Source organism: Serratia sp. BNK-4 (assembly GCF_048685115.1).
Classification (GTDB): domain Bacteria; phylum Pseudomonadota; class Gammaproteobacteria; order Enterobacterales; family Enterobacteriaceae; genus Serratia; species Serratia bockelmannii.
The window spans coordinates 398061-513403 of the sequence record NZ_JBLQTM010000001.1 but is presented as its reverse complement, the minus strand read 5'-3'; the positions used below and the strand labels follow the sequence as shown (position 1 = coordinate 513403).

Annotated in this window: 97 protein-coding genes and 1 riboswitch (2 of these 98 cut by a window edge); of the genes, 39 read left to right on the top strand and 58 right to left on the bottom strand. The window is 60.5% G+C overall.

All coding sequences use genetic code 11. The features are described 5' to 3' along the window. Both hutH and ACMGGW_RS02370 read left to right on the top strand, forming a co-directional pair. Positions 1 to 632 carry the 3' end of a histidine ammonia-lyase gene (gene hutH, locus ACMGGW_RS02375; RefSeq protein ID WP_025301604.1) on the top strand. The gene continues 904 nt to the left of window position 1, outside the view, so only the last 632 of its 1536 coding nucleotides appear in the window; the start codon falls outside the window, past its left edge; the stop codon is at positions 630 to 632. A gap of 102 nt (positions 633 to 734) precedes the next feature. Next, on the top strand, positions 735 to 2129 hold the full coding sequence (locus tag ACMGGW_RS02370) for an amino acid permease (RefSeq protein ID WP_025301603.1): 1395 nt from the start codon (positions 735 to 737) through the stop codon (positions 2127 to 2129). Positions 2130 to 2166: 37 nt separating this feature from the next. Here ACMGGW_RS02370 and ACMGGW_RS02365 read toward each other — a convergent pair whose 3' ends face one another. From ACMGGW_RS02365 to rlmD, 8 genes are all read right to left on the bottom strand, one after another. Continuing rightward, complete coding sequence (locus ACMGGW_RS02365; RefSeq protein ID WP_025301602.1) at positions 2167 to 3363, bottom strand: methionine gamma-lyase; 1197 nt, start codon at positions 3361 to 3363, stop codon at positions 2167 to 2169. A 30-nt stretch (positions 3364 to 3393) separates the two neighbouring features. Further along, positions 3394 to 3798, bottom strand: a complete 405-nt coding sequence (locus ACMGGW_RS02360; protein ID WP_080271238.1) for a hypothetical protein — start codon at positions 3796 to 3798, stop codon at positions 3394 to 3396. Then, positions 3795 to 4985, bottom strand: a complete 1191-nt coding sequence (locus ACMGGW_RS02355; RefSeq protein WP_025301600.1) for an NAD(P)/FAD-dependent oxidoreductase — start codon at positions 4983 to 4985, stop codon at positions 3795 to 3797. The genes ACMGGW_RS02360 and ACMGGW_RS02355 overlap by 4 nt, the downstream gene beginning before the upstream one ends. 286 nt (positions 4986 to 5271) lie before the next feature. Then, a complete protein-coding gene (eno, locus tag ACMGGW_RS02350; protein ID WP_025301599.1) occupies positions 5272 to 6567 on the bottom strand; it encodes a phosphopyruvate hydratase in 1296 nt (431 codons plus the stop codon). An 81-nt stretch (positions 6568 to 6648) separates the two neighbouring features. Then, entirely contained in the window at positions 6649 to 8286 is a 1638-nt protein-coding gene (gene pyrG / locus ACMGGW_RS02345) for a glutamine hydrolyzing CTP synthase (protein ID WP_004932674.1), read from the bottom strand. Between the two features lie 351 nt (positions 8287 to 8637). Next, on the bottom strand, positions 8638 to 9432 hold the full coding sequence (gene mazG, locus ACMGGW_RS02340; RefSeq protein WP_025301598.1) for a nucleoside triphosphate pyrophosphohydrolase: 795 nt from the start codon (positions 9430 to 9432) through the stop codon (positions 8638 to 8640). A gap of 102 nt (positions 9433 to 9534) precedes the next feature. Next, on the bottom strand, positions 9535 to 11766 hold the full coding sequence (relA, locus tag ACMGGW_RS02335; protein ID WP_025301597.1) for a GTP diphosphokinase: 2232 nt from the start codon (positions 11764 to 11766) through the stop codon (positions 9535 to 9537). 9 nt (positions 11767 to 11775) lie between these two features. Beyond that, positions 11776 to 13125 carry a 23S rRNA (uracil(1939)-C(5))-methyltransferase RlmD gene (gene rlmD / locus ACMGGW_RS02330; protein WP_025301596.1) on the bottom strand — a complete coding sequence of 450 codons (1350 nt, stop codon included), beginning with the start codon at positions 13123 to 13125 and terminating at the stop codon, positions 11776 to 11778. Between the two features lie 66 nt (positions 13126 to 13191). Between rlmD and barA the strand changes: the two genes are divergently transcribed. After that, positions 13192 to 15918, top strand: coding sequence for a two-component sensor histidine kinase BarA (gene barA / locus ACMGGW_RS02325; RefSeq protein ID WP_049204768.1), 2727 nt, complete (start codon positions 13192 to 13194; stop codon positions 15916 to 15918). Between the two features lie 68 nt (positions 15919 to 15986). Here barA and degP read toward each other — a convergent pair whose 3' ends face one another. Both degP and dgt read right to left on the bottom strand, forming a co-directional pair. Then, entirely contained in the window at positions 15987 to 17426 is a 1440-nt protein-coding gene (gene degP, locus ACMGGW_RS02320; RefSeq protein WP_049294833.1) for a serine endoprotease DegP, read from the bottom strand. A gap of 180 nt (positions 17427 to 17606) precedes the next feature. Further along, entirely contained in the window at positions 17607 to 19124 is a 1518-nt protein-coding gene (dgt, locus tag ACMGGW_RS02315) for a dGTPase (RefSeq protein ID WP_060448158.1), read from the bottom strand. Positions 19125 to 19253: 129 nt separating this feature from the next. On the opposite strand from dgt, the gene mtnN reads away from it, so the two are divergent. From mtnN to ACMGGW_RS02295, 4 genes are all read left to right on the top strand, one after another. Continuing rightward, positions 19254 to 19955 carry a 5'-methylthioadenosine/S-adenosylhomocysteine nucleosidase gene (mtnN, locus tag ACMGGW_RS02310; protein WP_049200308.1) on the top strand — a complete coding sequence of 234 codons (702 nt, stop codon included), beginning with the start codon at positions 19254 to 19256 and terminating at the stop codon, positions 19953 to 19955. 22 nt (positions 19956 to 19977) lie between these two features. Beyond that, a complete protein-coding gene (gene btuF, locus ACMGGW_RS02305) occupies positions 19978 to 20763 on the top strand; it encodes a vitamin B12 ABC transporter substrate-binding protein BtuF (RefSeq protein WP_049294851.1) in 786 nt (261 codons plus the stop codon). After that, on the top strand, positions 20763 to 21377 hold the full coding sequence (locus tag ACMGGW_RS02300) for a TRIC cation channel family protein (RefSeq protein WP_038873529.1): 615 nt from the start codon (positions 20763 to 20765) through the stop codon (positions 21375 to 21377). Before btuF ends, ACMGGW_RS02300 begins: the two co-directional genes overlap by 1 nt. 200 nt (positions 21378 to 21577) lie before the next feature. Beyond that, positions 21578 to 21826, top strand: coding sequence for a hypothetical protein (locus ACMGGW_RS02295; protein WP_065424607.1), 249 nt, complete (start codon positions 21578 to 21580; stop codon positions 21824 to 21826). A 61-nt stretch (positions 21827 to 21887) separates the two neighbouring features. On the opposite strand, the gene erpA is transcribed toward ACMGGW_RS02295, so the two are convergent. Together erpA and clcA are read right to left on the bottom strand one after the other, a co-directional pair. Further along, entirely contained in the window at positions 21888 to 22232 is a 345-nt protein-coding gene (erpA, locus tag ACMGGW_RS02290; protein ID WP_004932708.1) for an iron-sulfur cluster insertion protein ErpA, read from the bottom strand. An 89-nt stretch (positions 22233 to 22321) separates the two neighbouring features. Then, a complete protein-coding gene (gene clcA, locus ACMGGW_RS02285) occupies positions 22322 to 23761 on the bottom strand; it encodes a H(+)/Cl(-) exchange transporter ClcA (RefSeq protein ID WP_060448159.1) in 1440 nt (479 codons plus the stop codon). Positions 23762 to 23935: 174 nt separating this feature from the next. Here clcA and hemL point away from each other — a divergent pair, with 174 nt between their 5' ends. Then, positions 23936 to 25225, top strand: coding sequence for a glutamate-1-semialdehyde 2,1-aminomutase (gene hemL / locus ACMGGW_RS02280; RefSeq protein ID WP_025301587.1), 1290 nt, complete (start codon positions 23936 to 23938; stop codon positions 25223 to 25225). Positions 25226 to 25285: 60 nt separating this feature from the next. Here the strand turns inward: hemL and ampE are convergent, their stop codons facing one another. After that, positions 25286 to 26140, bottom strand: a complete 855-nt coding sequence (ampE, locus tag ACMGGW_RS02275) for a beta-lactamase regulator AmpE (protein ID WP_025301586.1) — start codon at positions 26138 to 26140, stop codon at positions 25286 to 25288. Then, entirely contained in the window at positions 26140 to 26736 is a 597-nt protein-coding gene (gene ampD / locus ACMGGW_RS02270) for a 1,6-anhydro-N-acetylmuramyl-L-alanine amidase AmpD (protein ID WP_141997249.1), read from the bottom strand. The genes ampE and ampD overlap by 1 nt, the downstream gene beginning before the upstream one ends. A gap of 84 nt (positions 26737 to 26820) precedes the next feature. Between ampD and nadC the strand changes: the two genes are divergently transcribed. From nadC to hofC, 4 genes are all read left to right on the top strand, one after another. Beyond that, positions 26821 to 27711, top strand: coding sequence for a carboxylating nicotinate-nucleotide diphosphorylase (gene nadC / locus ACMGGW_RS02265; RefSeq protein ID WP_025301584.1), 891 nt, complete (start codon positions 26821 to 26823; stop codon positions 27709 to 27711). Between the two features lie 189 nt (positions 27712 to 27900). Continuing rightward, complete coding sequence (gene ppdD / locus ACMGGW_RS02260; RefSeq protein ID WP_025301583.1) at positions 27901 to 28338, top strand: prepilin peptidase-dependent pilin; 438 nt, start codon at positions 27901 to 27903, stop codon at positions 28336 to 28338. 5 nt (positions 28339 to 28343) lie between these two features. Continuing rightward, the gene (gene gspE, locus ACMGGW_RS02255; protein WP_025301582.1) at positions 28344 to 29786 is read left to right on the top strand and encodes a type II secretion system protein GspE; all 1443 of its coding nucleotides are present in this window, start codon (positions 28344 to 28346) and stop codon (positions 29784 to 29786) included. Continuing rightward, positions 29783 to 30982 (top strand): protein transport protein HofC, encoded by a 1200-nt coding sequence (hofC, locus tag ACMGGW_RS02250; protein WP_025301581.1) that lies wholly within the window; start codon positions 29783 to 29785, stop codon positions 30980 to 30982. The genes gspE and hofC overlap by 4 nt, the downstream gene beginning before the upstream one ends. A gap of 54 nt (positions 30983 to 31036) precedes the next feature. Here hofC and ACMGGW_RS02245 read toward each other — a convergent pair whose 3' ends face one another. Then, positions 31037 to 32080 carry a GMP reductase gene (locus ACMGGW_RS02245; RefSeq protein WP_043135912.1) on the bottom strand — a complete coding sequence of 348 codons (1044 nt, stop codon included), beginning with the start codon at positions 32078 to 32080 and terminating at the stop codon, positions 31037 to 31039. A 362-nt stretch (positions 32081 to 32442) separates the two neighbouring features. Between ACMGGW_RS02245 and coaE the strand changes: the two genes are divergently transcribed. The 3 genes from coaE to yacG are packed head-to-tail and all read left to right on the top strand — an operon-like array spanning position 32443 to position 34058. Then, on the top strand, positions 32443 to 33057 hold the full coding sequence (coaE, locus tag ACMGGW_RS02240) for a dephospho-CoA kinase (protein ID WP_049204786.1): 615 nt from the start codon (positions 32443 to 32445) through the stop codon (positions 33055 to 33057). A 5-nt stretch (positions 33058 to 33062) separates the two neighbouring features. After that, positions 33063 to 33815 (top strand): cell division protein ZapD, encoded by a 753-nt coding sequence (zapD, locus tag ACMGGW_RS02235; protein WP_025301579.1) that lies wholly within the window; start codon positions 33063 to 33065, stop codon positions 33813 to 33815. Positions 33816 to 33866: 51 nt separating this feature from the next. Beyond that, a complete protein-coding gene (gene yacG / locus ACMGGW_RS02230; RefSeq protein WP_025301578.1) occupies positions 33867 to 34058 on the top strand; it encodes a DNA gyrase inhibitor YacG in 192 nt (63 codons plus the stop codon). A gap of 39 nt (positions 34059 to 34097) precedes the next feature. Here the strand turns inward: yacG and mutT are convergent, their stop codons facing one another. The 3 genes from mutT to secM all read right to left on the bottom strand — a co-directional run bounded on the left by mutT (position 34098) and on the right by secM (position 37904). Beyond that, complete coding sequence (gene mutT / locus ACMGGW_RS02225) at positions 34098 to 34502, bottom strand: 8-oxo-dGTP diphosphatase MutT (protein ID WP_049204788.1); 405 nt, start codon at positions 34500 to 34502, stop codon at positions 34098 to 34100. Between the two features lie 80 nt (positions 34503 to 34582). After that, positions 34583 to 37291 (bottom strand): preprotein translocase subunit SecA, encoded by a 2709-nt coding sequence (secA, locus tag ACMGGW_RS02220; protein ID WP_025301576.1) that lies wholly within the window; start codon positions 37289 to 37291, stop codon positions 34583 to 34585. A gap of 82 nt (positions 37292 to 37373) precedes the next feature. Continuing rightward, the gene (secM, locus tag ACMGGW_RS02215; protein ID WP_049204789.1) at positions 37374 to 37904 is read right to left on the bottom strand and encodes a secA translation cis-regulator SecM; all 531 of its coding nucleotides are present in this window, start codon (positions 37902 to 37904) and stop codon (positions 37374 to 37376) included. Between the two features lie 26 nt (positions 37905 to 37930). Here secM and ACMGGW_RS02210 point away from each other — a divergent pair, with 26 nt between their 5' ends. Beyond that, entirely contained in the window at positions 37931 to 38446 is a 516-nt protein-coding gene (locus tag ACMGGW_RS02210; RefSeq protein ID WP_025301574.1) for a DUF721 domain-containing protein, read from the top strand. Between the two features lie 114 nt (positions 38447 to 38560). Here ACMGGW_RS02210 and lpxC read toward each other — a convergent pair whose 3' ends face one another. From lpxC to mraZ, 16 genes are all read right to left on the bottom strand, one after another. After that, entirely contained in the window at positions 38561 to 39478 is a 918-nt protein-coding gene (gene lpxC / locus ACMGGW_RS02205; protein ID WP_004932754.1) for a UDP-3-O-acyl-N-acetylglucosamine deacetylase, read from the bottom strand. 103 nt (positions 39479 to 39581) lie between these two features. Continuing rightward, positions 39582 to 40736, bottom strand: coding sequence for a cell division protein FtsZ (ftsZ, locus tag ACMGGW_RS02200; RefSeq protein ID WP_004932757.1), 1155 nt, complete (start codon positions 40734 to 40736; stop codon positions 39582 to 39584). A 74-nt stretch (positions 40737 to 40810) separates the two neighbouring features. Next, positions 40811 to 42067, bottom strand: a complete 1257-nt coding sequence (gene ftsA, locus ACMGGW_RS02195) for a cell division protein FtsA (protein ID WP_004932758.1) — start codon at positions 42065 to 42067, stop codon at positions 40811 to 40813. Continuing rightward, positions 42064 to 42915, bottom strand: coding sequence for a cell division protein FtsQ (gene ftsQ, locus ACMGGW_RS02190; protein ID WP_004932761.1), 852 nt, complete (start codon positions 42913 to 42915; stop codon positions 42064 to 42066). The genes ftsA and ftsQ overlap by 4 nt, the downstream gene beginning before the upstream one ends. 1 nt (position 42916) lies before the next feature. Next, positions 42917 to 43837, bottom strand: coding sequence for a D-alanine--D-alanine ligase (locus ACMGGW_RS02185; protein ID WP_033641257.1), 921 nt, complete (start codon positions 43835 to 43837; stop codon positions 42917 to 42919). Then, on the bottom strand, positions 43830 to 45305 hold the full coding sequence (gene murC / locus ACMGGW_RS02180; RefSeq protein WP_141997243.1) for a UDP-N-acetylmuramate--L-alanine ligase: 1476 nt from the start codon (positions 45303 to 45305) through the stop codon (positions 43830 to 43832). The genes ACMGGW_RS02185 and murC overlap by 8 nt, the downstream gene beginning before the upstream one ends. An 84-nt stretch (positions 45306 to 45389) precedes the next feature. Beyond that, entirely contained in the window at positions 45390 to 46454 is a 1065-nt protein-coding gene (gene murG, locus ACMGGW_RS02175; RefSeq protein WP_004932773.1) for an undecaprenyldiphospho-muramoylpentapeptide beta-N-acetylglucosaminyltransferase, read from the bottom strand. A 3-nt stretch (positions 46455 to 46457) separates the two neighbouring features. Continuing rightward, the gene (gene ftsW / locus ACMGGW_RS02170; protein ID WP_025301570.1) at positions 46458 to 47660 is read right to left on the bottom strand and encodes a cell division protein FtsW; all 1203 of its coding nucleotides are present in this window, start codon (positions 47658 to 47660) and stop codon (positions 46458 to 46460) included. Continuing rightward, positions 47657 to 48976 (bottom strand): UDP-N-acetylmuramoyl-L-alanine--D-glutamate ligase, encoded by a 1320-nt coding sequence (gene murD, locus ACMGGW_RS02165; RefSeq protein ID WP_049204793.1) that lies wholly within the window; start codon positions 48974 to 48976, stop codon positions 47657 to 47659. The genes ftsW and murD overlap by 4 nt, the downstream gene beginning before the upstream one ends. A 2-nt stretch (positions 48977 to 48978) precedes the next feature. Further along, the gene (gene mraY / locus ACMGGW_RS02160) at positions 48979 to 50061 is read right to left on the bottom strand and encodes a phospho-N-acetylmuramoyl-pentapeptide-transferase (protein ID WP_004932782.1); all 1083 of its coding nucleotides are present in this window, start codon (positions 50059 to 50061) and stop codon (positions 48979 to 48981) included. Continuing rightward, positions 50055 to 51416, bottom strand: coding sequence for a UDP-N-acetylmuramoyl-tripeptide--D-alanyl-D-alanine ligase (gene murF / locus ACMGGW_RS02155; protein ID WP_193402614.1), 1362 nt, complete (start codon positions 51414 to 51416; stop codon positions 50055 to 50057). The genes mraY and murF overlap by 7 nt, the downstream gene beginning before the upstream one ends. Then, a complete protein-coding gene (gene murE, locus ACMGGW_RS02150; protein WP_197832151.1) occupies positions 51413 to 52900 on the bottom strand; it encodes a UDP-N-acetylmuramoyl-L-alanyl-D-glutamate--2,6-diaminopimelate ligase in 1488 nt (495 codons plus the stop codon). The genes murF and murE overlap by 4 nt, the downstream gene beginning before the upstream one ends. After that, complete coding sequence (locus tag ACMGGW_RS02145) at positions 52887 to 54650, bottom strand: peptidoglycan glycosyltransferase FtsI (RefSeq protein WP_004932790.1); 1764 nt, start codon at positions 54648 to 54650, stop codon at positions 52887 to 52889. The genes murE and ACMGGW_RS02145 overlap by 14 nt, the downstream gene beginning before the upstream one ends. 42 nt (positions 54651 to 54692) lie before the next feature. Beyond that, positions 54693 to 55013, bottom strand: coding sequence for a cell division protein FtsL (gene ftsL / locus ACMGGW_RS02140; protein ID WP_025301566.1), 321 nt, complete (start codon positions 55011 to 55013; stop codon positions 54693 to 54695). Further along, a complete protein-coding gene (gene rsmH / locus ACMGGW_RS02135; RefSeq protein WP_197832150.1) occupies positions 55010 to 55951 on the bottom strand; it encodes a 16S rRNA (cytosine(1402)-N(4))-methyltransferase RsmH in 942 nt (313 codons plus the stop codon). The genes ftsL and rsmH overlap by 4 nt, the downstream gene beginning before the upstream one ends. A gap of 2 nt (positions 55952 to 55953) precedes the next feature. Continuing rightward, positions 55954 to 56412 carry a division/cell wall cluster transcriptional repressor MraZ gene (gene mraZ, locus ACMGGW_RS02130; RefSeq protein WP_025159638.1) on the bottom strand — a complete coding sequence of 153 codons (459 nt, stop codon included), beginning with the start codon at positions 56410 to 56412 and terminating at the stop codon, positions 55954 to 55956. An 867-nt stretch (positions 56413 to 57279) separates the two neighbouring features. Between mraZ and ACMGGW_RS02125 the strand changes: the two genes are divergently transcribed. Continuing rightward, positions 57280 to 57720, top strand: coding sequence for an L-alanine exporter AlaE (locus tag ACMGGW_RS02125; protein ID WP_025301564.1), 441 nt, complete (start codon positions 57280 to 57282; stop codon positions 57718 to 57720). Between the two features lie 37 nt (positions 57721 to 57757). Here the strand turns inward: ACMGGW_RS02125 and cra are convergent, their stop codons facing one another. The 5 genes from cra to leuO form a co-directional block, all read right to left on the bottom strand. Continuing rightward, positions 57758 to 58762 (bottom strand): catabolite repressor/activator, encoded by a 1005-nt coding sequence (gene cra / locus ACMGGW_RS02120; RefSeq protein ID WP_025301563.1) that lies wholly within the window; start codon positions 58760 to 58762, stop codon positions 57758 to 57760. A gap of 218 nt (positions 58763 to 58980) precedes the next feature. Further along, complete coding sequence (ilvN, locus tag ACMGGW_RS02115) at positions 58981 to 59472, bottom strand: acetolactate synthase small subunit (RefSeq protein ID WP_004932806.1); 492 nt, start codon at positions 59470 to 59472, stop codon at positions 58981 to 58983. Positions 59473 to 59474: 2 nt separating this feature from the next. Further along, positions 59475 to 61193 carry an acetolactate synthase 3 large subunit gene (gene ilvI / locus ACMGGW_RS02110; protein ID WP_043135936.1) on the bottom strand — a complete coding sequence of 573 codons (1719 nt, stop codon included), beginning with the start codon at positions 61191 to 61193 and terminating at the stop codon, positions 59475 to 59477. Positions 61194 to 61509: 316 nt separating this feature from the next. After that, positions 61510 to 63318: an AMP-binding protein gene (locus tag ACMGGW_RS02105; RefSeq protein ID WP_197833518.1), complete on the bottom strand. Its 1809-nt coding sequence runs from the start codon at positions 63316 to 63318 to the stop codon at positions 61510 to 61512. Between the two features lie 465 nt (positions 63319 to 63783). Then, positions 63784 to 64731 carry a transcriptional regulator LeuO gene (leuO, locus tag ACMGGW_RS02100; RefSeq protein WP_025301560.1) on the bottom strand — a complete coding sequence of 316 codons (948 nt, stop codon included), beginning with the start codon at positions 64729 to 64731 and terminating at the stop codon, positions 63784 to 63786. Between the two features lie 872 nt (positions 64732 to 65603). Between leuO and leuA the strand changes: the two genes are divergently transcribed. From leuA to leuD, 4 genes are read left to right on the top strand one after another with little or no spacing between them, the layout of a single operon-like run. Then, on the top strand, positions 65604 to 67178 hold the full coding sequence (leuA, locus tag ACMGGW_RS02095; RefSeq protein ID WP_033641848.1) for a 2-isopropylmalate synthase: 1575 nt from the start codon (positions 65604 to 65606) through the stop codon (positions 67176 to 67178). Between the two features lie 2 nt (positions 67179 to 67180). Beyond that, the gene (gene leuB / locus ACMGGW_RS02090) at positions 67181 to 68272 is read left to right on the top strand and encodes a 3-isopropylmalate dehydrogenase (protein ID WP_025159635.1); all 1092 of its coding nucleotides are present in this window, start codon (positions 67181 to 67183) and stop codon (positions 68270 to 68272) included. Between the two features lies 1 nt (position 68273). Beyond that, positions 68274 to 69674 (top strand): 3-isopropylmalate dehydratase large subunit, encoded by a 1401-nt coding sequence (gene leuC / locus ACMGGW_RS02085; RefSeq protein WP_025301558.1) that lies wholly within the window; start codon positions 68274 to 68276, stop codon positions 69672 to 69674. A gap of 9 nt (positions 69675 to 69683) precedes the next feature. Beyond that, complete coding sequence (gene leuD, locus ACMGGW_RS02080) at positions 69684 to 70286, top strand: 3-isopropylmalate dehydratase small subunit (protein WP_004932829.1); 603 nt, start codon at positions 69684 to 69686, stop codon at positions 70284 to 70286. A 37-nt stretch (positions 70287 to 70323) separates the two neighbouring features. Here the strand turns inward: leuD and ACMGGW_RS02075 are convergent, their stop codons facing one another. From ACMGGW_RS02075 to sgrT, 3 genes are all read right to left on the bottom strand, one after another. Next, the gene (locus ACMGGW_RS02075; RefSeq protein ID WP_025301557.1) at positions 70324 to 71796 is read right to left on the bottom strand and encodes a DASS family sodium-coupled anion symporter; all 1473 of its coding nucleotides are present in this window, start codon (positions 71794 to 71796) and stop codon (positions 70324 to 70326) included. Positions 71797 to 71940: 144 nt separating this feature from the next. Next, complete coding sequence (locus ACMGGW_RS02070; RefSeq protein ID WP_060434222.1) at positions 71941 to 73137, bottom strand: sugar efflux transporter; 1197 nt, start codon at positions 73135 to 73137, stop codon at positions 71941 to 71943. A 154-nt stretch (positions 73138 to 73291) separates the two neighbouring features. Further along, on the bottom strand, positions 73292 to 73465 hold the full coding sequence (sgrT, locus tag ACMGGW_RS02065) for a glucose uptake inhibitor SgrT (protein WP_071826098.1): 174 nt from the start codon (positions 73463 to 73465) through the stop codon (positions 73292 to 73294). A gap of 90 nt (positions 73466 to 73555) precedes the next feature. Here sgrT and sgrR point away from each other — a divergent pair, with 90 nt between their 5' ends. The 7 genes from sgrR (at position 73556) to ilvN (ACMGGW_RS02030) (ending at position 80997) form a co-directional block, all read left to right on the top strand. After that, entirely contained in the window at positions 73556 to 75217 is a 1662-nt protein-coding gene (sgrR, locus tag ACMGGW_RS02060) for an HTH-type transcriptional regulator SgrR (protein WP_025301555.1), read from the top strand. Between the two features lie 37 nt (positions 75218 to 75254). Further along, positions 75255 to 75374, top strand: a riboswitch (TPP riboswitch). Positions 75375 to 75431: 57 nt separating this feature from the next. Next, positions 75432 to 76418, top strand: coding sequence for a thiamine ABC transporter substrate binding subunit (gene thiB, locus ACMGGW_RS02055; protein WP_197832148.1), 987 nt, complete (start codon positions 75432 to 75434; stop codon positions 76416 to 76418). After that, entirely contained in the window at positions 76394 to 78001 is a 1608-nt protein-coding gene (gene thiP, locus ACMGGW_RS02050) for a thiamine/thiamine pyrophosphate ABC transporter permease ThiP (RefSeq protein WP_197832147.1), read from the top strand. The genes thiB and thiP overlap by 25 nt, the downstream gene beginning before the upstream one ends. Beyond that, positions 77988 to 78692, top strand: coding sequence for a thiamine ABC transporter ATP-binding protein ThiQ (gene thiQ / locus ACMGGW_RS02045; protein WP_025301552.1), 705 nt, complete (start codon positions 77988 to 77990; stop codon positions 78690 to 78692). Before thiP ends, thiQ begins: the two co-directional genes overlap by 14 nt. Positions 78693 to 78780: 88 nt before the next feature. Further along, positions 78781 to 78894, top strand: coding sequence for an ilvB operon leader peptide IvbL (gene ivbL, locus ACMGGW_RS02040; RefSeq protein WP_154747116.1), 114 nt, complete (start codon positions 78781 to 78783; stop codon positions 78892 to 78894). A gap of 111 nt (positions 78895 to 79005) precedes the next feature. Then, a complete protein-coding gene (gene ilvB, locus ACMGGW_RS02035) occupies positions 79006 to 80700 on the top strand; it encodes an acetolactate synthase large subunit (RefSeq protein ID WP_033651682.1) in 1695 nt (564 codons plus the stop codon). Between the two features lie 3 nt (positions 80701 to 80703). Continuing rightward, a complete protein-coding gene (gene ilvN, locus ACMGGW_RS02030; RefSeq protein ID WP_016929110.1) occupies positions 80704 to 80997 on the top strand; it encodes an acetolactate synthase small subunit in 294 nt (97 codons plus the stop codon). A gap of 26 nt (positions 80998 to 81023) precedes the next feature. On the opposite strand, the gene ACMGGW_RS02025 is transcribed toward ilvN (ACMGGW_RS02030), so the two are convergent. Continuing rightward, entirely contained in the window at positions 81024 to 81794 is a 771-nt protein-coding gene (locus tag ACMGGW_RS02025) for a DedA family protein (RefSeq protein WP_049207257.1), read from the bottom strand. Positions 81795 to 82008: 214 nt separating this feature from the next. Here ACMGGW_RS02025 and ACMGGW_RS02020 point away from each other — a divergent pair, with 214 nt between their 5' ends. The 3 genes from ACMGGW_RS02020 (at position 82009) to rluA (ending at position 88237) form a co-directional block, all read left to right on the top strand. Next, entirely contained in the window at positions 82009 to 84375 is a 2367-nt protein-coding gene (locus tag ACMGGW_RS02020; protein ID WP_197832146.1) for a DNA polymerase II, read from the top strand. Positions 84376 to 84622: 247 nt separating this feature from the next. Continuing rightward, a complete protein-coding gene (gene rapA / locus ACMGGW_RS02015; RefSeq protein WP_049294819.1) occupies positions 84623 to 87529 on the top strand; it encodes an RNA polymerase-associated protein RapA in 2907 nt (968 codons plus the stop codon). 57 nt (positions 87530 to 87586) lie between these two features. Next, entirely contained in the window at positions 87587 to 88237 is a 651-nt protein-coding gene (gene rluA, locus ACMGGW_RS02010) for a bifunctional tRNA pseudouridine(32) synthase/23S rRNA pseudouridine(746) synthase RluA (protein WP_197832145.1), read from the top strand. Positions 88238 to 88282: 45 nt separating this feature from the next. On the opposite strand, the gene djlA is transcribed toward rluA, so the two are convergent. Further along, the gene (gene djlA, locus ACMGGW_RS02005) at positions 88283 to 89104 is read right to left on the bottom strand and encodes a co-chaperone DjlA (protein WP_025301546.1); all 822 of its coding nucleotides are present in this window, start codon (positions 89102 to 89104) and stop codon (positions 88283 to 88285) included. 228 nt (positions 89105 to 89332) lie between these two features. On the opposite strand from djlA, the gene lptD reads away from it, so the two are divergent. From lptD to apaH, 6 genes are all read left to right on the top strand, one after another. Then, a complete protein-coding gene (gene lptD, locus ACMGGW_RS02000; protein ID WP_025301545.1) occupies positions 89333 to 91693 on the top strand; it encodes an LPS assembly protein LptD in 2361 nt (786 codons plus the stop codon). A 65-nt stretch (positions 91694 to 91758) separates the two neighbouring features. Then, positions 91759 to 93060 (top strand): peptidylprolyl isomerase SurA, encoded by a 1302-nt coding sequence (surA, locus tag ACMGGW_RS01995; protein WP_025301544.1) that lies wholly within the window; start codon positions 91759 to 91761, stop codon positions 93058 to 93060. Beyond that, the gene (gene pdxA, locus ACMGGW_RS01990; protein ID WP_420279164.1) at positions 93038 to 94039 is read left to right on the top strand and encodes a 4-hydroxythreonine-4-phosphate dehydrogenase PdxA; all 1002 of its coding nucleotides are present in this window, start codon (positions 93038 to 93040) and stop codon (positions 94037 to 94039) included. Before surA ends, pdxA begins: the two co-directional genes overlap by 23 nt. After that, positions 94032 to 94850, top strand: coding sequence for a 16S rRNA (adenine(1518)-N(6)/adenine(1519)-N(6))-dimethyltransferase RsmA (gene rsmA / locus ACMGGW_RS01985; protein ID WP_025301542.1), 819 nt, complete (start codon positions 94032 to 94034; stop codon positions 94848 to 94850). Before pdxA ends, rsmA begins: the two co-directional genes overlap by 8 nt. 12 nt (positions 94851 to 94862) lie before the next feature. After that, entirely contained in the window at positions 94863 to 95240 is a 378-nt protein-coding gene (gene apaG / locus ACMGGW_RS01980) for a Co2+/Mg2+ efflux protein ApaG (RefSeq protein WP_016929119.1), read from the top strand. A gap of 2 nt (positions 95241 to 95242) precedes the next feature. Next, positions 95243 to 96094, top strand: a complete 852-nt coding sequence (apaH, locus tag ACMGGW_RS01975) for a bis(5'-nucleosyl)-tetraphosphatase (symmetrical) ApaH (protein WP_049207253.1) — start codon at positions 95243 to 95245, stop codon at positions 96092 to 96094. Positions 96095 to 96144: 50 nt separating this feature from the next. Here the strand turns inward: apaH and ACMGGW_RS01970 are convergent, their stop codons facing one another. The 4 genes from ACMGGW_RS01970 to ACMGGW_RS01955 form a co-directional block, all read right to left on the bottom strand. Then, on the bottom strand, positions 96145 to 98034 hold the full coding sequence (locus tag ACMGGW_RS01970) for a PhoX family protein (protein WP_049207251.1): 1890 nt from the start codon (positions 98032 to 98034) through the stop codon (positions 96145 to 96147). A 180-nt stretch (positions 98035 to 98214) separates the two neighbouring features. Next, complete coding sequence (folA, locus tag ACMGGW_RS01965; RefSeq protein ID WP_025301539.1) at positions 98215 to 98697, bottom strand: type 3 dihydrofolate reductase; 483 nt, start codon at positions 98695 to 98697, stop codon at positions 98215 to 98217. 143 nt (positions 98698 to 98840) lie between these two features. Further along, on the bottom strand, positions 98841 to 99305 hold the full coding sequence (locus ACMGGW_RS01960) for a threonine/serine exporter (protein ID WP_015376621.1): 465 nt from the start codon (positions 99303 to 99305) through the stop codon (positions 98841 to 98843). After that, positions 99302 to 100102 (bottom strand): threonine/serine ThrE exporter family protein, encoded by an 801-nt coding sequence (locus tag ACMGGW_RS01955; RefSeq protein ID WP_025301537.1) that lies wholly within the window; start codon positions 100100 to 100102, stop codon positions 99302 to 99304. Before ACMGGW_RS01955 ends, ACMGGW_RS01960 begins: the two co-directional genes overlap by 4 nt. 127 nt (positions 100103 to 100229) lie before the next feature. Here ACMGGW_RS01955 and ACMGGW_RS01950 point away from each other — a divergent pair, with 127 nt between their 5' ends. Next, positions 100230 to 100844 carry a LysE family translocator gene (locus ACMGGW_RS01950; protein WP_025301536.1) on the top strand — a complete coding sequence of 205 codons (615 nt, stop codon included), beginning with the start codon at positions 100230 to 100232 and terminating at the stop codon, positions 100842 to 100844. A 36-nt stretch (positions 100845 to 100880) separates the two neighbouring features. On the opposite strand, the gene kefC is transcribed toward ACMGGW_RS01950, so the two are convergent. The 8 genes from kefC to pvcA form a co-directional block, all read right to left on the bottom strand. Continuing rightward, entirely contained in the window at positions 100881 to 102734 is a 1854-nt protein-coding gene (kefC, locus tag ACMGGW_RS01945) for a glutathione-regulated potassium-efflux system protein KefC (RefSeq protein ID WP_025301535.1), read from the bottom strand. Further along, positions 102727 to 103284 (bottom strand): glutathione-regulated potassium-efflux system oxidoreductase KefF, encoded by a 558-nt coding sequence (kefF, locus tag ACMGGW_RS01940; RefSeq protein ID WP_025301534.1) that lies wholly within the window; start codon positions 103282 to 103284, stop codon positions 102727 to 102729. Before kefF ends, kefC begins: the two co-directional genes overlap by 8 nt. Positions 103285 to 103454: 170 nt before the next feature. Further along, positions 103455 to 106679, bottom strand: coding sequence for a carbamoyl-phosphate synthase large subunit (gene carB, locus ACMGGW_RS01935; RefSeq protein WP_025301533.1), 3225 nt, complete (start codon positions 106677 to 106679; stop codon positions 103455 to 103457). 16 nt (positions 106680 to 106695) lie between these two features. Further along, the gene (gene carA, locus ACMGGW_RS01930) at positions 106696 to 107844 is read right to left on the bottom strand and encodes a glutamine-hydrolyzing carbamoyl-phosphate synthase small subunit (protein WP_071826157.1); all 1149 of its coding nucleotides are present in this window, start codon (positions 107842 to 107844) and stop codon (positions 106696 to 106698) included. A gap of 470 nt (positions 107845 to 108314) precedes the next feature. Next, a complete protein-coding gene (gene dapB / locus ACMGGW_RS01925; protein WP_025301531.1) occupies positions 108315 to 109136 on the bottom strand; it encodes a 4-hydroxy-tetrahydrodipicolinate reductase in 822 nt (273 codons plus the stop codon). Between the two features lie 263 nt (positions 109137 to 109399). Next, on the bottom strand, positions 109400 to 110659 hold the full coding sequence (locus ACMGGW_RS01920; protein WP_025301530.1) for a glycosyltransferase: 1260 nt from the start codon (positions 110657 to 110659) through the stop codon (positions 109400 to 109402). A 24-nt stretch (positions 110660 to 110683) separates the two neighbouring features. Continuing rightward, positions 110684 to 111547 (bottom strand): TauD/TfdA dioxygenase family protein, encoded by an 864-nt coding sequence (locus ACMGGW_RS01915; protein WP_049207249.1) that lies wholly within the window; start codon positions 111545 to 111547, stop codon positions 110684 to 110686. A 95-nt stretch (positions 111548 to 111642) separates the two neighbouring features. Continuing rightward, positions 111643 to 112608: an L-tyrosine isonitrile synthase gene (gene pvcA / locus ACMGGW_RS01910; RefSeq protein ID WP_025301528.1), complete on the bottom strand. Its 966-nt coding sequence runs from the start codon at positions 112606 to 112608 to the stop codon at positions 111643 to 111645. 191 nt (positions 112609 to 112799) lie between these two features. Between pvcA and ACMGGW_RS01905 the strand changes: the two genes are divergently transcribed. Continuing rightward, on the top strand, positions 112800 to 113726 hold the full coding sequence (locus tag ACMGGW_RS01905) for a LysR family transcriptional regulator (protein WP_025301527.1): 927 nt from the start codon (positions 112800 to 112802) through the stop codon (positions 113724 to 113726). 272 nt (positions 113727 to 113998) lie between these two features. Here ACMGGW_RS01905 and ispH read toward each other — a convergent pair whose 3' ends face one another. After that, on the bottom strand, positions 113999 to 114952 hold the full coding sequence (ispH, locus tag ACMGGW_RS01900) for a 4-hydroxy-3-methylbut-2-enyl diphosphate reductase (RefSeq protein WP_049207248.1): 954 nt from the start codon (positions 114950 to 114952) through the stop codon (positions 113999 to 114001). Next, positions 114933 to 115343, bottom strand: partial view of an FKBP-type peptidyl-prolyl cis-trans isomerase gene (gene fkpB, locus ACMGGW_RS01895; protein ID WP_197832144.1) — the 3' portion only. It continues 60 nt past the right edge of the window; the window shows 411 of its 471 coding nt (coding positions 61-471); the start codon falls outside the window, past its right edge; it ends in the stop codon at positions 114933 to 114935. Before fkpB ends, ispH begins: the two co-directional genes overlap by 20 nt.

The following is a 115343-nucleotide window of genomic DNA, read 5'->3' as shown; positions in this document are numbered from 1 at the left end:
AGGTGCTGGAAATCGAAGCCAACGCCGTCTCCGATAACCCGCTGGTGTTCGCCGAACAGGGCGACGTGCTGTCCGGCGGCAACTTCCACGCCGAACCGGTAGCGATGGCCGCCGATAACCTGGCGCTGGCGTTTGCCGAAATCGGTTCGCTGTCCGAACGCCGCATCTCGCTGATGATGGACAAACACATGTCGCAACTGCCGCCGTTCCTGGTGGAAAACGGCGGCGTGAACTCCGGCTTCATGATCGCCCAGGTCACCGCCGCGGCGCTGGCCAGCGAAAACAAAGCGCTGGCGCATCCGTCGAGCGTCGACAGCATCCCGACCTCCGCCAACCAGGAAGACCACGTCTCCATGGCGCCGGCCGCCGGTCGCCGCCTGTGGAGCATGGCGGACAACGTGCGCGGCATTCTGGCGGTCGAATGGCTGGCCGCCTGCCAGGGCCTGGATTTCCGCAACGGCCTGAAGACCTCGGAAGGTCTGGAGCAGGCGCGCCGTCTGCTGCGCGAGCATGTCAGTTTCTACGACAAGGATCGTTTCTTCGCCCCCGACATTGAAGCCGCCAGCCAACTTTTGGCGGCCGGTCACCTGACATCGCTGCTGCCTGCGGCGCTGCTGCCTAGCCAGGCATAATCATCACACACTGAATCACGCAGTTTGTTCTGCCCCGCCGGGTGCATTCCACCCGGCGCGGGCAGCGCGTGCCTGTTCGGCAAACACTTAACGGGAAACAACATGCGTAACGAAACGACACAACTCAGACGCGGACTAAACGCGCGGCATATCCGTTTCATGGCTCTCGGCTCGGCGATCGGCACCGGCCTGTTCTATGGCTCCGCCGGCGCCATCCAGCTGGCCGGCCCGGCCGTGCTGCTGGCCTACCTGGTGGGCGGCGCGGCGGTGTTCATGGTGATGCGCGCGCTGGGTGAAATGGCGGTACACCAGCCGGTTTCCGGCTCGTTCGGCCACTACGCCAGCCACTACCTCGGCCCGCTGGCCGGGTTCCTCACCGGCTGGACCTACACCTTTGAAATGGTGATCGTCGCCCTGGCGGACGTCACCGCCTTCGGCATCTATATGGGGCTGTGGTTCCCGGACGTCGCTCAGTGGGTTTGGGTGCTCAGCATCATCCTGTTTATTGGCGCGCTCAACCTGTGCAGCGTCAAGGTCTTCGGCGAGCTGGAGTTCTGGCTGTCGCTGGTCAAGGTCGCCGCCATCGTGGCGATGATCGTCGGCGGTGCGGCGGTGATGCTGTTCGGTTTCGGGCAAACCCAACACGCCACCGGTATCAGCAACCTGTGGCAACACGGCGGCTTTATGCCTAACGGCTTCGGCGGCGTGGTCGCGTCATTAGCGGTGGTGATGTTCGCCTTCGGCGGCATCGAGATCATCGGCATTACCGCCAGCGAGGCGAAAGACCCCGCCAAAGTGCTGCCGAAGGCGATCAACGCCGTACCGGTGCGCATCCTGCTGTTTTACGTGCTGACGCTGACGGTGCTGATGGCGATCTATCCGTGGAACAGTATCGGCCAGAACGGCAGCCCGTTCGTCGAGATTTTCAGCAACCTTGGCATCAGTTCCGCCGCCAACGTGCTGAACGTGGTGGTGATCACCGCGGCCATTTCGGCCATCAACAGCGACATCTTCGGCGCCGGCCGCATGATGTACGGCATGGCGCAGGACGGCCAGGCGCCGCGCAGCTTCACCAAACTGACCGCCAGCGGCGTGCCGTGGATGACGGTGCTGGTGATGTCAGTCGCCCTGCTGCTGGCGGTGGTGCTCAACTACCTGATCCCGGAGAAGGTCTTCATGATCATCGCCTCGATCGCCACCTTCGCCACCGTCTGGGTGTGGCTGATGATCCTGCTGTCGCAGATCGTCATGCGCCGCACGCTGTCGCCGGAAGAAACTCGTCAGTTGAGCTTCCCGGTGCCGTGGTGGCCGGTGGCGCCGGCATTGGCGACCGCCTTTATGGCGTTCGTCATCGGCCTGCTCGGCTACTTCGAAGAGAGCCGCATCGCGCTGTACGTCGGGCTGGTGTGGATCGCTTTACTCACCGTGGCTTACTGGCTGTGGGTGCGCAAAAAAGGCGGCGGCTCGCCGGTGACCGCGGCGACGCAACAGATGTAACGCCCGCTGTTGATAAAACCCGCTGCGGCGGGTTTTTTTATTGCGCTTGCGCCAGCGCCTGCAGGATATCGGCCTGCAGATCGTCAAACGCCTCCAGCCCGGCGGACAGCCGCACCAGCCCCTCGCTGATGTGGTGCCGTTTCCGCTCTTCCGGCGTGTAGGCCGAGTGCGTCATGCTGGCCGGGTGTTGCGCCAGGCTTTCGCAATCGCCCAGGCTGACCGCGCGCAAAATGAGCTGCAGCGCATTGAGGAAGCGAATGCCTGCACGCATGCCGCCCCGCAGTTCAAACGCCAGCATGCCGCCGGGGCGCGCCATTTGCCGCTGCGCCAACGCATGCTGCGGGAAGTTCGCCAGGCCGGGGTAATACACCCGCTCGACCGCCGGATGCTCCGCCAACATCTCTGCCAGGCGCTGCGCGTTATCGCAATGACGTTCCATGCGCAGCGGCAAGGTTTTCATCCCACGCAGCACCAGCGCGGCATCCTGCGCCGACAGTACCGCCCCGTTCATGTCCTTTAGCCCCTCCAGACGGATCGCCTCGGCCAACGCCTGGCGCGTCACCGCTATCCCGGCCAAGAGATCGCCGTGCCCGCCGAGGTACTTGGTCGCCGAGTGCACCACGATATCGGCACCTAACGCCAAGGGCCGCTGTAGATAGGGCGTGCAGTAGGTATTGTCCACCAGCAGCAGCGCCTGATGCCGATGGGCGATCTCCGCTACGGCGGCGATATCGACCAAGCGCATATTGGGATTGGCCGGGGTTTCGCAATACACCAGTCGGGTATGCGGACCCATGGCCGACGCTAGCCGCTCCGGCCGGGTCAGGTCAACGTGGGTTATCTTGACGCCGAAGCGTGCCAAGCCATGATGAAAGTAGCTGAAGGTACAGCCATAGACGGTTTCATCGACAATCAGCTCATCGCCCGGTCTGAGCAGCGTCCAGCAACACGCGGTGATCGCCCCCATACCGGAAGCGAACGCCACCGCCGCCTCCCCCTCCTCCAGGTTGGCGATGCGTTGCTCGAGCAGGGTTAACGTCGGATTGGCGATGCGCGAATAAAAGTACCCCGGCTCGGTGCCGGCAAAGCAGGCACCGCCGTATTCCGCGGTGGGAAAAGCAAACGTAGAGCTCATAAACACCGGCGGAGACAGTGCCCCCTGATACCGCTGCGGATCGTAGCCGTAATGAATAGCCCGGGTGGCAAAGTCGTGGCCAACTGCTGTAGCGGACATAACACAACTCCTTACCTGAGTGGGTGAAGCTTAATTCGTTGATTCATCCGAAAGGGCCGGCGGCAATGCGCTGTCTCGCGTGCGCTGGCCGATGATTTGTAAAGTACGCAGCAGCAGCGTCAACCCCAGCAGGGTATCCGGCTGCTTCAGCAAGGCGTACAGCGCGCGAAAACTGGCCGGCGGAGGATTCAATTGCAGCTCGCTGTGCGCCATCTGCAACGCAGTCCCCCCCTCCCAACCGACCGTAACCAGCCCTTCAAACACGCCGGCCAGTTTCTCCACCAGCGCGTTGTCGGCGATATCCACCACGTCCGACAACAGCGACAACAGATCGACCACGTTATCCAACCGCCCGCCCGCCAGCAGCGGCTGCAATTTCTCGAGCAACGCCGCCAATGATTGCAGGTCCGCCGCATGCACCGTGCTTTCCGTCATATCAGCCCCCTTACCGTGGCCCAGTAAAGGCCACGGTTAAACCCATTGCGCAGCATGCCGCCTACCTTGGTGGCGGGCGTCGGCAGTACGTCATGCCGGTAGTCGTAGACCAGCGGCATGCCGGCATTCAGCCCCATTTGCGCGACCGCCTGCACCTTGCCATCGTAATGGCTCACGGGCTGGCCCAGCCGCATTTCCGCCACGATGTTGTCGGCAATGACCGGCGCCTGATTATGGCAAGAGCCGCCGGCCTTGCTGACCGGCAAATCCACGGTATCGCCGATCACATATACGCCCTGCTGGCCGTAGACCTGCAGCGTTTGATGATCGGTTGGCAGCCAGCCTTCGCCGTTTTGACTCTCGCTCAACCCGGTATTGCGCACCGCCTCGACTGCGCGAATCGGCGGCGTTGCCATCAGAATGTCGAACGGCTGTTCTTCCCCTTCGGCGGAATAGGCGATGTTACGCTGGGCGTCTACCCGGCTGAGGGTAAACCCACGCTGGTGGCGAATGTCGCGCGCGGCAAAAATGGCGGGCAGCGCTTCGCCGGTCGGCCGCTGCAAAAACAGGCAGTTGCGCAGCAGTTGGGAAATGGTCGGGTAGGTGTACACAATCTCTACCGCCTTGCGCACGCCGCGCCGCCGCAGGTAGTCGTCCAGCATCAAGGTGGTTTCGATCGGCGCAATGCCGCACTGATGGGGCACGTTGGGCGTTTCGGGGAAGGACACGGTGATGAAAATTCGGCCTTTTTCGATCGTCGCCAGCTTATGCGCCAGCCGCCTGGCGGCCTGATACTGATAAAAATGATCGCCCGCCTGCGCCAATCCTTCGATGCGTTCTGGCCAAGGGACACAGCCGGTAGCAAAGACCAGAAAGTCATAGGAATAAATTTTACCGCTTTGCGTAGCTATACTTCGCTGTTTTAAATCGAAAGATTGCGCTTTATCAACAATAAACTGTATTTCAGGCCGCAATAAACTCCGCTGTGAACGCGTGAGCTCTTGCTTGAAAAAAGCATTGAACGCCACATACATAAACGCCGGCTTGTAATAATGCAGCGGCGAATCCGATATCATTAATAACTCGACTTTATTATTAATAATCTCTTGGTGTAATTTTGCGGCCAATAAATTGGCCAGGATGGTGCCGCCGGTTCCACCGCCGATAATGATGATTCGCTGTCGCATCAAGCCCCCGCTCAACCGGCCAGCAAGCCGGCAGTATTAAGGTATGGTGATGATGAAGTTCTACGGCAGAACGGCGAGAAATAAACTGCCTTATTGGCAGTCTAGTAACGAATAGTTATAAAGCAAATAAAATGGGAATATAAAAACAGGAAAGAGAGATATCGGAATAAATTTACCCCGTTAAAAACTACCGTTTTTAATAAATAACTACTGGTTAATATATCGGTTATAGCTATAAAAAAACCCGCCGCAGCGGGTTTTTATTTAACAACCGAATCGGTCGAACTTACTGGCCTTTAACTTCTTTCAGGCCGTTGAATGGCGCACGGTCACCCAGCGCTTCTTCGATACGGATCAGTTGGTTGTATTTAGCAACGCGGTCAGAACGGCTCATGGAGCCGGTTTTGATCTGGCCAGCCGCAGTCCCTACCGCCAGGTCGGCGATGGTCGCGTCTTCGGTTTCACCGGAACGGTGAGAGATCACCGCGGTGTAACCAGCGTCTTTCGCCATCTTGATTGCAGCCAGCGTTTCGGTCAGAGAACCGATCTGGTTGAATTTGATCAGGATGGAGTTAGCGATGCCTTTCTCGATGCCTTCTTTCAGGATCTTGGTGTTGGTCACGAACAGGTCGTCGCCCACCAGCTGAATTTTGTCGCCCAGCACTTTGGTCTGGTAAGCGAAGCCCGCCCAGTCAGATTCATCCAAGCCGTCTTCGATAGACACGATTGGGTACTGTTTGGTCAGCTCTTCCAGGAAGTGAGTGAACTCTTCGGAAGTGAAGGCTTTATTGCCTTCGCCGGCCAGCACGTATTTACCGTCTTTGTAGAATTCGGAAGCCGCGCAGTCCATCGCCAGAGTAACGTCTTTGCCCAGCTCGTAGCCCGCCGCTTTTACCGCTTCAGCGATAACGGCCAGCGCTTCGGCGTTGGAACCCAGGTTTGGCGCGTAGCCGCCTTCGTCGCCCACGGCGGTGTTCATGCCTTTGGCTTTCAGAACTTTCGCCAGGTGGTGGAACACTTCAGAACCGATGCGCACCGCTTCTTTCAGGGTCTTCGCGCCAACCGGCTGAATCATGAATTCCTGAATGTCGACGTTGTTGTCAGCGTGCTCGCCGCCGTTGATGATGTTCATCATCGGCAGTGGCATGGAGAATTTGCCTGGGGTGCCGTTCAGCTCAGCGATGTGCTCGTACAGCGGCATGCCTTTAGAGGCTGCGGCCGCTTTCGCTGCTGCCAGGGAAACCGCCAAAATGGCGTTGGCGCCGAAGTTGGATTTGTTTTCGGTGCCGTCCAGATCGATCATGATCTTGTCGATGTTCGCCTGGTCTTTGGCATCTTTACCCAGTACTGCCTGAGCAATCGGACCGTTTACTGCAGCAACGGCTTTCAGTACGCCTTTACCCAGGAAACGAGACTTGTCACCGTCACGCAGTTCCAGCGCTTCGCGGGAACCGGTAGAAGCACCTGACGGCGCAGCAGCCAAGCCGACGAAACCGCCTTCCAGATGAACTTCGGCTTCAACAGTCGGGTTACCGCGGGAGTCGATGATTTCACGACCGATGACTTTAACGATTTTGGACATTAGGTTTTCCTCAGTACAAGTTAAACTAAAACTCCAGACAAACAGCGCGCGGTTCTCACCGCGCGCCGCCCACCAAATATTTTATTTCACCTGGCGCTTCTGATGCTCGCCTGCGGCTTTCACAAAGCCGGCGAACAGCGGATGCCCATCACGCGGCGTAGACGTAAATTCCGGGTGGAACTGACAGGCTACAAACCACGGGTGATTCGGCAGTTCAATGATCTCGACCAGCTTGTTGTCGGCGGAACGACCGGCGACACGCAGCCCTGCGGCTTCGATCTGCTTCAACAGCATGTTGTTAACTTCGTAACGGTGACGATGACGCTCGACAATGGTCGGTTCGCCGTACAGCTGACGCACCAGGCTGTTGTCGCTCAGGTTGCACTGTTGGCCACCTACGCGCATCGTGCCGCCCAAATCGCTTTCTTCGCTGCGCACTTCGACGTTGCCGTCTTCGTCGCGCCATTCGGTGATCAACGCCACCACCGGGTACTTACAGTCTGGCATAAACTCGGTGGAGTTGGCGTTTTCCATGCCGGCCACGTTGCGAGCGAATTCCATCAACGCCACCTGCATGCCCAGGCAAATGCCCAGGTAAGGAATGTTGTTCTCGCGCGCATAGCGTGCGGTCATCACTTTGCCTTCCACGCCGCGGTAGCCGAAGCCGCCCGGGATCAGGATCGCATCCAGCCCTTTCAGCACTTCCACGCCGCGGGTTTCTACGTCCTGCGAGTCGATCAGCTTGATGTTCACGGTCAGACGGTTTTTCAGCCCGCCGTGTTTCAGCGCTTCGATCACCGACTTGTAGGCATCCGGCAGCTCAACGTATTTGCCGACCATTCCGATGGTCACTTCGCCGCCCGGATTGGCTTCTTCGTAGATCACCTGTTCCCATTCGGCCAGGTTGGCTTCCGGTGCGTTCAAGCTGAATCGTTTACAAATATAATCGTCCAGCCCCTGAGATTTCAATAGGCCTGGGATTTTATAAATAGAATCAACGTCTTTCAGAGAGATAACCGCTTTTTCCGGCACGTTACAGAAAAGCGCGATTTTCGCGCGTTCGTTAGCAGGAACCGCGCGATCGGAACGGCAAATCAGCACATCAGGCTGAATACCGATGGAAAGCAGCTCTTTTACGGAATGCTGGGTCGGCTTGGTTTTAACTTCGCCCGCCGCCGCCATGTAAGGCACCAGCGTCAGGTGCATGTACAGGGTGTGCTCGCGGCCCACTTCCACCGCCATCTGACGGATGGCTTCGAGGAACGGCAGCGATTCGATATCGCCGACGGTGCCGCCGATTTCCACCAGCACCACATCGTGGCCTTCGCCGCCTTCGATGATGCGTTCTTTGATCGCGTTGGTGATGTGCGGAATGACCTGCACGGTCGCGCCCAGATAGTCGCCGCGGCGTTCTTTACGCAGCACGTCGGAGTAGATGCGGCCGGTGGTGAAGTTGTTGCGACGCGACATTTTGGTGCGGATGAAGCGCTCGTAGTGACCCAAATCCAGATCGGTTTCTGCGCCGTCTTCGGTGACGAAAACTTCCCCATGCTGAATCGGGCTCATGGTGCCCGGATCCACGTTGATGTACGGGTCCAGTTTCATGATGGTAACGTTGAGGCCACGGGCTTCAAGAATAGCCGCCAGAGAGGCTGCGGCAATGCCTTTACCCAGAGAGGATACGACCCCGCCGGTCACAAAAATATAATTAGTTGTCATGCTGAACCTGAGAGTTTAGGTTTAAAGACGATGGAAGAACCAGGACGGGAAAGTAGTATACCCGAACCTCTCCTGACCTACAAACGATCGTTTTGCTGTCCATCATCTCGGCCGCCCTCCCGTGTTCATCAGGGTTTACTCCGCCGGCGCCGCCTAAACCCTCTAGGAAATACAAAGAGTTAGCGGAGAAAATTTCTTTTTACCGCCCCTATCGAGCGATAAAACGCCTTAGATTTCAGTTTGTTGGCCTTTTGCTGCCGACGGCAGCCCTGCGCCTGTGACCTGACCGTAAGCTTAACCGTTTCAGCCTGAGTGAACCTTGTTTGCGATCAACATTGTCGTTGCAGCGATTCAACTTTCCTTGCGCTTCACCTGCTGCCAGGCGTCTTCCATCTGCTCCAGCGTGGCGTCTTCAAGCCGCAGCCCGCGTTGCTGGACGATCGCCTCCACCTCCCGGAAGCGGCGTTCGAACTTGCGGTTCGCCGCCTGCAGCGCGTTCTCGGCCTTGTGGCCCAAATGGCGCGACAGGTTCACGGTGGCGAACAGCAGATCGCCGATCTCCTCTTCCAGCTTGCTCTCATCAACCACCGCCTGGCGGGCTTCGTGCATCACTTCGTCGATCTCTTCGTACACTTTGTCCAGCACCGGGCCCAGCGTGTTCCAGTCGAAGCCGACCGAGGCGCAGCGTTTTTGGATCTTTTGCGCCTTCATCAACGCCGGCAACGCCTGCGGAATGTCGTCCAGCACCGAGTGCAGCGCTTTTTCGGCGCGCTCGCCGGCCTTGAGCTGCTCCCAGCGCGCCGCCACGGCTTCGCTGTCTCCGCCCTTGGCGTCGCCGAAGATGTGCGGATGACGGCGCTCCAGCTTGTCGCTGATGGCGGTGCACACCTCATCAAAATCGAACAGCCCCTGTTCCTGCCCCATCTGGGCGTAGAACACCACCTGGAACAGCAAGTCGCCCAGTTCGTCGCGCAGATCGGCGTAGTCCTGCCGTTCGATGGCGTCCAGCACTTCGTAGGTCTCTTCCAACGTATAAGGCGCAATGGTGGCGAAGGTTTGCTTGCGGTCCCACGAGCAGCCGAGCTGCGGGTCGCGCAGCGTTTTCATGATGTTCAGCAGACGCTGCAGCGGAGTGGATTGGGTCATAAAAAATCTCTGAGAAAGAATGGGGGCGCAGGGGAGCGCCCGCAGAATTCATGGATTTCGGGCCGTATCCGCTATCGATACGGCCCGAAAGGCGATATGGGCTTAGTTGCCGTGCAAACGCTTGGCGTCTATCACGTCCGGCAGTTGGTTCAGCTTCGCCAGCACCCGGCTCAACACCTGCTGGTTGTAGATTTCGATATCCATGTCGATAGTGGCCAACTGCTTCTTGGTATCGCTGCGGCTGGCGACGCCCAGCACGTTGACCTTTTCGTTGGCCAGAATGGTGGTGATATCGCGCAGCAGCCCGCTGCGATCGTTGGCCATCACGCGCACCACCAGCGAATAACCGCTGGAGTAGCTTTCGCCCCACACCGCATCGACGATGCGCTCCGGCGCATGCGATTGCAGATCGACCAGCTGATCGCAGTCCGCACGGTGGATCGAAATACCGCGCCCCTGGGTAATAAAACCGACGATGTCGTCGCCCGGGATCGGCTGGCAGCAGCGGGCGATGTGGTGCATCAGGTTGCCCACGCCCTCCACCACCACGCGGCCGTTATCCTTGTTGCGGGTCGGCGGCGGCGCTTTCTGCTGCACCAGCTGGCGCAGCGCCTCGCGATCCTGCTCTTCGGCGCTCGGCTTGTTGAACTTGCCCTGCAGGTAATTCACCATCTGGTTCAGGCGAATGTCCCCGCCGCCGATCGCCGCCAACACCTCGTCCAGCGAGTTCATGTTGTAGCGCGGGATCAACAGCTTCTCAGCCTCTTTCAGGCTGATGCCGAGATGCTCCAGTTCGTTGTCCAGCATCTGGCGGCCGGCGAGAATGTTCTTGTCGCGATCCTGCTTGCGGAACCAGTTGTGGATCTTCGAGCGCCCGCGGCTGGTGGTCACGTAGCCCAGGTTCGGGTTCAGCCAGTCGCGGCTCGGGTTTGGCTGTTTCTGGGTGATGATCTCAATCTGATCGCCCATCTTCAGCTGATAGGTAAACGGCACGATGCGGCCGCCGATCTTGGCGCCGATGCAGCGGTGACCGACGTCGCTGTGAATGTGGTAAGCGAAATCGAGCGGCGTGGAGCCGGCCGGCAGATCCACCACGTCGCCTTTCGGGGTAAAGACATAGACCCGATCGTCGAACACCTGGCTGCGCACTTCGTCGAGCATTTCGCCGGAGTCCGCCATCTCTTCCTGCCAGGCGATGAGCTTACGCAGCCAGGCGATGCGCTCTTCGTAGCCGGAGCGCACGGTCACCCCCGCGCCCTCTTTGTACTTCCAGTGTGCGGCCACGCCCAGCTCGGCGTCTTCATGCATTTGCCGGGTGCGGATCTGAATCTCGACGGTTTTGCCGCGCGGCCCCAGCACCACGGTGTGGATCGACTGGTAGCCGTTGGGTTTCGGGTTGGCGACGTAGTCGTCGAACTCGTCCGGCAGGTGGCGGAAGTGGGTATGCACGATGCCCAACGCCGCGTAGCAATCCTGTAGACGCTCCGCCACGATGCGCACCGCGCGCACGTCGAACAGTTCGTCAAACGCCAGGTGCTTTTTCTGCATCTTGCGCCAGATGCTGTAGATGTGTTTCGGCCGGCCGTAAATCTCCACCCGAATGCCTTCTTTGGCCATCTCGGCGCGCAGCCCGGCGACGAAGTCGTCGATGAACTGTTCGCGATCGATGCGGCGCTCATGCAACAGCTTGGCGATGCGCTTGTATTCTTCCGGGTGCAGGTAGCGGAAGCAGAAATCTTCCAGCTCCCACTTCAGTTGGCCGATGCCGAGCCGGTTAGCCAGCGGGGCGTAGATGTTGGAACACTCTTTCGCCGCCAACACGCGTTCGTCTTCCGGCGCGTCTTTCACCTCGCGCAGGTGGGCGATACGTTCCGCCAGCTTGATGACCACACAGCGGAAATCCTCCACCATCGCCAACAGCATGCGGCGCACGTTGTCGACCTGTTCGGAGGCCATCGAGTCGTTTTGGGTGGCTTTCAGTTGACGAATGGCGTCCATGTCGCGCACGCCGTGCACCAGCGCGACGATGCCATTGCCGAACGCTTCGGTCAGGGTCTCTTCCTGCACGATGCCGGCGTCCACCAGCGGGAACAGCAGCGCGGCGCGCATACTGTCGTTGTCCATGCTCAGCGTCGAGAGGATTTCCACCATCTCCAGGCCGCGCCACAGCAGCAGCGAGGCGTCGGGATGGTTTTGGGTCTGCTGCTCACAATAACGCCAGGTTGCGGCCAATCGCTCACATGACTGCGGGTTAGGTAGCCCCAAGCCGGCGATCCACTCATCGAGAGCGAACTCACCCGCCGTATTCAGATGTGCACTTCTTACCGCAACCATAACTTCTCCCTACTTTGCAGCGACCTCTGGCGCGCGCTCGTTGATAAACAGCGCCATTGATTCAAGATGCCCCGTGTGCGGAAACATATCCAACATCCGCACGCGCGCAAGACGATAACCGGCGTTCAACAGCACTTTGCTGTCGCGAGCCAGCGTGGTGGGGTTACAGGAAACATACACCACCCGCGCCGGCGCCAGTTTTACAATGTGTGACATCACCCCGGCCGCACCGGCGCGGGCGGGATCCAGCATCACCTTATCAAACCCTTGTGCTGCCCAAGGTTGCCGCTCAACGTCGTCCTCCAGATTCTCATGGAAGAACGACGCATTATTCAGCTTATTCTTATGTGCATTATATTGCCCATTCGCTACCAGCGTGGCAACACCTTCGATGCCCACCACCGCAGCGGCGCGGCGCGCCAGCGGCAGGGTAAAATTCCCCATGCCGCAGAACAGGTCCAGCACCCGATCATTGGGTTGAATGTCGAGCCATTCAAGGGCCTGCGCCACCATTTGTTGGTTTACGGCGTCATTGACCTGAATAAAGTCGCGCGGACTGAAGTCTAAGCGTAGCCCGTCAACCTGATAATACGGCGTTTCACCGCACAGTTTTTCCACGCGGTCGCTGTCCGGCGCCAGATAAACAGCGACGTTTTCCCGCTCGCCAAACGCCAACAGCGCCTGGCGATCCGCCTCTTTCAGGGCATCGAGATGGCGCAGCACCAGCAGCGGGCCGTTATCCGCCAGCACCAGCTCCACATGCCCCAGCCGCCGCACCGCCTGCAGCCCGCTCAGGCAGGCGCGCACCGGCGCCAGCAGCTGTTCCAGCTCCGGGCGCAGCACCGGGCAGTGCTCCACCGCTACCAGCTCGCTGGAGGCCGCCTGTCGAAACCCCATCATCAGGCGCTGCAACTTCGGCTGCCACGCCAGGCTCAGGCGGGCGCGGCGGCGATAGCCGTATTCCGGGCCGGCGATCACCGGTTCCTGCTGCGGGGTCACCCCGGTTTCGCGGGCGATCATGCGCACCAGCGCCGCCGCCTTGCTCTGCTGCTGCAGTGCCTCATCCGCATGCTGCTGCTGGCAGCCGCCGCACACGCCGAAATGCGGACAGCGCGGTGCCACCCGCTGCGGGCTGCGGCTCAGCAGGCGCTTGAGCTTGCCTTTGGCGAACTGGCGCTTGTCTTCGGTCAGCTGGATTTCCGCCTGCTCGCCCGGCAATACGCCCGGCACGAACACCGCTTTGCCGTCGTGGCGCGCCACGCCCTGGCCGAAAGGATCGAGATCGCTCACCGTCACGGTGAAGATTTGTGAGCTCTGCCGGGTCGTCACGCGGCGTTTGGGAGAGTAGAATTGCGCCATATTTGTCGATTGTGTGCTGGTTCATTAAGCTAGTGTCAGCTGTCAATTCTCCCACATTGGAATCCCATGACCAAATACAGCCTGCGTGCGCGCATGATGATCCTGATTCTGGCCCCGACCTTGCTGATTGGTTTGCTGCTCAGCACCTTCTTCGTGGTGCACCGCTATAACGAGCTGCAGGAGCAATTGGTCGACGCCGGCGCCAGCATCATCGAGCCGCTGGCGGTGGCCAGCGAGTACGGCATGACGTTCCGCAGCCGCGAATCGGTCAGGCAGTTGGTCAGCCTGTTGCACCGCCGCCATTCGGACATCGTGCGTTCGATCACCGTGTTCGATGCGCAGAACAATTTGTTCGTCACCTCCAATTATCATCACAACTTCGCTCAGCTGCAGCTGCCGAAAGGCGTGCCGTTGCCCACCGAGCTGATGCTCACCCGACGCGGCGATTCGCTGATCCTCCGCACGCCGATCCTGTCGGAAAACCAATATCCGGATGAAACCGCTGACGGCGGCAGTCACCCCGACAACAACCTGGGCTATGTGGCGATCGAGCTGGATCTGCAGTCGGTGCGGTTGCAGCAATATAAAGAGGTGTTCGTCTCCACCCTGCTGCTGTTGCTGTGCATGTGTATCGCCATCCTGTTTGCTTACCGGCTGATGCGCGACGTGACCGGCCCGATCCGCAACATGGTGAACACCGTCGACCGCATCCGCCGCGGCCAGCTCGACAGCCGCGTGGAGGGCTACATGCTCGGCGAGCTGCACATGCTGAAGAACGGCATCAACTCGATGGCGATGTCGCTTACCGCCTATCACGAAGAGATGCAGCAGAACATCGATCAGGCCACCTCCGACCTGCGTGAAACGCTGGAGCAAATGGAGATCCAGAACGTCGAGCTGGATTTGGCGAAAAAACGCGCGCAGGAGGCAGCGCGCATCAAGTCCGAATTCCTGGCCAACATGTCGCACGAGCTGCGTACCCCGCTCAACGGCGTGATCGGTTTTACCCGCCAGATGCTGAAAACCGATCTGAGCGCGACCCAAACCGACTATTTGCAGACCATCGAGCGCTCGGCCAACAACCTGCTGACCATCATCAATGACGTGCTGGACTTCTCCAAGCTGGAGGCCGGCAAGCTGGTGCTGGAGCATATTCCGTTCGCCCTGCGCGAAACGCTGGACGAAGTGGTGGTGCTGCTGGCCCCCAGCGCCCACGACAAAGGGCTGGAGCTGACGCTGGATGTGCACAACGACGTGCCGGAGCAGGTGATCGGCGACTCGCTGCGCCTGCAGCAAATCATCACCAACCTGCTGGGGAACGCCATCAAGTTCACCGAAACCGGCAATATCGATATCCGCGTCGAGCTGCGCAAACAGCTGGATCGCCGGGTGGAAGTGGAAGTGCAGATCCACGACACCGGCATCGGCATTTCCGAACGCCAGCAGTCGCAGCTGTTCCAGGCATTCCGTCAGGCAGACGCCAGCATCTCCCGCCGCCACGGCGGCACCGGGCTAGGGTTGGTGATCACGCAAAAACTGGTGAAGGAGATGGGCGGCGACATCTGCTTCCACAGCCAGCTGAATCGCGGCTCGACCTTCTGGTTCCACATCACGCTGGATCTGAACGAGGGCATGCTGTCGCTGGCGCCGAGCCTGCCGGATCTGAACGGCAAAACGCTGGCCTATATCGAGTCCAACCCGACGGCGGCACAGGCGACGCTCAACATGCTCAGCGTCACGCAGCTGGTGATCACCCACTCGCCGACGCTGGGCCAGCTGCCGTCAGGCCATTACGATTTCCTGCTGGCCGGCGTGCCGATCCCGTTCCGCGACAACATGGCGCAGCATCAGGACAAATTGTTGGCCTCGCTGAAGCTGGCCGATCGGGTCATTCTGGCGCTGCCGTGCCAGGCGCAGATCGACGCCGAGCTGCTTAAGCAACAAGGCGCGCTCGGCTGCCTGATCAAGCCTATCACCAGCACGCGTCTGTTCCCGCTGCTGAGAATGGAGACGCCCGATCGGCTCGCCGCCCCACCTGAGCGTAAACGTCTGCCGCTGACGGTGATGGCGGTGGACGACAACCCGGCCAACCTGAAGCTGATCGGCACGCTGCTGGGCGAACAGGTGGAAAAAACGCTGCTGTGCGAGAGCGGTGAGGAAGCGCTGGCGCTGGCGCGCAACAACGTGCTGGATCTGATCCTGATGGACATTCAAATGCCGAAGATGGACGGCATTCACGCCAGCGAACTGATCCGCCAACTGCCGCACCACAACTCTACGCCGATCGTCGCCGTCACTGCCCATGCCGCCAGCGGCGAACGCGAGCATCTGCTGCAGGCCGGGATGGACGACTACCTGGCCAAGCCGATCGACGAGAAAATGCTGACCCGCGTGCTGTCGCGCTACCACAGCGGCGACGTGGAAAGCGCCGTCGCCGACGATGCCCCGCTGTCGCTCGACTGGCCGCTGGCGCTGCGCCAGGCGGCCAATAAACCGGATCTGGCGCGCGATCTGCTGCAAATGCTGCTCGATTTCCTGCCGCAGGTGCGCGAACGGGTGCAGGCGCTGCTCGAGGGGCAACACGACGACGAGATCCTCGACCTGGTCCATAAGCTGCACGGCAGCTGCAGCTACAGCGGCGTGCCGCGCCTCAAGCAGCTGTGTTTCTACCTCGAGCGGCAGCTGCGCCAGGGCATCACCAACGACGAACTGGAGCCGGAGTGGCTGGAGCTGTTGGATGAGATTGAACTGGTGATCCACGCGGCGCGCGCGCATCTGGCGCAACCGGCCTGAATCCTCAGGCCATAATGCAAAAAGGCACGCCGTAGCGTGCCTTTGTTGCTTTTAGCGCCTGATGTTTATCACTGCGCCAGCAGGTACAGTTGGCTATCGCCACGCTGAATATTCAACGCCAGCACCGACGGTTTGCTGTCGAGGATTTTACGCAGCTCGCCCAGGTTCTGGATCGGCTGTTGGTTCACGCCCAGGATCACGTCGCCCTTTTTCAGGCCGATGCGCGCGGCGGCGCTGCCGGCTTTCACGCTGTCGACCTTGACGCCTTTCACGTTGCCGACCTGGGTATTGCTCAGCTCGGCGCCTTCAATGCCGGTGTAGATATTGCCCGAGGCCACCTGGGTCTGCGCGCTTTGCTCCAGCGTGACGTCAATCGTTACCGGCTTGCCGTCGCGAATAATGCCCAGCGACATCTTGCTGCCGACCGGCAGCGTGCCGATCTCCGCCCGGAACGAGGCGAAGCTGGAGATGGCCTTGCCGTTCATGGTGACGATCACGTCGCCGGCCTTGATGCCCGCCTTCGCGGCGGAAGATTTCGGCATTACCTGGCTGACGAAGGCCCCGCGCTGCGCATCGACTTTCATTGCCTTGGCCAGCTCAGAGTTCAGCTCGGTGCCCATGATGCCCAGCTCGCCGCGTTTCACCTGGCCATACTCGACCATTTGCGCCGTCAGGTTTTTCACCATGTTGCTCGGAATAGCGAAGCCGATACCGATATTGCCGCCGTCCGGCGCCAGGATCGCGGTGTTGATGCCGATCAGCTCGCCGTTCAGGTTAACCAGCGCGCCGCCGGAGTTGCCGCGGTTGATCGCCGCATCGGTCTGGATAAAGTTTTCGTAGTTTTCGATGTTCAGGCCGCTGCGCCCCAGGGCGGACACGATGCCCGAGGTGGCGGTTTCACCCAGCCCGTACGGGTTGCCGATCGCCACGGTGTAATCACCGACGCGCAGCTGATCGGAGTCCGCCATCTTGATCGCCGTCAGGTTCTTGAAGTCTTTCAGCTGGATCAACGCGATATCGGAACGCGGATCCTTGCCGATCACTTTGGCGTCGAAGCGGCGTCCGTCGCTCAGCTGCACCTGGATCTTGTTGGCGTTGTCCACCACGTGGTTATTGGTCACCACATAGCCCTTGGTGGCATCGATGACCACCCCGGCGCCCAGCGCCTGGAATTTCTGCTGCGTGCCCTGCGGCTGGCCATCCGGCCCTGGCTGTTCACCGCCCTGACACATCGGCGAGCCCTGGAATGGCGAACCGTCCTGGCAGAACGGCGAATCCTCACCGAAGAACTGTTGGAACTGCTGCGGCATGCGCGGCGTATTGACCGTGGTGCTGCCCTCAACGTTAATGCTCACGACGGAAGGCATCACCTTCTCCAGCATCGGTGCCAGGCTCGGCAGCTGTTGGGTGCTGGAAGAGGCGGTTTCAGCGGCGCTGGCCGTCGCCGGGCCCATCGCCATACCGATACTGAATGCCAGTGCGCTCAGAACTAATGCGGTTTTTTTCATCTGTGTGTCTCTTATAAAGTCGTTCAAAAAGAATGGCCGTCTTGCGTGCTTATTCAGAGTTAATTAATAGCCCGAAGTTCCGGCACAGATGATTGGCAATAGTAAACAAATATTGTCCGTCTTTACAAAACTCGAGACAGCCAACCGGTTGGAATTGCTGGCAATTATTCTTCAGCTCAATTATTCCGCCGCCATCAATCGACGATATTCATCATAGGCGTACAGGTCGGTCATTCCGCTGATATAGTCCTGCAATAAACGCGCGCGGAAATAATATTCCCGAATGCCTTGCTGCTCCGGCGATAAATGCTGCAGCCCTTCTACCGCCTCCGCATACGCTAGCCGATGCTTGGTGGACAGCTTGTGGAACAGGCGTGTTTCAATCGGATAAGCGCGATGGCTGTCCTCGCGCACCAGCTGGCTGAAGTCCGCCAGCGACATCGCCAACAGCGGGCTGTAAATGTCCAGCAGGCCGCTGATCACCCGATAGCCTTGCAGCTCGAGCTGCTCGACCTCAGGGTGGTTGAACACGTGCTTGAACGCCACATTTTTAAATATCTTCAGTAGCCGATAGGCCGGGCTGGAATCCTCCAGCAGCGCCTGATTGAAACTGCCCTGATAGACCGCGTCCAGATTGTCGATAAAGCGCTGCGCCGCATGCGGCACCAGCCGCGCCACGGTAAACACCCGCAGATACATGAAGAACTGATCTTCCGCGCTGCGCCGCGCGCCGCCGCGATCGATCTTGCGAAACGCGCTGGCGACGGTCTTGTCGAACAGATCGCCCGGCACCACCTCGCCCCACTCCTGAATCAGGTGCTGATACAGCTGCTCGACGGTGAAAATGCTCTTCTCCACCGCGTCTTCCAGATCGGCCACACAGTACGAGATATCGTCGGCGGCCTCCATAATATAGGTCAGCGGGAAACGATCGAACTCGCCCATGTGCAGCTCGCGCCGCAACCGATCGACGAAGGCCTCTTCCGCCAGATAGTAGCCGGGCTTTTTCATCAGGTAACTGTGGCTGGCAGGGATGTCGCTCGCCCAGTAGGCCGGGCGGGTGTATTTCAAAATGCAGCCGACCTGCGCGTAGGTCAGGTTGAGCTTGAGCAGGCTGTACACCATGCGGATCGCCTGGGCGTTGCCCTCGAAGTGGCTGAGATCCTGACGGATCCGGCTGCGCAGCCGGTTCAGATCGCTCTCCCCTTCATGCAGGCGCAGCGTCGCCACCTGGCAGCGATCGTGGCTGCCCGGCTCGCTGCCGCAGCTGGCGGGATCGAGCCGCTGGGCGAACCAGTCGTTGATCGCCGACTCGCCGAAGTGCCCGAACGGCGGATTACCGATGTCGTGCATCAGGCAGGCCATTTCCACGATGCTTTCAAACGGATCGAGCAGCCGGGTCAAGCCGAGCTCATCAATTCTCCCCGCCTGTTTGAAGCGATTGAGGATCTCTTTGGCGATGTGGCGCCCAACCTGCTGCACCTCCATCGAGTGCGTCAGGCGGCTGCGCACCGCCGCGTTGCGTTCCAGCGGAAACACCTGGGTTTTTTGCTGCAGACGGCGAATGGCGGCCGAGTTGACGATGCGCCCGCGATCGCTCTCGAACTGCCGCACGATGTCGTACTCTTCCTCGGCCTCGATCGGTTTGCTGAAAGGCCGTTGGAAGCTGATTTTTTGCTTGAAGTCGATCCCGGACATCTGTTTCTCCGCCGTTGCGCCCTGCCCCCGTGATAACAATTCCCGGCAGCGGATGCAACGCATTATCTCTGATACACAGCCATGATAGACTATGCCGCAATTCTCACGGCCAATCAGCGAGTGTTATTTATGAAAGTAGGCATCATCGGCGCAATGGAGCAGGAAGTCACCCTGCTGCGCGATCAAATCGAAAACCGTCAAACCATCCAGCGCGCGGGCTGCGAAATCTACACCGGCCAGATCGGCGGCGTTGACGTGGCCTTGCTGAAATCCGGCATCGGCAAAGTCTCTGCGGCCATGGGCACCACCCTGCTACTGGAACACTGCAGCCCGGATCTGGTGATCAACACCGGTTCCGCCGGCGGCCTGGCCAGCACCCTGCGCGTGGGCGATATCGTGGTGTCGGAAGAAGTGCGCTACCACGACGCCGACGTCACCGCCTTCGGCTACGAGCCGGGCCAGATGGCCGGCTGCCCGGCGGCGTTCGTCGCCGACGACGCGCTGATCGCGCTGGCGGAAAGCTGCATCAAACAGCTGGATCTGCACGCGGTGCGCGGCCTGATCTGCAGCGGTGACGCCTTCATCAACGGCGCCGAGCCGCTGGCGCGCATCCGCGCCACTTTCCCGCGCGTCGCCGCCGTGGAAATGGAAGCCGCGGCGATCGCCCACGTCTGCCATCTGTTCGGCACGCCGTTCGTGGTGGTGCGCGCCATTTCCGACGTCGCCGACAGCGAGTCGCACATGAGCTTTGACGAGTTCCTGGTGGTAGCGGCCAAGCAGTCTACGCTGATGGTCAATGCCATGCTGCAAACCCTGGCCAAGCGCGGTTGATGTGAGGCTGCGCTTCACCTCGATGTTCTGTCTGTTGGCGCTCTGGCTGGCCCTGCCGGTCGGCGCCGCCCAGCGGGTGATTAGCCTGGCGCCCAACGCCACCGAGCTCGCCTATGCCGCCGGCATGGGCGAGGTACTGGTGGCGGCGAGCGCCTATTCCGATTACCCGCCGCAGGCCGCCAAGCTGGAGCAGGTGGCCTCCTGGCAGGGCATCAACCTGGAGCGGGTGCTGGCGCTCAAGCCGGACCTGATCCTCGCCTGGCGCGGCGGCAATCCGCAGCGCGTGCTGGATCAGCTCGCCGCGTTCGGCATCCCGATCTTCTATGCGGACGCCGACAACCTCGGGGGGATCGCCGGCTTGCTGGATAAGCTGGCGCAATACAGCCCGCACCCGGATCAGGCGCATCAGGCGGCAGACGACCTTCGCCGCCAGTTCGCCGCTCTCAAGCAACAATACGCCGCTAACTCACCACGGCGCGTGCTGCTGCAGTTCGGCACCCAGCCGCTGTTCACCAGCTCCGGCGCCACATTGCAAAGCCAGGTGCTGGCGCTGTGCGGCGGGCAGAACGTCTTCGCCGATAGCCGCACCCCTTGGCCGCAGATCAGCCGCGAGCAGGTGCTGGCGCGTCAACCCCAGGCCATCGTCATCACCGGCGGCGCGAAAGAGGCCGCCAATGTGAAAGCCTTCTGGGCGCCGCAGCTGCAGGTGCCGGTGATCGCGCTGAACGAAGACTGGTTCAATCGCGGCGGGCCGCGCCTGCTGTTGGCGGCGCAGCAGCTGTGCCGCCAACTGGCGGAGATCCGCTGATGCTGGTGTTCTGGTTGGATATTCTCGGCACGGCGGTGTTCGCCGTCTCCGGCGTACTGTTAGCCGGCAAGCTGCGCATGGATCCGTTCGGCGTACTGGTATTGGGCGTGGTCACCGCGGTCGGCGGCGGCACCATCCGCGATATGGCGCTGGCCAACGGCCCGGTGTTCTGGGTCAAGGATCCCACCGATCTGGTGGTGGCGATGATCACCTGCGTCTTGACGCTGCTGCTGGTGCGCCAGCCGCGCCGCCTGCCGAAATGGGTGCTGCCGGTGCTCGACGCCGTCGGGCTGGCGGTGTTCGTCGGCATCGGCGTCAACAAGGCTTTCGCGGCCGGCACCGGCCCGCTGGTGGCGATCTGCATGGGAGTGATCACCGGCGTCGGCGGCGGCATTATCCGCGACGTGCTGGCGCGCGAGATCCCGATGATCCTGCGCACCGAAATTTACGCCACCGCCTGCATCATCGGCGGCATCGTGCACGCTACGGCGTTTTACACCTTCCACATGCCGCTGCAACAGGCCATGATGCTGGGCATGATCATCACGCTGGCCATTCGGCTGGCGGCCATCCGCTGGCACCTCAAGCTGCCCGCCTTTATTCTCGAACGCTGAGCCGTCGCCCTGCGGGGCGACGCGTGGCAACGCCGCACCGGGTGATTTATTAGACTAAAAACGGGTCCAGTGGTATTATTTTCGTCCAAAAAATAGCGTAGTGTCGATGTAAAATTCTGTTACCCGCAGGTTAATCCCTTCCCCACGCTGTTAAAACTTTTTAACTTTTTGCCGATAAGTCATCACAAGATGGCTTACGGATGACTATTCCCGCAATGATGAAAAAAATTCTGCTTGCCTGCTGTGGCGCCCTGCTGAGTGGCGCCGCGTATGCCGATGCCGTCAGCGGCCAGATCGGCGTTACCCTGACCATTGAACCGCAATGCGCCGTGCGCCTCGAAGCCGCCGTCCCCCAGGCCGAATGCAGCCACGCGACGGCGCAGCCGAAGATCATCCGCAACCCACCGACGCAGCAGAACGGTGCGGAAGTGATCCTCGTGGAATGGTAATGGTAGGCATAAAAAAACCCGCCGGCCTAAGGCGAGCGGGTTGATGTTCTGACAGGCAAACTCAGATGCTGAACGACGAACCGCAACCGCAGGTGGTTTTGGCATTCGGGTTGGTCACCACGAAGCGCGACCCTTCCAGCCCTTCGGTGTAGTCCACCGAACCGCCGACCAGATACTGCAGGCTCATCGGATCGACCACCAGCGCCACGCCCTGCTTCTCGATGGTCATGTCGCCATCGTTGACCTTGTCGTCAAAAGTGAAGCCGTACTGGAATCCGCTGCAGCCGCCGCCGGTAATGTAAACCCGCAACTTCAGGTTCGGGTTTTCTTCGTCAGCAATCAGGAACTTAACCTTGTTTGCTGCTGCCTCGGTAAATTGCAGGGGCAGTGCCGTTTGATCACTCATACTCTTTACTCCCAACATTGTTCAGCATCAGATCGCGACTATGGCTGCCTGATTAATATTAACGATTATCCGATACCTGAGTGTTGCGTTCAAGTATTCACCGCATTTGTTGTATTTTCTTTACCTGTTTTCTCCGCCGCTTCCCGTGCCAGCTGCGCCTCCTGCCTTTGCAGGGTGCGAGCCAAGATCGATGAATACAGCGGCTTGCCGCCGAGCAGCTGCGCCACTACCGTGGCGCCGAGGCAGGTGATGATCATCGGTAAAATCAGCTGGTAGTTGTCGGTCATTTCCAGCACCAGCACGATGCCGGTCAACGGGGCCCGCACCGTGGCGGCGAACAGCGCCCCCATACCGGCGATGGCGAAGGTGCCCGCTTCGATGCCGTATTGCGGGAACAGATGCGCCCCCGCCAGCCCGAAGGCGGTGCCGAACAGCGTGCCCAGCGCCAGCATCGGCGCAAAGATGCCACCCGGCGCGCCGGAACCGAAGCACAGCAGCGTGGTGAAGATGCGGGTAATGAAGATAAACATCAACATGCCGACGCTGTAATTGCCCGCCGCGGCGATCGGGATCAGCCCAAAGCCGCCGCCCGCCGCCTCTGGCTGAATCAACCCCAGAATGCCACACACGCCGCCGAGCAACCCACCCATCAACAAGATATTGCGCATTCTGCCGCCGTGCAGGCGCGCGAACATGTCTTGGGTGCGGAAGATCAGCGCGTTGAACCCCACGCCCACCGCGCCGAATATCGCCCCCAGCACCAGATAGAGCCACAGGGTGTTGATGGGCGCCGAAGAAAGTTTGTCGACCGCGATCACCGAGCCCTGGCCGTTAAACAGCTGGTACACCACGCTCGACATGATAACGCCGATAAACACCGCTTTAATCGAGATCAGGTTGTAGCGAAACTGCGGCCGCATCTCTTCGATGATAAACAGAATGCCGGCCAGCGGCGCGTTGAACGCGGCGGACAGCCCGGCGGCGGCCCCGGTCGCCAGCAGCGAATGACGCGCCTCGGCGCCGCGAATGCGCAGCACGTCCAATACCATGCGCCCGACGTTGCCGCCCATTTGCACCGTGGGCCCTTCGCGCCCCAGCACCATGCCCGCCCCCAGCGTGCCCATGCCGCCGATGAATTTCACCGGTATCACGCGCCACCAGCGCACCGGCCGCAGCTCCTCCAGCGCGCCTTCGATCTCCGGAATGCCCGAGCCGCCCGCCTCAGGCGCAAAGCGCCGCACCAGGTAATAGCCCAGCGCCGCCAGCGCGGCGGACAGGATAAACGCCAGCGGCCACACCAGGATCCAGGAGTCGGCGACCTGCGCCAGCGAAGCCAGCCGCTGCTGCTGCACCCACTCCACCGCTTTATCGAAGGCCACGCCAAGCAAACCAGCCAGCGTCCCCACCAGCGCGGCCATCAACAAGATCGCCACCGGCGTTTTATCGCGGCGGATAAACTGGCGCACCGCATCGCTGCGGCTAAGGCGCGGGCTCAACGTCCCGACGGGCTGTGAGTATGATTCTGTCATCGCGAATAATTCGTCAGGTAATTTGTAATACAAATAGGCAGGGCGATAATTCTACCCCAACCCGGCGGCGGACGCTGCCGTTAATGGTATCTGACTGTGATCGTTTCATAACGCGGCGCTCTCCTCTAGAATAGCGCGGTCAAATCATTCAAAAGAGAATCCAGGAGCCGATTTATGAGCCTACACAGCAAGTCCGAAAGTCTGTACGCCCAGGCGCAACAGTTGATCCCCGGCGGGGTAAACTCTCCGGTGCGTGCATTCACCGGCGTAGGCGGTGTGCCGCTGTTTATCGAGCGCGCAGACGGGGCTTACCTGTTCGATGCCGACGGCAAGGCCTATATCGACTATGTCGGTTCCTGGGGGCCGATGGTGCTGGGGCATAACCACCCGGCGATCCGCGACGCGGTGATCGAAGCGGCGCAGCGCGGCCTGAGCTTCGGCGCGCCGACCGAGATGGAAGTCAAAATGGCGCAGCTGGTCACCGAGCTGGTGCCGACGATGGATATGGTGCGCATGGTGAACTCGGGCACCGAAGCCACCATGAGCGCCATCCGCCTGGCGCGCGGCTACACCAACCGCGATAAAATCATCAAGTTCGAAGGCTGCTACCACGGCCACGCCGACTGCCTGCTGGTGAAAGCCGGCTCCGGCGCGCTGACCCTCGGCCAGCCGAACTCACCGGGCGTGCCAGCCGACTTCGCCAAACACACTCTGACCTGCACCTATAACGATCTGGATTCGGTGCGCGCCGCCTTTGAACAGTACCCGTCAGAGATCGCCTGTATCATCGTCGAGCCGGTCGCCGGCAACATGAACTGCGTGCCGCCGCTGCCGGAATTCCTGCCGGGCCTGCGCGCCCTGTGCGACAAGTACGGCGCGCTCTTGATCATCGACGAAGTGATGACCGGCTTCCGCGTGGCGCTGGCCGGCGCGCAGTCCTATTACGGCGTTGAGCCGGATCTGACCTGCCTCGGCAAAATCATCGGCGGGGGTATGCCGGTGGGCGCCTTCGGCGGCCGTCGCGATGTGATGGAGGCGCTGGCGCCGACCGGTCCGGTCTACCAGGCGGGCACCCTGTCCGGCAACCCGATCGCCATGGCGGCGGGCTACGCTTGCCTGACCGAAGTGTCGCAGGTTGGCGTGCACCAGACGCTGACCGAACTGACCGAGATGCTGGCCGCAGGCCTGCTGCATGCGGCGCAGGAAGAGAATATCCCGTTGGTGGTCAACAACGTCGGCGGCATGTTCGGCCTGTTCTTCACCGACGCGCCGGCGGTCACCTGCTACCAGGACGTGATGCAGTGCGACGTGGAACGCTTCAAGCGCTTCTTCCACCTGATGTTGGAAGAAGGGGTGTATCTGGCACCGTCCGCCTTCGAAGCGGGCTTCATGTCCGTGGCGCACAGCAAGGAAGACATCCAGCGCACCATCGACGCCGCGCGTCGCTGCTTCGCCAAGCTGTAATCCCGGCCGGATGGCCAAAAAAATGGGCGCCTCGGCGCCCGTTTTGTTTTTCGCTGCGGCTTAAAGCAGCGTGCCGTAAATGGTCAACAGCGCCACCACCACCACGATGATCATCGTCACCTTACGCGCCAGCGTCACCGCCGCGCGCGGCGTTTGCACCGGATCCATATGCGGATCGCGCGCCAGCGAGAACTGTGCCAGCCGCGTCAACACCTGATACGACGACGAATGCCGATCCCCCAGCGAGGCGAACCAAGCCGGCAGCGCCCGCTCGCCGTGGCCAAATAGCGCATAGGCCACCCCGGCCAAACGCACCGGGATCCAGTCCAGCCAGTTCAGCAGGTGATCGATGCCCGACTGCGAACGCTCCAGCGGCGTATTGTGGCGCGCCAGCCAGGTTTGATAGGCGCGCAGGAAGGCATATCCCGCCAGCGCGATCGGCCCGTACGGCCCAAAGACCACGAACCAGAACAGCGGCGCCAGGTAATAACGGAAGTTGATCCACAGCAGCGCGTTTTGCAGCTCGCGCAGACGCAGCTCTTCACTGCAGTCCACCGGCAAACCGTGGATCAACGCCAGCTCTTCCGCCATCTGATCGCTGGCATGGGTATCCCCCTGCCGCGCCGCTTTCAGGTAGGCGCGATAGTGTTTGCGCTTGATGCCGGCACCGACGCACAGCAGATCGATGACGATCCACAGCAGCAGCGTCACCACGCCGAAGAATAACCCGTGCGACAACCACAGAACGCCCCAGACGACAACCATCCAGGCGGCGGTCATCGCCAGCGTCTGCGCCAGCGAAACCCGATGCAGCCGCTGAAATACCACTTCGAGGCGATGATCCAGCTGCCAGTGTTCCCCCAGCTTGAACAGGCGCTCCCAGGCCAAAACCAGCAACAGCGTAAACAGCGTCATTAGCGATTCCTCTCCCTTTTTCTTGTCTCAAGCATAGCGTCGGCGGGCGCGCCGCGTTGTTCCAGAGATGCCAGATAGCGATCCCAATCGAACGCCGGCCCGGGATCGGTTTTGCGGCCGGGGGCGATATCGCAATGCCCGGCAATATGCGTCGCCAGCGGCGGATAATGTTCGGCCAGCAGCACGGTGACCGCCTGCAGCGTGCGGTATTGCGCCTCGGTGTAGGGTAACTGGTCAGTCCCTTCCAGCTCGATGCCGATGGAGAAATCGTTGCACCGATCGCGCCCCTGATACAGGGAAACGCCCGCGTGCCAGGCGCGTTGGTCGAAGGGCACATACTGCACGATCTCTCCGTCGCGGCGGATCAGGCAGTGCGCAGACACTCGCAGCTGATGGATCTCGGCGAAATAAGGGTGCTGCGCGGGGTCGAGCGTGCCGGTGAACAGCTGGTCGATATAGGGGCCACCGAATTCGCCGGGCGGCAGGCTGATGTTGTGGATGACCAGCAGCGAGGGCGGCTCGTCATCCGGGCGCCGATCGCAGTGCGGCGAGAGCACTCGCGTCACCCCGGCAATCCAGCCATTTTCCAACTGCATCAGACACCTCTCTGCGGTGGTACTTATTCCTGCAACAGAGTAGCATGTTCCCCTACGATCTAACCGTCCATTTCGGAGTTTTCCATGCCGACACGCCGCTACAGTGCCGACCGTCGCCGCACCGAGCTTCTTGAACGTATTGAAAGTGATATTCCCTATTCCGTCGCCCAGGCGCTGCGCGAAGACCTGGGAGGTGAAGTTGACGCCGGGCGCGATATTACCGCGCAATTGTTACCGGCGGACAAGCAGGCCGAAGCCACCGTCATTACCCGCGAAGCCGGCGTGTTCTGTGGCCGCCGCTGGCTGAACGAAGTCTTTATTCAGTTGGGCAACCAGGTGCAGGTGGAGTGGCTGGTGGCAGACGGCGACCGTCTGATACCGAACCAACCGCTTTGCCGGCTGCGCGGCCCTGCACGGGTGCTGTTGACCGGCGAGCGCACCGCGCTGAACTTCGTGCAGATGCTCTCCGGCGTGGCGACCGAGGTCAGCCGCTATGTGGCTCTGCTGGAAGGCACCCAGACTCGCCTGCTCGATACCCGCAAGACCTTGCCCGGCCTGCGCACCGCGTTGAAATATGCCGTACTGTGCGGGGGCGGCAGCAACCACCGGCTGGGGCTGTCCGATGCCTTCCTGATCAAGGAAAACCACATCATCGCCTCCGGCTCGATCAAAAACGCGGTGGAAAAAGCCTTCTGGCTGCACGCCGACGTGCCGGTGGAAGTGGAAGTCGAATCGCTTGATGAACTGCAGCAGGCGCTGGACGCCGGCGCCGACATCATCATGCTGGACAACTTCAGCGTCGAGATGATGCGTCAGGCGGTCGCCCAAACCCAGGGCCGCGCCCAGTTGGAGGTATCCGGCAACGTCACCAGCGAGACGCTGCGCACCTTCGCCGAGACCGGCGTGGATTACATTTCGGTCGGCGCGCTGACCAAACATGTGACCGCGCTCGATCTGTCGATGCGCTTCAAATGATCCCCTCGCCCCCGGCCGCCGCCGGGGGCGTTACCGCAGATTTGCGAAGCCCCTCGCACCGTTTTTCCCTCCGCTGCAAACGGCATCATTACTGATGGAAGCACGCCGAGAAACGCGTAAAACCCGCTCGCCGTTCCCCCGCGCAAACCGCTACCGTTGTTTTCCACACCCTTATGGAGGAAACAACGCATGGAAACGCAACGCGGCTTTAGCCTGATCGAACTGATGGTGGTGATCGCCATCATCGCCATCCTCAGCGCCATCGGCATTCCCGCCTACCAGCGCTACATCCAGAAAGCGGCGATGACCGACATGCTGCAAACCATGGCGCCGTATAAACTGGCGGTCGAACTGTGCGTGCTGGATGAAGGCGCGCCCGCCGGCTGTGAAGCCGGCAGCAAAGGCATTCCCACCGGCGGCGCGTCGCGTTACGTCAGCGGGGTGAAAGTCGTTAAAGGCGTCATCACGCTGACCGGCGCCCAAACGCTGCAGGGGCTGGCGGTGGCGTTAACCCCCAAATCGAACGCCGATGGGCTGACCCACTGGACCCGGCTGTGCAGCAGCGAAAACGCGACGCTGGTTGAGGTGTGCCGGGAAGTCTTCCGCTTCGACGACGCAGCGGAGTAGCAGCGATGAACGCGCAAATCAGCGAAGAGGTTCACACCCTGTGTCGGCGCTATCAGGCGCTGGCGCTGAGCGAAGACCCGACCACCCTGACGGTCGCGCTCAGCGAAGAAGCGCCGCAGGGGCTGCTGGCGGCGCTGCGTTTCGCCACCGGCAAACGCATCCATCTGGAACAATGGCCGGCGGCCAGGTTGGAGCTGGCGCTGAATCAGCACCACGAGCCGCTCTCGGCACCGCTGGCGGCCGAAGAGGACACAACCGATATCGCCTACCCCGACGACGGCGATGCGCCGGTGGTACAGTTCATCAACCAGACGCTGCGCCTGGCCATTCAGCGCCGCGCCTCGGACATCCACTTCGAGCCCTTTCGGCAGCATTTTCGCATTCGTCTGCGCATCGACGGCGTGCTGCAAACCCTCGCCTCACCGCCGCCGCAGCTGACCGCGCGCCTCATCGCCCGGCTGAAGATCCTCGGCCAGTTGGATATCGCCGAGCGCCGTCAGCCTCAGGACGGGCAGCTCAGCCTGACGCTGGACAGCGCGCGCTATGCCATGCGTATCGCCACCCTGCCGACGCTGCACGGCGAAAAGGTGGTACTGCGCGTCCAGCAGGGTGAGCAGCAGGAGCTGCCGCTGGATAAACTGGGCATGAGCCGGGCGGATCTGGCGCGCTACGCGACGGCGCTGGCCTGCCCGCAAGGGTTAATCCTGGTGACCGGCCCGACCGGCAGCGGCAAGACGGTGACGCTGTACAGCGGTCTGCGCCAGTTGAACGATGCGCAAAGCAACCTATGCAGCGTCGAGGATCCGGTCGAGATCCCGCTGTTCGGCATTAATCAGACCCAGATCAACGCCAAAACCGAGCTGAGCTTCGCCCGGGTGCTGCGCGCCCTGCTGCGTCAGGATCCGGACGTCATCATGATCGGCGAGATCCGCGATACGGAAACCGCCGAGATCGCGGTCAAGGCCGCGCAAACTGGCCACCTGGTGCTGTCAACGCTGCATACCAACTCCACTGGCGAAACCCTGACGCGGCTGATGCACATGGGGATCCCCGGCTACCTGCTCGCCGGCTGCCTGAAGCTGATCGTCGCGCAGCGGTTGGTGCGCAGGCTGTGCCGCCACTGCCGCTACCCGCAAAGCCAGCCGACGCATTTTCCCACCGCGATCTGGCCAGAACCGCTGACCGCCTGGCGCGCCGACGGCTGCGAGCACTGCTTCGGCGGCTACTATGGGCGCATCGGCGTGTATGAGCTGTTGGCCATTACGCCGGAAATACAGGCGGCGCTGCTGGCGAACGCTGCTCCTAGCCTGCTGGCGAATATCGCCCGTGAGCAGGGGCAGCTTTCGCTGCTGCAGGCCGGGCTGACTCTGGCCGCCGAAGGCACGACCTCGCTGGAAGAACTGTATCGCGTGATCGACGTCGTCCAGCTCGGCGCAACCACGTCATGAAAGCGCGCCGCCTGTTTCTGTGGCAGGCTTTCGACGCTCAGGGCGCCTTACGCCGCGGCGAACTGATGAGCGAAGAAAAACGGCAGGTGAGCCGATTACTGATTGAGCAAGGCATGCAACCGTGCCGAATCGGGCACGGCAAACGCGTTACGCCCGGCCAATGGCGTGGAGAACCCTTAATCCACTTCACCCGCCAGCTCGCCACTCTGCTGCAGGCGGGGTTGCCGCTGGTCGATGCGCTGCAGTTGCTGGCAGCAGAGCATCCTTCGGCAGCCTGGCGCTGCCTGCTGCGCCAGTTGGCCGACCAGGTGCGCGAAGGGCAACCGCTTTCCGAAACCCTCGCCGAACAACCGGGGATTTTTCCCCTGATCTACCGCCAGCTGATCGCCATCGGCGAACTGACCGGTAACCTCGATCGCTGCTGCCTGCAGCTGGCACAACAGCAAGAAGCCCAACTGCTGCTGCGCCGCAAGGTGACCAAGGCGCTGCGGTATCCCCTCTTCATCTGTGCGGTGGCGCTGCTGGTCAGCGTGCTGATGCTGGTGATGGTGCTGCCGGAATTCGCCAAGGTTTATCAATCGTTCGATGCGCCACTGCCCTGGTTTACCCAAGGGCTATTGAAGTTGTCCGCGCTGCTGATCGCCGTTGGCCCCTATTTGGCGCTGCTGCTCGGCGCATCGCTGTTCGGCTACTGCCGCTGGCTGCATCCGCGCCCGCCGTGGCGCAGACGTGAACAGGCACTCTTGCTTCGCCTGCCGCTGATCGCCCGGCTGGTGAGCGGCGGCGCGCTGAGCCAAACATTTCGCATCCTGACCATGACCCAACGCGCCGGGCTGACGCTGGTGGAAGGCTTGAGCGCGGCGGCGCTGGCGGCTGACCATCTGCTGTACCGACAGGCGCTGGAGCAGGTGCGACGGCAGATCGCCGAAGGCGAAGCCTTTCATCAAGCCATGGGCCTGCAACCGCTGTTTCCGCCGCTGTGCCGGCAGTTGGTGCGGGTGGGCGAAGAGTCCGGTTCGCTGGACGCCTTGCTGGATAAATTGGCACAGTGGTATGAACGGCAGACGCACGAGCTGGCCGATACGCTGGCGCAAACGCTGGAGCCGCTGCTGATGCTGGTGGTGGGCGGGATTGTCGGCGCTTTGGTGATCGCCATGTACCTGCCTATCTTTCAACTGGGCAGCGTGTTGGGATAAGGGGAAGAGGATAGCGGGCGCCGCGGTGTGCTGCGCCCGAATGCAAGCTGTGGCTTATTTGCTGCCGAAGACGCGGTTTTCCTGCTCTGCCACGCGGATAAAGGTGGTGCGCTTGGTCAGCTCTTTCAAACGCTCGGCGCCGACGTAGGTGCAGGCAGAACGCAGACCACCGAGGATATCGCGCACGGTAAACTCCACCTCGCCCCTCAGCGGCAGCTTGACGGTTTTCCCTTCGGCCGCGCGATACTCCGCTACGCCGCCGACATGGCGCTTCATCGCTGACTCGGAGCTCATGCCGTAGAACAGCATGAACTTCTCGCCTTTCTCTTCCACCACGGTGCCTTCGCACTCGTCGTGGCCGGCCAGCATGCCGCCCAGCATCACGAAGTCCGCGCCGCCGCCGAAGGCTTTGGCGACATCGCCCGGCACCGAGCAGCCGCCGTCGCTGACGATTTGGCCACCCAGCCCATGGGCCGCATCGGCGCATTCGATTACCGCCGACAGCTGCGGGTAGCCCACGCCGGTTTTCACGCGGGTGGTACAAACTGAGCCCGGGCCGATGCCGACCTTAACGATGTCGGCGCCGGAAAGGATCAGCTCTTCCACCATCTCGCCGGTCACTACGTTACCGGCGCAGATCACGTGATTCGGGCAGGCTTCGCGCGCTTTCTGCAGGAAGGCGACGAAGTGTTCAGAGTAGCCGTTGGCCACGTCGATACAGATGAATTTCAGCGCCGGAGACAGGGCCAGGATCTGCTGCATTTTGGTGAAGTCGGCTTCGGAGGTGCCGGTGGACACCATCACGTGGCGCAGCACCGATTCCGGCATGCGCTGCACGAAATCAGCCCATTGCTCGACGCTGTAATGTTTGTGTACGGCGGTGAGAACATCGAAAGAAGCCAGGGCCTCGGCCATGCGGAAGGTGCCCACCGTGTCCATGTTGGCGGCGATAATCGGCACGCCGGACCAGCTGCAACCTGAATGCTTGAAGGTAAACTGACGTTCCAGTTCAACCTCGGAACGGCTTTTCAGCGTGGAGCGCTTAGGGCGGATCAACACGTCTTTAAAGCCCAACTTCAAATCTTCTTCAATACGCATGACTTATGATTTCCTGGTTAATGGCGACGGATCGCAAGGAGGATGTTCGAACCTCTGCCCGACGGCTTTCCAGTGGCGCAAAAAGACGGCGGCGAGATTAATGCCAGTTCCAGTGACGTTATAATACGCGCTAATAATCGCCGAACAAGACTGCGAATTCGCCTTTATTTACGCTACAATCCGACAAATTTACCTGCATAATCGCAGTGTGATTACCCGCTCATTTTTGCCGTGCCGCTGCGCTTTTTCTCGCCGCCCGAACGGGGCCGACGCGCAAGCGCCGCCTGCCGACTTGCACTTCTGCGCGATCGCTTTATGATTCGTCTATTATTTTTTTATGAACATCGGATGCACCTAACACCATGGCCTACATTGTTGCGTTGACCGGGGGCATAGGCAGCGGCAAAACGACCGTTGCGAACGCCTTTGCGCGCCACGGCGCAACCCTTGTCGATGCCGACGTGATCGCCCGTCAGGTCGTCGAGCCGGGCACCCCTGCGTTGGCCGCGATCGCCGAACAATTTGGTAATGAAATGTTGCTGCCGGACGGTGCGTTGAACCGCGCTGCGCTACGTCAGCGCATCTTCAGCCACCCCGATGACAAAACCTGGCTGAACCAACTACTGCATCCGCTGATACACCGCGAGACCCAACGCCAACTGGCGCAGGCGGCCAGCCCGTACGCGCTGTGGGTCGTGCCGCTGCTGGTGGAAAACGGCCTGCAGGATCGCGCCGATCGGGTGCTGGTGATCGACGTCGACACCGAAACCCAGTTGGCTCGCACCATCGCGCGCGACGGCATCAGCCGCGAGCAAGCGCAGAGCATTCTCGCCGCCCAGGCCACGCGCCAGCAGCGCCTCGCCGTGGCGGATGACATTATTGACAACAGCGGCGCCGCTCAGGGGATAGAGCCACGGGTCGCCGCACTGCATCGTCGCTACCTTGAACTGGCGGCAACAGCGCCCCAACAGGATTAAACTGCATGAGTGATGTTTCCCCAACCGTTCTCTTTGAACACCCGCTGAACGAAAAAATGCGCACCTGGCTGCGCATCGAGTTTTTACTGCAACAGCTGCACGGCCAGCGCGCCCTGAGCGAAACCGCCATCGCCCTTACCTTTTTCCGCACCGTCTCCGATTTGCTGGACGTGCTGGAGCGCGGCGAAGTGCGCACCGAACTGCTCAAAGAGCTGGAGCGCCAGCAGCAAAAACTGTTGGCCTGGGCCGATGTGCCGGGCGTGGATATGGCGCTGATCGATCAGCTGCGCGGCCAGTTGAAGTCGCGCTCATCGGCGCTGATGGCGGCGCCGCGCCTCGGTCAGGCGCTGCGTGAAGACCGGCTGATCGGCCTGGTGCGCCAGCGGCTTAACATTCCCGGCGGCTGCTGCAGCTTCGATCTGCCAACCCTGCACATGTGGATGCACGCGCCGCAGCAGGATCGCGACGCCGACGTCGCCGCCTGGCTGCAATCGTTGGATCCGCTGAACCAGGCGCTGATCATGGTGCTGGATCTGATCCGTCAGTCGGGGCCGTTCCGCAATCAAATCAGCCTGAACGGCTTTTTCCAGGACAACGCCGAAGGGGCGGATCTGCTACGCCTGCGCCTCCATCTGGCGCCGCAGCTTTATCCGCAGATTTCTGGCCACAAGACGCGTTATGCCATTCGTTTCCTGCCGCTGGACAGCGAAAATGGCGTGGTGCCTGAACGCCTGACGTTCGAATTGGCCTGTTGTTGAACTCATGAAAGCAAGCCTTCTCAGCACTGACAGAAGGCGTAAGGAACCGTTATGACGACCGTAGTGAAATGCCCAACCTGTGGCACCGGCGTGGTTTGGGGTGAAGTCAGCCCGTTCCGGCCGTTTTGCAGCAAGCGCTGCCAGCTGATTGATCTTGGCGAGTGGGCCGATGAAGAGAAGCGCATTCCGAGCAACAGCGATCTGTCGGAAAGCGAAGACTGGAGCGAACTCGACGACCGCTAGTCGCCGGTTGAAGGCCTGGCGGACGCCAGGCCAATCTTGTTATTGCGCGGCGTTCGCCTGCGCTACCAGCAGTTGAATAATGCCGACGTTGGCTTCCGGGAACTCGTCTTCACGCAGATCGGCCTGTTTTACCCAGCGCATCGGCTGCCCCTCACGGCCAAACGGCTCGCCCGCCCAACGCTCCACCAGATAAAAATTCAGTGTCACGATGCGATCGCTGAAACGATGTTCCACCACCTCCAACAGTTCGGCCCGCTCGGCTTCGATACCGGTCTCTTCGTGCAACTCGCGGCTCAGGGCCTGTTCCGGCGTCTCACCCGGTTCGATCTTGCCGCCGGGAAACTCCCAAAATCCGGCCATGTGCGTGTCAGCGGCGCGGCGGGTAATAAAGATCTCCCGTTGAGCATTGCGGATGATGCCCACGGCGATATTCAGATGTTTCATCTCACCCTCCTGATGGGTGCCAAAAAACAGGGGCTCAGCAAGCTGAACCCCTGGGTGTTATCGGTTAACCGCAGCCGGCATTACTGCAGGCGGCCGTGGCACTGCTTGTATTTCTTGCCGGAACCGCATGGGCAAGGATCGTTGCGGCCCACTTTGCGCTCGGCGGTCGCCGGCGCGTTCGGATCTTCGGTCACCAGCGCGTTCTCGTCGTGGTGGCTCAGCTGTTGCTGCTGCGCCAGGCGCTCAGCCTCTTCACGACGCTGCTGTTCCAGCGCTTCCACTTCTTCCGGCATCCGCACCTGTACCTTGCTCAGCACGCTGATCACTTCATATTTCAGCGATTCCAGCATGGTGGCGAACATGTTGAAGGATTCGCGCTTGTACTCCTGCTTCGGATCCTTCTGCGCATAGCCGCGCAGGTGGATGCCCTGACGCAGGTAGTCCATCGCCGCCAGGTGCTCTTTCCACAGGGAATCCAGCGTCTGCAGCATCACGCCCTTCTCGAAATTGCGCATCATTTCGCTGCCGACCACGTCTTCCTTACGCAGGTACTGCTCTTTGGCGTTCTCCAGAATACGTTCGCGCAGCGTCTCTTCGTGCAGCTCCGGCTCTTTGTCCAGCCACTGGGCAATTGGCATCTCCAGATCGAAGTCGTTCTTCAGGCGCTCTTCCAGCCCCTGAATGTCCCACTCTTCTTCCAGCGACTGCGGCGTGATGTAGTTGTCGATGGTGCTCTTGAACACGTCCTCGCGGATGCTGGCGATGGTTTCGCTCACGTCGGACACGTCCAGCAATTCGTTACGCTGGCTGTAGATAGCGCGGCGCTGATCGTTGGCGACATCGTCGTATTCCAGCAGTTGCTTACGGATATCGAAGTTACGGCTCTCCACCTTGCGCTGAGCGTTGGCAATCGCCTTGGTCACCCACGGGTGCTCAATCGCCTCGCCTTCTTTCATACCCAGTTTACGCATCATGCCAGACACGCGATCCGAGGCGAAGATACGCATCAGGGCATCTTCCATCGACAGGTAGAAGCGGGATGAACCGGCGTCGCCCTGACGACCGGAACGGCCGCGCAGCTGGTTATCGATACGGCGCGATTCATGGCGCTCGGTGCCGATGATATGCAGGCCGCCCGCCGCCAGCACCGCATCGTGGCGCACTTTCCAGGCGGCTTTGATGGCTTCAATTTGCTCTTCGGTCGGTTCTTCCAGCAGCGCCACTTCGGCCTGCCAGCTGCCGCCCAGCACGATATCGGTACCACGGCCCGCCATGTTGGTGGCGATGGTCACCGCACCGCTCTGACCCGCCTGGGCGACGATGTCCGCCTCCATGGCGTGGAATTTGGCGTTCAGCACCTTGTGCTCGATACCCGCTTTGGTCAGCTCATGGGAAACCACTTCGGATTTCTCGATTGAGATGGTACCCACCAGCACCGGCTGGCCTTTGGCGGTACGCTCGCGGATGTCTTCGATGATGGCACCGATCTTCTCTTTCTCGGTCATGTACACCAGATCCGGCATATCCTTACGGATCATCGGACGGTTGGTTGGCACCACGATGGTGTCCAGCTTGTAGATCGAGCTGAATTCGAAGGCTTCGGTATCGGCGGTACCGGTCATCCCGGCCAGCTTCTCGTACAGACGGAAGTAGTTCTGGAAGGTAATCGAAGCCAGCGTCTGGTTCTCGTTCTGGATCTCCACGCCTTCTTTAGCTTCCACCGCCTGGTGCAAACCGTCGGACCAGCGGCGGCCCTGCATGGTACGGCCGGTGTGCTCATCGACGATGATCACTTCGCCGTCTTTCACGATGTAGTCCACGTCGCGGGTGAACAGCACGTGGGCTCGCAGCGCGGCGGTAACGTGGTGCATCAGCATGATGTTGGTCGGCGAGTACAGCGATTCGCCTTCATCCATGATGCCAGCTTCCACCAGCATCTCTTCGATCAGGATCAGGCCGCGTTCGGTCAGGTGGACCTGACGCGCCTTCTCATCCACCGAGAAGTGCCCTTCACCCTTGAAGGTGTCGGAGTCTTCTTTTTCCTGGCGGATCAGTTTAGGGATCAGCTTGTTGACCTTGATGTACATCTCGGAGCTGTCTTCTGCCGGGCCGGAGATGATCAGCGGCGTACGCGCTTCATCGATCAGGATGGAGTCCACCTCATCCACCAGCGCATAGTGCAGTTTGCGCTGCACGCGCTCTTCTGGGCTGAACGCCATGTTGTCGCGCAGGTAGTCGAAGCCGTATTCGTTGTTGGTGCCGTAGGTGATGTCGGCGGCGTAAGCTTCACGCTTGGCCGGCGCCGGCATGCCCGGCAGGTTGATACCGATGCTCAGGCCGAGGAACTCGAACAACGGACGGTTGTTTTCGGCGTCACGCTGCGCCAGATAGTCGTTGACGGTCACGACGTGCACGCCGCGGCCGCTCAGGGCGTTCAGATAAGCCGGCAGCGTCGCGGTCAGGGTTTTACCTTCACCGGTGCGCATCTCGGCGATGCAGCGATCGTTCAGCACCATGCCGCCCAGCAGCTGCACGTCGAAGTGACGCATGCCGAACACGCGCTTGCTCGCCTCACGCACCACGGCGAAGGCTTCCGGGATCAGGCTGTCCAACGACTCGCCTTTCTCCAGGCGCGCGCGGAACTCGTTGGTTTTCGCTTTCAGCTCGTCATCGGACAGTTTTTCCATGTCCGGTTCCATGCGGTTGATCTGCTCAACCACTTTGCGCATGCGGCGCAGGGTACGATCGTTACGGCTGCCAAAAACTTTGGTTAATAATTTCACTAACATGATGTTTGATATCTCTGTCATGACGGCCGAACACGGCAGTCAACTTGCTATTATTTATGGTTTTTGTGCCCGAAGGGCGAAGTCAGACGAGAGCGGCTGGCCCGGCGCGAATGCCCTGCACCTGCGCCACCCACAGGCCGGTCTGGTGGCGCGCCAGCGTGGGCAGCACCTCAAGGTGGGTGTGGCGAATGATGGTCGGCGGCTTCGGCTCGTGCGTCAGCAGCGCGTTGAGAGTAGAAAGCAGCGCCAGTTGCGCCACTTGCAAAGGGGGTTCCGCTTCGGCTTCGCTCTCCTGCACCCGCGCATAAACCGCCTGCGGCGCCAGCGCGAAAGAGAGGTGACGAATGACGGTGCGCAGCGCATGTTGCTGCCAATAATCTACGCTGAAGGTAGGACGGCGATGTGCGTCCTGCAGCAGGGCCAGGCTGTTGAAGGTGCCGTTGGCCGAATTTTGCCGGTTAAGGCTGGACGATGTGCTCGGCAGTGCGGCCTGATCGGGGGCACCGGACAAATTGGAAGGTGCGCCAAGCGTGGCCGCAACCATCCCTAACAGGAGATGGGGCCAGAAATAACGTCTGCCAAATTGTCGCCAACGATTTAGAATACCGATCACGAGTTTATAATCCGCCGGAGCCCATTATGCGCGATAGCCGTCCACAATTATTAGATGTCCTGTTCGACGACGCGTCTGCCGGCAGCAAAGGGACGCTGCAAAACGTCCAGCAACGCGCGGTGGCGCTGCTCAAGCTTAACCGTGCAGTGAAGGGCCTGTTGCCCGCACCCCTGCATCCCTGGTGCCGCGTCGCGAATTTCCGACAGGGTATTTTAGTGCTCGAAACGGCAAATGCCAGTTGGATGATGCGCTTGCGCTACGAACAACCCGCTTTGCTGTCTGCACTACGAGCGCAAATTCTACCATCATTGTCGTCGATCGACATCAGGATTAATCCGGCCTTGATGGCGAAAGGCAGCAACCAGGTGCAAAACGCCGAAAAAGCGCCTGAAAAACCCGTGCCAATGCGGCATTTGAGTCTGGAAAGTGCGGAGGAACTGAGAGGATTGGCAAGCCGTAGCCCGGAGAAGCTGCGCAAAATATTGGAACGGCTGGCTGCATTGGCCGGAGAGGGTACCAACACAACCAGTCGTGATAAGTAATCAGCGACACGAACTGCAAAACACCTGACAGCCGGCATCACACCATCGCGAGCCTGAATTCTCAGGCTCTCAGGGGATGCGCCTGCCGTTATTCGCAGGCGAGGAATTCAGACCTTACGCCAATACGGTAGACGGTGCCTTGAATGCCAATGGCATTTCGGCTTCGTCCTGGAAGGTCACGTATTCCCACGCTTCCTGCTTGGCCAACACGGCCTGCAGCAGTTTGTTGTTCAGCGCGTGGCCAGACTTGAACGCGGTGAACGCGCCAATGATGTTGTGGCCGCACATGAACAGGTCGCCGATGGCGTCCAGCATTTTGTGACGTACGAATTCGTCTTCGAAACGCAGACCGTCTTCGTTCAGCACGCGGTAGTCGTCTACCACGATGGCGCAATCGAAGCTGCCGCCCAAGGCCAGGCCACGGGACTGCAGGTATTCGATGTCACGCATAAACCCGAAGGTGCGCGCGCGGCTGATTTGACGCACGAACGACTCAGCCGAGAAATCAAGGCGATAGCGCTGAGAGCTGGCGTCGATAGCCGGGTGGTTGAAATCGATGGTGAAGTCCAAGCGGAACCCGTTATGCGGGGACAGCTCGGCCCATTTGTCGCCGTCTTCAACACGCACAGTCTCTTTCAGACGCAGGAATTTCTTCGCCGAGTTCAGTTCTTCGATGCCGGCATCCAGCAGCAAGAACACGAACGGACTGGCGCTGCCGTCCATGATTGGGATTTCAGCAGCGTCGACTTCAATGACGATGTTGTCGATGCCCAGCCCAGCCAGCGCGGCGTTGAGGTGCTCAACGGTCGAAATACGCACGTCATGCTCATTCACCAGGCAAGTACAGAGCATGGTATCACGCACGGATTTTGCATCAGCCGGAAAATCAACCGGTGGATTCAAGTCAGTGCGACGATAGATGACCCCGGTATTAGCCGGCGCTGGGCGCATTGTCAGCGTGACTTTCTTGCCGGTATGCAAACCGACGCCAGTCGCCTGAACAATACGTTTTAATGTCCTTTGTTTGATCATCGTTTTATCTCGCAATGTTATCCATCCTACCAGCCAAGCATACAGCATGGCTGGCGGGACAGTTTAGCACAAAGAGCGGAGATTCCAAATTCTCAGGATATTCTTAGTCTGCCTGCTTACGCAGGAAGGCTGGAATATCAAGATAGTCGGGCTCTTTATTCGGCTGCGCAGCTTGGTCGTTGACCACCTTCGCGGCAGGTTTCACTTCCTGCGGCAGAGGCGACATGCCGTGCTGCTGATAACGGTGATCCATCACCGGCTGGCTGGCCTGCTTATTGGTCACCAGGGTGATTTCAGGACGCTTGTCCATACCGATACCGGTTGCAACCACGGTTACGCGCAGTTCGTCGTTCATTTCTGGATCCAGCGAGGTACCGATAACCACGGTAGCGTTGTCGGAAGCGAACGCGCGGATGGTGTTACCCACGGTTTCGAACTCATCCAGACGCAGGTCGAAGCCAGCGGTAATGTTGACCAACACGCCGCGCGCGCCGGACAGGTCGATGTCTTCCAGCAGTGGGCTGGAGATCGCCATTTCGGCCGCTTCTTCGGCGCGGTCTTCACCGCAAGCCACGCCGGAACCCATCATCGCGTAGCCCATTTCGGACATCACGGTGCGCACGTCGGCGAAGTCGACGTTCATCAGGCCCGGACGGGTGATCAGCTCGGCGATACCCTGCACCGCGCCTTTCAGCACGTCGTTGGCCGCGCCGAACGCGTCCAGCAGAGAGATGCCGCGACCCAGAACTTTCAGCAATTTGTCGTTCGGGATGGTGATCAGCGAGTCCACGTGTTTGGACAGTTCAGCGATACCCTGCTCCGCGAATGCCATGCGCTTCTTGCCTTCGAAGTTGAAAGGCTTGGTCACCACGGCCACGGTCAGAATACCCAAATCTTTAGCCACTTCAGCCACCACTGGCGCCGCACCGGTACCGGTACCGCCGCCCATGCCGGCTGCGATGAAGACCATGTCTGCGCCGTCCAGCGCTGCGCGCAGGGCTTCGCGGTCTTCTTCCGCTGAATTGCGACCCACTTCAGGGTTCGCGCCCGCACCCAGACCTTTGGTAATACCGCTACCAATCTGGATGGTTTGGCCAACCGCCGTTTTGCGGAGCGCCTGGGCGTCCGTGTTCACAGCGAAGAATTCAACACCTTCGATGCGCTCGCGCACCATGTGTTCAACGGCGTTGCCACCGCCGCCGCCGACGCCGATGACTTTAATCACCGCGTCATTGGTTAGTTCCATTGGTTCAAACATAGTTTCTCTCCGTTTTGTGCCTGTCGCTGCGAGATCATAAAAAGATTACTCAGCATGATCTCTTTGTTGAAACATTAAAACTCTTTTCTCAGCCAGCTATTGATGCGTTTAAACCAATTGCCCACCGAGGCGCGTTTTTCTACCTCTGTCTCACCGCTCAGGTGAGACTCTTTTCCATAGTGCAGCAGACCTACCGCCGTCGAGTAGTAAGGCTCCTGCGCATAATCCGTCAGACCCGTGATGTTCAAGGGTTGGCCGATGCGTACCTGGGTGTGGAACACCCGTTGCGCACAGGCTGCCAGGCCATCAATCTGGGCGGCGCCACCGGTCAGCACGATACCTGCCGCCAGATGATGCTTCACCCCTTGCTGACGCAGTTGCTCCTGCAATTGCAAAATTTCATCGTTAACCAGATTCAACAGTTCGGTGTAGCGTGGCTCAATGACTTCAGCCAGCGTCTGTCTTTGCAGACTGCGCGGAGGACGTCCCCCGACGCTAGGCACCTCTACATTCTCATCCTTGCTAACAATCGACCCAAGCGCACAACCGTGTCGAACTTTAATCGCTTCCGCGTCGGTCGGCGGCGTGCCGAAGGCGTAAGCGATATCGCTGGTGACCACGTTCCCGGCGTAAGGGATCACTTTGGTGTGGCGCAGCGCACCGCCGGTGTACACCGCCATATCCATGGTGCCGCCGCCGATATCCACCACGCAAACGCCGAGTTCGCGTTCATCTTCGGTCAGCACCGCGTAGCTCGCGGCCAGACCGGCGAAAATAAGTTGGTCAACTTTCAGGCCGCAACGTTCCACGGCCTTGACGATGTTCTTCGCCATATCGTTATGGCAGGTAATCAGATGCACCTTGGCCTGCATGCGCACGCCGGACAGCCCAACCGGGTTTTTGATGCCTTCCTGATAATCGATGGCGTATTCCTGAGGAATCACGTGCAGGATGCGGTGTTCGTCGCGCACGCGCACCGATTTGGCGGTGTGCACCACGTTCTCCACGTCGTCCTGCGTCACTTCCTCTTCCGAGATCGGCACCATGCCGATTTCGTTCTGGCAGCTGATGTGCTTGCCCGACAGCGCCAGGTACACCGACGAGATCTGGCAGTCCGCCATCAGCTCGGCCTGATCGATGGCGCGCTGTACGCACTTCACCACCGACTCCAGGTCGTTTACGCCGCCCTTATCCATGCCGCGAGACGGGCAGCTGCCCACCCCGATAATGTTGACCATGCCATCGGGCAGAACTTCCCCTACCAATGCGGAGACTTTTGCAGTACCGATCTCCAGTCCAACTACCAGTTTTCTGTCCGTCGACTTGATCATTGTTGTTTTGCCTGTGCCTGATTCTGTTGCTGATTACTGTTTTGCTGACCGCCAAGCGCCTGCGGATCGACCAACACCGGAGCCCACCCTACCGAAGCGCCGGACTCGTAGCGCAGATCGACATAGCTGACACGCTTGCTCTCCGCCTGGCCCTGCTGCTGCAATACCGGGTAAAGCTCAATAAACCGCTGCAAACGCCCGTTGCGGTCATCGCGCCCCAGCTCAAGCCGAACATCGTTGTCCAGCGCCAGCTGCCAGGAATGGCGCGCGGTCATCGCCGCCATTTTCAGCGTATACTTGCTGGCCGCCAACGTGGCGCTCATCGCCCGATAGCCCTCCAGCACATCCTGTTCGCTCCCTTCCGGCCCGTAGAGCAGCGGCAACTTCTGCTTGCCCGCCCGCTCCGCCGGCACGCTGAACGCTTTGCCCTCGGCGTCCACCATGTGCAAATCGTTCCAGCGCGCCACCGGGACGTACTCCACCAGATGGATCTTCAGCTCATCCGGCCATTGTTTGCGCACGCTGGCCTGCTTGATCCACGGCAGACGTTCGATCTGCTGCTGGATGACGTCCACATCCTGCGTCATAAAGGTGCCGGGTGCGCCCAGCGCCAGGATCGCCTGACGAATATCATCGTTGGTGGTGTAGTGGCGTTCGCCGGTCACCACCAGCCTTGAGAGCGGCAGGCGACTGGCATCTTTCATCCAGCCAAGCACCGCCCAACCGCTCCACACGACCGTTCCCAACACCATCAGCAGGAAAATCATTCCCGCCAACTGGGTTCCATTGCTGCGGCGCGGGCCGTTATCCACCTCGCGATCGCGCGCATTCAGGGCAGCTTGCGACATATCAGTCGGCCAACTCCAAAATTCTCGCCACTAGCTGCGAGAAGCTTAATCCAAACTGGCGCGCTGCCATCGGCACCAGGCTATGACTGGTCATGCCCGGAGAGGTGTTCACCTCAAGCAGATAGAAGCTGCCATCGCTGTCTTGCATCACGTCGACGCGGCCCCAGCCGCTGCAGTCCAGACCGCGGTAGGCGCGCAGCGCCAATGCCGCCATCTCGGCTTCCTGCTCGGCGCTCAAACCGCTCGGGCAGAAGTACTGCGTGTCGTCCGAAATGTACTTGGCCTGGTAGTCGTAAAACACACCGGCCGGCTGGATGCGGATCGACGGCAGCACCTGGTCGCCCAGCATTGCCACCGTGTATTCCGGGCCGCTCAGCCACTTCTCCACCAGCACATCGTCGTCATGGCGGAAGGCTTCTTCCAGCGCGGCTTCCAACGCAGCGCTCTCGGTGACCTTGCTCATGCCGACGCTGGAGCCTTCACGGCTCGGCTTGACGATCAGCGGCAGGCCGAGATCCGCCACGCGCGCCAGCAGCGCCGCTTTTTCGGCGCCGAGATACAGCTGGCGATTCAGCGCCACGTAAGGCGCCACCGGCAAGCCCATCGACTGCCACACCATCTTGGTGCGCCATTTGTCCATGGTCAGCGCCGAGGCCATCACGCCGCTGCCGGTATAAGGCAGCTCGAGGAACTCCAGCAGCCCCTGCAGGGTGCCGTCCTCGCCGCCGCGGCCGTGCAGCGCGATAAACACTTTGGTGAAACCCTGTTCTTTCAGCTGGGTCACCGGGAAATCGCGGGTATCGACGCCGTGCGCATCGATGCCGGCTTCGCGCAACCCGGCCAGCACCGCAGCGCCGGACTGCAGAGAAACGTCACGTTCAGCGGAGGTGCCGCCCAGCAGAACTGCAACTTTATCAGCCATGGTGATCCTCCTCTTTCTTCGGCGGCTGCAGCTTCAGCTCGGCCAGTTTACGGGCGATTTTGCCCACGTTGCCGGCGCCTTGCACCAGCACCAAGTCTTCATCCTGCAGCAGCTGCGCCAGCGTTTCCGGCACGGTATCGGCATCGGAAACCAGGATCGGATCCAGCTTGCCGCGGCTGCGGATGGTGCGGCACAGCGAGCGGCTGTCCGCGCCCGGGATCGGCGCTTCGCCGGCGGCGTACACGTCGAGCATCAGCAGCACATCCACCTGCGACAGCACGTTGGCGAAATCGTCGTACAGATCGCGAGTACGCGTGTAGCGGTGCGGCTGGAAGATCATCACCAGACGCTTGTCCGGCCAGCCGGCGCGCGCCGCTTTCAGCGTGGCGTCCACTTCGGTCGGATGGTGGCCGTAATCGTCCACCAGCATCGCACTGCCCGCTTTGCCGTTGACCGGCTCCAGCGGGAACTCACCGAGGAAATCGAAGCGGCGCCCAGTGCCCTGGAAGCCCGCCAGCGCGCGCAGGATATCTTCGTCGTCGATGCCTTCTTCGGTCGCTACCGCCACCGCCGCCGCTGCGTTCAACGCATTGTGGCGGCCCGGCGCGTTCAGCGTCACCGTCAGCAACGGTTTGTCCTGACGGCTCAGGGTAAAGTGCCCCTGCGGCCCAATCTGCCGGTAGTCTTCGATGCGCACGTCGGCATCTTCACTGAAGCCGTAGGTGGTGATATGGCGACCCACGCGCGGCAACAGCTCGCGCACCACCGGATCGTCGATGCACATCACTGCGCGGCCATAGAACGGCAGGTTGTGCAAGAAATTGATAAACGTCTGTTTCAGGTTCTCGAAGTCGCCCTGGTAGGTGTCCATGTGGTCGGCTTCGATGTTGGTGACTACGGCCACCATCGGCTGCAGATGCAGGAACGACGCATCGCTCTCATCCGCTTCCGCGATCAGATAACGGCTGGACCCCAGTCGCGCGTGGGTTCCCGCCGCCTTCACCAGCCCGCCATTGACGAAGGTCGGGTCCAGGCGGGCTTCGGCGTAAATGCTCGAGACCATCGCCGTGGTGGTGGTTTTGCCGTGCGTGCCGGCGATAGCGATACCGTGGCGAAAACGCATCAGCTCCGCCAGCATTTCAGCGCGGCGGATCACCGGGATGCGCGCTTCACGAGCGGCGACGATCTCCGGGTTGTCGGCGGAGATGGCGGTAGACACCACCACCACGCTCGCATCCAGCACGTTTTCCGGACGGTGATTGAAATAAATCGTCGCCCCGAGCGCGCTCAACTGTTGGGTGACCGGATTCGGCGCCAGGTCGGAGCCGCTGATCTGATACCCTTCGTTTGCCAACACTTCGGCGATACCACCCATGCCGGCACCACCGATGCCGACAAAGTGAATGTGCCGGACGCGACGCATCTCGGGCACGATAGTACGTAGTTTCGCCAGTTGTTGTGTATTCATCACTCTCTCTAATCCGGATCCGGTACCCCGGCCCTACATCACATTGCTTTTATTCAGGTTCGGCGCACCGAACCCCTGCACTCGTTACTTGGCGAGCCGCACCAGCTCCGCCGCCACGCGCTCGGTGGCATCCGGAATGGCGACCGCACGCGCTTTCTCGGCCATGGCCAGCAGCGTCTTGCGATCCCAACTCGCCAGCAGTTCGGCCACCACATCGGCGTTAAACTGCGGCTGTTCGATAATCTTCGCCGCGCCGGCTTCTTCCAGCGGACGCGCGTTCCAGTACTGCTGACGATCCTTGTGCATAAACGGCACGAAGATCGCCGGCAGCCCTGCCGCCGCGATTTCACTGACGGTCAACGCGCCGGAGCGGCAGACCACCACGTCGGCCCAGGCATAGGCGGCGGCCATGTCGTCGATGAACTCGGTCACTTTGTGCTGCGTCTGCCCTACCCTTTCGTAGTCGCGCAGCACCGTTTCCAGCGCGCCCTTGCCAACCTGATGCCAGAGCGTAATTCTATCGCCCAAACGCGCCGCGACTTCAGGAACTGTCTGATTCAGCACGCGGGCGCCCTGACTTCCGCCAATCACCAGCACGCGGATCGGGCCTTCGCGCCCTTGCAACCGCTCTGCCGGCAACGGCAGCGCCAACACGTCGGTACGCACCGGGTTGCCCACCACCTCGGCGTTCGGGAACGCGCCGGGGAAGGCCTGCATCACTTTGGCGGCGATGCGCGCCAGCCAGCGGTTGGTCAAACCGGCGATGCCGTTCTGCTCGTGCAGCACCACCGGGATGCCGCACTGCCAGGCTGCCAGGCCGCCGGGACCGGAGACGTAACCGCCCATTCCCAGCACCACATCCGGCTGATAGCTGCGCATAATGGCTTTTGCCTGACGCACCGCCTGCCAGATCCGCAGCGGTGCGGTCAATTGAGCCTTCAGGCCCTTGCCGCGCAGGCCGGAGATGCGGATAAAATCGATCTCGATCCCGTGCTTCGGCACCAGATCGGCTTCCATTCGGTCTGCGGTTCCGAGCCAGCGCACCTGCCAGCCCTGCGCCATCAGATGATGCGCGACCGCCAGCCCCGGGAACACGTGCCCACCGGTACCGCCTGCCATCACCATTAAACGCTTAGGTTTCCCGCTCATCCCTTACCTCTTCACAAACGCCTGAGCCTTGGTCAGGCGCGTTTCATAATCAATTCGCAGCAACAGCACGATCGCCGTCGACATAATCAGCAAGCTCGAACCGCCGTAACTGATCAACGGCAGCGTCAGACCTTTGGTCGGCAGCATGCCCGCGGCGGCGCCGACGTTAACCAGCGCCTGGAAGCTGAACCACACGCCGATCGCGCAGGCCAGGAAGCCGGAGAAGCGTTGGTCGATCTCCAGCGCGCGGCGCCCGATGGACATCGCGCGAAAAGCGACGAAGAATACCATTAACAGGGCTAAAACCACACCGATATAGCCCAGTTCTTCCCCCAAAATGGAGAAGATGAAGTCGGTGTGTGCCTCTGGCAAATACTCCAGTTTCTGCACCGAGTTGCCGAGCCCCTGCCCCCAGAACTCGCCGCGGCCGAACGCCATCAGCGACTGGGTCAGCTGGTAGCCGCTGCCGAACGGGTCGGCCCACGGGTTCCAGAACGACGTCACGCGGCGCATACGGTACGGTTCCGCGATGATCAGCAGCACCACGGCGAACACGCCGGAGCCGATGATCGCCAGGAACTGCCACATTTTCGCACCGGCCAGGAACAGCATTGCTAGCGTGGTGATGAACAGCACCACCACGGTACCGAGGTCCGGCTGCGCCAGCAGCAGCACCGCCAGCACCACCATCACGCCCATCGGCTTGCAGAAGCCCCAGAAGTTGCTGCGCACCTCTTCCACCTTGCGCACCAGATAGCTCGCCAGGTAGCAGAACAGCGACAGCTTGGACAGCTCCGCGGGCTGAATACGCAGCGGGCCGAGTGCGATCCAACGCGAGGCCCCGTTTACCGAGCTCCCCACCACCAGGACGATCAGCAGCATCACGATCGACATCAGCAGCATCACGTTGCTGTAGCGCTGCCAAATTTCCATCGGGATGCGCAGCGTCACCAGCGACAGGCCGAACGCCAGGCCGAGGTACAGCGCATCACGTTTGGCGAACAGGAACGGATCGTCCGCCAGACGTTGGCCGATCGGCATCGAGGCCGAGGTCACCATCACGAAGCCGATGATCGCCAACCCGAAGGTCAACCACAGCAGGGTGCGATCGTACAGCACCATGTTGACCGCGTCGTTGTCGCGCGCGCCGGTCACCCAGTCTTTCAGCCGTTCTGTCAGCCCGAAGTTCGGCAAGCGTAGTTTCATCCGCCAAGCTCCTGCGCCAGGCGGGCGAACTCATCGCCGCGCACTTCAAAATTACGGAACTGATCGAGGCTGGCGCAAGCCGGCGACAACAGCACCATATCGCCGGGCATTACGCGGCCGGCGATGGTGCGCATCGCCTGCTCCATGGTCTCGGTCAACGTCGCCACTTCCGGCCGCAGCTGTGCCAGCTGAGCGCCGTCACGGCCAAAACAATACAGACGCACGTTGTCGCCCTGCAGATAGCGCGCCAGCGGCGAGAAATCGGCGGACTTGCCGTCGCCGCCCAGCAGCAGATGCAGCGTGCCGTCCACCTGCAGGCCGTTCAGCGCCGCTTCGGTGCTGCCGACGTTGGTGGCTTTGGAATCGTTGATCCAACGCACGCCGTTGTGCTCCCAGGCCAGCTGGAAGCGGTGTGCCAGGCCGGTGAAGGTGGTCAGCGCCTTCAGGCTGGACGCACGCGGGATATTGACCGCATCCGCCAACGCCAGCGCCGCCAGGGCGTTGGTGTAATTGTGGCGGCCGGTCAGCTTCATTTCGCGCGTATTCAGCACCTTCTCACCGCGCACCCGCAGCCAGGTTTCCCCCTGCTGGCGGTTCAAGTGATAGTCGCCTACGTCCGCGCCGAAGCTGACACAGCGTTCGTCGGCGCCGCGCACCGGCATGGTCAGCGCGTCGTCCGCGTTCACCACGCACACCGCGGCGTTTTCATACACGCGCAGCTTGGCACCGCGATACTGCTGCAGACCGAACGGATAGCGATCCATATGATCTTCGGTCACGTTCAGGATGGTCGCCGCCGCCGCCCGCAGGCTATACGTCGTTTCCAGCTGGAAGCTGGACAGCTCCAGCACGTAAAGCTGACATTCCTGACGCAACAGGCTCAGCGCCGGCAGGCCGATATTGCCGCCCACGCCCACCGCCCAACCGGCGGCTTTCGCCATCTCGCCCACCAGGGTGGTGACGGTGCTCTTGCCGTTGGAGCCGGTAATCGCCACGATCGGCGCCTGCGCCTCGCGGCAGAACAGTTCGACGTCGCCGACGATTTCGACGCCGGCGTCAGCCGCGGCGCTCAATGCCGGGGTCGCCAGCGCGACGCCCGGGCTGGCGACGATCAGATCCGCCGCCAGCAGCCAGTCTTGATTCAGATCGCCCAGATGGCGCTCCACGCTTTCAGGCAGTTTGTCCAACCCTGGCGGCGCGATACGGGTATCCATCACGCGCGGCGTCACGCCGCGCGCCATGAAGAAATCGACACAGGACAGGCCGGTGAGGCCCAACCCGATGATGACGACTTTTCTACCCTGATAGTCTGCCATGATTAACGCACCTTCAGCGTTGCCAGGCCAATCAGCACCAGCATCAGCGAAATGATCCAGAAGCGCACGATCACGCGCGGCTCCGGCCAGCCTTTCAATTCATAGTGGTGGTGAATCGGCGCCATGCGGAAAATGCGTTGTCCGCGCAGCTTGAACGATCCCACCTGCAGGATCACCGACAGCGTCTCTACCACAAACACGCCGCCCATGATCACCAACAAAAACTCCTGGCGCAGCAGCACCGCGATGGTGCCCAGCGCGCCGCCCAGCGCCAGCGAACCGACGTCGCCCATAAACACCTGAGCCGGGTAGGTGTTGAACCACAGGAAGCCGAGGCCGGCACCGACGATGGCGGTACACACGATCACCAACTCACCGGCATGACGCAGATACGGAATGTGCAGGTAGTTGGCGAAGTTCATATTACCGGTCGCCCAGGCCACCAGCGCGAAGCCGGCCGCCACGAATACCGTCGGCATGATCGCCAGGCCGTCCAGGCCGTCGGTCAGGTTAACCGCGTTGCTGGTGCCGACGATGACGAAATAGGCCAGCAGGATGTACAGCAGGCCCAGCTGCGGCATCACGTCCTTAAAGAACGGCACAACCAGCTCGGTGGCTGGCGTGTCTTTTCCTACGGCGTACATGGCGAATGCGACAATCAGCGCAATCACCGATTGCCAGAAATACTTCCAGCGGGCGATCAGCCCTTTGGTGTCCTTACGCACCACCTTGCGGTAGTCGTCAACGAAGCCGACGATGCCGTAACCCACCAGCACAAACAGCACGCACCAGACATATGGGTTGGACGGGTAGGCCCACATCAGCACCGAAATGGTGATGGAGGTCAGGATCATGATGCCGCCCATGGTCGGCGTGCCGCGCTTGCTGAAGTGCGACTCAGGGCCGTCGTTGCGCACCACCTGGCCGAAGGACATTTCTTGCAGACGCTTGATCACCCGCGGGCCCATCCACAGCGACAGGAACAGCGCGGTCAGCAGGCTGACAATGGCTCGGAACGTCAGATAAGAAAAGACGTTGAAGCCTGAGTAATACTTGACCAAATGTTCGGCCAGCCAAACTAACATGGTGCTTTCTCCTGTAACGCGCGTACTACCTGCTCCATTGCGGCACTACGTGAACCTTTGATTAACACGGTGATGACCGCATGTTCCGACAGTAATTCCGCCACGCGCGCGATCACTGCTGTCTTGTCCTGATAATGTTCGCCGTTGCCGGACGCTTCGCTCAGCACGCGGCTCAACCCGCCGACGCTGATCACTTTATCGACCCCGGCCAGGCGGGCGGCTTCACCCACCTGACGGTGGCACTCTTCCGCTTCTGCGCCCAGCTCGGCCATATCGCCGACCACCATCACGCGGTAGCCCGGCATTTCCGCCAGCACCTGCGCCGCCGCGGTCATCGACCCGACGTTGGCGTTATAGCTGTCGTCCAGCAGCAGCTTGCCTTCGGCCAGCGCCACCGGGAACAAGCGCCCCGGTACCGCCTGCAATTGTTTCAACCCCTGACGCACCGCTTCGAGGGTGGCACCCACCGACATCGCCAGCGCCGTGGCCGCCAGCGCGTTGGCCACGTTGTGGCGCCCCGGCAGCGGCAGCGCGATCTCGGCGGTGCCGAACGGGCTGTGCAGCGTGAACTGCGTGCCTGCGCCGTTCACCCGCACGTCGTCCGCGAAGAAGTCCACGCCTTCGGCAGCCTGCGGCGAGAAGCGCCAGACGGTTTTGCCGCCCAGCATGCTCTGCCAGTGCGGCCAATCGTTGTTATCGGCGTTGACGATCGCCACGCCATCGGCCGACAGGCCGGTAAAGATTTCACCTTTCGCCTGGGCGACGCCGGCCAGCGAGCCGAAGCCTTCCAGGTGCGCCGCCGCCAGGTTGTTCACCAAAGCGGTCTGCGGACGCGTCAATGCGGTGGTGTAAGCGATTTCGCCAATGTGATTAGCGCCCAGCTCTATCACGGCAAAGTCATGCTGCGGCTCCAGACGCAACAGCGTCAGCGGCACGCCGATGTCGTTATTGAAGTTACCGGCGGTATACAGCACTTCGCCGCATTCACGCAGAATGGCGGCGGTCATTTCTTTCACCGATGTCTTGCCCGAGGAGCCGGTCAGAGCCACCACGCGCGCCGGCACCTGCTGACGCACCCAGGCGCCAAGCTGCCCCAGCGCCAAACGGGTGTCTTCCACCACCAGCTGCGGCACGTCCACCAATAAGCGCTTACTGACCAGCAATGCCCCGGCACCTGCGGCTACGGCATCCGCCGCGAAGTCGTGAGCGTCAAAACGCTCGCCTTTCAGCGCCACAAACAGGCAACCGGCGGTCACCTTGCGGGTGTCTGTCGTCACCTCGACAATTTGGCAATCGGCGCCAATCAGTTCAGCGCTCAATACCTCAGCCAGTGTCTGAAGAGAGACAGGGATCATGCCAGCACCCCCAGCAGTCGGGCGACCGTCGTGCGGTCGGAGTAATCCAGGCGGCGGTTGCCCACCAGCTGATAATCTTCGTGGCCTTTGCCCGCCACCAACACCACATCCTGCTCCTGCGCCTGCATGATGGCGCTGGTTACCGCTTCGGCGCGGCCGTGGATCACCAGCGCCTGCCCGGCGTCCAGCAATCCGGTCAGGATGTCGTTGATAATCGCGCGCGGCTCTTCGGTACGCGGGTTGTCATCGGTGATCACCACGCGATCGGCGAACTGCTCGGCGATGCCGCCCATCAGCGGACGCTTGCCCTTGTCGCGATCGCCGCCGCAGCCGAAGACGCACCACAGCTGCCCCTGGCAGTGCAGGCGCGCGGCTTCCAGCGCTTTCTCCAGCGCATCCGGCGTGTGGGCGTAATCCACCACCACCGTCGGTTTGCCCGGCGCGTTAAACACTTCCATGCGGCCGCAGACCGGCTGCAGACGGCTGCCGGTTTCCACCAGCGCCTCCAGCGGGTAGCCCAGCGACAGCAGCGTGGCCAAGGCCAACAGCAGGTTGCTGACGTTGAACGCGCCCATCAGGCGGCTTTCGATCTCGCCGTCGCCCCAGCTGGAGCTGAAACGAACCGTGGCGCCGTTGTCGTGATAATCGACCGCCGTGGTTTTCAGCCAGCGGCCGTGGCAGCCCGGCTGCAGGTTGTCCTGCATCGTCACCGCCACCGCATCCGGCAGCTTGCCGAGCCAGCGCTGACCGACTTCATCGTCGGCGTTGATGATTGCCTGCCCCACGCTGTGGGCGGCGAACAGCGACCATTTGGCCGCCTCGTAATTGGCCATGTCACCGTGGTAATCCAGGTGATCGCGGCTCAGGTTGGTAAAGACCGCCGCGGCGAACGGCAGCGCCGCCACCCGGTGTTGCACCAGACCGTGGGAAGAAACTTCCATGGCGGCGAAGGTCGCGCCCTGTTCCGCCAAGTCGTTTAATACGTGTTGAACATCCACCGCAGAACCGGTGGTATTCTCCGTCGGACACACCTGGCCCAGCAGGCCGTTGCCGACGGTGCCCATCACCGCGCTGGTTTCGCCCAGCAGTTGGCTACACTGCGCCAACAGCTGCGTAGTGGTGGTTTTGCCGTTGGTGCCGGTCACGCCGACCAGACGCAGACGCTCGCCCGGCTGGTGGTAAAAACGCCCGGCCAGCGCGGAAAGGCGCTGGTTCAGTTGGCTCAGGTAGATCACCGGCACGCCGTGCATCTCAACGATGGCGCCGTCTTCGGCCTGACCGTCAGCTTCGGCGATCACGGCGGCGACGCCCTGCGCAATGGCCTGCGGAATATAGCGGCGTCCATCCGTTTGATGGCCGACAACGGCGACAAACAGATCCCCGGCAGCCGCCACACGGCTGTCTAATGTCATTTCCCGCAGCGCGCGCCCGGGCGCCGTCGGCACCCACGGGGCGAGTAAGTCGCGCAAATTACGATCTGCCACCTGAACCCTCTTTCTTGTTAATCACTAATTCGCTTTTGTCACCGGTGGGCAACGCGTCAGGCTCGACGTTCATGGTGCGCAATACGCCGCCCATGATGGCGCCGAACACCGGCGCGGAGATTGCGCCACCATAGTATTTCCCACCCTGCGGGTCGTTGATGACGACCACCAGGGCAAAACGGGGGTTACTTGCCGGCGCGACGCCGGCGGTATAAGCGATGTATCGGTTGACGTATTTGCCGTCCGGGCCCACTTTTTTCGCGGTACCGGTTTTGATGGCGATACGGTATCCCTTGATGGCGGCTTTCACGCCGCCGCCGCCCGGCAAGGCCACGCTTTCCATCATGTGCACCACGGTGCGCACCAGAGGTTCAGGGAAAACGCGTTCGCCGGCGACCGGAGGGTCAACCTTGGTGATCGACAATGGGCGATACACGCCCAGACTGCCGATCGTTGCATAGACTCGCGCCAACTGTAACGGAGTTACCATCAGCCCGTAGCCGAAAGAGAAGGTGGCCCTCTCTATGTCAGACCACCGTTGTTTTTTTGGGTATATGCCACTGCTTTCTCCGACCAGCCCCAAATTGGTCGCTTTTCCCAGCCCAAAACGAGAGTAAGTATCTACTAACGCTGAGGACGGCATCGCTAACGCCAGCTTTGAAACACCGACGTTACTCGACTTCTGCAAGATCCCGGTCAATGACAGCTCCGAGTACCGCGCCACGTCTTTGATCTCGTGGCCCTGAATGCGATACGGGATGGTGTTCAGCACGCTGTTTTCTCTCACCACGCCGTTTTGCAGCGCGGTCATCACCACCATCGGCTTCACGGTTGAACCGGGTTCAAAAATATCGGTGATAGCACGGTTACGCATGGTTTCTTTCGGCGTACCGGCCATATTGTTCGGGTTGTAAGACGGGCTGTTGGCCATCGCCAGCACTTCGCCGGTGTTCACGTCGATCAGCACCGCGGTGCCTGACTCGGCCTTGTTGAACGCCACCGCGTTGTTCAGCTCGCGATACACCAGCGCCTGCAGGCGCTCATCGACGCTCAGCACCAGGTTGTGCGCAGCCTGGCTGTCGACGGAGGAGATATCTTCGATCACCCGGCCGAAGCGGTCCTTACGCACCGTTCTCTCGCCCGGTTGCCCGGTCAGCCAGCGGTCGAAGCTCTTCTCGACGCCTTCGATGCCTTGCCCGTCGATGTTGGTCACACCGATGATGTGCGACGTCACCTGCCCCGCCGGGTAGTACCGGCGCGACTCCTGCCGCAGGTAGATCCCCGGCAGCTTGAGCTTGTGGATGTAGTCGCCGATCGCCGGGTTCACCTGGCGCGCCAGATAAACGAAGCGCCCTTTCGGGTTGGCGTTGATGCGGTTGGAGAGTTGGTCCAGCGGGATGTTCAGCGCATCGGAAAGCGCTTTCCAACGGCTGTCCAGGGTGATGCCGCCGCGCTCGTTCAGCTCTTTCGGATCCGCCCACACCGCATTGACCGGCACGCTGACCGCCAACGGACGGCCGGCGCGATCGCTGATCATGCCGCGCGCGGTCGGCACTTCCTGCACGCGCAGCGAACGCATGTCGCCTTCTTTCACCAGACGATCGGGGTTGATGACCTGCAGGTACGCGACGCGCAGCATCAGGCCAACCATCGCCAGCAAAATGCAGCCGCACAGCAACGCAAAACGCCAGCTGACAAAGCTGGCCTGATCTTCCTGGCGTCTCAACTTACCGGGGCGCGCTGCTTTCATGCGTTTCCTTTCTACTCCGTGTCATTATTCCGGTTAAACCATTCATTGTTTAACGATGATATTTTCCTGCGATGGATCAACATGTTGCATCTGCAGTTTTTCTGTCGCGATACGTTCAACCCGGCTGTGATCGCCGAGGGCGTTCTCTTCTAAAATCAGGTTGCGCCACTCGATATCCAGTGCATCACGCTCCAGAACCAGCTGTTCGCGCTCGGCGGTCAGCAGGCGGGTGCGGTGCGCGGTGGTCACCACGAAAACCGCGGAGACCAGTGACGCAATCAGTAAAATCATGGGGATCTTGGCGTTGCGCAGCAGATCGCCGCCAATCACCCCGACCAGGCCGTGACGTTCGTTGCCGATCACGCGGGCATCCTCTCAGCAATACGCAGCACCGAGCTGCGCGCACGCGGGTTGTCCGCCACTTCCGCTTCCGACGGCATCATTTTGCCCAGCGCTTTCAGCGTTCGTCCGCCCATGCTGCGCAGTTGCTCTTCGGTCAACGGAATGCCCGCCGGCACCTGAGCGCCGCGGCTGTGGTGACGCATAAAGCGTTTGACGATGCGGTCTTCCAGCGAGTGGAAACTTATGATCGACAAACGGCCCTGTGGGGCCAGCACTTCCAGCGCGCCGTCGAGCGCACGCTCGATCTCTTCCAGCTCGCTGTTGATATAGATGCGGATCGCCTGGAAGCTGCGCGTCGCCGGATGCTTGTGCTTTTCACGGAACGGGCTGGCATCGGCAATCAGATCCGCCAACTCTTTGGTGCGCGTCATCGGCTCCACGCGGTTTCTTTCGACGATGGCGCGTGCGATGCGCTTGGCGAAACGCTCTTCGCCAAAGGTTTTCAGCACCCAGGCGATATCGTCCGCCTCGGCCTTCATCAGCCAATCCGCGGCGGACAGGCCGGTGGACGGATCCATGCGCATGTCCAGCGGACCGTCGCGCATAAAGGAGAACCCGCGCTCTGCGTCGTCAAGCTGCGGCGAGGAAACGCCCAAATCGAGCAGAACGCCGTCGATCTTGCCGACCAGTTCGCGCTCCCGCACATAGTGCGACAACTCGGAAAATGGGCCGTGTACGATGGTAAAACGAGGATCTTCAATAGATTTGGCGGCTGCAATCGCCTGAGGGTCACGGTCAATTGCCAGCAAGCGCCCTTCCGGCCCCAGCTGGGACAGAATCAGACGAGAATGGCCACCGCGACCAAAAGTACCGTCGATATATATGCCGTTGCTGCGGATGTTGAGGCCGTTGACGGCTTCGTCCAGCAGGACGGTGGTGTGTTTATAGTTTTGCAACATGCTTATAGCGACAAGTCCTGTAGCCGCTCAGACAACGGTTCCTGAGTCGACTGTTCAGCGTCAATATCATCCTTGACTTGTTGATACCAGGTCTGTTCATCCCACAGTTCAAACTTGTTGAACTGACCGACCAGCATCACTTCTTTTGTGAGCCCGGCGTGTTGCCGCAGCGTATTGGCAAGCAGCAAACGACCGGCACTATCCATCTGACACTCACTGGCATGCCCCAACAGCAGGCGCTGAACGCGGCGCTCGGCGGGATTCATGCTCGACAGACGTGATAATTTTTGTTCAATAATTTCCCATTCGGGCAAAGGATAAAGCAGCAGGCAGGGCTGATGGAGGTCAATGGTACAGACCATTTGGCCTTGCGATTCCTCGTTGAGCAATTCCCGATATCGGGTAGGTACGGCGAGCCGCCCTTTGCTGTCGAGGTTGACCATCGTCGCTCCACGGAACATTCCTGAGCTACCCCTTAGTGACCGTTTTCACCACTTTACCCCACAAATTCCCACACAATGGAGTTTACGGAGGGTATGAAAACCTTGTCAAGCCAGAGCGCCAGCGCTTTGGCAATATTTCTCTGGTCATTTTGGGAGCTGACTCGCGAAAGAAACTCTGATTATTCGACGATTAAAAATTAACACCATGATAAACGGAGAGAATTTTCTAAGCGGAAAGAATCTGATTAAAAACCTGACGAACTGGCGATTAATTAACTCATTACTTCCTTCTGCAAGCCATGTCTCATTTTTCAGCTCGGCAATCTCAGGGCTGTAACCGCTGCCGCCCCGCGCCCGCCAAGGCTCAGCGCCTGGCGAATCGACCGAAGAATAAGGCCATAACCCCTTGAGTTAATAACGCTCAATCGTTATTCACCGTGAAACTGCGCGCTATTTTACTTCAATTTGTCCCGCCATGATGAGAGCACGATAAAAATAAATGGCTCGGATATTACGAGCAGAAGTAATTTCGATTTAAATCAATTTGGTAAGATTATTCCCAAAATACCTGTTTACAATTATGGTTTCATTTTCTTACACCTTTATTTCCACAATTTTTGCCGGAAAAAAACCTCTTCAAACACCAAAAATCGCAACTGCATGTTTTTAATGAATTTATTTAAATTCACCGATTTTAATCTCCCTGTCCCATCCTGTGCCCCTGTTCTGCGGGACAAAAACCGAACAAATGTTAAAAATAAAAATTTAAATCCAGTTAAAAAACACAATACAGATTAGTACACTATATGAATCGCAAAAAACCAGAACTAACAACTACAAATAAATAATTTAACAGAACATTAACCAAAAAAAAGGAGAGAGTGCATGCTTTCGCCCGCCCCTCACTGGCGTAGCGCCGCTGCCGATACGTTCGCACTGGTGGTGTACTGCTTTATCGCCGGCATGGCGATAGAAGTGTTGATCTCCGGCATGAGCTTCCAGCAATCCCTCTCTTCGCGCCTGCTGTCGATCCCGGTCAACATCCTGATCGCCTGGCCTTACGGCCGCTATCGCGATCTGTTTATCCGCACGGCACGCCGCTGCCCACGCGGCCAATTCCTACTGCGCAACCTCGCCGATCTGCTGGCTTACGTCAGTTTCCAGTCGCCGGTTTATGCCGCCATTCTGTGGAGCGTGGGCGCCGACGGCCAACAAATGCTGGCGGCGGTGACCAGCAATGCGCTGGTCTCCATGGCGATGGGCGTGGTGTATGGCTATTTCCTGGAATATTGCCGACGGCTGTTTCGGGTCGCGGGTTACGTCTAAACCAGGAGCCCGACAACGCGGGCTCCTGTAGAGCGGCCTATTTGCGGCTCAGGCTACCGCGGCGGAACAGATTACGGCGGATCCGCGTCAGTCCCGGTTTGGGTTTACGCGGTTCGTCCAGGCTGGCCAACACCAGCTCCAGCACGCGTTCGGCCACGTCGCGATGGCGCTGCGCTACCGCGAGCACCGGGCACTCCAGAAAATCCAACAGCTCATGGTCGCCGAAGGTGGCAATCGCCAGATCGGTCGGCAAACGGCCGCGTTGCTTCAGCGTCACGTCCATCACGCCCTGCAATAAAGAGAACGACGTGGTGAACAGCGCCTGCGGCATCGGGTGCGTTTTCAGCCATTCGGCAAACAGCGCGCCGGCGGCCTCACGCTCATAGCTGTTGGCGTACAGATAATCGACATGGCGAGGATCCTCTTGCCAGGCCTGACGGAAGCCCTGCTCACGCAGGAAGCTGACCGAAAGCTCCGGCAAGGCGCCCAGGTACAGCACCGACTCCGCCGGGAAGGTGCGCAGCTCCTGCGCCAGCGCAAAGGCATCTTCCTCGTCGGCCCCGACGACGCTGATGAAATGCTCGCGATCCAACGCGCGGTCCAGTGCGATGATCGGCAGCGGATCGTTGGCCCAGCGTTGATAGAAGGGGTGCTCCGGCGGCAAGGCGGTGGAAACGATGATGGCGTCCACCTGACGCTGCAGCAAGTGCTCGATACAGCGCATTTCGTTGTCCGGCTGATCTTCGGAGCAGGCGATCAGCAATTGATAACCACGCTGGCGCGCCTGACGCTCCAGGTAGTTGGCGATACGGGTATAGCTGGTATTTTCCAGATCCGGGATCACCAGACCGATAGAACGGGTGCGCCCAGCGCGCAGCCCTGCCGCGACGGCATTCGGGTGGTAGTTATGCTCCCTGACCACGGCCATCACTTTCTCGACGGTTTTATCGCTGACACGATACTGCTTCGCCTTGCCGTTGATGACATAACTGGCCGTCGTGCGCGAAACGCCCGCGAGACGCGCGATTTCATCCAGTTTCACATTAACCCCTTAATGACGCTGAAAATAGAAGTGAAGGCTGTGCTCGGATTAACCATGACATCCCGTGCGGTTATTCAATCCAGCCTCTGCGATCTAACAGCAGAAAACACTACCTAGCAACCGCTTTTGCCGAAAGGTGCCAGCAATCGGGCAAAAAAATGCCGAAAAACAAAGGGCGCAGCCATGCCGCGCCCCGATTATTCGCCACTAAACCGCGCTCAGCGCATGATTTTGTCGCCGCGCGACACGCCGACCACGCCGGAACGCGCCACTTCCACAATCTCCGCCACTTCACGCACCGCGCTCAGGAAGGCGTCGAGCTTGTCGCTGGTGCCGGCCAGCTGTACCGTGTACAGCGTCGCCGTCACATCGACGATCTGGCCGCGGAAAATGTCGGCGCAGCGCTTCACTTCTTCACGGCCATAACCGCTGGCCTGCAGCTTCACCAGCATGATCTCGCGCTCGACGTGAGCGCCTTGCACCAGCTCGCTGACGCGCAGCACGTCCACCAGCTTGTGCAGCTGTTTCTCAATCTGCTCCAGCACTTTCTCGTCGCCGACGGTCTGGATAGTCATGCGCGACAGCGTCGGATCGTCGGTCGGCGCCACCGTCAGGCTTTCAATGTTATAACCGCGCTGGGAGAACAGCCCGACCACGCGCGACAAGGCGCCGGATTCGTTTTCCAGCAAGACAGATAAAATACGGCGCATGATCAGGTCCTCTCCGTTTTGCTAAGCCACATTTCGTCCATGCTTCCGCCGCGGATCTGCATCGGGTAAACATGTTCGGTTTCATCGACGGTCACGTCGACGAACACCAGCCGCTCTTTTTCCGCCAGCGCCTGCGCCAGCTTGCTTTCCAGCTCATCCGGCGTGCGGATGGCGATGCCGACATGGCCGTAAGCCTCGGCCAGCTTGACGAAGTCCGGCAGCGAATCCATGTAAGACTGCGAATGGCGGCCGGAATAAATCATGTCCTGCCACTGCTTCACCATGCCCAGATAACGGTTATTGAGGTTCACCACCACCACCGGCAGGTTATATTGCAGCGCAGTGGACAGCTCCTGAATATTCATCTGAATGCTGCCGTCGCCGGTCACGCACACCACGGTTTCTTCCGGCAGCGCCAGCTTGACGCCCAATGCCGCCGGCAGGCCGAAGCCCATGGTGCCGAGGCCGCCGGAGTTGATCCAGCGGCGCGGTTTGTCGAACGGATAATAGAGCGCGGCGAACATCTGGTGCTGGCCCACGTCCGAGGTGACATAGGCGTCGCCTTTGGTCAGGCGGTGCAGGGTTTCGATCACCGCCTGCGGCTTGATGGTGCCGCTGTGCTTGTCGTAACCCAGGCAGTCGCGGGCACGCCACTGCTCGATAGACTGCCACCAGTCGCGCAGCGCATCGTGATCCTGCGCTTTCTCATCCTGCGCCAGCAGCTCCAGCATTTGAACCAACACCTGCTTGGCATCACCGACGATCGGAATATCGGCGTCCACCGTTTTGGAGATCGAAGTCGGATCGATATCAATGTGCAGCACGGTGGCGTCCGGGCAGTATTTAGCCAGATTGTTGGTGGTGCGATCGTCGAAGCGCACGCCTACGGCGAAGATCACGTCGGCATGGTGCATGGTTTTGTTGGCTTCATAGGTTCCGTGCATGCCGAGCATACCGACGCTCTGACGATGGGTGCCGGGGAAAGCGCCCAATCCCATCAGGCTGCTGGTTACCGGCAGGTTCAGCTGCTCCGCCAACGACAGTAATTCAGCTTCACAACCGGCATTGATCGCGCCGCCGCCGACGTACATCACCGGCTTTTTGGCCGCCAGAATGGTTTGTAACGCGCGTTTGATCTGCCCGCGGTGGCCCTGCACCGTCGGGTTATAAGAACGCATGCTCACGTCCTGCGGGTAGGCATAAGGCATCCGCACCGCCGGACCGACAATATCTTTCGGCAGATCGATCACTACCGGGCCTGGGCGGCCGCTGGAAGCCAGGTAGAACGCCTTCTTCAACACCGCCGGGATGTCTTCGGTGCGTTTTACCAGGAAGCTGTGCTTCACCACCGGACGCGAAATCCCCACCATATCGCACTCCTGGAAGGCGTCGTAGCCGATCAGCGAGCTGGGCACTTGTCCCGACAGCACCACCATCGGGATCGAATCCATATAGGCGGTGGCAATACCGGTAATGGCATTGGTGGCGCCGGGGCCGGAGGTCACCAGCACCACGCCCACTTCACCGGTGGCGCGCGCGTAACCGTCGGCCATGTGCACCGCACCTTGCTCGTGGCGCACCAGAATATGATCGATCCCTCCGACCGTATGCAGGGCGTCGTAGATATCGAGCACCGCCCCGCCGGGGTAGCCGAATACATGCTTAACGCCCTGATCGATCAACGATCGGACGACCATCTCGGCTCCTGACAACATCTCCATGGGTTTGCCTCCAGGCTTGCTTATTCTTCTCTGGCGCCGGAACGTAGCGCCTGCTGCGGGGCAATGCCCCTAAATTTTTATGGGTTGTCGCTATCGAATTAACATAACGTCAGAAGATGGGGCAGGCAAACGGCAAAATGGCTTAACGGCGGCGGGGTTATTGCCAAGCGGCTGGAGATCGCGGCTTTATAAAAACAATGCGCTAGCCCCAGAGGCGTCAGGCTAGGCATTGTTTCGAACAGAGGGAAAATTACAGAACTAAATCAGGCGAGGTATATGCCGTTTTTTTCGCCGGACGCGCGATCCGGCGGCAGCGTCAAGCCTGTTCCTGGTACATTGAGTCGATTTCACGCTGATAGCGCTGCAGGATCACTTTGCGGCGCAGCTTCAGCGTTGGCGTCAGCTCTCCCAGCTCCATGGAAAAGGCCGCCGGCAGCAGAGTGAACTTCTTCACCTGTTCGAAGCGCGCCAGCTCCTTTTGCATCTCGCGCAGACGCTTTTCGAACATCTCGAGAATTTCACCGTTGCGCAGCAGTTCCAGACGATCTTGGTACTTCAGGTTGACTGACTTCGCGTACTCTTCCAGCGACTCAAAGCACGGCACGATCAGCGCGGAAACGAACTTGCGCGCATCGGCGATGATCGCCACCTGTTCGATAAAACGGTCCTGCGCCAGCGTACCTTCCAGCATCTGCGGCGCGATGTATTTGCCGCCGGAGGTTTTCATCAAATCCTTCAGGCGCTCGGTGATGAACAGATTGCCCTCTTCATCGATCGCCCCGGCATCGCCGGTTTTCAGCCAGCCGTCTGCGGTAAAGGTCGCGGCGGTTTCCAATGGCTTGTTGAAATAGCCGCGCATCACGATCGGCCCTCGCACCTGGATTTCATTTTCTTCACCGATGCGCACCTCGACCTCCGGCAGCGGTTTGCCGATGGAGCCGAAACGGAAATGCCCTTCCTCCCAGCAGGACACGGTCGCACAGGTTTCGGTCATGCCGTAGCCGTACTTGATGTTGACGCCCATCGCCTGGAAGAACAGGATCACATTGTCATCCAGCTTGGCACCCGCCGCCGGTAGAAAGCGCACCCGGCCGCCGAGGATACCGCGCAGCTTGCTCAATACCAGCTTGTCGGCCCAGCGATGGGAGAGTTCGAACAGTTTGCCCAACGGTTTGCCGGCCCGCTCCTGCAGGAACTTGCGCTCCCCGCAGACGATCGCCCAGTGGAACAGCGCGCGGCGCAGCCAAGGGGCGCGCGCCACTTTTTCATGCACCGCGCTGAAAATCTTCTCGTAGAAACGCGGTACCGCGCACATCAGCGTCGGGCGGACCTGCCCCATCGCTTCCCGCACCCAGTCGGTGTTCGGCAGGAAGACGTTCTGCGCGCCGGAATGCATCACAAAGAAGCTCCAGGCACGCTCGAACACGTGCGACAGCGGCAGGAAACTGAGCGACACATCTTCTTCGCCGACCGTCAGCCTTTCATCATGCAGGTAGAGCTGCGCCGCCAGATTGCGGTAGTCCAGCATCACCCCCTTAGGCTCACCGGTGGTGCCCGAGGTATAGATCAAGGTGAAGAGATCCTGAAGGTCGCACTCTTCAATGCGCTGCCGACGTTGAACGATAAAAGCCACCGGATCGGCAGCGCGTTCGAAGGCGCTCAGATGCTGTGCGATCTCGCAGCCGCGCAGATCGGCCCCCTCGTCGAAAACGACAATATGGCGCAGCTGCGGGCAGACGCCGCGCAGCGCGATGGCGGCGTCAAGCTGCGCCTGCTCGCCAACGAATAGTATACGGATGTCGGCGTCGTTGGTGACGAACGCCGCCTGTGCCGGCGTATTGGTGGAATACAGCGGTACGCTGACACCGCGCAGATGCAGGATAGCGAGATCGGCCAACGCCCAGGCCATCGTGTTATTGGCGAAAATACCGATGCGTTCTTGCACGTCGACGCCAAGCCCCAGCAGCCCGGCTGCAATGCGATCAATACGAGTGGCGGCCTCTCCCCAGGTCAATTGAAACTCGCCGTTTGGCGACCATTGGCGAAAAGCTGTGCGATCGGCTCGATGGGTGATTTGATGCTGTATACGATGGATCAAATGGTATTGCAGCAGATTAGTGATCATAGTGCTCTAAGCCTGAAATGAATCATACAGTTAAGCCTGAACGACGCCTTGCGGCCCTCATCTCAGCTTACACGTGTTTACTTTTTTCCGCGCAGTCTACCTACTCTCAGGCAGAGGGAAAAGTGATTTCAGCGTAGAAGTGTGAGCCAAAACTCAGGCCGGCTTTCGCGCTTTCATGGGTTGGACAGAGCGGGAAAGAAAAGGTTGGGTGGCGGCAATAAAACGCGGCCCATCCGGGCCGCCGCATCGAATTAGTTTAAAATACCAGCCGAAAAGTAAAAATCAGAATATTAATTTATATTAATTATTTTTGGTAAACGAACCAACCCACCCTGAAAATAAGTTATTTTATCGCCGTAAAACCAAGAAACATCTTAATAAAAACCCAGATAGTTCTTAGCTTTTATCATGAGAAAAAAACGCTCAGTTGAATATTATTTTTGTATGACCCCATTTTTTATCGCGTTACTTTGGGTTACCGGCCTCAATCAGAACGGATTTCATCCACTGGTGGCCTTTATCCCGCTCGGAGGATTCATGCCAGGAGAGATAGCAAGTGGCTTTATTATCGTTGCCACATAAAGGAACCGACTTTATTTTCAACGCTTCCGTCTGTTGCCGCACCAGCCAGGCGGGCGCAATCGCCACCATGTCCGTTTGCGACACCATATTCAACACGCTGTAGAGATCCGTGCACTGTTGTGTCACGGTGCGCAGCATCGGTTCCTCTAAATAAAAAGGTTTACTGAAAGAACCAAAACTTTCCAGAGAAACTGCCGCGTGCTGTTCGGCCAACATTTTCTCCGGCGTCACCTCCTCCCCTATTCGCGGGTGCGCCTGCGCGACCGCCAGCACTAATTCGTCGTCGAACATTGCCAGGCTGCGAAACTCCGCCGACTCGAAACGGCTGTAGCCGATGACAAACTCGACGTCCTGATAACGCAATTGATGTTCGATATTATTGTTAATGTATGACTTTATTTGCAGGTTAAGCTGCGGCGCGATCTGTTTGACGTGATTGATTATTCCAGCGCCCAGACGTAAATCGAGCGGGCTGCACAGCGACAAGGAGAACGCTCGCGTGCTGGTCAGCGGCTCAAACTCAGATCCCGGCAACTCATTTTGCACCAGCTGCAGCGCTTGCCGCACCGGCCCGAACAGCTGCCTGGCGCGCATGGTGGGCTGAATCCCGCGCCCGCAGCGCACAAACAGTTCATCGTTGAACATCACCTTCAGGCGCGCCACCGCGTTACTCACCGCCGGCTGCGACATCCCCAACGAATTAGCGGCTCGCGTAATATTTTGCATTTGCATCACGGCGTCAAACACCGTCAGCAAATTAAGATCGACGCTGCGCAAATGGATGTCCGCCGGCTCTTTGACCATGGCGATTTCTGAATCATATTCAGCCATATTTCACTCCACTAAATCCTGTGTAGATAATCTAATCCTTATGCTCGAAAAACAATGAAACGCCGCATTGTCTTATCTTTGCACGACAAATCCTGCTATTACCGTCATGAGCCGATAAAAAACCTCGTGTTATCGACACGATATAAGTCGTATATGGAATGCATGTCAGTCACTTATCCCGTCAGCAGGAAGAATGCTACCTGGGTGGTACCAACAATTAGGTATTAACAATGATTAATACAATTAAACAACGTAACCGCACTGTATGAGACAAACTATAAAAACACATCATAAGCAATCAAACCATCTAAAAACACTGCTCACTTTGTGTAAAATCGCATTATTTTGTTATATTATGACTAAAACAATCAATTAATCATATGAATCCAATTTCAATCATTTGAATTAAAAATGTTATTTTGTTGCCTCCCGTGATTAATCTCTCTTAATTTTCATCACAAATCTTAACCCAACAAAATCCAGAAGCAATTAGCGCAGTCTCTATTCGATTCGTTTATGCTAAGCAACGCGCAAACTGCGCCCCACTTTTTCTCTAGAGCACCGCATTTTTACCGAATGTTCCTCTGTTTGGCCACTTAGCCGGTGCATTGTCCCCGCATTCAATCAGGTGTTGACATCGCCAGGCCAATCACGTATCAAATTAGGCAGACACCCAATTTAAGAGAAGCTGAACCCTTATGATCCGTACCCACCGTCTACTAGGCCTACTACTCAACGCATCTTGTTTGCGCGGTATGCCTGTGGATGAAGTTCGGAGCTGACTCAGCCGATCACCCATAAGAAACCCGCGCTACTGCGCGGGTTTTTTTTTGCCCGCTTAGCGTGAAATCAACACGATAAGGAATGCACCGATGAGCCAACAAGTCATTATTTTCGATACCACGCTGCGTGACGGCGAACAGGCATTGCAGGCCAGCCTGAGCGTAAAAGAGAAGATTCAGATTGCGCTGGCGCTGGAAAGAATGGGCGTTGACGTGATGGAAGTCGGCTTCCCGGTCTCTTCGCCGGGCGACTTCGAATCGGTGCAAACCATCGCGCGCCAGATCAAGAACAGTCGCGTCTGCGGCCTGGCCCGCTGCGTGGACAAAGACATCGACGTGGCCGCCGAAGCGCTGCGCGTCGCCGAAGCGTTCCGCATCCACGTGTTCCTGGCCACCTCCACCCTGCATATCGAATCGAAGCTGAAGCGCTCGTTCGACGAAGTGTTGGAGATGGCGGTGCGCTCGGTCAAACGCGCCCGCAACTACACCGACGACGTAGAGTTCTCCTGTGAAGACGCCGGCCGCACGCCGATCGACAATCTGTGCCGCGTGGTCGAAGCCGCCATCAACGCCGGCGCCACCACCATCAATATTCCGGACACCGTCGGCTACACCACGCCGAACCAGTTCGGCGGCATCATCACCACCTTGTATGACCGCGTGCCGAACATCGACAAAGCCATCATTTCCGTACACTGCCACGACGATTTGGGCATGGCGGTCGGCAACTCCATTGCCGCGGTCCAGGCCGGCGCCCGTCAGGTGGAAGGCACCCTGAACGGCATCGGTGAGCGCGCCGGCAACTGTTCACTGGAAGAGGTGATCATGGCGATTAAAGTGCGCCAGGACATCATGAACGTGCACACCAACATCAATCATCAGGAAATCTTCCGCACCAGCCAGATCGTCAGCCAGCTGTGCAACATGCCGATTCCGGCCAACAAGGCGATCGTCGGCGCCAACGCCTTCGCCCACTCCTCCGGCATTCACCAGGACGGCGTGCTGAAGAACCGCGAAAACTACGAAATCATGACCCCGCAGTCGATCGGCCTGAAGGACGTGCAGTTGAACCTGACCTCCCGCTCCGGCCGCGCGGCGGTGAAACACCGCATGGAAGAGATGGGCTACCAGGAGCAGGACTACAACCTGGATACCCTGTATGCCGCCTTCCTGAAGCTGGCCGACAAAAAAGGCCAGGTGTTCGACTATGACCTGGAGGCGTTGGCCTTCATCAATAAACAGCAGGAAGAGCCGGAGCACTTCAGCCTGGGCTACTTCAGCGTGCAGTCCGGCAGCAGCATCATGGCCACCGCCTCGGTGAAACTGATCTGCGGCGGCGAAGAGAAAGCCGAAGCCGCCACCGGCAACGGCCCGGTCGATGCGGTCTATCAGGCGATCAATCGCATCACCGATTACCCGATCGAGCTGGTGAAGTACCAGTTGACCGCCAAGGGCCATGGCCGCGACGCGCTGGGCCAGGTGGATATCGTCGTCTCTTACAACGGCCGCCGCTTCCACGGCGTAGGCCTGGCGACCGACATCGTCGAATCCTCTGCCAAGGCAATGGTGCACGTGTTGAACAATATTTGGCGCTCACAGCAGGTAGAAAAAGAAAAGCAGCGCCTGCAGCAAAACAAACATCAAAATAATCAGGAAACGGTGTGAACATGACGAAGACTTATCACATTGCCGTCTTGCCCGGAGACGGCATCGGCCCGGAAGTAATGGCTCAGGCGCGCAAAGTATTGGACGCGGTGCGTCAACGCTTTGATATTCGCATCACCACCGCCGAGTACGACGTCGGCGGCATCGCCATCGATCGCCACGGCAGCCCGTTGCCGGCGGCGACCGTCGCCGGCTGCGAGCAGGCCGACGCCATCCTGTTCGGCTCGGTGGGCGGCCCGAAATGGGAACACCTGCCGCCGGCCGAGCAGCCGGAACGCGGCGCGCTGTTGCCGCTGCGCAAGCACTTCAAACTGTTCAGCAACCTGCGCCCGGCGCGCCTGTATCAAGGGCTGGAGGCATTCTGCCCGCTGCGCGCCGACATCGCCGCACGCGGCTTCGACATTCTGTGCGTGCGCGAACTGACCGGTGGCATCTACTTCGGCCAGCCGAAGGGCCGCGAAGGCCAGGGCATGCAGGAGCGCGCTTTCGATACCGAGGTGTATCACCGTTTCGAGATTGAACGCATCGCACGCATCGCCTTCGAATCCGCCCGCAAGCGCCGCCACAAAGTGACGTCGATCGACAAGGCCAACGTACTGCAAAGCTCCATTCTGTGGCGTGAAGTGGTCAATCAGGTTGCCAAGGATTACCCGGACGTGTCGCTGTCGCACATGTATATCGACAACGCCACCATGCAGCTGATCAAGGATCCGTCCCAGTTCGACGTGTTGCTGTGCTCCAACCTGTTCGGCGACATCCTGTCCGACGAATGCGCGATGATCACCGGTTCGATGGGCATGTTGCCGTCCGCCAGCCTGAACGAGCAAGGCTTCGGCCTGTACGAACCGGCGGGCGGTTCCGCGCCGGATATTGCAGGCAAAGGCATCGCCAACCCGATTGCGCAGATCCTGTCCGCCACCCTGTTGCTGCGTTACAGCCTGGGCGCCGATGAAGCGGCCGACGCCGTGGAGCGCGCCATCAACCAGGCGTTGGAACAGGGCTACCGCACCGCCGATTTAGCCGGTGACGGTAAAGCCGTCAGCACCGATGAAATGGGCGACATCATCGCTCGCTTTGTAGCTCAGGGGGCATAACATGGCCAAGACCTTATACCAGAAGCTGTACGACGCCCACGTGGTGTACGAAGCACCGAACGAAACGCCGTTGCTGTATATCGACCGTCACCTGGTGCACGAAGTCACCTCACCCCAGGCGTTCGACGGCCTGCGCGCCATGGGCCGCAAGGTACGCCAGCCCGGCAAAACCTTCGCCACCATGGATCACAACGTGTCGACCCAGACCAAAGACATCAACGCCAGCGGCGAGATGGCACGTATCCAGATGCAGGAGTTGATCAAGAACTGCGCGGAATTCGGCGTTTCGTTGTATGACCTGAATCACCCCTTCCAGGGCATCGTGCACGTGATCGGGCCTGAGCAAGGCATGACGCTGCCGGGCATGACCATCGTCTGCGGCGACTCGCACACCGCCACCCACGGCGCTTTCGGCTCGCTGGCGTTCGGCATCGGCACCTCCGAAGTGGAACACGTGCTGGCGACCCAGACTCTGAAGCAGGGCCGGGCCAAAACCATGAAGATTGAAGTCACCGGCGACGCCGCCGAGGGCATCACCGCCAAAGACATCGTGCTGGCGGTGATCGGCAAAACCGGCAGCGCCGGCGGCACCGGCCACGTGGTGGAGTTCTGCGGCAAAGCGATCGAAGCGTTGAGCATGGAAGGCCGCATGACCCTGTGCAACATGGCGATCGAAATGGGCGCCAAAGCCGGCTTAGTGGCGCCGGACGACACCACCTTCGCCTACCTGAAGGGGCGCCAGTTCGCGCCAACCGGCGAAAACTGGGAGCAGGCGGTCGCTTACTGGCGCACGTTGAAGTCCGACGCCGACGCCCAGTTCGATACCGTGGTGACGCTGCGCGCCGAAGAGATCGCGCCGCAGGTCACCTGGGGCACCAACCCCGGCCAGGTGATCGCCGTCAATCAGGCGATCCCGGCGCCGGAATCGTTCAACGATCCGGTCGAGCGCGCCTCCGCCGAGAAAGCGCTGGCCTACATGGATTTGAAGCCGGGCATCAAATTGACCGACGTGCCGATCGACAAAGTGTTCATCGGCTCCTGCACCAACTCCCGCATCGAAGATCTGCGCGCGGCGGCGGCGATCGCCAAAGGGCGCAAGGTCGCCAGCGGCGTGCAGGCCATCGTGGTGCCGGGATCCGGCCCGGTGAAGGCCCAGGCGGAAGCCGAAGGGTTGGACAAAATCTTTATCGAAGCCGGTTTCGAATGGCGTTTGCCGGGTTGCTCAATGTGTCTGGCGATGAACAACGACCGTCTGAATCCGGGCGAGCGCTGCGCATCCACCAGCAACCGTAATTTTGAAGGGCGTCAGGGCCGCGGTGGGCGCACCCACCTGGTCAGCCCGGCGATGGCCGCCGCGGCCGCCGTCGCCGGTCACTTCGCCGACATCCGTGATATTCACTAAGGGGCTAACGTGGCTAAATTTACTCAACATACCGGCTTAGTGGTGCCTTTGGATGCGGCCAACGTCGACACCGACGCCATTATTCCCAAGCAGTTCTTACAGAAGGTCACCCGCACCGGTTTCGGCCAGCATCTGTTCAACGACTGGCGCTTCCTCGACGATGCCGGCCAGCAACCGAACCCGGCGTTCGTGCTGAACAAACCGCGCTATAAAGGCGCCAGCATCCTGTTGGCGCGGGAGAACTTCGGCTGCGGCTCCTCGCGCGAACACGCCCCTTGGGCGCTGACCGACTACGGGTTCAAAGTGGTGATCGCGCCGAGCTTCGCCGATATCTTCTACGGCAACTCATTTAACAACCAGCTGTTGCCGGTAACGCTGAGCGAGCAGCAGGTGGATGAACTGTTCAAACTGGTAGACGCCAACGAAGGGACGGAGTTCGTGGTGGATCTGGAGAACCAGACGGTCAACGCCGGCGGCAAAAGCTATCCGTTCGAAATCGACAGCTTCCGCCGCCACTGCATGATCAACGGGCTGGACAGCATCGGCCTGACGCTGCAGCACGAAGCGGACATCTCCCGCTACGAAGCGCAGCAGCCGGCGTTTCTGAATTAATCCCCTTCACCCGCCGCCCGGCGGGTGAATTTTTTCCTCACCAGTAGCCCAGCAGCTTCCACCACGCCCCGCCGATCAGCATCCAGATCAGCAGGTTAACCACACTCATCACCCATCCCGCTTTCCACCATTCTCCCAGCGTCACATAGCCGGAGCCAAAGATGATCGGCGCGGTGCCGGTGCCGTAATGCGTCAGCGACATCATCAGCGAAGAAGAAAACGCCAGGATCAGGCCCAGCAGCGCCGGTGGCGCGCCAAGCGCGATGCCGGCGGCGAAGAAGGCGGCGAACATCGCCGTCACGTGCGCGGTGGTGCTGGCGAAGAAATAGTGCGAATACAAGTAGATGAGAGTCAGCAAGATCGTACCGCCCACCCAGCTCATACCCATATGGTCAATGCCGTTGCCCACGGTCTGCGACAGCCAGCCGATCAGCCCCAGCTTGCCGAGGAAACTGGCCATCATCACCAGCGCCGAGAACCACACCACGGTGTCCCAGGCCCCTTTATGCTTCAGCACATCCTCCCAGCTCAGCACGCCGGTGGCCAGCAGCACCGCCAAGCCGATCAGCGCCGCGGTGGTGGGATTGACCGCCAGCGCCGGGCCGAAGATCATCGCCGGAATGCCGGCCCACAGTATCAGCAACAGCGCGAACACCCCGAGGGTAATTTTTTCCGGCAGCGTCACCGGCCCCAACGCCTGCAGTTTTTCGCGCGCGAAGCGCGGCGCGTCCGGGGTGCTTTTCACCTCCGGCGGATACAACAGGTAGATGACCAGCGGCATCACGAGCAGCGAACACAGCCCCGGGACCAGGGCGGCAATCGCCCACATCGACCAGGACAGCTCGAAGCTGCCATGGGTGCCTTTGGCGATCAGGCTGACGATCAATGGGTTAGGCGCAGTGGCGGTGATAAACATCGCCGAGGTGACCGGGTTGATGTTGTAGTTCACCAGCGACAGGTAGCGGCCGATCTTGCCGGAGGTATTGAGCTCCGGTTTTGAACCGAAACTGTCGGCGATCGATTTCATGATCGGGTGAATGATGCCGCCGCCGCGCGCGGTGTTGCTCGGCGTCACCGGCGCCAGCGTGGTTTCCGCCAGCGTCAGCGCATAGGCGATGCCCAGCGTTTTTTTGCCGAACAGCGAAATAAAATAGTAGCCGATGCGCGCGCCCAGCCCGGTTTTGTTCAGGCTGAGGGAGATCATGATCGAAAAGCCGATCAGCCAGATCAGCTGGTTGGAAAAACCGCTGAGTGCATCGTCCAGCGCGGCGCCCGGCTTGCCGGGATTGGTGACGCCGGTCACCGCCACCAGGGCGATGGCGATCACTGAGACCGCGCCAATCGGCATCGCTTTGCCGATAATGGCGATGATGGTGCCGATAAACAGCGCCAGCAGCTGCCAGGCGTTGGGCGCAACGCCCTCCGGTACGGGAATGAGGAACCAGATAATCAGCGTGGCGGCGAGGGCGCACAGGGAAGGAAGCGGTTTGAGCGGTGTGAGTTTATCCATAACGTTCCCACTGTTCTAAACAACAAGGCGGCATCTCAATAGCGAGACGGGCGTGGGCGCAACGATCGCGCTCCATATGCCTTCAGCTTGGGCGTCCGCTTCAGCCTTCTCAATGACTTGCATCAAGAATGCCGTCGTTTAACCTCACACTTCACGCACTTTGGCGCTCATCCCGAGCGCCGCCAGCGCCAACAGCGCCGCCATCCAATACACCGAGCCATGACCGAGGTTCTCCACCAGTGCGCCCTGCAGCACCCCGGCCAGGATCACCCCGGTCGAGATACTGTTGGTGAACAGCGTGGTGGCGGCGCCCGGTCGGCCCGGCATCAAATCCTGAAAATAGAGCATGCCGATACCGGCGACGATACCGATAAACACCGCGTTGAGCAGCTGCAGCGCGATCAGGGCCGGCTTGCTCTCCAGTACCGTCAGCCCGAGGTAAAACAGCACGCCTGCCACCACCGCCAGCAGCATCATGTTGCGCTTGCCGAAACGTTTGACGTAGTAACCGGCCAGCAGCATCGCCGGGATCTCCAGCCCGGCGGCGGTACCCATCAACACCCCGGCCAACCCTTCCGGCAGGCCGAGATCGGCGGTGATATACAGCGGCATATCGATGATATACAAGGTGTTGCAGGTCCACATCAGCATTGAGGCGATGAACAGCAGCCGCACGTCGCGATTGCGCCAGGCACTGGCGGGCGCGATCGGCGCAGACACCCCACCCTGCAGCCCCTCATTTTCCGCCGCGCGCGGCACCGAAGGCAGCATAAACCCCACCAGCAGCACGCAAACCGCGAAGGTGGCGGCGGCGATCAGGAACATCACGGTGAATCCGTAGTTCAGCGCCAACGCAAACGACAGCGGCGGGCCGATCACCCACGCCAGCGAAAGCTGGGCGCGCATCACCGAGCTGAACATCACCACTTCACGCGCCTCGCTATCGGCATATTCCCGCGCCAGCGCGAAGATCTGCGGCATGGCGGTGTTGGCAACGGCGGACATCAGCACCCCGGCGGTGATCAGCGTCAGGTAGTCGCGGTTAAAGGCGAACAACAGGCAGTTACCGACCGCCATCAGGCAGCACAGCAGGATCAGCCTGCGGCGATCGCCGCGGGTGTCGGAACGTTTGGCCAGCAGGAAGCTGACGACGATGCCGGCCACCGCGTTGGCGGTGTAAAACAGCCCGACCCACAGCGGCCGCACCTTAACTTCGGTGGTCAGAAACAGGCTGAGCGTCGGCGTCAGCAATGCGCCGGCGATGCCGGAGAGAAAAGCGATCAGTAGGAATGCGGCAAAGATGGGGTTAATGCGCAGTGACAACCGGCTCAGGCGTTGCATATCGTCTTCCCTGACCTCAAAGCAGAAGAAAGAACCTTAGGCCACGGCAAGAAAAATGCAAGCGCATCGCCATGTCCATGCATAAAAAAACCAGTGGGTTGCCCCACTGGCTGGTGAAACAGCACCATTACTCAGAAACTTGTTGCCGCAGCCCCTACAGGTGCTCGCGATATTGCTTATCGGTCATCTCTTTGATGTCCCATTGCGTCAGGTGTGCCAGCATCGCCAGCCGCGCCTGTTCGGGCACCACGCTCAGCCAGTCGGCGCGTTGACGGCGCACCGCGCTGAAATAGCGCTGATAGAACTGTTTGGATAAGAAAGCTTTCATGATTACGCCCTCCCCTTTCATTGATGAAAATTATCGGCGTAATATAGGGAAAGAAAAATTGACGAGTTGAGGCGGGAGCGTTCCTCTTTTATGTCCACGTCCAGATTGCAGCAACAGTTCATCCGCCTGTGGCAGCGCTGCCACGGTGAAACCACCGACACCACCCTGCAGGATCTGGCGGAGGTGCTCAGCTGCTCGCGGCGCCACGTGCGCTCCCTGCTGAGCGCCATGCAGCGGGAAGGCTGGCTCACCTGGCAGGCGGAGTCGGGGCGCGGCAAGCGTTCACGGTTAACCTTCCACTACACCGGCCTGGCGCTGCAGCAACAGCGGGCCGAGGAGCTGTTGGAACAGGATCGCATCGATCAGTTGGTGCAGCTGGTGGGCGACAAAAACGTGGTGCGCCAAATGCTGCTGTCGCAGCTGGGGCGCAGCTTCCGCCAGGGTAAACACATCCTGCGGGTGCTCTACTACCGGCAGTTGTACAACCTGCTGCCCGGCTCGGCGCTGCGGCGTTCGGAAACCCATTTGGCGCGCCAGATCTTCAACGGCCTGACGCGCATAAATGAGGAAAACGGGGAACTGGAGTCCGATCTGTCCCACCATTGGCAGGCGCTGACGCCCTTGCACTGGCGGTTTTACCTGCGCCCGGCGATCCATTTTCATCACGGCCGCGAGCTGGAGATGGCAGACGTCATCACTTCCCTCTCGCGTCTGACCTCGCAACCGCTGTTCTCACATATCGAAAGCGTCACCTCGCCGACGCCGTTCGTTATCGACGTGCATCTGCGCAGCCCCGACCACTGGCTACCCTGGCTGCTGGGCAGCGTGCAGGCCATGATCCTGCCGCGCGAATGGCGCGAACTGCCGGACTTCGCCCGCCATCCGGTCGGCACCGGCCCCTACCGCGTGGTGCGCAATCTTCCCAGCCAGATGAAGATCCACGCCTTCGACGACTATTTCGGCTACCGGGCGCTGATCGACGAGGTGAACATCTGGGTGCTGCCGGAGTTCTCCGAAGAGCTGGTGCACTCCGGCGTGCAGCTGCAGGGCGATGAAACCGGCAAAAACGAACTGGAAAGCCGACTGGAAGAGGGCTGTTATTTCTTGCTGTTCGATCAGCGTTCCACGTTGGCCGCCGACCCCGCCATTCGCAGCTGGCTGTGCGAATTGATCAACCCCATTTCACTGCTGGGCCACGCCGGGCCGCTCTACCAGCGCTATTGGTCGCCGGCATACGGCCTGCTGCCGCGCTGGCACCACAACCGCACGCTGGCGCAGCAACCCAAACCGGCGGGGCTGACTGAACTGACGATGACCCACTTCAATGAGCATTCGGAGTTTCACGCCATTCGCCAGGCGATCGAACCGCTGTTGGCGCAGCACGGCATCCGCCTGATCGTACAAAGCGTGGATTACGCCACCTGGCACCAGGGCGACGCGCGCAGCGATCTGTGGCTCGGCAGCGCCAACTTCTATCTGCCGCTGGAGTTTTCGCTGTTCGCCACGCTGTACGAACTGCCGCTGATGCAGCACTGCATGAACGAGGATCTGGCGCAGGACGCGGAGTTATGGCGCGCCAACCGCTTGCCGCTGGCGGAGTTTTGCCAGCGGCTAGTCAGCAACCACCAGCTACATCCGCTGTTCCACCACTGGCTGCAGCTGCACGGCCAGCGCAGCATGCGCGGCGTGCGAATGAACACCCTCGGCTGGTTCGACTTCAAGTCAGCCTGGTTTGCCCCGCCGGAGGCATAAGCGCCTTTCGCCCGGGTCGGTTAATCTTTACAATAGCGCCGTCTCAACGGGGTGCGGTGAGTCGGGCCGTGTGCATAAGCCCGATTTTCCGCTGAGAGCACACCCGTCGAACCTGATCCGGTCAATACCGGCGGAGGGATTTGAGCCCAGCGAACCGGCGACGCCGCCTCGCCCCCTCAGATACCCTTGCCCCCTTATTTTTCAGGAGTGCAACGTGGTCAAAAAATATCTGCCCTGCTTATTGCTGCTGTGCGCCGCGCCGGTGTTCGCCAAGCCGACGCTGACGGTATACACCTACGATTCCTTCGCCGCCGACTGGGGCCCAGGCCCGGCGGTGAAAAAAGCCTTCGAAGCCGAGTGCGACTGTGAACTGAAGTTCGTCGCGCTGGAAGACGGCGTCTCGCTGCTGAACCGCCTGCGCATGGAGGGCAAGAACAGCGCCGCCGACGTGGTGCTGGGGTTAGACAATAACCTGTTGCAGGCGGCGCAGCAAACCGGCCTGTTCGCGCCGAGCGGCGTCGAAACCGCCAAACTGACGGTGCCGGGCGGCTGGCAGGATACGACCTTCGTGCCTTACGACTACGGATACTTCGCCTTCGTCTACAACAAAGAAAAACTGAAGAACCCGCCAAAAAGCCTGCAGGAGCTGATCAGCAGCGATCGCAACTGGAAGGTGATTTACGAAGATCCCCGCACCAGCACGCCGGGCCTCGGCCTGCTGCTGTGGATGCAAAAAGTGTATGGCGATAAGGCGCCGGCCGCCTGGCAGCAGTTAGCGAAAAAGACCGTCACCGTTACCAAAGGCTGGAGCGAGGCCTACGGCCTGTTCCTGAAAGGCGAAGGCGATCTGGTGCTCAGCTACACCACCTCTCCCGCCTATCACCTGATCGCAGAGAAAAAAGATCTCTATGCCGCCGCCATGTTCAGCGAAGGTCACTACCTGCAGGTGGAAGTGGCGGGCAAGCTGAAGGCCGCCAAACAGCCTGAGCTGGCGGAGCGCTTCATGCAGTTCATGGTGACGCCGGCATTCCAGAACACCATCCCGACCGGCAACTGGATGTACCCGGTGATCAACACCCCGCTGCCCGTCGGTTTTGAGCAGATGAACGTGCCGCATACCGCGCTGCAATACAGCGCCGAAGAGGTGGCCACACAACGCGGCGGCTGGATCCGGGCATGGCAAACCGCCGTCAGCCGCTGATCCCCCGCTGGCTCTGGCCGGGGCTGCTGGCCGCCGGCGTGATCCTGCTGGTCGCCGCACTGGCGATGGGTTCGCTGTGGCGTCACGCGCCGGACAGCGACTGGCGCGGCCTGTGGCAGGACAGCTACTTGTGGCACGTGGTGCGCTTCACCTTCTGGCAGGCGCTGCTGTCAGCGCTGATTTCGGTGCTGCCCGCCGTTCTGCTGGCGCGCGCGCTCTATCGCCGCCGTTTCCCCGGCCGGCAGCTGCTGCTGCAGCTGTGCGCCATGACGCTGGTGCTGCCGGTGCTGGTGGCGGTGTTCGGCCTGCTCAGCGTCTATGGGCGCCAGGGTTGGCTAGCGACGCTGTGCGGCTGGCTAGGTGTCGAGTATGATTTCTCGCCCTACGGGCTGCAGGGCATTCTGCTGGCGCACCTGTTCTTTAACCTGCCACTGGCCGCCCGCCTGTTGTTGCAAGCGCTGGAGAACATTCCGGTGGAGCAGCGCCAGCTGGCCGCCCAGCTGGGCATGAGCGGCTGGCAGCAGTTCCGCTTCGTCGAATGGCCGGCGCTGCGCCGCCAGATCCTGCCGAGCGGCGCGTTGATCTTCATGCTGTGTTTCGCCAGCTTCGCCACCGTGCTGTCGCTGGGCGGTGGACCGCAGGCCACCACCATCGAACTGGCGATCTACCAGGCGCTGAGTTACGACTACGATCTGGGCCGCGCCGCCATGCTGGCGCTGATCCAGTTAAGCTGTTGTCTGGGGCTGGTGTTGATCAGCCAGCGCCTGAGCCAGGTGCTGCCGGTGGGCCATACCCACGCCCAGCGCTGGCGCAACCCGGAAGACAGCCGGTGGCGGCGCATCAGCGATTTTCTGCTGATCGCCGCCGCGCTGCTGCTGCTGCTGCCGCCCCTGCTGGCGGTGATTGCCGACGGCGCCAATCAGGCCGTCGTCAGCGTGCTGCGCCAGCCGGTGCTGTGGCAGGCGCTGTTCACGTCGCTGCGCATCGCCCTCGGCGCCGGGCTGCTGTGCGTAGCGCTCACGATGATGCTGCTGTGGAGCAGCCGCGAGCTGAAGCTGCGGCAGCAGCTGCGCGGCGGCCAGGCGCTGGAGCTGAGCGGCATGGTGATCCTGGCGATGCCGGGCATCGTGCTGGCCACTGGCTTCTTCCTGCTGCTGAGCGATACGATCGGGCTGCCGCAGTCGCCCTATGCGCTGGTGATCCTCACCAATGCGCTGATGGCGGTGCCCTATGCGCTGAAGGTGTTGGAGAACCCGATGCGCGACCTCGCCGAACGTTACAACCCGCTGTGCCTGTCGCTGGATATCCGCGGTTGGCAGCGGCTGCGGCTGATCGAACTGCGCGCCCTGCGCCGCCCGCTGGCGCAGGCGCTGGCCTTCGCCTGCGTGCTGTCGATCGGCGATTTCGGCGTGGTCGCCTTGTTTGGCAATGAGCATTTCCGTACCCTGCCTTTTTACCTGTATCAGCAGATTGGCGCCTACCGCAGCAACGACGGGGCTGTGACCGCGCTGCTGCTGCTGCTGCTGTGCTTCCTGCTGTTTACCCTGATCGAACGCTTACCGGGGCGCCATGCTGACGCTTGAAAAACTGACCTACCTGTATGAACACCTGCCGATGCGCTTTGATCTGCGCATCCAGCCGGGCGAGCGCGTCGCGGTGCTCGGCCCCAGCGGCGCCGGTAAAAGCACCCTGCTGAGCCTGATCGCCGGTTTTCTGCCGGCGGCCAGCGGCCGGCTGCTGCTGAACGGCGAAGATCATACCGCCACGCCGCCGGCCAAGCGGCCGGTGTCGATGCTGTTTCAGGAGAACAACCTGTTCGCGCACCTGACGGTGGCGCAGAACATCGGGCTGGGATTGGATCCCGGCCTGCGCCTGACTGAACAACAGCGCCAACAGCGGGCGCATATCGCCCGTCAGGTCGGCCTGGAGGAGCACCTGGAGCGCCTGCCGTCGCAGCTTTCCGGCGGCCAGCGTCAGCGCGCCGCGCTGGCGCGCTGTTTGATTCGCCAACGGCCGATCCTGCTGCTCGACGAGCCCTTCTCGGCGCTCGATCCGGCGCTGCGCAACGAGATGTTGCAGCTGCTGCAGACGGTGTGCGAACAGCGTAATCTGACGCTGCTGATGGTGTCGCACAATCTCGACGACGCCGCACGCATCGCACCGCGCACGCTGCTGGTGGTCGACGGCCGCATCTACTACGACGGCCCGACGCAGGCCCTGCTGGACGGCAGCGCACCGGAAGCGCGCGTGTTGGGCATTTCGGGTAAAGCGTGATCTGACGCGCGTTTTTTATGCTGCGCCAATAAACCTGTTGTGCGAATTTTGCGCCTGTGTTTTTATAAAAACCTGACTTTTTTTACTGATGATAAGGTTCCCTGTGATCGCATCCTCGCTGACTTCGACCCTACTAGTTACCGCGCTACCAGCCGCGGTGGTCGTCGTGCGTGTGGTGGTGGTCGTCGGCAATGCGCCGTAGGGTCCGAATCAACGCATCGATTCCCAAACCCCGCCGGCGCAAACCGGGCGGGGTTTCTTGTTTTAGCACCCTGCCCAGCAAAGCTCACCGGCCTTGAGAAAGGACAGGAACATGGCAACTTCGGGCACGCCTCAACCGAGTACCCGCTTTACCGGCGCACAATTGATCGTTCATTTGCTGGAGCGTCAGGGCATCACCACCGTCGCCGGCATCCCCGGCGGTGCGGCGCTGCCGCTGTATGACGCGCTGAGCCAAAGCACCCGCATTCACCACGTGCTGGCGCGCCACGAACAGGGCGCGGGCTTTATGGCGCAAGGCATGGCGCGCGCCAACGGCAAGGCGGCGGTGTGCATCGCCTCCAGCGGGCCGGGCGCCACCAACCTGGTCACCGCTATCGCCGACGCCAAGCTCGACTCCATTCCGCTGGTGTGCATCACCGGTCAGGTGCCCTCCTCGATGATCGGCACTGACGCCTTCCAGGAAGTCGATACGTACGGCATTTCCATCCCGATCACCAAGCACAACCATCTGGTGCGCGATATCCGCGAACTGCCGCAGGTGATTGGCGACGCCTTCCGCATCGCCGAGTCCGGCCGCCCCGGCCCGGTCTGGATCGATGTGCCGAAAGACGTGCAAACCGCCACCATTACCCTGGAAGAACTGCCGCCGATCGCCGTGCCGGACGCCGCTCCGAGCTTCGATCCGGCGCTGGTTTCTCAGGCCGCCACGATGATCAACCAGGCGAAACGCCCGATCCTCTACCTGGGCGGCGGCATCATCTGCGCCGACGCTCACCGCCAGGCGGTGGAACTGGCCGAGCGCGCCGGTCTGCCTACCACCATGACGCTGATGGCGCTGGGCGCGATGCCGGTGGAACACCCGCTGTCGCTGGGCATGTTGGGCATGCACGCGGCGCGCAGCACCAACTTCATTCTGCAGGAGGCCGATCTGCTGATCGTGCTGGGCGCACGCTTCGACGATCGGGCAATCGGCAAAACCGAGCAGTTCTGCCCTAACGCCGCCATCATTCACGTGGATATCGACCGCGCCGAGCTGGGCAAGGTCAAACAGGCCAACGTGGCAATCCATGCCGACGTCGGCCAGGTGCTGGAACAGCTGCTGCCGCAGATCGACACGCAGCCACGCAGCGCATGGCTGAACACCGTCAACGACCTGAAACGCGAATTCCCGTTCAACATGCCGAACGCCGACGATCCGCTGAGCCATTACGGCCTGGTGCTGGCCGCCGCGCGCTGCGTGGACGACAGCGCCATCATCACCACCGACGTGGGCCAGCATCAGATGTGGGTAGCGCAGGCCTATCCGCTGAGCCGGCCGCGCCAGTGGCTGACGTCGGGCGGCCTGGGCACCATGGGCTTCGGTCTGCCGGCGGCGATCGGCGCGGCGTTGGCAGAGCCCGAGCGCAAAGTACTGTGCTTCTCCGGCGACGGCAGCCTGATGATGAACATTCAGGAAATGGCCACCGCGGTCGAGCACGATTTGGACGTGAAAATCATTTTGATGAACAACCAGGCATTGGGGCTGGTGCACCAGCAGCAGACCCTGTTCTACCAACAGCGCATCTTCGCCGCCGCCTATCCGAAGCGTACCGACTTCCTGAAAATCGCCGCCGGATTCGGGCTGGATACCTGCGATCTGAATGCTGCGGAAGATCCGCAGGCGGCGCTGGCGGAGGCGATCCAGCGCCCAGGCCCTTGCCTGATCCACGCGCTGATCGATATCAACGAAAAAGTATTCCCGATGGTGCCACCGGGCGCCGCCAACATCGACATGATTGGAGAATAAGCCATGCTGCAACCACAAGATAAACCCCAGGTGATCCTGGAGCTGGCCGTGCGCAACCATCCCGGCGTCATGTCGCACGTTTGTGGGTTGTTCGCCCGCCGCGCGTTCAACGTCGAAGGCATTCTGTGTCTGCCGCTGAAGGACGGCCAGCAGAGCCGCATTTGGCTATTGGTCGCCGACGATCAGCGGCTGGAGCAAATGATAAGCCAGGTAGAAAAGCTGGAAGACGTGCTGCAGGTGAAGCGCCACAGCGAAGACGTGCGGGTATTTGAACAGCTGGAAGCCTTCTTCCAGTGATACGAAGGGGGCTTACGCCCCCGCAATCATTGCCCGGCCAGCACTTTCCACAGCAGGTGCCGGTACACCGGCATCAGCGGCTGTTGGCTCAGCAGATAGCCGACCGCCAACGCCGCCAGCCAACTCAATCCGCACACCACGCGCAGCCGCAGCGGCGTCAGCCAACGGCTCAGCCGATCGGCGTTGCGCTTGCCCTCACGCCACCAGCGCCAGCTCAGCCACACCGCCAGCCAGACCAGCAGCGCCGCCGCGAGCAGCAACCACTTGAACATCGCGCTGTTGGCGCCGGCGGGAATGTCGATCGCCACGCCCGCCAGGATGCCGGGGAAGAAATAGACCGGCGGCCAGGTCAGGCAACCGATGATGTTCGGCAACGCGAACTTGTACGGCGGCAAATCGAGCATGCCGGCCACCATCGGCACCAGCGGGCGCGTCGGGCCAACGAAGCGGCCGATCAGAATGGTCGCCATGCTGTGCTGGTGCAAGGCATGTTCGGTTTTGTCGAGCAATGCTTTGTTCTTTTTCAGGAACGACCAGCGGTGCAAGGGCCCCTTAAAAGCGCGGCCGACGAAATAGGAGATCCAGTCGCCGAGCAGGCAGCCGATGATGCCCGCCGCCCAGGCGTAGTAAAAATCCACCTTGCCGCTGCCGATCAGCGCGCCGATGCTGGCCATCATCACCGTGCCGGGCAGCAGCAGCCCCACCAGCGCTAGCGACTCGAAAAAAGCGACCAGCAGAACGACCATCAGGGTGAAAGCCAGTGACTGGGTGATCAAATCTTGTAAATAGGCTTCCATTACACCTCTGCGGATTATTCGGGCCAAACGGGGCCGAGGATTTTCCAGCGCCGCCGCTGGCGAGTCAATCGATGAATTGTATGCGTATTTGGCAACGCGCGCGGCGATGGACAATCACTGTATAAAAACCCATACTATAATATATCTATATTAGCGCCAAAACCGACATCACGCTGAACGTCGCGCACGCCGCCCGGTGGAAAACGAAGGGGTTATGACAGCACTGCAACAGGGGTTCCTGCTCACTCGCCACTGGCGCGACACGCCCGCCGGCACCGAGGTCGAATTTTGGCTGGCGACCGACGCAGGCCCGCGCCAACTGCGCTTGCCGCCGCAGACCTCGGTGGCGTTTATCCCCGCCGAACAAAGGCAGCGCGCGGAACTGCTGCTGCGTGAAGAGCGGCAGGTGGAACTGAAACCGCTGGCGCTGACGGATTTTCATCACCGCCCGATGCTGGGGCTGTACTGCCGCCAGCACCGTCAGCTCATCAAGCTGGAAAAGCTGCTGCGGGAAGGCGGCGTTGCGGTCTATGAAGCCGACATTCGCCCGCCCGAGCGCTACCTGATGGAACGCTTCATTACCGCGCCGGTGTGGTTCAACGGCCAGGGCAACGGCGATGGACCGTTGCTCAGCGGCCAGATGAAGCCGGCGCCGGACTACCGCCCGGCGCTCAGGCTGGTGTCGCTGGATATCGAAACCACCGCCCACGGCGAGCTTTACTCCATCGCGCTGGAAGGCTGTGGCCAGCGGCAGGTCTACATGCTGGGGCCGGCCAACGGCGGCGATGAGCCGCTGGATTTCGTTCTGGAATACTGCGCCAGCCGCCCTCAACTGCTGGAACGGCTAAACGCGTGGCTGGAGCGTCACGATCCCGACGCCATCATCGGCTGGAACCTGGTGCAGTTCGATCTGCGGGTGCTGCAAAAGCACGCCGAGCGCTACCAAATCCCGCTGCGGCTAGGGCGCGGCGGCAACCTGCTGGAATGGCGCGAGCATGGCTTCAAGCAGAATCACTTTTTCGCCGCCGCCGCCGGCCGCCTGATCATCGACGGCATCGAGGCGCTGAAATCCGCCACCTGGAATTTTCCCTCCTTCAGCCTGGAATACGTTTCGCAGGAACTGCTGGGCGAAGGCAAGGCTATCGACAACCCTTATCAGCGCATGGCGGAGATCGACCGACGCTTCGCCGAAGACAAGCCGGCGCTGGCCCGCTACAACCTGAAGGACTGCGAGCTGGTGACGCGCATCTTCGCCAAGGCCGATCTACTCAACTTCCTGCTGGAGCGCGCCACCGTCACCGGGTTGGCGGCCGATCGCAGCGGCGGATCGGTGGCGGCCTTCAGCCACCTCTATATGCCGCGCATGCATCGCCTGGGCTTTGTTGCCCCCAACCTCGGCGAACAGCCAGAGGAGCACAGCCCCGGCGGCTTTGTGATGGACTCCCAGCCCGGCCTGTACGATTCGGTGCTGGTACTGGACTATAAAAGCCTGTACCCGTCGATCATCCGCACCTTCCTGATCGATCCGGTCGGATTGGTGGAAGGCATGCGCCACCCCAGCGACGCCGATTCGGTGCCCGGCTTTCGCAACGCCCGCTTCTCCCGCAGCAAACACTGCCTGCCGGCGATCGTCGAACAGATCTGGCAGGGGCGCGAGGCCGCCAAGCGCCAACACAACAAGCCCCTGTCGCAGGCGTTGAAGATCATCATGAACGCGCTGTACGGCGTGCTGGGATCGAGCGGCTGCCGCTTCTTCGATCCGCGGCTGGCGTCGTCGATCACCCTGCGCGGCCACGAGATCATGCGCCAAACCCGTGAGCTGATCGAAGCCGAAGGCTATCAGGTGATTTACGGCGACACCGACTCCACCTTCGTCTGGCTGAAACAGCCGCATGACGAGCAGCAGGCCGCGCAGATCGGCCGGGCGCTGGTGCAACGGGTCAACGCCTGGTGGCAACAGCATCTGCAGCAGCAGTTCGGGCTGGAGAACGCGCTGGAGCTGGAGTTCGAAACCCACTATTCCCGCTTCCTGATGCCGACCATTCGCGGCGCCGAGCAGGGCAGCAAGAAACGCTACGCCGGCCTGATCGCGCGTGCCGACGGCCAGGAAGAAATGGTGTACAAAGGCCTGGAAACGGTGCGCACCGACTGGACGCCGCTGGCGCAGGAGTTCCAGCAGCAGCTCTATCAGCGCATCTTCAAACAACAGCCCTACCAGGACTATGTGCGCGACTACGTCGGCAAAACCCTGAACGGCGACTTCGACGATCAATTGGTGTACCGCAAACGGCTGCGCAGAAAGCTCGAGGACTATCAGCGCAACGTGCCGCCGCACGCCCGCGCCGCGCGCATCGCCGACGACTACAACCGCAGCCAGGGGCGGCCGCTGCAGTATCAAAACGGCGGCTGGATCAGCTACGTGATGACCGTCGCCGGGCCGGAACCGCTGGAAACCCGTCATTCGCCCATCGACTATCAGCATTACCTCGAACGCCAGCTGCAACCGGTGGCAGACGCTATACTCCCTTTCTTGCACGACGATTTCACTACGCTGGTCACCGGGCAGATGGGGCTGTTTTGAGATTGCGCCAGGTTAAGAAAAATCATCCGGTTTTGCAGGTGACGAACGCGCCGCCTTCCATTACCATAGCGCCCTTCCCAAAACTGAACCACGCTTAGCCCTGCCGTCTCGCGACGTCTGCATGGCGTGAACGGCTATTGCCCGTCAAATTTAAAACAAACCGGGATTAACCGAAGTTCAGTACAGGTGCCGCGGCCCTTCCCGCCCGGTAACAAGACTTACTTACAAAGAATCGAGCCGACAATATATGCCTTTTACTCTTGGTCAACGCTGGATCAGCGACACGGAAAGCGAATTAGGACTGGGCACCGTCGTGGCGCTGGACGCGCGCATGGTTACCCTGCTTTTCCCCGCCACCGGTGAAAACCGCCTCTATGCCAGAAATGATTCGCCGATCACCCGCGTGATGTTCAACCCGGGCGATACCGTCAGCAGCCACGAGGGATGGCAGCTGCAGGTGGAAGAGGTGAAAGAGGAAAACGGTCTGTTGACCTATATCGGCACCCGCCTGGACACCCAGGAAAGCGGCGTGGCGATGCGCGAAGTGCTGCTGGACAGCAAGCTGACCTTCAGCAAACCGCAGGATCGCCTGTTCGCCGGCCAAATCGACCGCATGGACCGTTTCGCGCTGCGTTTTCGCGCCCGCAAATACCAGAGCGAGCAGTATCGCCTGCCGTTCGCCGGCCTGCGCGGCATGCGCGCCAGCCTGATCCCGCACCAGCTGCACATCGCTCATGAAGTCGGCCAGCGCCATGCGCCGCGCGTTCTGTTGGCGGACGAAGTCGGCCTCGGCAAAACCATCGAAGCCGGCATGATCATCCACCAGCAACTGCTGGCGGGCCGCGCCGAGCGCGTGCTGATCGTGGTGCCGGAAACGCTGCAGCACCAGTGGCTGGTGGAGATGATGCGCCGCTTCAACCTCTACTTCTCGCTGTTCGACGACAGCCGCTACGCCGAAGCCAAGCTCGACAGCAGCAACCCGTTCGAGACCGAACAGCTGGTGATCTGCTCGCTGGACTTCGTGCGCCGCAACAAGCAGCGCCTGGAAGAGCTGGCGGACGCCCAGTGGGATCTGCTGGTGGTCGATGAAGCGCACCACCTGGCCTGGAGTGAAGAAGCGCCGAGCCGCGAATATCAGGTGATCGAACAGCTGGCCGAGCATATCCCCGGCGTGCTGCTGCTGACCGCCACCCCGGAACAGCTGGGCCAACAGAGCCACTTTGCGCGCCTGCGCCTGCTCGATCCGAACCGTTTCCACGACTACGGCGAGTTCGTTGCCGAGCAGCAAAAATACCGTCCGGTGGCCGACGCCGTCACCCTGCTGCTGAGCGGTGAACGCCTGGCCGACGACAAGCTGAACCTGCTGGGCGAGCTGATCGACGAGCAGGACATCGAACCGCTGCTCAAAGCCGCCAACAGCGAAGGCGACAACGCCGAGCAGGCGCGCCAGGAGCTGGTGGCCATGCTGATGGATCGCCACGGCACCAGCCGCGTGCTGTTCCGCAACACCCGTAACGGCGTGAAGGGCTTCCCGCACCGCAACCTGCACCAGATCAAGCTGCCATTGCCGACCCAGTATCAGACCGCGATCAAAGTCTCCGGCATCATGGGTGCCAAGAAGTCCGTCGAAGCGCGCGCGCGCGACATGCTGTACCCGGAGCAGATCTACCAGGAATTCGAAGGCGAAAACGCCACCTGGTGGAACTTCGACCCGCGCGTCGAGTGGTTGCTGGACTACCTGCTGGCCAACCGTAACGAAAAAGTGCTGGTGATCTGCGCCAAAGCCGACACCGCGCTGCAGCTGGAGCAGGTGCTGCGCGAGCGTGAAGCGATCCGCGCCGCGGTGTTCCACGAAGGGCTGTCGATCATCGAGCGCGACCGCGCCGCCGCCTACTTCGCCTCCGAAGAGGAAGGCGCGCAGGTGCTGCTGTGTTCCGAGATCGGCTCCGAAGGCCGCAACTTCCAGTTCGCCAGCCAGCTGGTGATGTTCGATCTGCCGTTCAACCCGGATCTGCTGGAACAGCGTATCGGCCGTCTGGACCGTATCGGCCAAATGCACGATATCCAGATCATGGTGCCTTACCTGGAGCACACCGCGCAGGCGGTGCTGGGCCGTTGGTTCCACGAGGGGCTGGACGCCTTCGAACACACCTGCCCAACCGGCCGCACCATCTACGACAGCTGCTACGAGCAGTTGATCGGCTATCTGGCCGCGCCGACTGAACAAGAAGGCTTCGACGAATTCATCCACGCCTGCCGCCAGCAGCACGATCAGTTGAAAGCGCAGCTGGAACAGGGCCGCGACCGCCTGCTGGAGATGCACTCCAACGGCGGCGACAAAGCCCAGGCGCTGGCCGCCGCCATCGCCGAGCAGGATAACGACGTCAACCTGGTAGGCTTCGCGCTCAACCTGTTCGACATTGTCGGCATCAATCAGGAAGACCGCAGCGACAGCCTGATCGTGCTGACGCCGTCCGACCATATGCTGGTGCCGGACTTCCCGGGCCTGCCGCAGGACGGCTGCACCGTGACCTTCGACCGCGATCAGGCGCTGTCGCGCGAAGACGCGCAGTTCGTCAGCTGGGAGCACCCGATCATCCGCAATGGCCTGGATCTGATCCTGTCCGGCGATACTGGCAGCTGTGCGGTGTCCCTGTTGAAAAACAAAGCGTTGCCGGTCGGCACCTTGCTGGTTGAGCTGGTCTATGTGGTGGAGGCCCAGGCGCCGAAACACCTGCAGCTGACCCGCTTCCTGCCACCGACGCCGATCCGCATGCTGATGGATCGCAAGGGCACCAACCTGGCGGCGCAGGTCGAGTTCGAAAGCTTCAACCGTCAGTTGAACGCGGTCAACCGCCACACCTCCAGCAAGCTGGTCAATGCCGTGCAACAAGACGTGCACGCCATGCTGCAGCAGGCGGAAAGCCTGGTGGAAGCGCAGGCGCGCCAGCTTATCGAACAGGCGAAGCAAGAGGCGGACGACAAGCTGAGCGCCGAGCTGGCGCGTCTGGAAGCGCTGAAGGCGGTCAACCCGAACATCCGCGACGACGAAGTCGAGACGCTGGAGTTCAACCGCCGTCAGGTGCTGGCCAACCTCAATGAAGCCGGCTGGCGTCTCGACGCCATTCGACTGGTGGTGGTCACCCACCAATAACCGGCGCGATGCGGGGAGGCCACCGTCTCCCCGTTCGGCCCTTTTCGCGGAGCCAAGATGGAACCCTACAATCCCCCGCAGGACCCGCTGCACATCCTGTATCAGGATGAACACATCATGGTGGTCAACAAGCCCAGCGGCTTGCTGTCGGTACCCGGCCGCGCCCCGGAAAACAAAGACAGCCTGATGACCCGCATTCAGGCCGATCATCCGGCCGCCGAATCGGTGCACCGGCTGGATATGGCCACGAGCGGGGTGATCGTGGTGGCGCTCAACAAGGCCGCCGAGCGTGAGCTAAAGCGTCAATTTCGCGAACGCGAACCGAAGAAATCCTATATCGCCCGCGTTTGGGGACATATGGCGCATGATGAAGGGTTAGTGGATTTGCCGCTGATCTGCGACTGGCCGAACCGGCCGCTGCAAAAAGTGTGTTTTGATACCGGCAAAGCGGCGCAGACGGAATATCGGGTGCTGTCGCGCGACACCGACGGCAGCACCCGCGTGAAGCTGACGCCGATCACCGGCCGCTCGCACCAGCTGCGGGTGCACATGCTGGCGCTGGGACACCCGATCCTCGGCGACGGTTTCTATGCCCCGCCGGAAGCCAAAGCGATGGCGCCGCGGCTGCAGCTGCACGCGCAGGAGTTGCGCATCACCCACCCCGCCTTCCAGACGCCGATGCACTTTCGCGCCGAGCCGGATTTCTGAACCCCATGTTAAACGGGCCCGGCATGCCGGGCCCGCTTTCATCGCTTATTTAAAACCTTTCTCGCGTTTGATCAGGTCGTACGCCGCCTGGATCTCCTGCGCTTTCTGCTTGGCCATTTCCATCATCTCCGGCGGCAAGCCTTTCGCCACCAGCTTATCCGGATGGTGTTCGCTCATCAGCTTGCGGTAGGCGCGTTTGATGGTGGCGGCATCGTCGCTGCTGCGCACGCCAAGCACCTTGCACGCATCGTCGAGCGTCGGGCCGCGCTGAGCCTGCTGATAGCCGCCCTGCGAATACCCGCCCTGCTGACCGCCGCCGAACTGACGCCCGCCCTCCATCATGCTGAGGAACTGATCGAACTGCGCGCGCGAAATGCCCAGCTCTTCGGCGATGACATACAGCACCTGACGTTCGTTCGGGTGCAGCGAGCCGTCGGCGAACGCCGCCTGAATCTGAATTTCCAGAAACATCCGAATCAGATCGAAGCGGCCGAAACAGATACTGCGGAACTGCTGCAGCGTCTCACGCAGCGGGAACTGGCTCTGTTTGCCCTCGCGGAACGCCTGCTGCGCCGCGGTGCGCGCTTCGCCGTGCAGCTGAAGGCGATCCATAAACAGGCTGGCGATCTGAATATCCGCCTCGGTGACGCGTCCTTTGGATTTGGTCAGGTGGCCCATCACCTGAAAAGTGGTGCGGAAAAACAGCGTTTGCCGCGTTTGCTGGTCGGTGAAAAAGCCCCGACTGCGCTTGTTGCTGCGCGCCGTATCGATCATATGACCGATAATCAGCCCCAGAACTACACCCCAGAATCCCGCGCCAGACCAGATGGCGACGATGACGCCGAGCAGTTTTCCCCAATACTGCATATACTCCTCAATTATCATGCCGAAAGCCGCCCGCTCTCCTCCGTTTCAGGAAAGGGCGCAGGCGATTTTTCCTAGAATTTGGATTATCATACCTGTCATTTATCTTTGCGCCTAACGACGACGCAAGTAAACGGCTGGATTTAGCACTAGCGCAACGCAGATGAGTAATATAGTCTCTGACCGTTTGCCGGACACGACGCCTCTGATGACGGAACACCAAAACCGCGTATGAAAAAAAGTTTCCCAACACTGCTGGCCACGATGATTTGGACGGCACTCTACAGTCAGCATGCGCTGGCTGATCTGGCCGAGCAATGCATGCTTGGCGTTCCCGTTTACGACAAGCCTTTGGTCAGCGGCGATCCGAACAGCCAGCCGGTGACCATCAATGCCGATGACTCGCGCGCCGACTACCCGAAAAGCGCCCTGTTCAGCGGCAACGTGCATATCGAGCAGGGTAACAGCACCCTGACCGCCAAAGAAGTTGAGCTGAACCAGACGGAAAACCCCGGCCAGACGGATCCGGTGCGCACCGTCACCGCTACCGGCGACGTGCACTACAGCGACAATCAGATCAAACTGAAAGGCCCGAAGGCCTGGTCGAACCTGAATACCAAAGATACCGACGTCTATGAAGGCGACTACCAGATGGTAGGCCGTCAGGGTCGCGGCGACGCCGACAAGATGAAAATGCGCGGCGCCAACCGTTACACCATCCTGGAAAACGGCACCTTTACCTCCTGCCTGCCGGGCGACGACAGCTGGAGCGTGGTCGGTTCCGAAGTGATCCACGATCGCGAAGAGCAGGTGGCGGAAATCTGGAACGCCCGCTTCCGCATCGGCGGCGTGCCGGTGTTCTACAGCCCGTACCTGCAATTGCCGGTCGGCGACAAGCGCCGTTCCGGCTTCCTGATCCCGAACGCCAAGTACGGCAGCAACAATGGCTTCGAGTTCATGTTGCCGTACTATTGGAACATCGCGCCGAACTACGACGCCACCATCACGCCGCACTATATGTCCAAGCGCGGCCTGCAGTGGCAGACCGAGTTCCGTTATCTGGTGCAGCCGGGCCTCGGCCTGATGGAGTTCGACTGGCTGCCGGACGACAAGGAATACGGCAAAGATCATGACGACAACAAACGCTGGCTGTTCTACTGGAACCATAACGGCGTCATGGATCAGGTATGGCGCTTCAACGTCGACTACACCAAGGTCAGCGATTCCAAATACTTCACCGATCTGGACTCCAAATACGGTTCCACCACCGACGGCTACGCCACGCAGAAATTCAGCCTCGGCTACGCCAACGAAAACTGGAACGCCACGCTGAGCTCCAAACAATTCCAGATCTACGACGACACCGATCGTTCACAGTCGGACTCGTATAAAGTTCAGCCGCAGCTGGACCTGAACTACTACAAGAACGACATCGGCCCGTTCGACTTCCATATTTACGGCCAGGCGGCCAAGTTCACCAGCGTCAACCCATATAGCCCTGACGCCACCCGTCTGCATATGGAGCCGACGCTGAGTCTGCCGCTCACCAACGGCTGGGCCAGCCTGAACACCGAAGCCAAGGTGATGGCGACCCACTACCAGCAGGATATTCCTGACGGTTTCGCTGCCAACTACCAGAGCCGCAAAAACGCTGCCGCGCCGGAGCTCGATGATTCGGTCAACCGCGTACTGCCGCAGTTCAAAGTCGACGGCAAGCTGGTGTTCGAGAGGCCGATGATCTGGGCCGAGGGCGCTACCCAGACGCTGGAGCCGCGCGTGCAGTACCTGTATGTGCCGTACCGCGACCAGAGCAACATCTACACCTACGACACCACGCTGCTGCAGACCGACTACTCCGGCCTGTTCCGCGATCGCACCTACAGCGGCTTGGATCGCATCGCTTCGCAGAACCGCGTCTCTACCGGTTTGACCACCCGCATTTATGATGACGCCCTGGTTGAACGTTTTAACGCTTCCGTGGGTCAAATCTACTACTTCAGCCGTTCGCGTACCGGTGACCAGATGACCGGTTACGACAACAACGACGATACCGGCAGCGTAGCCTGGGCCGGCGATACCTATTGGAAAATCGACGATCGTTGGGGCCTGCGCGGCGGCCTGCAGTACGACACCCGCCTGAACAGCGTCTCGCTGGGCAACGGCGTGGTGGAATACCGCCAGGACGCCGAGCGCGTGGTGCAGTTGAACTACCGTTACGCCACGCCGGAATATATCCAGACGGCGTTGAACACCAAAACGGTTCCGGCCTTCCAGGACGGCATCTCGCAGGTGGGCATCACCGGCAGTTGGCCGATCGCCGATCGTTGGGCGGTGGTCGGGGCGTACTACTACGACACCCGCGCCAAACAATCCGCCGATCAGTTGGTGGGGCTGAAGTACAACACCTGCTGCTGGGCGGTGACGCTGGGCTATGAGCGCAAGATCACCGACTGGAACAACAGCAACAATACCAGCGTTTACGACAACAGAGTTTCGTTCAACGTCGAACTGCGCGGCCTGAGCAGCGATCATAGTCTCGGCTCCGCAGAAATGCTGCGCTCCGGCATCCTGCCGTATCAGCGCGCATTCTGACGCTTTGCAACACTTTGAAAACGAGAACTTTCACCCGCATTTGCGGATTACATAATGGGAAATGTATGAAGAACTGGAGAACGCTTATTCTCGGATTGGTGGTTTGCGCCAATGCCGCGTTCGCAGCACCCCAAGAAGTGGATAAAGTCGCCGCCGTCGTGGATAACGGCGTGGTACTCGAAAGCGACGTCAACGGTCTGTTGCAGTCAGTCAAGCTCAACGCCCAGCAGGCCGGCCAGCAACTGCCGGACGACAAGACGCTGCGCCATCAGATCATCGAACGCCTGATCATGGATAACATCCAGCTGCAGATGGCCAAGAAAATGGGCATCACCGTGTCCGATGCCGATCTGGACAAGGCGATCGCCAACATCGCCGCGCAAAACAAGATGAGCGTCGATCAGCTGCGCAGCCGCCTGTCGTACGAAGGGTTGAACTACAACACCTACCGCGCGCAGATCCGCAAAGAGATGCTGATCTCCGAAGTGCGTAACAACGAAGTGCGCCGCCGCGTCACCATCCTGCCACAGGAAGTGGACGCACTGGCCAAACAGGTGGGCGCACAGAACGGCAGCGACACCGAAATGAACATCAGCCACATCCTGATCCCGCTGCCGGAAAACCCGTCGCAGCAGCAGGTCGACAAAGCCGAAGAGCTGGCCAAACGTCTGGTGGGTGAGATCAACAGCGGCGCCGACTTCGGCAAGCTGGCGATTACCTACTCCGCCGACTCTCAGGCGCTGAAAGGTGGCAACATGGGCTGGGGCAAACTGCAAGAAATCCCGACCCTGTTCGCGGAACGTCTGGTGAGCGCCAAGAAAGGCGACGTCGTCGGCCCAATCCGTTCCGGCGTCGGCTTCCACATCCTGAAAGTGAACGACATTCGCGGCGCCAGCCAGTCGGTGTCGGTCACCGAAGTGCACGCCCGTCACATCCTGCTGAAACCTTCAGTGGTGCTGACCGACGACCAGGCTCGCGCCAAACTGCAATCCGTGGCGGAAGCGATCAAGAGCGGCCGCGCCAAGTTTGCCGACGAAGCCAAACAGCTGTCGCAAGATCCGGGTTCTGCGATGCAGGGCGGCGATCTGGGCTGGGCTTCCCCGGACATCTACGATCCGGCCTTCCGCGATGCGTTGCTGAAGCTGAGCAAGGGTGAAATCAGCGCGCCGGTCCACTCCTCCTTCGGTTGGCACCTGATCCAGCTGCTGGATACCCGTCAGGTGGATAAGACCGACGCTGCGCAAAAAGACCGTGCTTACCGTATGCTGTTCAACCGTAAGTTCGCTGAAGAAGCGCAGACCTGGATGCAGGAACAGCGCGCCCAGGCTTACGTGAAGATCCTCGATGGCAGCGATGCACAGCAATAAACGCGTCGTCATTACCCCCGGCGAACCCGCCGGGGTGGGGCCGGATTTGGTAGCCGCGCTGGCGCAACAGGATTGGCCTGTTGAGCTGGTGGTGTGCGCCGATCCGGCCCTGCTGCTTGAACGCGCCAAGCGTATGGGCCTGCCGCTGACGCTGCGCGACTACAAGCCGCAGCAACCGGCCGAAGCGCAACGCGCCGGCACGCTGACCGTGCTGCCGGTCCCGCTCGCTCACCCGGTGACCGCCGGTGAGTTGAACGTCGGCAACAGCGCCTACGTGGTGGAAACCCTGGCGCGCGCCTGCGACGGCTGCCTGAACGGCGAGTTCGCGGCGCTGATCACCGGCCCGGTGAACAAGGGCGTGATCAACGACGCCGGCGTGCCGTTTATCGGCCATACCGAATTCTTTGCCGATCGCAGCCGCTGCGATCGCGTGGTGATGATGCTCGCGACCGAAGAGCTGCGCGTGGCGCTGGCGACCACCCATCTGCCGCTGCTGGCGGTGCCGGGCGCCATCACGCAGCAGAGCCTATTCGAAGTCATTCGCATCCTCGACCACGATCTGAAAACCAAATTTGGCATCGCCCAGCCGCACATTTACGTCTGCGGTCTGAATCCCCACGCCGGGGAAGGCGGCCATATGGGGCGCGAAGAGATAGACACCATCATCCCGGCGCTCGACGCGCTGCGCGCTGACGGCATCCATCTTGTCGGCCCGCTGCCGGCGGACACCCTGTTCCAGCCCAAATATCTGCAAGATGCCGATGCGGTGCTGGCGATGTATCACGATCAGGGGCTGCCGGTGCTAAAATACCAAGGGTTCGGCCGCGCGGTGAATATCACCCTCGGTTTGCCTTTCATACGCACCTCGGTCGACCACGGTACCGCTCTGGAACTGGCCGGCACCGGCACCGCCGATGTCGGCAGTTTCCAAACGGCCCTGAATCTCGCCATTAAAATGATAATTAATTGTAATGAATAACAGAGTCCACCAAGGGCACTTTGCCCGCAAACGCTTTGGACAAAACTTTTTAACCGATCAGTTTGTCATCGATAGCATTGTCTCCGCCATTCACCCGCAGCCGGGCGAAGCGGTGGTCGAGATCGGCCCCGGCCTCGGCGCCTTGACCGAGCCGGTCGGCGCGCGCATGGACCGCATGACGGTGATCGAACTGGACCGCGATCTGGCCACCCGGCTGGAGAACCACCCGCGGCTGAAAGACAAGCTGACCATCCACCAGCAGGACGCCATGACGGTGAATTTCGCCGAACTGGCCGAGGAAGCTGGCCAACCGCTGCGCGTATTTGGTAACCTGCCGTACAATATTTCGACGCCGCTGATGTTCCACCTTTTCAGCTATACTCAGGCAATCCGCGACATGCACTTTATGTTGCAAAAAGAGGTGGTCAACCGTCTGGTGGCCGGCCCGAACAGCAAGGCCTACGGGCGTTTGACCGTGATGGCGCAGTACTACTGCAACGTCATTCCGGTGCTGGAAGTGCCGCCGACCGCGTTCGCGCCGCCGCCGAAGGTCGATTCCGCCGTGGTGCGTCTGGTGCCGCACACCGAGCTGCCGAACCCGGTGGGCGACGTGCGCATGCTGAGCCGCATCACCACGCAGGCATTCAACCAGCGGCGGAAAACCATCCGCAATAGCCTGGGCGACCTGTTCACGCCGGAGCAGCTGACGGAGCTGGGCGTCGATCCTTCGCTCAGAGCAGAAAATATTTCTGTGGCGCAGTACTGCAAGCTGGCGAACTGGCTGTCAGCCAATCCGGCGCCGCAGCAATAAGGAGTTGTTGTCATGATTGATTCGCCCCGCGTGTGTATTCAGGTTCAGAGCATCTATGTGGAATCACAGTCGATCCCTGAAGAAGAGCGTTACGTCTTCGCCTATACCATCACCATCCGCAATCTGGGGCGGACCGACGTGCAACTGTTGGGCCGTTACTGGCTGATCACCAACAGCAACGGCCGTCAGACCGAAGTCCAGGGCGAAGGCGTGATCGGCGAACAGCCCGTCATTCCGCCCGGTGGCGAGTTTCAGTACACCAGCGGCGCCATTCTGGAAACGCCGCTGGGCACCATGGAAGGCCATTACGAAATGGTGGACCATCAGGGTCAGCCGTTCCGCACCGCTATTCCCGTGTTCCGCTTAGCCATTCCAACGCTGATCCATTAACTATGTCGACATACCTTATCGGCGACGTTCACGGCTGTTTCGATGAACTGAAGTCGCTGCTGGCTCAGGCTGCTTTCGATCCCGAGCGCGATCAACTGTGGCTGACCGGCGATCTGGTGGCGCGCGGCCCCGCCTCGCTGGACGTGCTGCGCTATGTGCGCTCGCTCGGCCCGGCGGTGCGCATGGTGCTGGGCAACCACGATCTGCACCTGCTGGCGGTTTACGCCGGCATTAGCCGCAACAAACCCAAAGATCGCATCACGCCGCTGCTGGAAGCGCCGGACGCCGACGAGCTGATCAATTGGCTGCGCCGCCAACCGGTGCTGCAGGTGGATGATGAGCAAAAGCTGGTGATGGCCCACGCCGGCATCACCCCGCAGTGGGACATCGGCACCGCGAAAATGTGCGCACGCGAAGTGGAGGCGGTATTGAGCAGCGACAGCTATCCGCTGTTCCTCGACGCCATGTACGGCGACATGCCGAACAACTGGGCGCCGGAGCTGAGCGGCCTGGCGCGCCTGCGTTTCAGCACCAATGCGCTGACGCGCATGCGCTACTGCTTCCCCAACGGCCAGCTCGACATGATCTGCAAAGATGCGCCGGGCAGCGCGCCGGCGCCGCTGAAACCGTGGTTCGAGCTGCCGCGCCTGGTGGATCCGGAATACACCATCATCTTCGGCCACTGGGCCTCGCTGGAAGGCAAGGGTACGCCGGAGGGCGTGATCGGGCTGGATACCGGCTGCTGCTGGGGCGGCGATCTGACGATGCTGCGCTGGGAAGACCGCCGTTACTTCACGCAACCCGCCAATCGCGGCGAAGCGCCTGACCACGCCGGCAGATTAGCCGCATCCTGAAACGATAAAGGCGGCCCGGTGGCCGCCTTTGTTCTGTATTGATTGCCGCCTTACGCTCCAATCACTCCGCCATCTTCACGCGTGATCATCAACACCGATGAACGCGGGCGCGGGCTGTTGTTCGGGAAGTGCGAATCGCCCTCTTCTCCCGGATGCTGTACGTTGACGAACATCGTCTTGTAGTCCGGGGTGAAGGTGATGCCGGTCAGTTCGCAGGACTTTGGCCCCACCATGAAACGGCGGATCTCACCGCTGACCGGATCGCCCACCAGCATCTGGTTGTTGCCCTGCCCGACGTAATCGCCCTTGTTGCTGTACTTGCCGTCGGTGAGGATCCACAGGCGGCCGGCGCGATCGAAGCCCAGCCCGTCCGGGCTGTTGAAGGTATTTTCCGCCGTGATATTCGGCGTGCCGCGGTTGACGCCTTCGGGGTGGGCGATCGGGTTGCCGCACAACGCATAGATGTCCCAGGCGAAGACGTCGGCGGTGGCGTCGCCGCCCTCGTCCCAGCGAATGATTTGGCCGTAGATATTGTTCGGTCGCGGGTTGGCGGCGTTCAACGGCATCCCTTCCTCGCCGCGCTTGCTGTTGTTGGTCAGCGTGCAGTACGCGCGCCCGTCATGCGGGTTGACCGCGATCCACTCAGGGCGATCCATCTTGGTGGCGCCGACCTGCTGCGCCGCCTTGCGGGCGAAGATCAGCACTTCGGCCTCGTCGCGGAAGCCGTTCTCCGGCGTCAGGCCGTTCTTGCCGAACTCGAGCGCAATCCAGCGCCCTTTGCCCTTCAGCGGCGTGCCGGCTTCGTCGCCGTCGAACTGCGCCACGTACAGCGTTCCCTCGTCCAGCAGCGTGCGATTGTTGGCCGGATTGGCGGCGTCGACCACGCCTTTGGAAACGTACTTATAGATATGTTCACCGCGCTCGTCGTCGCCCATATACACCACCAGACGGCCGTCTTTGGCCACGGTCACCGCCGCGTTTTCATGTTTGAAGCGGCCGAGCGCGGTGTGCTTGATGGGCGTCGAGGTCGGATTCAACGGATCGATCTCGACGATCCAGCCGTGGCGGTTGAATTCGTTGGGATTCTTCGCCACATCGAAGCGCTCGTCATAGTCCGGCCAGTTGCGCTCCGGTTCGTTGACCTTCAGCGTGTAGCGCTTCTGTTCCGGCGTGGTTCGATAATCGGCCTGACGGGTGCCGAAATAGGTGTCGAAGTTTTCCTCGCAGGTCAGGTAGGTGCCCCACGGCGTCTTGCCGTTGGCGCAATTGCCGAACGTGCCCAGCACCTTGCGGCCGCTCGGATCGGCGGCGGTCTGCAACAGCGGATGTCCGGCGGCCGGGCCGCTGAATTGCATCTCGCTGTTGGCGGTGATGCGGCGGTTATAGCGCGACGGGCGCTCCACCGCCCAGCGCTGGCCGTCGCCGACCCGCTTGACCGCGACAATGGAGACGCCGTGCGCCGCCTGCGATTTGCGCACCTCTTCCAGGCTGGTGGCCTTGGCGCCGCCGTGGGCGAACAGGTACTGCTCGTTAACGTATTCGTTATTGATGGCCATCACGCCGTGATTGTCATCGATAGGGAAGAAGCTCATGCCATCGTTGTTGTCGCCAAACTGTTTTTCCTGATCGGCGGCGCTGTTGTTGCCCTGCGGATCGAAGGCCGGCGCGCCGTCCACCAGCGGCTCGCCCCAGGAGATCAGCACCTCGGCGCGGTAGCCTGGCGCTATCGTCACTTCATCGGCGGTAGACGCGGCGATGCCCCGGAAACCCAGCAGCGTGTTCGGCGGCAGATCCTCGGCTAACGCCTCGGCGGAGACCGACCAGATGCCGCCGCCGAGAAAACCGGCCAGGCCGACGGCGCCGGCGCTGCCGAGCAGCAGCTTGCGGCGAGTGGGATCGATCAGGCGGTCGGCGTCTAATTGCTCAATTTGCTTGGTCATAACGTGGTTACCTTTTTAGTTATGGCGCCGCGGTCAAGATTCACCAGAGTTGCCGTGGCGCTCGGAGTTGGGCTTCATACTAATCAGGTAATGTGACGGAAAGGTTACGAATGACCGGCGCAAAAAGACCGGGGGCGCAATTGCTTGCGCCCCCGGGGATAGCTGGCTAACGCGCTGAAATCAGCGGCGCTGCAGGATTTCGAAGCAGTAGCTGTGCGAATTCAGCTCGTCGGCGTCGTGGAATTCGCTGAACGTGGTTTCCCACTCGTCCGGCTCGTAATCCGGGAAGTGAGTATCGCCGCCGACTTCGGCGTCGATGTGCGTCAGGTACAGGCGATCGGCGCGCGGCAGCAGCTGGGTATAGATGCGCCCACCGCCGATCACCATCACTTCTTCCACCTCACCCGCGGCGGCCAGCGCCTCATCCAGCGAGGTCACCCAGGTCACCCCGGCGGCATTACCTGGGCGGCTGCTCAAAACGATATTGTGGCGGCCCGGCAGCGGGCGGCCGATGGACTCGAAGGTCTTGCGGCCCATAATAACCGGCTTATTCAACGTGTTGCGTTTAAACCACGCCAGGTCCGCCGGCAGGTGCCACGGCATGGCGTTTTCCATGCCAATAACGCGATCCGCCGCCAAGGCAGCGATCAGGCTGATAATCATTGTTTAACCCTGTGTAGGCAGCAAAATTGGTGACACTATACGTAAAGGCCTGAGTGCCGTCGATAGGCTAATCAAGCAAGATGAATATATAAGATAGCTCTTATCAGCATATCTAATAACCAACGATCGCCCGCCGGGAAATTTCACACGCCGGGGCGTTTGCGATACAGCCACAGGCCCGGTAACGACAGGCCGATCGACAACGCGCCGACGATGAAACTGGCCTTGAGGAAGTTGGTGATCATGGTCTCCATCAAGGCTTCGCTGTAGCCAAGATGCGAGATCTCTACCACAGTTATCATCGCGGTATAGGCGGAAATGCCGGGGAACATCGGGATCACCGCCGCCACGGTGAATACCTTCGGATGCGCCAACAGCCAGCGCGACCAGTAGATGCCGATGATACCGATCAGGATCGCCGCCAGCAGCGACGCCCACTCGATATTCATGCCAGCGTGCATCATCAACATGCGCGAGCCGCGCCCGATTGCCCCGAGCAACGCGCAATAGCGCAGCGCGCGCAGCGGTACGTTGAACACCATGGCGAAGCCCAGCGCCGGTACCGCCGCCAACAGCATCTCCTGCAACAATGCCCACAGCAGATTCATGACCACCCCCGCAGATCCCACAGCGACATCGCCATCACCACCCCGATGCAGGTCGCCAGCGTCAGCAGGCTGGCCATCGCCCAGCGCGCCAGCCCGGTGTTGACGTGCCCCTTAAACATATCGGCCACTGCGTTGATCAGCGGGAAGCCCGGCACCAGCAACAGCACGCTGGCGGCCATCGCCACGCTCGAGGTCTCTTTAAACGCCGGTAGGCGCAGCAGCAGCCCAGATATCGACGTAGCGACAAACGCCGTCAGGCAAAAATTGATCAGCGGATTCATCTGGCGGGCGGTGAGGATCTGGCGCACCAGCATCGCCGCGCCGCTGGCGATAAAGGTCACCAGGAAGGCGTCGCCGCCGCCACCGTTGAGCATGCTGAAACACCCGCAGGATAACCCCACCATCAGCACCACCAGCCAGCGCGGGTAGCGCAGCGGCCGGATCCTTTCAAAGCGACGCGCCACGTCGTGCGCATCCGCCAGGCGATGCTCGGCGAGGATCACGATATGCTGCACTTCGGTCACCACCTGCATATTGATGCCGCGATCGACATTCTTGCGGGTGGTGGTCAGGCAGGCGCCGTGGCTGAGGGTGGTCAACACCACCGCATTGGCGGAGATTGAACTTTCCACGCTGTCCATCCCCAGCGCCAACCCCAGGCGGGTCGACAGCTGTTCCACCACCGTGCTCTCGGCGCCGTGCTGCAACAGCAGCAGCGCGCATTGAATGCACAAGCGGGTAATTTCACGCTGTTGCCGGTGCGGCTCCGGCCTCTCTGTGGCGGTAGTCTGCTGCATGGTGCTCCGTCGCTGGCGGTAGATGAATTATTATCATAGAGCCTAACAATACCTCATTGGGTTGATGCGCATCAGAGGAAGCGGCGTTATTATCGCCAGAACTCTGTCTTTTGCGCGAGACGCTCCCATGCTTGAAACTTCGCTGTTCGTCGCCGGCATTGCCGCCCTCGGCATGCTCTCCCCCGGCCCGGATTTTTTCCTGGTGATCAAAAACGCCGCCCGCTATCCTCGGCTAGCCGCCATGATGACCGCATTCGGCGTGATATGCGGTGTCGCCACCCACATGTCCTACTGCGTCGCCGGGCTGGCGGTGGTGATCACCACCACGCCGTGGCTGTTTAACCTGCTGAAATACGCCGGGGCGGTCTATCTGGTGTGGATCGGCATCCAGGCGCTGCTGTCGCGCGGCGGCGGCAAAATGAACGTCAGCAATCTGCCGCAGCAGCAGGTCAGCCTGAAGAGCGCCTTTGCGCAAGGCTACCTGTGCAACCTGCTGAACCCGAAAGCCACCCTGTTCTTCCTGGCGGTATTTACCCAGGTGCTGCAGATCGATTCCGGCCTGGGCGACAAGCTGTGGTACGCGGGGATTATTCTCGGCCTGTCGGTCATCTGGTGGCCGCTGCTGGTGTTCCTGATCCAAAGCGGGCCGGTGCGCCGCGGGCTGGAAAAGACGCAGAAGGTCGTCGACAAATTGCTGGGCGGCATGCTGATCGCCTTAGGGATCAAGGTCGCGTTGAGCTAAGCAAAAAAACGGGGCGCCATTACGGCGCCCCTGCTGTTATCCTTTGGCTTCCACCACCTCATCTTCCGGCGCCTTGCCGTCGATACTGCCGCGCCAGCCGGTCTGCTGCACCCGCGACAGCCGATTCTGATCCTGCTCGATGGCCGCACTGAGCATCTCCTTGGCTCTCTGCAGGCTGGCGATACGGAATTCAGTATCCTGATAATTCTCCAGCGTGTCTTCCAGCATCTTCAGGTTATAGCGGCGGAACGTGTCCGCCTTCTCGCGCGCCTCATAGGCGTCCAGCCCCAGCAGTTCCAGCGTTTCACGGCCGATGCGCAGCGAGCTTTCGAAAGTTTCGCGCTCCGGTTTTTCCACCCCTAGCTGCCGCAGCTGATACCAGTGATCGACGTCGCGCGCCCGCGCCACCACCTTCAGATGCGGGAAGTGCTGCCTGGCCAGCTCGGTTAACGCCAGGCTGTCTTCCACATCGTCGATGGCGTTGATCAGCACCTTGGCGTGAGCGGCGCCGGCGGCCTCCAGCAGATCGGCCCGCGTGGCGTCGCCGTAAAACACCTTGGTGTCGAATTTGCGCAGCGTTTCAATATGGTCCGGATCGTGATCCAGTACCACGGTGTGCACGCCGTTGGCCAACAGCAAACGGCCGGCGATCTGGCCGAAACGGCCGAAGCCGGCAATGATCACGCTGGCATTCTCGTCGTCGATGACGTCAGCCGGGCGCTCCTCTTTCGGCGCATTTTTTTCCAGCTGCGCGGCGATCACCAACAACAGCGGCGTGGCCGCCATCGACAGCGCTACCGCCAGCGTCAGCGATTTGGCCCATTCGACCGGCAATACGCCGGCCAGCTGCGCGGCGCTGAAAATCACAAAGGCAAACTCACTGCCCTGGCCCAGCAGAATGGCGAACAGGCCGCGCTGGCGCTTCGGCACCCCGAGCAGCGGCCCAATCAGCCACAGCAGCGCCGCCTTGATCAACATAAAGCCCAGCAGCAGCGAGGCGATCAGCAGCGGGTGATGGAACAGGGTGCCGAAGTCAATCGACATGCCAACGCCGATAAAGAACAGCCCCAGCAGCAACCCCTTGAACGGCTGAATATCGCTCTCCAGTGCGTGACGGTATTCCGAGCTCGCCAGCAGTACCCCGGCGAGGAACGCCCCCATCGCCATCGACAGTCCGGCCATCTCCAGCAGGATGCCAAAACCGAACACCAGGAACAGCGCCACGGCGCTGAACACCTCGCGCATGCCCGAACGGGCGACGAAGTGCAGCAGCGGGCGGGTGACGTAGCGGCCGAGCAGCACCACCATCGTCAACGCGCCCACCACCTTGGCCGCCGACAGTACGAAAGCGCCCAGCGTGGTGGTGGCGCCGCTGCTGGCGAGCAGCGGGATCATCGCCACCAGCGGGATCGCCGCGATATCCTGGAACAGCAGCACCGCAAACGCGCTGCGGCCGATTGGCGACGGCGTCAAATTACGTTCGCTCATCGCCTGCATGGCGATGGCGGTAGATGAAAGCGCCAGCGTCAAGCCGATCAGCAGCGCCACCTTCCAGTTGAGGCCGAGGAAGTAACAGAAGGCGCTCAGCGCCAGGCCACAGCCCACCATTTGGATGCTGCCGCCGCCGAACACCGAGGCGCGCAGCGTCCACAGCCGCTTGGGATCCAGCTCCAGGCCGATGATAAACAGCATCAGCACCACGCCGATCTCGGCGAAGGTCAGGATCGACTCGGCATCCGACACCAGCTTCAGCCCCCAGGGGCCGATAATACAGCCGGCGATCAGGTAGCCAAGCACCGAGCCCAGCCCCAGTCGCACCGCGATCGGCACGAACAGCGCCGCGGAGCCGAGGTAGATCAGTCCCTCGATCATCATGTGATGGTTATCCATGGCTGGCCTCCCGGGTTTCCGCTTCGGCATGTTCCATCAGGTAGTCAACCAACCGCTGGCGGTAGGCTTCGCCGGCGGCGAGCAGCGCCGGCTCGTTGCAGGTAAAGGTGTTGTGCACGGCGAAATAAGGTTGCCAGTTCATGCCGCAATAGATCGCCGTAGCCTGCAGCGGCTGCGCCAGCGTAGCAAAGTTAGGAAAGTCGCCCAGCTCGAAGTGGTGCTCGTCGCCGCCGCTGGTCACTGCCCACAGGCAGTCTTTACCCACCAGCGCATTGCCGTCGTGGCCGTAGGCCCAGCCGTGCTCCAGCACTTTGTCGATCCACAGCTTCAACAGCGGCGGGAAGCTGTACCACTGCATCGGATGCTGCAGCACCACCAGGTCGGCGCGCTCCAGCGCCTGTTGCTCGGCGTTGATATCGATATTGAAATCGGGGTACAGCTCATACAGCGAGCGCACCTCTACCTCGGGGAGATCCCTCACCGCCTGCAGCAGGCGCTGATTGGCATGCGAATGCCGGGGATACGGGTGAGCATAAATTATCAGAATCATTGTTATCGTCGTTCCTTCGTTTCTTGCCAATACACCAAGCATATACCAATCACACAGAGTGACAGTTTGCCCACTGATTGATAGCGGAAATTTTTAACGCCAGCCGACAAATTCGCTGAATAAAAAAAGGCGCTGCATCTGCAGCGCCCTGGCATAACGTTCTCGCGCGGTTACTTGCCGATACGCGCGTGCATTTCCTGCACCGAAGTCACCTGCTCGGTCGGATCCGCTTTTAGCGCCATCGCGGTGGCAAAGCCGCCGTTCAGCGTGGTGTCGTAGTGCACCTTGTACTGCAGGGCGCTGCGGCGAATCAGCTTGGAGTCCTCAATCGCCTGGCGGCCTGCCGTGGTGTTGACGATGTAGGTGTACTCGCCGTTCTTGATACGGTCTTGAATGTGCGGACGCCCTTCGTGCACCTTGTTGACCAGGCGCGGGTTGATGCCCGCTTCGCCCAGCACCACCGCGGTGCCGTGGGTGGCATCCAACTCGAAGCCCTGCTTCAGCAGGCTGGCGGCCAAATCGACCACGCGGGCTTTATCGCCTTCGCGCACCGACAGCAGCGCGCGGCCCTGCTTCTTCATGCCCGAGTTGCTGCCCAGCATCGCTTTGGAGAAGGCTTCCGCGAAGGTGCGGCCTACGCCCATCACTTCCCCGGTAGAGCGCATTTCCGGCCCCAGAATCGGGTCGACGCCCGGGAATTTGTTGAACGGCAGCACCACTTCTTTCACCGAGTAGTACGGCGGGATAATTTCTTCGGTCACGCCCTGCTCAACCAGCGTTTTGCCCGCCATCACGCGCGCGGCCACTTTGGCCAGCGGCACGCCGGTCGCTTTGGACACGAACGGCACGGTACGCGCGGCGCGCGGGTTGACTTCAATCAGGTAGACTTCGTTGTCTTTCACCGCGAACTGTACGTTCATCAGACCGCGCACCTGCAGCTCGAACGCCAGTTTTTCCACCTGGCGACGCATCACGTCCTGAATTTCCTGGCTCAGGGTGTACGCCGGCAGTGAACACGCGGAGTCGCCGGAGTGCACGCCCGCCTGCTCGATGTGCTCCATGATGCCGCCAATCAGCACGCGCTCGCCGTCGCAGATAGCATCGACGTCCACTTCCACCGCGTCGTCCAGGAAGCGGTCCAGCAACACCGGCGCATCGTTGGACACGCTGACCGCGGTCTGGAAATAACGGCGCAGGTCGGTTTCGTCATAGACGATTTCCATCGCCCGGCCGCCCAGCACGTAGGAAGGACGTACTACCAGCGGATAGCCGATGCCCGCCGCCTTCTCGACCGCCTGCTCGATGGCGGTAACGGTGGCGTTGGCCGGCTGCTTCAGGCCCAGGCGGTTGACCGCCTGCTGGAAGCGTTCGCGGTCTTCGGCACGGTCGATGGCGTCCGGGCTGGTGCCGATGATCGGCACGCCTGCGGCTTCCAGCTCACGCGCCAGCTTCAGCGGGGTCTGGCCGCCGTACTGTACGATAACGCCTTTTGGTTTCTCGATGCGCACGATTTCCAGCACGTCTTCCAGGGTCACCGGCTCAAAGTACAGGCGGTCCGAGGTGTCGTAGTCGGTGGAGACGGTTTCCGGGTTACAGTTGACCATGATGGTCTCGTAACCGTCTTCGCGCAGCGCCAGAGAGGCGTGCACGCAGCAGTAGTCAAACTCGATGCCTTGGCCGATACGGTTCGGCCCGCCGCCTAACACCATCACTTTCGGCCGGTCGTTGGTCGGGTTGGACTCGCACTCTTCTTCATAGGTGGAGTACATGTAGGCGGTGTCGGTGGCGAATTCCGCCGCGCAGGTATCCACGCGCTTGTACACCGGATGCAGACCGTGGCTGTGACGCAGCTTGCGAATTTCGCTCTCGGCGACACCGGCTAGCTTGGCCAGACGCGCATCGGCGAAGCCCTTGCGCTTCAACGTGCGCAGGAAGTCTTTGTCCAGGCCGTTGATGCCCGCTTCGGCTACCTGCTCTTCCAGGCGCACCAGCTCTTCAATCTGCACCAGGAACCAGCGATCGACGTTGGTCAGGTTGAAGACGCCGTCGACCGACAGACCGGCGCGGAAGGCGTCGGCGATGTACCAGATGCGGTCGGAACCGGCGTCTTTCAGCTCGCGGCGGATTTTGGTCAGCGCTTCCGGATCGTCCAGGCTCACTTTCGGATCGAAGCCGGTGGCGCCCACTTCCAGACCGCGCAGCGCTTTCTGCAGCGACTCCTGCTGGGTGCGGCCGATGGCCATCACTTCGCCGACCGACTTCATCTGGGTAGTCAGGCGATCGTTGGCGCCGGCGAACTTCTCGAAGTTGAAACGCGGGATCTTGGTCACGACGTAGTCGATGGACGGCTCGAACGACGCCGGGGTGCGGCCGCCGGTGATGTCGTTCATCAGCTCATCGAGGGTATAGCCCACCGCCAGTTTGGCGGCGATCTTGGCGATCGGGAAGCCGGTGGCTTTCGACGCCAGCGCCGAAGAGCGCGACACGCGCGGGTTCATCTCGATGACGATCAGGCGGCCGGTTTTCGGGTTAACCGAGAATTGCACGTTGGAGCCGCCGGTTTCAACGCCGATCTCACGCAGCACCGCCATCGAGGCGTTGCGCATGATTTGGTATTCCTTGTCGGTCAGGGTCTGGGCCGGCGCAACGGTGATCGAGTCGCCGGTGTGGATGCCCATGGCGTCGAAGTTTTCGATAGAGCAAACGATGATGCAGTTGTCGTTCTTATCACGCACCACTTCCATCTCGTACTCTTTCCAACCGATCAGCGATTCGTCGATCAGCAGCTCGTTGGTCGGCGACAGGTCCAGACCGCGTTCGCAGATCTCTTCGAACTCTTCGCGGTTGTAGGCGATGCCGCCGCCGGTGCCGCCCATGGTAAAGGAAGGACGGATGATGCACGGGAAGCCGACGTCAGCGGCTACCGCCAGCGCTTCTTCCATGGTGTGCGCGATGCCGGAACGCGCGGTATCCAAACCGATTTTCTTCATCGCCACGTCGAAACGGCGGCGGTCTTCGGCCTTGTCGATGGCATCGGCGGTCGCGCCGATCATGGTGACACCGAACTCGGCCAGCACGCCCTGACGCTCCAGCTCCAGCGCGCAGTTCAGCGCCGTCTGGCCGCCCATGGTCGGCAGCACCGCATCCGGGCGCTCTTTTTCGATGATCTTGCGCACCACTTCCCAGTGGATCGGCTCAATGTAGGTCGCATCGGCCATTTCCGGGTCGGTCATGATGGTCGCCGGGTTGGAGTTGACCAGAATGACGCGGTAACCCTCTTCGCGCAGCGCTTTACACGCCTGGGCGCCCGAGTAGTCGAACTCACACGCCTGGCCGATAACGATCGGACCCGCGCCGAGGATCAGGATGCTTTTTATGTCTGTACGTTTTGGCATTTTTTACTGCTCCTGATTATTTGGCGTTAGAACGGTAAGTCTCAATCAGTTCGATAAAGTGATCGAACAGCGGCGCGGCGTCGTGCGGGCCTGGGCTGGCTTCCGGGTGCCCCTGGAAGCTGAACGCCGCCTTGTCGGTGCGGTGAATGCCCTGCACCGTGTGGTCGAACAGCGATTTGTGCGTCACGCGCAGATTCGCCGGCAGGTTGTTTTCATCTACCGCAAAGCCGTGGTTCTGCGCGGTGATCATCACGGTGTTGTTGTCCAGATCCTTCACCGGGTGGTTGCCGCCGTGGTGGCCGAGCTTCATCTTCATGGTTTTCGCCCCGCTGGCCAGCGCCAGCAGCTGGTGGCCCAGGCAGATGCCGAACACCGGAATGTCGGTTTCCAGGAACTGTTTGATGGCGGCGATGGCGTAGTCGCACGGCTCCGGGTCGCCCGGGCCGTTGGACAGGAAGATGCCGTCCGGATTCATTTTCAGCACTTCGTCGGCTGGGGTCTGCGCCGGCACCACGGTCAGGCGGCAGCCGCGATCCACCAGCATGCGCAAGATGTTGCGCTTGGCGCCGTAGTCGTAAGCCACCACGTGGAACGGCAGTTCCGCGGCGGTTTTGGCTTCCGGCAGATCGCCTTCAAGCGTCCAGCTGCCTTGCTGCCAGCTGTAGGCCTCTTGAGTGGTGACCTCTTTCGCCAAATCCATGCCCTTCAACCCCGGGAAGCCTTGCGCCTTGGCCAGGGCCAGCGCGGCGTCCGGCGAATCGGCGGCAACGATGCAGCCGTTCTGGGCGCCTTTTTCGCGCAGCAGGCGGGTCAATTTACGGGTATCGATATCGGCGATCGCCACGATGTTGTGACGCTTGAGGTAGTCGGACAGGCTTTCTTCACTGCGGTAGTTGCTGGCGATCAGCGGGAGGTCACGAATGACGAGGCCTTGGGCGTGTACTGCGGAGGATTCTTCGTCGGAAGCATTGGTGCCGACATTGCCGATATGAGGATAAGTAAGAGTAACGATCTGGCGGGAATAGGAAGGATCAGTGAGGATTTCTTGATAACCGGTCATCGACGTATTGAAGACCACTTCCCCCACTGCCGTTCCCTCTGCCCCGATGGCCCGACCGTGGAATTGGGTTCCGTCTTCCAGAACCAATAGCGCTGACTTTATCAAAACATCCTCCGAGGAATAATCAATCACAATATTTGCATATTAATTCAGATATCGCGATCTAAATCAATGCAAAAACCGTCCGCGAGGCCAATTTTTGGCAAATTGGGCGCATTTTAATGATGAGTGCCTGGCTTGTCTACCCAAACTGCCATTTTTTGTTTTATTTTTGCAGTTCTCGGCGCTCATGCGGCGTGAGCGGCGATAAAAACACAGAAAACCGGGGCTAGGAAACGGTTGCGGGGAAGAATGACGGAAAACGCGGCCAGAATGGGACGAAAAAGACGCTAAAAAAACTGTCAGCGGAAAAAACGGAGGTAATCAGCAGGATAAACACACAAAAACAACCACTTCAATGACAAAGTCAACAAAACATAATATTTATCATGTTAAAAAAAAGGACAATAAAATTATTGCCCTATTATCATAGCATTATGATCAACACAACCACATCACGATGGTATTCAATTTAGTTATATCTGGTCCAAACTTAGCACATCGCGCATATCAAACAGGCCTTTATCCCGGTTATGCAACCAGGAAGCCGCGCGCACCGCGCCGCTGGCAAAAGTCATACGGCTGGAGGCCTTATGGGTGATTTCCACCCGTTCACCGATGTCGGCGAACATCGCGGTGTGCTCGCCGACGATGTCGCCGGCGCGAATGGTGGCAAAGCCGATGCTTTTCGGATCGCGTTCGCCGGTATGGCCTTCGCGCGCATAGACCGCACAGCTTTTCAGATCGCGCCCCAGCGCGCCGGCGATCGCTTCGCCCATGGCCAACGCCGTGCCCGACGGCGCATCCACTTTGTGGCGATGGTGCGCCTCAACGATTTCGATATCGGTATAGTCGCCCATCACCTGCGCGGCCTTCTCAAGCAGTTTCAGCACCAGGTTGACGCCGACGCTGAAGTTGGCGGCGAACACGATGCCGATATGCTGCGCCGCATCGCGGATCGCCTGCTTGCCGGCGTCATCAAAGCCGGTGGTACCAATCACCATCGCCTTATGGTGCGCCACGCAAAATTCCAGGTAGCCCAGGGTGCTTTCAGGGCGGGTGAAGTCGATCAGAATGTCGAACTCGCTCGCCACGTTATCCAGACTGTCGCTCACCTTGACGCCCAGCGCGCCGATGCCCGCCAGCTCGCCGGCGTCGACGCCGATCAGGCTTGAACCCGGGCGCGACAGCGCCGCTCCCAACACCACGCCTTCCGCCTGCTGCACCGCCTGGATCAACTGACGGCCCATCCGGCCGCCGGCGCCCGCAATCGCAATGCGGATTTGTGAATCACTCATGCTTGCTCTCTTCTTGTTTTGACGCCTATCCCATTAGGCTATCGATTCAGGGTAACCGTCCCACTTCAGCGTCGCCAGAGGATTCATTTCATAATTAGAAAATTATGATATTCCCCCGCTTTCATCAGCGGCGCTGTCGTGAGATTAACATTCAACCGATTTGGCGGCCTGCGACGATTGTACATAATCATGCAGTTTCCATGGCAAGAAAATGCAGAAAAAAGGCGCCGAAAACGGCGCCTGGGGAAAGGAACACTGCGAGGTCAGGCGGTAATGGCGGCCACTTCGTTGGCGATCGCCGTGAGCGCATCGTGGCGGGCATAGTCCTCACGCACCAGCGCTGCGCGTTGCCGATAGATCGGCTGCTGCAGAATACGCGACGCCGCCGCCAGGATCTGTTCTGCGCTCGGCGTGCTGGTGTGCAGACTGATGCCGCAGCCGGCGGCCACCACGCGCGCGGCAGCCTCCAGCTTGTCCTCGCCGGTGCCGGCGACAATCAGCGGCACGCCGCTGTCCAGCGCATAGTTGATCGAGCCGTAACCGCCGTTGGTGATCAGCAGCGCCGCCTGCGGTAACCAGTGTTCGAAGGAGATGAACGCCCGCACTCGGGCGTTGTCCGGCAACGCGTCCATCAGCCCTTCGGTCGCTCGCCCGCCGGTGGTGGCCAACACCCGCACCGGCAGATGCGCCAGCGCCTGCAGCGTCGGCACGATCAGCTGATGCAGATCGACATTGGCCAGCGTGCCCTGAGACACGATCACCAGCGGCCGACGATCGTCCTCCTCCCACAGCGCCTCTTCCGCGGCCGGTTGACCACCGCTGCGCAGCGGCCCGACGAAGCGCACACCGCTCGGCAGGTCGTCGCGCTCATATTCCAGTGCCGTGGTGGCCAACTGCAGGAAACGCTCGCAGCCGCCGATCAGCGCATCGGTAAACGGGCGATTCAGCGGCCGCCCGCCCGCTTGCACCAGCGCGGCATCAAAGCTTTGCTGCACCTCATCAAGCAACACCCGCGTCGCTTCATCCACCAATTGCTCGCGGGTCAGCGCCCGCGGCAGCAGCGCCGGCGGGATGCGCGGGCCATAGAAAATGGCGTCGCGCGAAGAATACGACAGCGGCGTGACGCCGATCCCGAAGACCGGCGGCCGTTCGGCGGACTGCAGCAGCGGCAGCACGCCGTAGAAGCAGTTCTCCACCATCAGCAGATCGGTCTTTTCGGCGGCGATGGCCGCACGCAGCTGACGATCCAACAGTGGGATCGGCGCGGCGAAGAAATCTTTCAGCGCCAGCGCCATCTGCGCATTGCCCGGCGGCAGCGCGGCGCGCTCGGGGAAATGCTCCTCCAGGTGGCGATAGTCGAAATCCACCTGCGCGTCGAACGGCACGAAGCTCGCCCCAGCCGCTTCGGCGCGTTCGCGGAACAGCGCGCCGGTCATCACCCGCACCTGATGCCCTTGGGCAACCAGGTGGCGAGCGATGGCCAACATCGGGTAGACGTGCCCCGGAGTGGCGACCGCCGCCATCAGTATCCTTGCCATAATGCTCCTTTACGCTTCTGCGTTGGCCGGCTTCAGCGCCAGATTGGCGCACACCGGGTTGCTCTGAATATGCACGCGCTGCAAATGACGCGCGGAACGGGCAGTAAAGCCCTCACGGCCGTGCAGCAGCGAGAAGTTGTCCGCCACCACCACGTCGCCCTGTTGCCACTGATGGGCATAATAGTGACGCGGATCGTACAGGTGCTGCTGCAGAGTGTGATGGAACTGTTCCTGCTGTTGTTCCGGCACGCCGTGATATTCCAGCGCATGCTGGTTGAGGAATTTTTTCCCCTCCGTCGGCGGTTCATTGTAGCGCATGATCAAGCCCCTGCCGTTCGGGTGCTGCACCACCAACGGCGAACAGACTTCTCCGCCGTAATGCACCACCTGCTTGATGCGGTAGGTGATCGACACCGACAGCCACTGATCCAGCAACGCTTCGTCCGCATTGGCCAGCAGCCGCGTGGTATCGACGAAGGTAGTGCACCCGCCTTCGTCCTGCGACGGCGCCGCCACGCAGTGGAACAGCTGGAACTCGGGGATGGTCGGCTTATACATGCCATCCCAATGCAGCGGGACGTAGCTGCTGTCGAAAATATGATCCTTGGCGTCAGGATGTTCCTTCACGTCCAGCACCGCGCCGAACGGCCACATCATGATCTCGCCCCACTGCTCGGCGTAGCGCGTCAGAACCTCCCCATCGCTGAAACCGGAGTCGAATCCGCGCAGCACCAGCAAGTGGTGCTCCTGCGCCAGCGCTCGCAGCGCCGCCACCGGTAGCTCGCCGATCTTTTGCCCCGGATGCTGCGGCGTCAGGATCGCGCCGAACGGGGTATTCGGTTGGATATGGCAATTAAGCGGTTGGTTGTTCATCGGTATTCTCCTTGCATCGAATGTGCTGCTCACACGGCAACGTGCCGTCAAAAACGCGCCCGTCAGGATTTCGGGCGCAAAAGCATGCAGCGGCCTCAGGCCATCTGCGGTTGTTCGATCAGGTAATGGCTCGGCGTGCCGCGGATCTCTACCAGCTCGCCGTCCAGGCTCTGCGCGTCTTTACGTTTCATCAGCACGAACTGGCCGTTCACGTTGGCTGCCACGCCGTGCCACGGCGTCAGCCAGTCGTCTTTGGTCGGCATCATGTGGATACCCATTTTCAGACTGTCGACCGGCTGCGGGTGAATCGACAGACGGATCGCCGCCGGGAAGTGCTGCGCCAGCAGATTGCCCCAGGCCCAGCTGCGCTGGATCACGCCGCAAGCGCGCTGTTTGGCGTCTTTCTGCAGCGCGGCGTTGGAACCGCTGTAGCCCGGCAGTTGGCTGTCTTCATACAGGAAGCGCGTGATGGCGCGGTACAGCAAGAGGCCCTGTTCGTCCTGCATCAGTTGCTGTTTGATCGCCTCTTCCGATTCGGCATAGCCCTCCACCAACAATCGGCGCAGCAGATCATAATCATCGGTATGCTCCGCCAGGCCTTTGACATCGCCGAGGTTGAACACGCTCAGGTATGTCGCGCCCACTTCATGCAGCAGGCTTTCAATCTCGCGCTGATAGTGGTTGATCGCGTCGTCGCTGACGCGGATCAGATCGCCGAACACGTGACCGTCGGAGCAGATAACGATATGCGCCCCCGGCGGGTAATAGAGCTGAATGCGCTGGCACAGCGAGTTGAGGAAGATCAGCGACAGCCGCTCCGCCATGTCCGGCACCGCACCGATCACCTTGTTGGTGTTGGGCGACTTGGTCGGGAAGGCCGGCAGCACGAATTCGATACGTTGCTCGTTTTCGATGAATGCCCGAATACGCGGCAATTGCACCTGAGTGACCCGCCGTTCTTCTTCGGCGATCGAGGTGTCGTCGCCGGGGAAACGGCGGCGGTATTGCAATAATTCACGTAGGATCTTTAACGATATTTCTTCTTTCTGAGCGCTGTCCACAATGAGCTCCTGTTACGATGTGGCGCGGGTGTATTATTGATAAGCGCAATAAGATTTATCAAAAAGAGAAAAAATCTCTGCAAAATAATAATCAGCCCGGCGTTTATATGCTTCAGGCAATATAGAAGAGATGGTGCTATATTATTAGCCCGTATAATTCACAATCTTGGTTAAGTTGTGCTTAACAAACTATGAGCAATATTTTAAAACGCATGGCCATTTTCTCAAAAGTGGTCGATTGCGGCGCATTCAGCATGGCGGCAAAAGAATTGGGCATGACGACCTCCGCCGTCAGCCAACATATTCGCCAGCTGGAGGAACATCTGGGCATTCAATTACTGTTGCGATCGACGCGTTCATTGAGTCTGACCGAAGCAGGATTGTGTTTTTATGAAGATTGCCTGCTGATGATCCACGCAGCCGAACGTGGCCAACAACGGATCGCGGCGCTGCGCGGCGAGCTGGTCGGCGAACTGCGCGTCGCCACCTCCACTGAATTCGCCACCCACTATCTGGTGCCGGCGCTGCAAAGCTTCCTCGATGAACACCCGCAGCTTACGCTGCGACTGGAAATCCACGATGAGAAGATAGACCTCATCACGCAACGCATCGATCTGGCGATACGTGGCGGTGTGCTGGCCGACTCCAGCTACGTTTCCACGCGGCTGGCGCGCTGCCGTGAAGTGTTATGCGCCTCACCGGCCTACCTGGCACACCACGGCGTGCCGGATTCACCGCAGGCGCTGAGCCATCACCACTGGGTCACCTTTACACCGCTCGGCAACCCGCAGTTTGTCCGTCTTATCCATCGCGACGGCGGCGAACACCGCATGCGTATGACGGGGCGTTTGTTCACCAACAGCGGTATGGCGATGAAGGAGTTGGCGCTGACCGGCAAGGGGATCATTCGCAATTTCTTCGCCAACGTTGAACGTGAATTGCGCAGCGGTGAGCTGATTGAAATATTGCCTGATTGGCGGTTACCGGAAATTAATTGCTATGCCATTATGCCGCGCAGGGAGATCCAGCCATTAAAAGTCAGACGGTTGCTGGAACATATGAAACTCTATTTGCAGGAGAAGGGATTAACGGCCGTAGAACATATTCGACAGGAATAAAATAAGAAACATCTGCAACGTCCATTATTGTAATTATTGTAATCACTTTGCCAACACCGGGCCTCATTTAGATTGCAGCCTAATGATATTCTGATTAATGACTTTTCGCCAGCCTATATAATTAATTACACCGACGTTATTTCAAATACTCAGAATAAATTTGACTTTAGTTAGCAGAAAATTTGAATATGCATGGCATGTTATTTTTAACGCGGCACGATTCCAAAAAAAACGGGAAGCCTAAGCTCCCCGCTGTCATCCGCCGGCGCATGTCAGTCAATCTGACGAACGTCCACCCGCAGCTCTTTAGGCACTTCAAACACGATGTTCTCTTCACGCCCGCTGATTTCATGCACGTCCAGGCCGCCCAGCGCTTTCAGGCGAGAGATCACCTCCTGCACCAGCACGTCCGGTGCCGAGGCGCCGGCGGTAACGCCGATATTGCGCGCTTCGCTCAGCCAGGTCTCCTGAATATCCGCCGCCGAATCGATCAGATAAGCCGGTTTGCCCACGCGCTGCGCCAGTTCAGCCAGACGGTTAGAGTTGGAAGAGTTCTTTGACCCCACCACCAGCACCACATCCGCATCGCCGGCCAGGTTACGCACCGCTTCCTGACGGTTGGTGGTGGCGTAGCAAATGTCATCCTTACGCGGACCGATAATGCTCGGGAAGCGCTGACGCAGCGCGTCAATCACGTCCGAGGTATCATCAACCGACAGCGTGGTCTGCGTCATGAAGCACAGATTGCTTTCGTCTTTCACCTGCAGCTTCCACACGTCTTCCGGCGATTCGACCAGGTACATGCCGCCCTTCGGGTTGCTGTACTGGCCCATGGTGCCTTCCACCTCCGGATGACCGGCATGGCCAATCAGAATCGCTTCGGTGCCGCGGCGGCTGGCGCGCGCCACTTCCATATGCACCTTGGTCACCAATGGGCAAGTGGCGTCGAACAACATGGTCAGATCGCGCGCCTTGGCTTCGGCGCGTACCGCCTGAGACACGCCGTGCGCCGAGAAGATCAGGATAGAACCGTCCGGCACTTCGGCGATCTCTTCGATAAACACGGCGCCCCGCTCACGCAGGCTGTCAACCACGTAGCGGTTGTGCACCACTTCATGCCGTACGTAGATCGGCGCGCCATACAGCTCCAGCGCACGTTCCACGATGCTGATCGCACGATCAACCCCGGCGCAGAAGCCACGCGGGTTAGCCAGCAATATTTGCATGCGTCTCCTCCTGCTGCGGATCGATCTCCAGCACTTCAATGTCGAAGGTCACCAGATGGCCCGCCAGCGGATGGTTGAAATCGACGGTGATTGAATCCTCCGCCACCGCGCGCACCACGCCCGGCATTTCGCTGCCGTCGATGGCGGTAAACAGCATGATGGTACCCACGTCCGGCACGCCGGTTTCCGCGAAGTCGCGGCGCGAGAAGAACTGGACCAGATCCGGGTTCTCCGCGCCGAACGCCGCTTCCGGCTGCAGGGTAAAGGCGCATTTGTCGCCCGCGCGCAGGCCGAGCAGCTGCGCCTCCAGCGGCGCCGACAGGCTACCGTCACCCAGACGGAACAGCGCCGGTTTGCCGCTGCTGCGGGTAGATTCGGCGGTCGAACCGTC

Coding starts and splice junctions, on each gene's coding strand:
- ACMGGW_RS02370 (WP_025301603.1), top strand. CDS start 735: ATGCGTAACGAAACGACACAACTCAGACGCGGACTAAACGCGCGGCAT.
- ACMGGW_RS02365 (WP_025301602.1), bottom strand. CDS start 3,363: ATGTCCGCTACAGCAGTTGGCCACGACTTTGCCACCCGGGCTATTCAT.
- ACMGGW_RS02360 (WP_080271238.1), bottom strand. CDS start 3,798: ATGACGGAAAGCACGGTGCATGCGGCGGACCTGCAATCATTGGCGGCG.
- ACMGGW_RS02355 (WP_025301600.1), bottom strand. CDS start 4,985: ATGCGACAGCGAATCATCATTATCGGCGGTGGAACCGGCGGCACCATC.
- eno (WP_025301599.1), bottom strand. CDS start 6,567: ATGTCCAAAATCGTTAAAGTCATCGGTCGTGAAATCATCGACTCCCGC.
- pyrG (WP_004932674.1), bottom strand. CDS start 8,286: ATGACAACTAATTATATTTTTGTGACCGGCGGGGTCGTATCCTCTCTG.
- mazG (WP_025301598.1), bottom strand. CDS start 9,432: ATGACCCAATCCACTCCGCTGCAGCGTCTGCTGAACATCATGAAAACG.
- relA (WP_025301597.1), bottom strand. CDS start 11,766: ATGGTTGCGGTAAGAAGTGCACATCTGAATACGGCGGGTGAGTTCGCT.
- rlmD (WP_025301596.1), bottom strand. CDS start 13,125: ATGGCGCAATTCTACTCTCCCAAACGCCGCGTGACGACCCGGCAGAGC.
- barA (WP_049204768.1), top strand. CDS start 13,192: ATGACCAAATACAGCCTGCGTGCGCGCATGATGATCCTGATTCTGGCC.
- degP (WP_049294833.1), bottom strand. CDS start 17,426: ATGAAAAAAACCGCATTAGTTCTGAGCGCACTGGCATTCAGTATCGGT.
- dgt (WP_060448158.1), bottom strand. CDS start 19,124: ATGTCCGGGATCGACTTCAAGCAAAAAATCAGCTTCCAACGGCCTTTC.
- mtnN (WP_049200308.1), top strand. CDS start 19,254: ATGAAAGTAGGCATCATCGGCGCAATGGAGCAGGAAGTCACCCTGCTG.
- btuF (WP_049294851.1), top strand. CDS start 19,978: ATGTTCTGTCTGTTGGCGCTCTGGCTGGCCCTGCCGGTCGGCGCCGCC.
- ACMGGW_RS02300 (WP_038873529.1), top strand. CDS start 20,763: ATGCTGGTGTTCTGGTTGGATATTCTCGGCACGGCGGTGTTCGCCGTC.
- ACMGGW_RS02295 (WP_065424607.1), top strand. CDS start 21,578: ATGACTATTCCCGCAATGATGAAAAAAATTCTGCTTGCCTGCTGTGGC.
- erpA (WP_004932708.1), bottom strand. CDS start 22,232: ATGAGTGATCAAACGGCACTGCCCCTGCAATTTACCGAGGCAGCAGCA.
- clcA (WP_060448159.1), bottom strand. CDS start 23,761: ATGACAGAATCATACTCACAGCCCGTCGGGACGTTGAGCCCGCGCCTT.
- hemL (WP_025301587.1), top strand. CDS start 23,936: ATGAGCCTACACAGCAAGTCCGAAAGTCTGTACGCCCAGGCGCAACAG.
- ampE (WP_025301586.1), bottom strand. CDS start 26,140: ATGACGCTGTTTACGCTGTTGCTGGTTTTGGCCTGGGAGCGCCTGTTC.
- ampD (WP_141997249.1), bottom strand. CDS start 26,736: ATGCAGTTGGAAAATGGCTGGATTGCCGGGGTGACGCGAGTGCTCTCG.
- nadC (WP_025301584.1), top strand. CDS start 26,821: ATGCCGACACGCCGCTACAGTGCCGACCGTCGCCGCACCGAGCTTCTT.
- ppdD (WP_025301583.1), top strand. CDS start 27,901: ATGGAAACGCAACGCGGCTTTAGCCTGATCGAACTGATGGTGGTGATC.
- gspE (WP_025301582.1), top strand. CDS start 28,344: ATGAACGCGCAAATCAGCGAAGAGGTTCACACCCTGTGTCGGCGCTAT.
- hofC (WP_025301581.1), top strand. CDS start 29,783: ATGAAAGCGCGCCGCCTGTTTCTGTGGCAGGCTTTCGACGCTCAGGGC.
- ACMGGW_RS02245 (WP_043135912.1), bottom strand. CDS start 32,080: ATGCGTATTGAAGAAGATTTGAAGTTGGGCTTTAAAGACGTGTTGATC.
- coaE (WP_049204786.1), top strand. CDS start 32,443: ATGGCCTACATTGTTGCGTTGACCGGGGGCATAGGCAGCGGCAAAACG.
- zapD (WP_025301579.1), top strand. CDS start 33,063: ATGAGTGATGTTTCCCCAACCGTTCTCTTTGAACACCCGCTGAACGAA.
- yacG (WP_025301578.1), top strand. CDS start 33,867: ATGACGACCGTAGTGAAATGCCCAACCTGTGGCACCGGCGTGGTTTGG.
- mutT (WP_049204788.1), bottom strand. CDS start 34,502: ATGAAACATCTGAATATCGCCGTGGGCATCATCCGCAATGCTCAACGG.
- secA (WP_025301576.1), bottom strand. CDS start 37,291: ATGTTAGTGAAATTATTAACCAAAGTTTTTGGCAGCCGTAACGATCGT.
- ACMGGW_RS02210 (WP_025301574.1), top strand. CDS start 37,931: ATGCGCGATAGCCGTCCACAATTATTAGATGTCCTGTTCGACGACGCG.
- lpxC (WP_004932754.1), bottom strand. CDS start 39,478: ATGATCAAACAAAGGACATTAAAACGTATTGTTCAGGCGACTGGCGTC.
- ftsZ (WP_004932757.1), bottom strand. CDS start 40,736: ATGTTTGAACCAATGGAACTAACCAATGACGCGGTGATTAAAGTCATC.
- ftsA (WP_004932758.1), bottom strand. CDS start 42,067: ATGATCAAGTCGACGGACAGAAAACTGGTAGTTGGACTGGAGATCGGT.
- ftsQ (WP_004932761.1), bottom strand. CDS start 42,915: ATGTCGCAAGCTGCCCTGAATGCGCGCGATCGCGAGGTGGATAACGGC.
- ACMGGW_RS02185 (WP_033641257.1), bottom strand. CDS start 43,837: ATGGCTGATAAAGTTGCAGTTCTGCTGGGCGGCACCTCCGCTGAACGT.
- murC (WP_141997243.1), bottom strand. CDS start 45,305: ATGAATACACAACAACTGGCGAAACTACGTACTATCGTGCCCGAGATG.
- murG (WP_004932773.1), bottom strand. CDS start 46,454: ATGAGCGGGAAACCTAAGCGTTTAATGGTGATGGCAGGCGGTACCGGT.
- ftsW (WP_025301570.1), bottom strand. CDS start 47,660: ATGAAACTACGCTTGCCGAACTTCGGGCTGACAGAACGGCTGAAAGAC.
- murD (WP_049204793.1), bottom strand. CDS start 48,976: ATGGCAGACTATCAGGGTAGAAAAGTCGTCATCATCGGGTTGGGCCTC.
- mraY (WP_004932782.1), bottom strand. CDS start 50,061: ATGTTAGTTTGGCTGGCCGAACATTTGGTCAAGTATTACTCAGGCTTC.
- murF (WP_193402614.1), bottom strand. CDS start 51,416: ATGATCCCTGTCTCTCTTCAGACACTGGCTGAGGTATTGAGCGCTGAA.
- ACMGGW_RS02145 (WP_004932790.1), bottom strand. CDS start 54,650: ATGAAAGCAGCGCGCCCCGGTAAGTTGAGACGCCAGGAAGATCAGGCC.
- rsmH (WP_197832150.1), bottom strand. CDS start 55,951: ATGTTGCAAAACTATAAACACACCACCGTCCTGCTGGACGAAGCCGTC.
- mraZ (WP_025159638.1), bottom strand. CDS start 56,412: ATGTTCCGTGGAGCGACGATGGTCAACCTCGACAGCAAAGGGCGGCTC.
- ACMGGW_RS02125 (WP_025301564.1), top strand. CDS start 57,280: ATGCTTTCGCCCGCCCCTCACTGGCGTAGCGCCGCTGCCGATACGTTC.
- ilvN (WP_004932806.1), bottom strand. CDS start 59,472: ATGCGCCGTATTTTATCTGTCTTGCTGGAAAACGAATCCGGCGCCTTG.
- ilvI (WP_043135936.1), bottom strand. CDS start 61,193: ATGGAGATGTTGTCAGGAGCCGAGATGGTCGTCCGATCGTTGATCGAT.
- ACMGGW_RS02105 (WP_197833518.1), bottom strand. CDS start 63,318: ATGATCACTAATCTGCTGCAATACCATTTGATCCATCGTATACAGCAT.
- leuO (WP_025301560.1), bottom strand. CDS start 64,731: ATGGCTGAATATGATTCAGAAATCGCCATGGTCAAAGAGCCGGCGGAC.
- leuA (WP_033641848.1), top strand. CDS start 65,604: ATGAGCCAACAAGTCATTATTTTCGATACCACGCTGCGTGACGGCGAA.
- leuB (WP_025159635.1), top strand. CDS start 67,181: ATGACGAAGACTTATCACATTGCCGTCTTGCCCGGAGACGGCATCGGC.
- leuC (WP_025301558.1), top strand. CDS start 68,274: ATGGCCAAGACCTTATACCAGAAGCTGTACGACGCCCACGTGGTGTAC.
- ACMGGW_RS02075 (WP_025301557.1), bottom strand. CDS start 71,796: ATGGATAAACTCACACCGCTCAAACCGCTTCCTTCCCTGTGCGCCCTC.
- ACMGGW_RS02070 (WP_060434222.1), bottom strand. CDS start 73,137: ATGCAACGCCTGAGCCGGTTGTCACTGCGCATTAACCCCATCTTTGCC.
- sgrT (WP_071826098.1), bottom strand. CDS start 73,465: ATGAAAGCTTTCTTATCCAAACAGTTCTATCAGCGCTATTTCAGCGCG.
- sgrR (WP_025301555.1), top strand. CDS start 73,556: ATGTCCACGTCCAGATTGCAGCAACAGTTCATCCGCCTGTGGCAGCGC.
- thiP (WP_197832147.1), top strand. CDS start 76,394: ATGGCAAACCGCCGTCAGCCGCTGATCCCCCGCTGGCTCTGGCCGGGG.
- thiQ (WP_025301552.1), top strand. CDS start 77,988: ATGCTGACGCTTGAAAAACTGACCTACCTGTATGAACACCTGCCGATG.
- ivbL (WP_154747116.1), top strand. CDS start 78,781: ATGATAAGGTTCCCTGTGATCGCATCCTCGCTGACTTCGACCCTACTA.
- ilvB (WP_033651682.1), top strand. CDS start 79,006: ATGGCAACTTCGGGCACGCCTCAACCGAGTACCCGCTTTACCGGCGCA.
- ilvN (WP_016929110.1), top strand. CDS start 80,704: ATGCTGCAACCACAAGATAAACCCCAGGTGATCCTGGAGCTGGCCGTG.
- ACMGGW_RS02025 (WP_049207257.1), bottom strand. CDS start 81,794: ATGGAAGCCTATTTACAAGATTTGATCACCCAGTCACTGGCTTTCACC.
- ACMGGW_RS02020 (WP_197832146.1), top strand. CDS start 82,009: ATGACAGCACTGCAACAGGGGTTCCTGCTCACTCGCCACTGGCGCGAC.
- rapA (WP_049294819.1), top strand. CDS start 84,623: ATGCCTTTTACTCTTGGTCAACGCTGGATCAGCGACACGGAAAGCGAA.
- rluA (WP_197832145.1), top strand. CDS start 87,587: ATGGAACCCTACAATCCCCCGCAGGACCCGCTGCACATCCTGTATCAG.
- djlA (WP_025301546.1), bottom strand. CDS start 89,104: ATGCAGTATTGGGGAAAACTGCTCGGCGTCATCGTCGCCATCTGGTCT.
- lptD (WP_025301545.1), top strand. CDS start 89,333: ATGAAAAAAAGTTTCCCAACACTGCTGGCCACGATGATTTGGACGGCA.
- surA (WP_025301544.1), top strand. CDS start 91,759: ATGAAGAACTGGAGAACGCTTATTCTCGGATTGGTGGTTTGCGCCAAT.
- pdxA (WP_420279164.1), top strand. CDS start 93,038: ATGGCAGCGATGCACAGCAATAAACGCGTCGTCATTACCCCCGGCGAA.
- rsmA (WP_025301542.1), top strand. CDS start 94,032: ATGAATAACAGAGTCCACCAAGGGCACTTTGCCCGCAAACGCTTTGGA.
- apaG (WP_016929119.1), top strand. CDS start 94,863: ATGATTGATTCGCCCCGCGTGTGTATTCAGGTTCAGAGCATCTATGTG.
- apaH (WP_049207253.1), top strand. CDS start 95,243: ATGTCGACATACCTTATCGGCGACGTTCACGGCTGTTTCGATGAACTG.
- ACMGGW_RS01970 (WP_049207251.1), bottom strand. CDS start 98,034: ATGACCAAGCAAATTGAGCAATTAGACGCCGACCGCCTGATCGATCCC.
- folA (WP_025301539.1), bottom strand. CDS start 98,697: ATGATTATCAGCCTGATCGCTGCCTTGGCGGCGGATCGCGTTATTGGC.
- ACMGGW_RS01960 (WP_015376621.1), bottom strand. CDS start 99,305: ATGAATCTGCTGTGGGCATTGTTGCAGGAGATGCTGTTGGCGGCGGTA.
- ACMGGW_RS01955 (WP_025301537.1), bottom strand. CDS start 100,102: ATGCAGCAGACTACCGCCACAGAGAGGCCGGAGCCGCACCGGCAACAG.
- ACMGGW_RS01950 (WP_025301536.1), top strand. CDS start 100,230: ATGCTTGAAACTTCGCTGTTCGTCGCCGGCATTGCCGCCCTCGGCATG.
- kefC (WP_025301535.1), bottom strand. CDS start 102,734: ATGGATAACCATCACATGATGATCGAGGGACTGATCTACCTCGGCTCC.
- kefF (WP_025301534.1), bottom strand. CDS start 103,284: ATGATTCTGATAATTTATGCTCACCCGTATCCCCGGCATTCGCATGCC.
- carB (WP_025301533.1), bottom strand. CDS start 106,679: ATGCCAAAACGTACAGACATAAAAAGCATCCTGATCCTCGGCGCGGGT.
- dapB (WP_025301531.1), bottom strand. CDS start 109,136: ATGAGTGATTCACAAATCCGCATTGCGATTGCGGGCGCCGGCGGCCGG.
- ACMGGW_RS01920 (WP_025301530.1), bottom strand. CDS start 110,659: ATGGCGGCGGTCGCCACTCCGGGGCACGTCTACCCGATGTTGGCCATC.
- ACMGGW_RS01915 (WP_049207249.1), bottom strand. CDS start 111,547: ATGAACAACCAACCGCTTAATTGCCATATCCAACCGAATACCCCGTTC.
- ACMGGW_RS01905 (WP_025301527.1), top strand. CDS start 112,800: ATGAGCAATATTTTAAAACGCATGGCCATTTTCTCAAAAGTGGTCGAT.
- ispH (WP_049207248.1), bottom strand. CDS start 114,952: ATGCAAATATTGCTGGCTAACCCGCGTGGCTTCTGCGCCGGGGTTGAT.